This is a genomic window from Parasedimentitalea huanghaiensis (genome assembly GCF_009753675.1).
Classification (GTDB): domain Bacteria; phylum Pseudomonadota; class Alphaproteobacteria; order Rhodobacterales; family Rhodobacteraceae; genus Parasedimentitalea; species Parasedimentitalea huanghaiensis.
The window spans coordinates 54,597-166,160 of the sequence record NZ_WQLV01000008.1 but is presented as its reverse complement, the minus strand read 5'-3'; the positions used below and the strand labels follow the sequence as shown (position 1 = coordinate 166,160).

The following is a 111,564-nucleotide window of genomic DNA, read 5'->3' as shown; positions in this document are numbered from 1 at the left end:
GCTTGGTGCGGTCCAATCCACCTCTGGTCCCATTGGGACTATGCCCAGTGGATTGCGCAATTCCGACTGGGAAAAATAGCCCTGCTTGTAAATCTCGGGCCAGACCGTCGCTGCGACACCGGGCAGGGCATAGAACGCCCGGGCATACTCCCACAGGTTTGGGTAGTCCGAGAGTTTGCGGACATTGCACTTGAAGGCGTAGTGATAGGCCACATCAAACCGGGCCAATGTTGGGAACAGACGCAGGTCTGCCTCGGTGACATGATCACCTGCTAAACAAGTCTGCCGCCCCAAATGGTCTTCGATCTGATCCAGCGTCTCAAATAACTCCAATACGGCGGAGTTATAGGCTTGCTGTGTACGGGCAAACCCCGCGCGATAGACCCCATTGTTTACACGGGAATGGATCAGCGTATTCCAGCGGTCAATGTCGTCGCGGCACTCACTGGGGTAAAGGAGCTGCGCCGGGTCAAACTCCGTCGCCAGCATCCGCACAATGTCAGCGCTTTCATTGGATACGATTTGACTGGTTCTACGGTCCCATAGAACCGGGACAGTCAGTCGCCCCGTATAGGCTGGGGTCTGGCGTGTATAGACCTGATGCAGGGCCGTCGCGCCTAACTCAATATCGCTAAACTCACCCGATGTATCAAACACCCAACCTTCAGTCGTGCGCCGCGGCATGGCATAAGACGCTGAAATCACTCCGTCCAACCCCAACAAGGCTCGTGCTAGCAACACTCGGTGTGCCCAGGGGCAATTCCAGGCCACAAACAGGTGATACCGACCGGCCTCTGGGGTAAATGGTCCATCTTGAGTGACCCAGTTGCGGAGAGTACTGGCCGCGCGCTCATAGGCCCCCTGCAGAGAGGACTGTGGTGCCGGATCATCAATGTGAAAGGTGCCGTCGATCATCACAGCCATGGGACTTCCTTTGTTTTCAGGGATCAAACTATCCGCTTCTCAGCGTGGTAAAACTCGCGCAGATGCGCGTGTGCCCTGCATTCACGCACAACACGCCTCGTGGTCTTGCCCTCCACCCCTGCTGTGGCTTATAGAACCGCCCAAACCTATGGTGATAGATACAGACGGAGAGCAGACATGGCAGGCCACTCAAAATGGGCAAACATCCAGCACCGCAAGGGGCGTCAGGATGGCATCCGGTCGAAGTTGTTTTCCAAACTGTCCAAGGAAATCACCGTTGCCGCCAAAATGGGCGACCCAGATCCGGACAAAAACCCACGCCTTCGTCTTGCCGTGAAAGAAGCCAAGTCACAATCTGTGCCTAAGGATGTGATTGAACGCGCGATCAAGAAATCTGTTGCGGGTGAAGGTGACGAATACGAAGAAATCCGCTATGAAGGCTATGGCCCCAATGGCGTGGCCGTGATTGTCGAGGCCATGACCGACAACCGCAATCGCACAGCCTCCACCGTGCGCTCAACCTTTTCCAAAAACGGCGGCAATCTTGGCGAAACCGGTTCGGTTGGTTTCATGTTCGATCGCAAAGGCGAAGTGACCTATCCAGTTGCCGTCGGCGATGCGGATACCGTGTTCGAAGCTGCCATCGAAGCGGGTGCTGAAGATGTCGAAAGCTCGGATGAGGGCCACATCATCTATTGCGAAGACACTGATCTGAATGACGTGTCAAACGCGCTGGAAACAGCCCTGGGCGAATCCGAAAGCACCAAATTGGTGTGGAAACCAACCACCACCACCGAGATGGATCTGGTGGCGATGGAAAAACTGATGAAGCTGGTGGATGCACTGGAAGATGACGACGATATTCAGCGCGTCACCACCAATTTTGAGGCCTCTGATGAGGTGATGGCTCAGCTCTAAAAGCTGACCTGACTTTGCGTTTTGAAAGCCCCCAAATTGGGGGCTTTTTTATTGAGACTAGGACTGCGCCTTCTAGTCCAGCTTGCGAAACTCCAGAGGGTTTCCGCGGGGCAGGTAGGTTAAATTCAGAACCAGCGCATCGATGTAATCCACCGCATAGCAATAGCTTTCACCGGTTTCTTCCTCCATCGCGTATAAATAGGGGCCGCCACCTTCGAACTGTCCGCACCAGTTTGAAACCGAAATATACTCAAGGCCAGACGGGGCGCCGTCATAGGTATTTTCCCGTTCCGACCCTAATACATTGAATTGAAAATGTGGATCTTCGGTCGAATACCAACTGCCCTGCAGCTTGTCCAAAATCGTGTCGTATTCGGTGCTGCGCCTTACGCTGACATTGCGCAAAACCACATCCGCGGTCCGGTCATAGATCGCTTCGAGGTCACCTTCGACTGATATAGGTGTGCCTGGGTACAGCCCATTCAGCGCGGCAAACACCGAACTGGGGGTGCGCCCATCATCGCGGACAAAGAACTTTGTACCCTCGGCGTGAAAGGCGCACTCAGCAACGCTTTGTGACCAACAGCCCTGATGGGTCGCATTGTTTGAATAGGGCTCGCCATAGGTTCCGGGGGCTGCGGTGCTGGATCGGGGCTCCGGCGTCGGAGGCTCTTCTGTTCGCTTTGCACCAGCTGCGTCGACTAGGGTCAGGGTGTAGTTCTTAGCGGTTTTCCCGGTGTCGACTTTGCTGAACCCAACCTCGTCATAGCCGCGTTTGCGGCAATTTTCGTCACCTTTGATGGTAAAGGCGTCCGAGGTGGTGCAGAACATATAGTCGCCGCTGATAAACGGATCCCCCTGGGCTGTCGCCCGATAGTAATAATACCGGTTCTTCAAATCGCCGCCTAATGGGGTTTTGCAATCGCCCGCGCCGATGTTCCACCAACCCTCAGAGACCCAGGCCTTGCCCTCCGCATATCCTACGGCGACGCTAAGACTTTGGGATGAATCATTGCATATTTCCAACCCTGCCAACACCGGTGATGCAACCAGCGTAAGGGTTGTTGTCAAAATTGATACCTTCATGAGAACCTCTTAAATGACCTGCGGTCAATGCTAAGAGAGGCGCATGCTTTCGGCAAGTATTAGGCAGTTGGACTTATCCGCAGGGAGCCTACGCAGGTCAGACGCCATCAGTTGGTCGGGAACCAGTTCTGTGATTTTTTCCCCGCGAAATTCAGGTTTATCAAAATTGAATCCGCGCAACAGGCGAAATAACATTCGGCGTCGCAGCACGGTTTCTTCACTGTCTATTCTATCAAGCATTCTGTACGTCCCCACGTATTCACCGGTCCTTATGCTGCAAGAGAATGGCAAACAAGTGGTTTCCGAGACGAAACTCTGTCTTTCGAAATTTTGTTAGATTTTATGCATATACGCCGTGTAGGCCGTTGAAAGACTGTGGTTCGACGCTCATGGGTTTAAATTTTGAGTTCTCTCACGGGGAAATTAATCCGGCCAGACGGGCCTCCGACAGACTGGGCGACCACAGGCCTGTGCTGGGTGTATCAAACATTTGGATAAGAAAATCTTCGCTAACACCCTGGCTGCGGAAAAAGGCGCGATCTTTGGCCTGCTCTTTTTGCAGGTCAAGCTGAGGAAGGGCGGTGCCAAACTCTAAGGCATAGCTATGAAAACCTAGATTGACACCCGCTGCCAGACTTCGTTGATGACCAGCAATGAACAAAAGGGTACAGGCCGAACTGCAGGCCCCGGTGGCATGGGTGTTAAGCCCTTGTTCACGGATAAGATTGGCAAATCCGCGGGCTTCGTAGATATGACCACCGGGGCTGCTTAGGGTGATGGTGGTCAGTTGGGGCGTTTCAGCCATCAGTGTACGGACCCGTTTTGTGAGGCCAAAGGTGATGGTGCCGTCGAAGTGGAGGGTCGATCCATCCTGTGACAGGATCAACTCATATTTGGCAGCGTGTTGGCGGTTCATCTGATCGGTGAACAGTTCGGGCGCTTGTGGTTGTTGGGTAAACAAAAATGCCCCCCACCACAGGGACGCCGAAGCAAAAGCGGCAAATAGCAACACCAGATACCCCCCCCAAACCGGCGCCATGCCGCCCAGGCTCCGGAGATGATCGTCCGCGCTGGACTGAAATCGGATGAATTGCCAGACAAAGAACAATCCGTCAGAAGCTAGAAGAAGGTATAAAACGAGGACGGGCAATCTTAATGCGCTGCCAAGCCCCATCACTGTCAGTAAGATCACAGCACGCGGCAATACAAGGTCAAACCAAAAACTGTGGGATATCGACGGTATGCTGCGCTCTGCCATGCGCGCAGATTGGGCGATCCTCTAGGTTAGATCAAGTACATCCGCCCATTTAATCTACCTTAAGTTAATCTACCTTAAGTTGCGTTTGGCTGCATTCAATACAGAAAGCGTGACATCTGCAAGGGAAGGCGCCATCACCCGGCTGACTTGCCATGTGAGTGGGACAGCCAGCTCCGTCTGTTCCAAAAGTGGCTGCAATCGCCCGTGATCTATCAAGGGCGTAACCAGTTGAAGCGGGTTCATGCCCCAGCCAAGCCCTGCGACGGCTGCTTCAACAAAACCCTGACTGGACGGCAAGAAATGTGTGGGAGGTGACAGATGTGGGGCAATATTGGCTTCCAGCCATCGGCGTTGCAAAGCGTCCTTTGCATCAAAAACCAAACACGGCGCGCGGCTTATGGCTTTTGCCGTCACGCCGTCGCTAAACCATCGGCGCATGTATGCTGGACTGGCCGTGGCGACATATTGTTGTTCCCCCAGCGGATAGGCGTCACACCCAGTCACCGGCTTATCATGAGCAGTAATCGCTGCCGAGACCTCGCCTCGTCTTAGCCATTCGGCACTATGGTCCTGATCGTCGATGACCAGATCAAACAACACACCCTCTACTGCCGCCATTGCCTCGATGAACCAGGTGGCAAGGCTGTCGGCATTGACTGCCAGTTTCAACCGGGCGGTATTCTGGCTCACATCCAACGACAGCTCTCGCGTCAGTTGGGCCTCCAGCAATCCAATATCTTCGGCGTGCTTGGCAATCCTCAACCCGGCTTCGGTGCCTGTGCTTGGTGGACCGCGCAACACCAGAGCTGTCCCCGTTTGATCCTCCAGCGCCTTGATACGCTGAGAGATAGCAGATGGTGTGACAGACAGGGCAAACGCAGCGGCTTCAAAACTTCCCAAGCGCAAGACATGCGATAAGGCGGCAAGGTGGTGAGGCGCGAACTGCATTAGCTGATCTTAATTTGGATAACCATCTTTAATTTGATTACTTCTTCGCCGCTTTGTAGTCAAACTGCAAACAGAATAGGAAATCATATGTCGCCCAGTCTATTTGCCGGATTTGCCCTTGGGTTCAGCCTGATCATGGCCATTGGCTCGCAGAACGCATTTGTCCTGCGTCAGGGGTTGCGGCGCCAACATGTGTTCTGGATTTGCCTGACCTGTGCGACGTCTGATGCACTGCTAATCACCGCAGGTGTGATGGGGTTTGGATCACTGACTCTGGTCTGGCCCTGGTTCGAACAGGCCATGCGCTGGGGAGGGGCGGCGTTTCTGTTTTGGTATGGTGCGCGCAGTTTGCTGGCGGCTTGGCGAGGTGGAGAGACCTTACAAACCAACGGCAGCGCGCCGGCAGAGGTGGCCTTGCTGCCAGTGTTGATGACGGTTGCGGCTTTGACTTGGCTTAATCCCCATGTCTACCTTGATACTGTTGTACTGCTAGGGGCAATTTCAGCCCAGTATCCGCAGCCTTTGCTGTTTGGGTTGGGGGCAGCAATTGCCAGCTTTACGTTTTTCTTTTCCCTTGGGTATGGCGCGGCTGCACTGGCCCCGCTGTTTGCCCATCCCCGCTCCTGGCAGGTTCTCGACGTGGTGGTGGGGCTGACCATGTGGGCGATCGCGGTCAAACTGCTGATGATGTAACGCACAGCCCATGTGCGCCTTACCGGGCTGGTCCTTTGGACCTGTGTTGCTACCTTTCAGACAGAGCAACACAGGAGGCAAAGATGAGCTGGAACCCAAGTCTGGAACCACACAGCCCCGAGGCGGGCAATCTGGATGCCATTGAAACCGTGATTATCCCACGGGCACGGGATCTGGGCGGGTTCGAAGTGCGGCGCGCCTTGCCCGCACCGCGTCGTCAGATGGTGGGACCGTTTATCTTCTTTGATCAGGCCGGACCGGCTGTGTTTTTAACTGGGCAGGGCATTGATGTGCGTCCGCACCCTCATATCGGGTTGGGCACAGTTACCTACCTGTATGAGGGGGAGTTTGAACACCGTGATAGTTTAGGCACCCATCAGATGATCTACCCTGGTGAAGTAAATTGGATGGTGGCTGGGCAGGGGGTGACACACTCGGAACGCACCTCTGCGGCCACACGTCGGGGGGATAGCAAACTGTTCGGTATTCAGACCTGGATGGCGCTACCGGAAAGTCACGAAGACAGAGCCGCCAGCTTCGAACATCACGGCAAGGCAGCGCTGCCTTTGCTTGAAGGCGAAGGCAAACAGGTGAGGTTGATCCTTGGCTCTGCCTGGGGCGAAAAGGCGCCTGTGACGATGTACTCAGAAACCTTTTATGCGGATGTTGTTCTGCAGCCGGGCGCGAAGTTGCCACTCCCTGATGATCATGAGGATCGCGGAATTTACATCACTCAAGGGTCCATTGAAATTGCCGGGGATACATTTGAGGCTGGGCGTATGATGGTGTTTCGGCCCGGTGATGCCATTACTGTCACCGCGGGTCCACAAGGCGCACGGTTGATGGCACTGGGCGGCGAGACGATGAACGGGCCACGACACATTTGGTGGAACTTTGTGGCCTCCTCCAAAGAGAAAATCGAAGAGGCCAAGGCCGCCTGGGCAACCGGTGACTGGCAACATGGCCGGTTTCAATTGCCTGCCGGCGATGACCAGGAGTTTATTCCGCTTCCCTAGGCGCGCATCAAGGGTTGGGTTCAACTGCTCATCCCCAGTTCTGTCCCGCCGAAAAGAACTTGAACAAGCGAGAGAGAACTAATTGCCATGTGAAGGGTTGTGCCTGCCTCAGTTTGGGTGTTGGTTCCCCTTATGAGCCAAAGCCCCCACCATAACCCGATTAAAGGCGTCATCTGGATGTTGGTCACGGGGCTTTGTTTTGTGGCAGTGACGGCATTGGTGAAAATTCTGGGCGGCCGCATCCCTCCGGCTGAAGCTGCATTTCTGCGCTATCTGCTGGGGTTGGTCTTTCTTGTTCCGATGTTGGGTGCCCTGCGCCGCGCACGGCTGACCGCAAAGATGTGGGGATTGTTTGCCACCCGTGGTGTGGTGCACTCAGGTGGGGTAATTCTGTGGTTCTATGCCATGACACAGATCCCATTGGCCGAGGTTACAGCGATGAATTACCTTTCACCGGTTTATGTAACGCTGGGAGCGGCGCTGTTTTTGGGTGAAAAGCTGGCCTTGCGGCGTGTGGCTGCAGTTGTTGCAGCATTGATCGGGGCGCTGATTATTCTACGGCCCGGATTTCGTGAAGTATCACCCGGCCATATCGCGATGCTGTTTACGGCTATGGCCTTTGGTGCGTCGTATCTTCTGGCTAAATTCACCGTTGATGGCACCAATCCCACTGTGGTGGTGGCGATGTTGTCGATCTGGGTGACATTGGGGCTGGCACCTTTTGCACTGATGGTTTGGGTGACCCCAACTCTGGCTGAGGTTGGTATCCTGTTTGCAGTGGCCTGTTTTGCCACCGGCGGTCACTATGCGATGACCCTGGCCTTTGCCTCTGCCCCGATGACGGTGACACAGCCGGTGACCTTCCTGCAGTTGGTTTGGGCCACCGCGCTGGGCGCACTGATGTTTGCCGAGCCGGTGGATATCTGGGTTGTCGCAGGTGGCGGGCTGATCCTGGCTGCGGTAAGCTTTATCACCTGGCGGGAAGCGGTGCTGAAACGCCGTGCAATCACGCCGCCAGACATAGCCACCAAGGTCTAAAGACCGACCTGCGTTAAGACAGAACCAGATCCACAACCCGGCGCGCTGCCGCTCGCGCAGCAACGGGGTCAAGAGGCTGATCCGAAAGAGCAGCCTGTAACCATGCACCATCCATATAGTTCTGTAGCGCCTGACGGGCGGTCTCAACACCTTCAGCGGGAAGCAAGTGTCGCAGCTCCGCCCGGAAATGGCTGCGGACCCGTGCGCGGTTCAATCTGTGCAATCGCGCCAGGTGGGGCGAATAGGGCGCATTGGCCCAAAACTGCATCCAGATGCTGCATTGCTCTACGGTGAACAGCTGGTCCGAGAAATTGGCATCCATCACCGCGTATAGCCGGTCAGTTGGGCTGTGTGACGTTTTGTAGCCCCTAATCATGGCGGTACGAAGCTTACGTAGCAGATGGCGCATCGTGGCTTCCATTAGGCCTTCTTTTGAACCGAAGTAATAGTTGATGGAGGCGGCTGAAGCTCCGGCCTCACGGGCAATATCTGCCATGGTTACAACGCTGTACCCATGATTGTGCACGGCCACGATTGTGGCCTCGATAAGCTCTTCGTTGCGGATGTCGCGGATGCGTTTTCTGTTCATGCCGCATGATTGCCGAGCAAGCGCCAGGTTGCAACTGCTGTTGTTTGGATAAGAAAAACTTGTACGGCGGTTCAAAAAATGGTTTGGATCGTTAAGAAGTCGAAATTCGGCAAGATTTTTCACCCGTGAGCCACGGACATTCGACCGGAGAAAATAAATGAACGCGGACTATGTGATTGTTGGTGCAGGATCGGCAGGCTGCGCATTGGCCTACCGTCTCAGCGAAGCCGGGCATCGGGTGCTAGTGATTGAGCACGGTGGCACCGACGCTGGCCCGTTGATCCAGATGCCAGCCGCGTTGAGCTACCCAATGAACATGGGCCTTTATGACTGGGGCTATAAATCGCAACCCGAACCACATCTGGGGGGACGTCAACTGGTCACCCCGCGCGGCAAAGTGGTTGGCGGGTCTTCTTCTATCAACGGCATGGTCTATGTGCGTGGCCATGCAGGGGACTACGACCATTGGGCTGCCAGCGGTGCACAGGGCTGGGGCTATGCGGATGTCCTGCCTTATTTCAAGCGAATGGAGTCCTGGCACGAAGGCGGGCATGGAGGCGATGCGACGTGGCGGGGCAATGACGGCCCGCTGCATATTTCTCGCGGCCCCCGCAATAATCCGCTGCATAACGCGTTTGTCAACGCGGGTAGTCAGGCGGGATATCCGGTCACGGATGACTACAACGGTCACCAGCAAGAGGGCTTTGGCCCGATGGAGCAAACCGTGTACAAGGGGCGGCGTTGGTCGGCTGCCAATGCCTACCTGCGTCCAGCCTTGCAGCGGCCCAACTGTACTTTGACGCGTGCCTTTGCGCGCCGAGTGGTGATCGAACAAGGCCGGGCTGTCGGGGTTGAGGTCGAACGTGGCGGCAAAGTTGAAGTGATCCGCGCCAACAACGAAGTTATTCTTTCTGCCAGCTCTCTGAATTCACCCAAGCTGTTGATGCTGTCCGGCATTGGTCCGGCGGCGCATCTGGCTGAACATGGCATTGATCTTGTGGCAGACCGGCCCGGAGTTGGGCAGAACCTGCAGGATCACCTCGAACTGTATCTGCAGATGGCCTGTTCGCAGCCGATCACTCTGTTCAAGCACTGGAACCTGTTCAGCAAGGCAATGATTGGGGCGCAGTGGTTGTTCACCAAAACCGGGTTGGGCGCGTCGAACCAGTTCGAATCTGCAGCCTTCATTCGATCGCAGGCTGGGGTGGACTACCCGGACATTCAGTATCACTTCTTACCTATGGCGGTGCGGTACGACGGGCAGGCCGCTGCCGAGGGACATGGATTTCAGGCCCATGTCGGCCCTATGCGCTCACCCTCACGCGGGGCTGTGACGCTGGCAAGCGCAGATCCGAAAGAAGCGCCGAATATTCTGTTTAACTATATGTCCAGCGAACAGGACTGGCAGGATTTCCGCCGATGCATCCGTCTGACTCGTGAGATTTTCGACCAAGAGGCCTTCAAGCCCTTTGTCAAAAGTGAAATCCAGCCGGGTGTAGATCTGCAGAATGACGATGAGCTGGACAGCTTTATCCGCGAGCACGTCGAAAGCGCCTTTCACCCCTGCGGCACCTGCCGCATGGGCGCGGCGAATGACCCGACCTCGGTTGTTGATCCGGAATGCCGGGTTATCGGGGTCGATGGATTGCGGGTGGCTGACAGCTCGATCTTCCCGCGCATTACCAATGGCAACCTGAATGGGCCATCGATTATGACGGGCGAAAAAGCTGCCGATCACATTTTGGACCGTAGCCTGCCATCGTCAAATGCCGAGCCATGGTTTCACCCGGATTGGCAGGGATCGCAGCGTTGATTTGATCCCAGTCAAAGTGTCGATTTTGAGACTGGAGTAGCCTGTGATCGAACCAAAGTTTAGGAGCGAACACATGGCAAATACCCCACATGAATTGGCGGCGGAATTCCCGGATAAAAGCGGCGCAATCAGTGCGCTAAAGCAGTCTGATGCGCATTTTGCCCGGCTTGCGGATGAATACCACGAGGTAAACCGAGCTGTGCACCGGGCGGAAACCAATGTAGAACCGGCGAGTGAACAGGCCGAAGCCGAGCTGCGCAAGACACGGGCCGCGCTGAAGGATAAGATCTGGGGCATCTTGTCAAAAGCCTGAGCTCAATGAATTGGCTCAAAAACTGTTTGGTCCGGCTGTCAGGCCGGGCCGAGCTTTGCTTTTTCTTCGGAAGGCCACCTTGAATTTCCAGGAGGTCAGCCTTTCAGCTCACCTCATACGGCAGCACGCCCCGCGTGTCAGTGTTGATGGTTAGCTTCCGTTCCAGCGGTGGGACTGATCGCTGGTGGCAATGCTGGCGCTCGCAGATGCGGCAGGAAATCCCGATCGGCTCATAGGCACTTTCGTTATCCACATCCATATTGTCTGCATAGACAATCGCATCGGCATGGCGCAGCTCGCAGCCCAGTGCGATAGCATAGCGGCGCACTGGAGAGCCAAACGACCCACCAGATTTTGAGACATCCCGCGCCAGTGAAATGTAGCGGATCCCATCTGGTGTTTCTGCCAGCTGACGCAGGAAGCGACCTGGCGTTTCAAACGCCCGGTGCACATTCCACAGAGGGCATGCTCCGCCAAAACGGGCAAACTGCAATCGTGTCGCGGAGTGGCGCTTGGTTATGGTGCCCGCCTGATCTACCCGCACGAAGAAGAAGGGAATGCCCTTGGACCCCGGCCGTTGCAGGGTTGATAGCCGATGCGCGACCTGCTCGATTGAGGCCCCGAACCGGGTAGCAAGCAGTTCCAGATCATGTCGGCAGTCCCGCGCAGCGGCCAGAAACCGGCCGTAAGGCATCAGGGCTGCCCCGGCGAAATAATTGGCCAAACCAATCTTGGCGATGGCACGGGCTTCGGCGCTGTTGAAGCGAGCAAAATCCAGTGTTGCCTCAAGCAACTTGTTCTGGCGCAGTAACGCGACCTGCAACAGCAATTGAAACACCTGAGTTTGCGGCGTTGCCCGGTTGGAGAGTTGCAGCGTGCGATTGGTGGCATCGTAATGGCGCAGACTATCCATTTCGACTTCTTTCACGGTGACGCCCAGATCCCGCAACGTGGAAATTGCCGCACTGCGACTGTCAGCGCCGCCAGCGAAATGCTCGGCTGCACGGTCTACGGCATCAATGTAGTTGTCACAGTAGTGAAAGAAGTCGCGGACTTCCTCCCAGGGGCTGGCTTGAATGCGGGAATCCTCGCGCCCCAATGCCTCATCCAGCGAGGCAAGCCTTTCGTGGGTTTGACGATAGGCCCGGTGCAGCTCCAGAAAGGCCCGCGCCAGCGCTGGGGCGTTGGAGGCGGTGAGGCGTAAGTCCGCCAGTGGAGGCGCGTCATCGGCAAACACCGGATCAGCCAAGGCCTCACGCATATCACTGACCAAACGTTCTGAATCCCCGCTGCTAAGCTCGGTGACATCCAGGCCAAATTCCTGAGCCAAGGCCAAAACTACCGTCGTACTGACAGGGCGGTTGTTGTTCTCCATCTGGTTCAGATAAGGCAAAGACACCCCAAGCTTGGCGGCAAAATCCTTTTGCGTCAGCGTCAGCCGGGTTCGCATCTCGCGAAGTTTGGCACCGGCATAGAGTTTTTGAGGGGCCATTGGGGTGCCTTTGCAAATCCGATTTCGTTGAACTGTAGAATTGCAAAGTCATAGCCGCAAGGGGCAGGGCGTCGCAGTGGCGCTGCGCTATTGCAGGCCTAACTGCTTCTCGCGTGAAATGACCATCATGATCGAAGTGATGCCAAGTACAGCGGTAACCAGCATGATCACCAGTAGCGGCACTGCTGTAGATCCCGCACCCAGGACCCAGCCTGCAAAGGCACTGAGTGCGGCGCCAAGGCCAAGCATCAACGCGCCACTTAGCCCCGAGGCAGTACCGGCCAGATGTGGGCGGACAGACAGGGCACCAGCGGTTGAGTTTGGAATTGCCATGCCGTTGCCAACTCCGACAAAGGTCATAAAGCCAAAGAAGGTGTAAACGTTATCGAGCCCAGCAAAGGCCAGCGCCAGCGACAGTGCCACGCCAATTCCGTTGATCCAACAGCCCCAGAACACCATGCGGTTGATGCCAATCCGCATCGAATATCGGCCCGACAAGAAATTACCTGCGAAATAACCCACGGCCGGAGCTGAGAAATAAAGGCCCAGTTGTGCAGTGTTCAGGCCATAGATCTCGGTGCCGACAAAAGGCGCGCCGCCGAGATAGGCAAAGAACGCGCCAGATGACAGGCCCGACGCTAGCGAATAGCCCCAAAAGCGCGGGGAGCGGAGCAGTTCGGGGTATTCGCGGAACTGTGCCACCAGCGTCTTTCCGCTTTTGTGAGCGGTTTCGCCAAAGTCGAAATAGGTGAAGGCGAGGATTATCAGCCCCATGCCGAACAAGAGCCAGAAGTTGGCGGTCCAGCCGAACGCCTGATCCAAAGCGCCACCAATGGCGGGGCCAATCATTGGCACCACGGCCATGCCCATAGTGACATAGCCAATCATGCTGGCGGCCTGGTCAGCGTCGTACAGGTCGCGAACAGCGGCTCGGCTCAGCACCATGGCAACGGCAACAACGGCCTGGGCCATGCGAAACAGCAAAAAGATCTCGGCCGTTGGTGACATGATACAGCCAAGGGTCGCCAGCAGGAAAAACACGATTCCCGCCAGGATGACGGGTCGACGCCCAATTTTGTCAGAGATCGGCCCAACGATGACCTGAACCACAGCGTTCACCGCCAGATACAGTGCAACAGACAGCTGCATCAGGCGATAGTCTGCTTCGAAATACACCGCCATGCCCGGCAGGGAGGGCAGGAACACATTCATCCCCAGCGCAGATATGCCTGCCAACAGGATCAGTGTCGAAATATGAGGCGGGCTGGTGCGTTTAAAAAAACGGCGCGATGAAGTCTGCATGTGGTCTGGCTTAGGTCACATGGTCACTATTGTCCATGACAATGGCGCGTCAAAACTTAAGTATGCCTATTAGCTGATTTGCAGTTAGCTGGAGGGTGGATGTATAGAGTTTGCAAATTTGCGATTATTGCCTTGGGTCCGTGTGTGGCGCAAGATATGGTCGCGTTAAATCATTAGGGGACATGGGCCATGAAAGACATCCTTTCCGAGCTGGAAAACCGCCGTCAGGACGCACGGTTGGGCGGCGGTCAGCGTCGTATCGATGCACAGCACGCCCGCGGTAAACTAACCGCTCGTGAACGTATCGAACTGCTGCTGGACGAAGACAGCTTTGAAGAGTTCGACATGTTTGTCGCCCATCGCTGCACCGATTTTGGTATGGAAAAACAACGCCCTGCCGGTGATGGCGTGATCACGGGCTGGGGCACAATCAATGGCCGCATGGTTTATCTCTATTCTCAGGACTTCACAGTCTTTGGCGGCTCCTTGTCAGAAACCCATGCGCAAAAGATTTGCAAAATCATGGACATGGCGATGCAAAACGGCGCACCGGTGATTGGCATCAATGATTCTGGTGGTGCGCGCATTCAGGAAGGTGTTGCCTCGCTGGCTGGCTATGCCGAAGTGTTCCAGCGCAATGTCATGGCCTCGGGAGTGGTGCCGCAGATCTCAGTGATCATGGGTCCCTGTGCCGGTGGTGCAGTCTATTCCCCAGCAATGACCGACTTCATCTTCATGGTCAAAGACACATCTTACATGTTTGTGACCGGCCCCGACGTGGTCAAAACGGTCACCAACGAAACGGTCACAGCCGAAGAGCTGGGCGGGGCTTCGACCCACACCAAGAAGTCTTCGGTGGCGGATGGCGCGTTTGAAAACGATGTGGAGGCGCTGGCCGAAGTCCGCCGTCTGGTCGACTTCCTGCCGCTGAACAACCGTGAAAAGCCCCCGGTGCGTCCGTTCTTTGATGAACCGGGCCGGATCGAGGACAGTCTAGACACCTTGATCCCGGACAATCCAAACACCCCTTACGATATGAAAGAGCTGATCCACAAGGTCGCGGATGAAGGCGATTTCTACGAAATTCAGGAAGATTTTGCCAAGAACATCCTGACCGGATTTATCCGTCTCGAGGGCCAGACCGTTGGCGTTGTTGCCAACCAACCCACGGTTCTTGCCGGTTGCCTCGACATTGACAGCTCACGCAAGGCGGCCCGCTTTGTCCGGTTCTGTGACTGCTTTGAGATCCCGATCCTGACGCTGGTGGATGTGCCCGGCTTCCTGCCCGGCACCTCGCAAGAATACGGCGGCGTCATCAAACACGGCGCAAAGCTGCTGTTTGCTTATGGCGAAGCCACCGTGCCCAAGGTCACCGTGATCACCCGCAAAGCTTACGGCGGAGCCTATGATGTGATGTCGTCCAAGCATTTGCGTGGTGATTTCAACTATGCCTGGCCCACAGCGGAGATCGCCGTGATGGGGGCCAAAGGGGCCACCGAGATTATCCATCGCGCTGATCTGGATGACGCCGATAAAATCGCTGAACACGTCGCCGACTATGAAGATCGCTTTGCCAATCCATTTGTCGCGGCTGAGCGTGGGTTCATCGATGAAGTGATCCAACCGCACTCCACTCGCCGCCGCGTCTCGCGCGCCTTTGCTTCGCTCCGGGGCAAGTCGCTAGAAAACCCGTGGAAAAAACACGATAATATTCCGCTGTAGGAACCGTCCTGATGGTAGATGTCGTCTATGTTCTAATCAATCAAGCAATGCCTGGTCTGGTTAAAATCGGGCTCACTTCGTCTGATGTTGAACGTCGGATGAAGGAGCTTGACACAACGGGGCTACCTCTTCCTTTTGAGTGTTTCTCTGCTTGGGAAGTGGAAAGCGCTATTGCCGCGGAGAAGGCGCTTCACGTTGCCTTTGGAGATCATCGAGTGAGGGAACGAAGAGAGTTTTTTCGGATATCCCCAGATAAGCCTACGGCCATTCTCAAAGCTTTTGGTCTTAGAGATGTTACGCCAAGTGAAGACGTCATCGGAGATCATGATGATGCGCGAGCGTTGGAACGAGCACGCTCGCGACGCCCCAGGTTCACGTTTGATATGGTGTCAGTCGTAGAAGGTTCTCAATTACACTCAGTTTTTGATGATGACACTATCTGTACCGTTGGACCGGGCAACAATGTCGTTTTTCGCGGAGAACAAATGAGTTTGAGCCAGAGTGCGTTGATTGTTGCACGCGAAACTGGACGCAATTGGAAAACGCTTGCGGGGCCGGACTATTGGAAGTTTGAGGACGAAACCCTAGCCAACTTGAGAAACGTAGAAGAGGCCGCAGTATGACCTCCACTCGCAATTTCTTGCTGCCAGATATGGGCTCCGGTTCTCCCGGCGTTACAAAAACTTCGCACAACCACACATCAACATTTGACATGAGCCACACACCTACACCATGATCCGCTTCAGCCAAGATAGAACAGCGCGCGCCGATGGTGCTGCGCCAGTAGCCCCACCCGGAGGAGCCCGCCAATTTGGGGGGTGGGGCTGCGGATATCTAGTTGCCCTGCTGCTCACCATCAATCCTGCCCATGCGGTTGAAGTCTTTCCCGTACCATCAGGTCAGGACGTTACCCTGACGGAGGTGCTGCTCGACAGTGATCCGGGCGAGTTGTGGGTGCGGTTCCGCTTTGTTGCGCCTGCGATCACCCGTGACACCGGCAGTGTCAGCTATGATCTGGCCGGACCGGATATGGACTATCTCTGTGACGCGCTGGCTTTGCCCTATTTGACCAGCCATGAAATCACCCCGGCGCGGGTGGTCATATCGCTGATGGACCGTCCGGTGGCCTTTGGTGCGCAGGATGCAGATGCCACCCAGTTTTTTGAGAGCTACACGCCCGATGGCAATCGCTGCATATGGGAGGAGTTCTGATGCCTCCTCAATATCTTGCGATGCAGGTCCCGTCTCGGCGGAATGTTGCGGCTTTGCGGTCACATGCCACGGTGATGCCCCTATTTGGATGTAATCTGGTTGAAATTCCGGCTATCATTGGCGCGGGCTGCAATTTTGCTGTCCATTCTATGAGGTCGAAACTGGTAATGGCTCAACGCCGCGCTGGTTTCAATTGTTCAAACAGGAGACAGAAATGTCCAAGAGCATCAAACTATTCGCAATGGTTGGCCTGCTGGCCGCCATCGCTGCTTGTACGCAGCAAGAAGAAGAATTTGTCATCGTCGACCCAGAGCCCATCTCGGTTGAGCCGGCCTATACTGGCAAATACAAATAACAAAACTTGGGGCCCGGCCCTGCGGTCGGTCCCCAATCATCCGCGCGGCGCCGGGCTGGAGGCGCTCCAATGCTAAAACATCGCGGATTCCCTGGCCGACTGCCAGGCACAGATTTCCAATACACCATTCGCCGACCTAATCCCAAAGGGGTGACGGCACTTTCCCGGCGTGAACGCTATCATGACCGCCGCCCGGCTGACCGGCGTGCGGATGCCGGGTTTATCAAGGCCCTGTGGGAACACTTTGGCGACCAACCTTTTGAACGCGGCAACTTGGATGCCGGACGTATCAGCTGGTTGTTCGAACGTGAAATTCTGGCTGCCGAAGATCCCTTTGATCCCGAAAGCTATGACGCTCTACTGGTTCTGGACCTTCGTGTAGCGCAATTGTCCTTTCCCGACGTGTTTGGGGAGTAAACAGTAAGATGTTGCAGGCACGGCTCATAAATCAACGCTGGGCAGGCACGCAGGTGGCCAGATCCCGTGTGATTGGCGCCACTGCTGTGTCTGCCTATATCTCTCAACGGTGGGCGGCGGGATGTCGCCGGGTCAAGCCGCTGTTTCGGCATCTATTTGCGCAAAAAACCGGCGTAGACTTGCTAGCCTTGAATGCCCGCGTGCCAGGCGCTTTGACAACTGTCGAAGCAAAACCTCAGCAGAAGGGAATTCAACAATGCAGGCAGGTAAAATCACGCTCGTTTTTGGGCTTTGTGCAGGCTTGGCGGCCTGTGGCAGCACAACTGGGGAGCAGGTTGCAATTGGCGCAGGCGCAGGGGCTCTTGGCTCGGTGCTGCTTAATACAAACCCGCTTACCGGCGCCGCCGTTGGCGTGGCTTCAAACCTTATCTATTGCAACACCAAAACTCGCAACTGCTAGCCCTTTTGCTGGCGTTGCCTGGCTGACCCACCAGCCTCTTATCGCTGTTTCGAACACCTCGCACTCACCGCGTCCGGCCCTTCGCCGGAACGCGGTGAGTTGCGTTACGACATCCCGAAGACAAAGGACTGCCCATGTTTAACAAGATCCTGATCGCCAACCGGGGCGAGATCGCCTGCCGCGTTATCAAATCCGCGCGCAAGATGGGTATCCAGACCGTCGCCATCTATTCGGATGCAGACCGGCAGGCGCTGCATGTGCAGATGGCGGATGAGGCGGTGCATATCGGCCCACCCCCAGCCAACCAATCTTACATCGTGATCGATAAGGTGATGGATGCCATCCGCAAAACCGGCGCGCAGGCGGTGCACCCCGGCTATGGTTTCCTGTCTGAGAACGCGAAATTCGCCGAGGCACTGGCCGCTGAAGGCGTCGCCTTTGTGGGCCCCCCAGTTGGGGCAATTGAAAAAATGGGTGACAAGATCACCTCGAAGAAAATCGCCAAAGAGGCTGGCGTTTCGACGGTTCCGGGCCACATGGGCCTGATTGCCGACGCGGACGAAGCGGTAAAAATCTCAAAAGAGATCGGCTATCCAGTGATGCTCAAGGCATCGGCCGGTGGCGGTGGCAAAGGCATGCGGATTGCCTGGAACGACGAAGAGGCCCGCGAAGGGTTTCAGTCCTCCAAGAATGAGGCTGCCAACTCGTTTGGTGATGACAGGATCTTCATCGAGAAATTCATCACCCAACCGCGCCACATCGAAATTCAGGTGCTCTGTGACAGCCATGGCAACGGCATTTATCTGGGCGAGCGCGAATGCTCGATCCAACGTCGCCAGCAAAAAGTAGTGGAAGAAGCGCCAAGCCCGTTCCTGGACGAGGCCACCCGCAAGGCGATGGGCGAACAGGCCGTGGCACTGGCCCAGGCAGTCGACTACGCCAGCGCCGGCACCGTGGAGTTCATTGTCGATGGCGACAAAAACTTCTACTTCCTGGAAATGAACACCCGCCTGCAGGTGGAACACCCGGTGACCGAGCTGATCACTGGCGTGGATCTGGTTGAACAGATGATCCGCGTGGCCAATGGCGAAAAACTGACCATCGCGCAAGCCGACGTAAAGCTAAACGGCTGGTCGATCGAAAACCGCCTGTACGCCGAAGATCCATATCGCGGCTTCCTGCCTTCTATCGGACGCCTGACCCGCTATCGCCCGCCATTTGAGGTGGTCGAAGAAAGCCACGTCGTACGTAACGACACCGGCGTCTATGAAGGTGGCGAGATTTCGATGTATTACGACCCGATGATTGCCAAGCTCTGTACCTGGGCACCAACCCGGGGTGAGGCAATCGAACACATGCGCAATGCGCTGGATGGATTTGAGGTCGAAGGCATTGGCCACAACCTGCCATTCTTGTCCGCAGTGATGGACCATCCGATCTTTATCGCCGGTGAAATGACCACCGCCTTTATCGAAGAACAGTACCCCGATGGGTTCGAAGGTGTTGAACTGCCAGCGGAGGCACTGCAGCGTATTGCAGCTGCTTGCGCCGCCATGCACCGAGTTGCTGAAATTCGTCGCACACGTGTTTCGGGCCGCATGGACAACCACGAACGCCGTGTTGGTGTTGAGTGGGTGGTGTCCTTGCAGGGGGAAGACTATGCGATGACAATTGACGCAGACCACGATGGGTCAACCATTGTCTTTGCCGACGGCACCGAGAAACGGGTCACCAGCAGCTGGACCCCCGGCGATCAACTGGCTGATCTTGACGTAGATGGCGAAAAGCTGGTGCTGAAGGTCGGCAAAATCCCCGGTGGCTTCCGCATCCGGTCTCGCGGCGCAGACATGAAGGTGCACGTGCGTACCCCGCGTCAGGCTGAGCTGGCCAAGCTAATGCCCGAGAAGGTCGCACCAGACACCTCGAAACTGTTGCTCTGCCCAATGCCTGGCCTGATCGTCAACGTCGCGGTGCAGGTGGGGGATGAAGTTCAAGAAGGCCAAGCCCTCTGCACCGTCGAAGCAATGAAGATGGAAAACATCCTGAAGGCTGAGAAGAAGGGCACCGTTTCCAAGGTTAACGCCTCCGCTGGTGACAGTTTGGCAGTGGACGACGTGATCATGGAGTTCGAATAAGATATGACCTTGGCGCAATCATATCGCCGAACCGCAAAAGCGGTTTTGGTGGTGCTGGCTTTAACCGGGCTGGCCGGTTGCGCCATGGACAAAGAAGACGAAGTGCGCGCTCAGATTGGTGACTGGGTCTCTCTGGGGGATACCAGCTATTTCAAATCCTCGATGAGCTGCACCGCTGGCGTGTTCGAAGTCGAAGGCGTCCGGATCACCTCGTTGATATCCAAGGCCCGGTCGGTGGCCACTGGTATGACGTTGCTAAAAAGCGGTGAGGCTGTGGCGTTTGATGTCAAAGGCCTGTCGCCGAATGCGGTGTCAGAACAGATCATGACGAAGGATCTGCCACAGGGGCTAGGGGTGCTGTCGTCTGGCGTCGCGGGCAAGGGTTGCATGGATGAGCTGACCAAAAACGCCTATCTTCGGGCGCTCTTAGATCCAGAGGCCGTATTGATGTTCGATCCGAACGGCAATGTGATGGCCGTGCTGGACCGACGCAACGAACGGCTGTTCTTCTCGCGGGGGACAGTCTGATGGTTCAGCTGCCGCGCCGTTCTTCAACCTCGCGCATGCGCGACGGGAATTTGTCGATGGTGCGGCTCAGCTCGCGCACGGTCCACGGGCTTGGCTTGCGCAATTTTACGCCTCCATCTTTACCCACCAACACCAACATAAATCCACGTGGCCGCAGCTTTTGGCGCAACACTGAAGCGGCGGCGGGGTCGGTATCCACCAAAACCACGACGTCACGATCAAACAGCGCCTCGGCGCCCTGTGACAGGCGCTCTATCTGTTCGTGGAATCGTGGATCATCCGGACTGTCGGCAAAGACCACGACGGGGCGATTCTTCCACAGAAACTCGCTAAGATCGCTATCACTTCCGGGCTGGATCAACGCCGGGGTCACAGTCTCTGCGGCATCTTGCGCCGCCAAAGAGGCCGGAAGAAAGGTCGCCAGAACAAGGGCAAGGAATGGTTTCATAATGTCTCCTGTCCTGTTGAATATATGCGTCCCTGCGCAGAATGCGATGGGGGAAATGGCCCGATCTTGGAAAAACTCAATCTTCGTTAATCGGTTTGAGAGGGGCTGCAGGTAATGTGCGTGCAGTTTTCTTCAAATCGGCTGCACCGCGTGGCCAGTGGCCATAGGACGGGCAAAGCAATGAACGTTTTCTTGCATATTGGGGCACATCGCTGCGCCACCACCAGCTTTCAGGAATATCTGCGTCAAAATTCTGAGGCACTGGACGAGCAGAATATTGGTTTCTGGGGCCCACATCGCACGCGTAATGGGTTGTTCAACGGTATTTTGCCAACACCTTCAGCTGCCACAGGTCGCGACCAGCATCGTCGCGCCATTGGGCGGGTACAGATGCATATGACCCGCAGCATGGATCTTGGGTTGGATCACCTGCTGATCACTGACGAAAATATGATGGGTACGGTGCGCGAAAATCTACGCCTTGGTACGCTTTATTGCGGTGTCGGCGAACGGATGGCGCGGTTTGCTCAGGCCTTTGATGGGCGCGTCACGGATGTGGTTGTGAACCTACGCAGCCTGGAAACCTATTGGGCCTCTGCGCTTGCCTATGGCGTGTCGCGTGGTCACCGGGTGCCCAGTGCGGCAATGCTGGACCGGCTGGTAGACACCCCCCGCAGTTGGCGGGATGTGCTGACCGATGTGGCCTGTGCTGTTCCCGGTGCCCGTATCTGGGCGATGCCGTTTGAAACCTTTGGGGGCCGCCCTGAGACGCAGCTTTCGGCGATGATAGGTCAGGACATGCCACGTGCACATGCCCGTATCCGCCTGAATGCCACACCGCATTTGGAAGAGCTGCGCACGCAGCTTCAGTCTTCGGTGGCGGATCAACTGCCCACAGGGCAGGGACGCTGGCAACCCTTTGACGACGCACAGATTGCGGCTCTTCGCGAAACCTATGCGGATGATCTGATGTGGCTGGCCGCTGGCGGTGATGGCCTGGTGCAGCTGAAACAAGATCCGGACAAAATAGGGCAGGGCATGAACCCGGCCCAGACAGACCTGACAAGAGGAAGACCCCATGACGACCAAGACAGACGAATGGCGGGCACTGGCTGAAAAAGAGCTTCGCGGACGTGCCGTTGATGATCTGAACTGGCAGACCCTCGAAGGGATCGAGGTCAAGCCGATTTATACCGAAGAAGACACGGCTGATTTGCCCCATATGGGATCAATGCCCGGCACCGGCCCCTTTACGCGTGGCGTCAAGGCCACGATGTATGCTGGCCGCCCTTGGACGATCCGGCAATATGCCGGTTTCTCGACCGCCGAAGAGAGCAACGCCTTTTATCGCCGCAATCTGGCCGCAGGCCAGCAGGGGGTCTCTGTTGCGTTTGATCTGGCGACACACCGTGGCTATGACAGTGACCATCCGCGGGTAGAAGGCGATGTTGGTAAGGCCGGTGTGGCCATCGACTCTGTCGAAGATATGAAAATTCTGTTCGATGGTATCCCGCTGGATAAGGTCTCGGTATCGATGACCATGAACGGCGCAGTGATCCCAATTCTGGCCAGTTTCATCGTCGCTGGTGAAGAGCAAGGCCATGACAAATCGCTATTGGCCGGCACCATTCAGAATGACGTGCTCAAGGAATTCATGGTCCGCAACACCTATATCTACCCTCCGGAACCCTCGATGCGGATTGTGTCCGATATCATCGAATACACCTCGAACGAGATGCCCAAGTTCAACTCGATTTCGATTTCCGGCTACCACATGCAAGAAGCCGGTGCCAATCTGGTGCAGGAACTCGCCTATACATTGGCTGATGGCCGCGAATATGTGCGCGCCGCGATTAAGGCCGGAATGGATGTCGACAAATTTGCCGGCCGACTTTCTTTCTTCTTTGCCATTGGCATGAACTTCTTCATGGAGGCCGCCAAACTGCGCGCCGCGCGTTTGCTGTGGCACCGCATCATGACGGAATTTGGCGCCAAATCTGAGCGCTCCAAAATGCTGCGCACCCATTGCCAGACCTCGGGCGTGTCGCTGCAGGAACAGGACCCCTATAACAATGTGGTCCGCACGGCTTACGAGGCGATGGCGGCTGCCCTTGGCGGCACCCAGTCGCTGCACACCAATGCCCTGGACGAGGCGATTGCCCTGCCGACCGATTTCTCGGCTCGTGTAGCGCGCAACACTCAGCTGATCCTGCAGGAAGAAACTGGCATTACCAATGTGGTCGATCCACTGGCCGGGTCTTACTACGTCGAAAGCCTGACGGCTGAGCTGGCTGACAAAGCCTGGGAGCTGATCAAAGAGGTCGAGGATATGGGCGGCATGACCAAGGCCGTGGCCTCGGGGATGCCAAAACTACGCATCGAAGAAAGCGCTGCCAAACGGCAGGCGATGGTGGACCGTGGTGATGAGGTGGTTGTTGGTGTCAACAAGTATCAGTTGGACAAACAAGACCCAATCGAAATTCTGGATGTGGACAACATGGCTGTGCGAGACAGTCAGATTGCGCGTCTGGAACAGATCCGTGCCACGCGTGACACTGCTGCTTGTGAGGCGGCTCTGGAGGCTGTGACCACCTGCGCCAATGAGGGGGGCAACCTGTTGGCCGCCGCGGTTGAGGCAGCACGCGCGCGGGCCACAGTGGGGGAGATTTCGATGGCAATGGAGAAAGAATTCGGACGTCACCGCGCAGAGGTGAAAACTCTGGCTGGTGTGTACGGTGCGGCTTATGAGGGCGACGAAGGCTTTGCCGCCATTCAAAAAGACATCGAAAATTTTGCCGAGGAAGAGGGCCGACGCCCACGTCTTTTGGTGGTCAAGATGGGTCAGGATGGTCATGACCGTGGCGCTAAGGTGATTGCCACAGCTTTTGCCGACATCGGCTTTGATGTGGATGTGGGGCCGTTGTTCCAAACCCCGGCCGAGGCCGCACAGGATGCAATCGACAACGATGTGCATGTGATTGGTATTTCCAGTCAGGCCGCGGGTCATAAAACATTGGCCCCTCAATTGGTGCAGGCGTTGAAAGACGCAGGCGCGGGCGACATTCTGGTGATCTGCGGCGGGGTGATCCCGCAACAGGATTATCAGTTCTTGTATGATGCTGGCGTAAAGGCGATTTTTGGTCCCGGCACCAATATTCCCGAGGCGGCACAGGATATCTTGCAACTGATCCGCGCCACCCGAACCTGATGGGGAAACGCAGCAAGATCGCACTTGGAATGATCGGCGGTGGCCTTTGGGGGCTGCTGCTGGTCGGCGGGCCACAATGGTTGGGCTTTGGTTACATTCCAGCGCCCCTTGCACTACCTGCTGCCTTGCTGACGCCGGGCCTGTTTCTGGTCGCAGTAGTCGGGTTTCTGGCACAGCGGCGGTTTTTTGACGACGCAATTATAGATGGCGAGCCGTTTGCCCATGGCTCGCCGGAAGAGATCGCGCAGCGGGTACTGACCAATACCGTTGAACAGTTGGCTCTGGCACTGGCGATTTGGCCTTTTGTTGCCCTTACATTGGGTGGGGCCGTCGCCATTTCACTTGGCCTTGGCTTTACCCTGATGCGCATGTTGTTTTGGATTGGCTACCTGGCATCGCCGCCTCTGCGCGCACTTGGTTTTGCCGGGACATTCTATCCAACCTTTGTCGCTGCTGTCTGGTCGATAGTGATTTGGCTGTGAGTACTGGACATGCGGGCGGTTCATCCGAATTTTCATAGCCCGCACAACGGGTTAAAGATCAACGCCTTTGTCCGTGCTGCAGGGGCAAAGAGGCCTCAACACCTACATATGGTCGATCACCGCGTCCTCAATGTCCTGAAGAATCGCCATTGAGTTCATAAATAGCGCTGCGGATTGTTCAGCGCTGTTCTTTACAAAACTCGCATCCACCGTGCCACCAATAGACCACACCAAGGAACCTGCAGTTCGCATTAGTCCAGCGCCAACCTTTAGGGCAGTCGGATTTTTGTTCAGCAACAGAAGTTGCTTCTTCAACTTTGGAAGCTCGTTTTCTGCCTTGCTGATCCGCTCCGCCGATTTGTGCGCTTTATCGAGCAATTGTTCAAAGTTCTTCTCTAATTTGACAATGCTTCGCCCAGTTTTGCTCTTCTTCAACTCAGCCTTCTTGATCGTCGATTTGCTCAACTGACTATTCAGCTTTTCCAATTTCTCCATCATTTTAATGATGTCGGCCTGTTTCTGTTGCAATCTGGTATAAGACAGAGATTTGTTCTTTGAGACGTCCGAAAAGTCATCAAGTGCCTTCTTGATCGTCGGCAGGACATCGATACCCAAGGCACCGTTCAAAAGGCTGAGGGTCAGCTCAGAAGTGACTTTGCTGGCGGCATTGGTACAGGCCACTTCTAACGCCTTGATGGAGCCTTTGAGCGACGTCATTTTCTGCTCGATGTTCATCGCGTAGCTTGCGATTTCCTTGGCGCACTGATTGCCAAATGCTTGGTGAACTTTGTCAAGCTCACGCTACATCTGAGTATCTGCATTCCTGTCTTCCAGCTCAATCAAAACAATTTCGGGAATGCGAACCTTGGCAACGCAAGCCCCAAGCTTAAAGCCGCTAATTTTCTTGATATCTGCCTCAAGCTTATCCATGACAGAATCTGCGAGGTTCTTTTCCCAAATAGTTGTGCTTTTGTTCCCTGAACCGGCCATCGCCTTGGCCTGGTTTTGTGCCAACGTCGTTACCAATCCCATGTTCTTCTTGAATTTTGCTATGAATTTTTTGTTGCCGCTTGCAGCTTTGGTAACTTCTTTGCCAAGGTCCTGTGCTGTTACTTCTATTTCTTTGATTTTGATCAGTATTTTGGTTTTTGAACGGTTTTTCTTTAGCTTTTCATAGTGTGTGCCCAGCTTTTGCATTTTGGCCAAAGACTTCGGCGGCTGGTCAAGTTTTTCCGGCCAACACCCGGAAAACTAACGTGATGAAATTTCAACTTTCCCTGCTTTAGTGGTTGGAAATTCATCCGACATATCAAACTCCTCTAAAATCAGAAAAAGGGCAGTTCACTGGCGTTTTAGGCAATTTGTATGGAAAAACAGGTTGTCCCTGTATCACCCTGCATCGCGCAGGCATACATTTGCGCAAATCTTTCTGTTCTACGGGCAGCTCTTGCTGCAAGATTGACCACGCATTACAGATTGTTGCATGAAACATGCCCTGCCTATTCTTACCGCTTTTGCACTGGTTCCTGTAGGGGGCAACGCGCACCCGCATATTTTTGTCAACACCGGGCTAACGGTGATCATCTCAAATGCAGGGCAGTTGGAAGCAGTGGAAATCACCTGGGCCTATGATGAATTTTATTCCTTGCTGATCTTCGAAGATCTGGCGCTGGATGCTGACTTTGACGGCGAGTTGACACAGCAAGAACTTGATAAATTACAAGGGTTCGATCTGCAGTGGAGCGAAGGTTATGAAGGTGACAGTTACTTGACGAACAACGGTGTGAAGCTGGCCCTCGGGGCAGGTGAACATTTGTTGACAGAAGTCTCCAATGGTCAGATCACCACCCGTCACCGCAGAGAGCTGGCGCAGCCGGTTTCCGCGGATGGTGTTGTGTTCAGAGCTTATGATCCAACATATTACACAGCCTATACTTTGAACCAAGGGTTGGAGGTCAGTGGTGACTGCAAGGGGGAAATCACACCGCCGGATCTGAATGCTGCGTATAGCATGGTTGAAGAGCTGCTCTACTCAATGCCAGCCAGCCAGACGAATGATGCATATCCGGAAGTTGGCGAAGCCTTTGCAGATGTTGTGCGGCTGAGCTGTGAGTAAATCTATGCGCTGGATTGCTTTGATCGCTGCGATAGGTCTTACCATTGCCGCTGTTTATTTTTGGTTCATGGGAGGTGCTGAGCCGTTCCTTGCTTGGGCAGCCGAGAGCCAAAGACAGGTGCAAAACGCAATGGCACGCGGTTTGCGGTCTCTGCGCGCAGGGGAACCCGGGGCGCTTATGGCGCTGCTAACATTGTGTTTCAGTTACGGTTTCTTTCACGCAGCCGGACCAGGCCACGGAAAACTGGTGATCGGCGGCTATGGTCTGGGTAAGCCGGTCCCAATGTTACGGTTGGCCGGGCTGGCAATCACAGCGTCGCTGGCACAGGCCGCAACAGCGGTACTGTTGGTGGCAGGCGGTCTGTCCCTGTTTGATTGGCGCCGCGAGCAGCTGACAAGTGCCGCAGAGGATGTGTTGGCGCCGGTTTCTTATGGGCTGATTGCCCTCGTTGGCCTTTGGCTTTTGTTGCGGGGGGGGCGCCGCTTGCTCCGGACCTGGCAAGCCGAACCCCATGGCCATCATCACGATCATGATGCTCCGGAAGATGGGGGGGAGTGTGCGACCTGCGGGCACCGGCATGGACCAACGCTAGAAGAAGCCGCAAACATGTCCTCTTGGCGCGATGCAGTGGCGATTGTAGGTGCGGTGGCGATCCGACCCTGTACTGGGGCGGTGTTTCTACTGCTGCTCACCTGGCGTATGGGGATATTGTGGGCTGGTATTGCCGGAGCTTTTGCCATGGGGCTGGGAACGGCTTTGGTTACAGTTGTTATGGCGGTGGCCGTGGTTACCCTGCGAAAAGGGACATTGGCACAGATGCAGGGAACCGGTGCGCTGCGGGCCGCTGCGGCTCTTGAGATCTTCGCCGGGACTGTGGTTGTCGTTTTGGCCAGTCAGATTTTCATGCGGGCGCTGTAACCCGCATAATTGCCCCAAAGTTCGGCATATTGGCATCCCTTCGCTCACCTGAACTATCACCTTGCCCCCGGTCTTTTCGCGGCTAAGGTGACGCTAATAACAGGAGCGTGTGATGGAACTGGATCATCTGGCAGTGGCGGGCGAAAGCCTTGAGGCGGCGAAGGCCCATGTGGAAGAGGCGCTAGGCGTTCCGTTGCAGATGGGGGGGCAACACGCCATGTTTGGCACCCATAACTATCTTCTGGGTCTTGCCGACGGGTTGTATCTGGAGGCGATCGCAATTGATCCAAATGCAACGCCGCAGCGTAGTCCCTGTTGGTTTGATCTGGACCGGTTTTCCGGTGCGCCCCGCATCAGTAACTGGATCTGCCGCTGCGCAGATATGGCAAAAGAGTTAGCTGAACTGCCAAAGGGGGCAGGGGCGCCTGTTGCCTTGACCCGTGGCGACCTGCGCTGGGATATGGCAGTGCCTGACGATGGAATTCTGCCTTATGACAATATGTTCCCAGCTCTGATTGAATGGCACAGCGCGCATCCGGCTCCAAACCTGATACAGCAAGGATGTCAGTTGAAGCGACTGACCATATCCCACCCTAATGTGGATCAGCTGCAAACCCAATTGCCACTGGTCGATGACCGGGTCGCCTATGAACGCGGTGAGGCTGGATTCGAAGCTACCTTTGATACCCCTCATGGGGTGAGGAGCCTGCAATGATCATCCGACCGGCACAGCCCGAAGATGCCGGTGCAATCTGCGATATCATCAATGCACTTGTACGCGATACATTGGTGACCTTCACCACACTCGAAAAGACCACTTCTCAGGTGCGCGCAGACATTGCAGAGAAAGCGGGCAGGTATCTTGTCGCCGAGTTGGATGGACAAGTGGTTGGGCATGCCAACTACGGCGCATTTCGCGGGGGGCCTGGGTATCGCTATACAGCGGAACATACCATTCATCTGGTCTCCAGCGCAAAGGGGAGTGGTATTGGTCGCGCGCTGCTGCTGGCTCTTGAAGATGTCGCCGCTCAGGCCGGGCTTCATGTGCTTGTGGCTGGGGTCAGCAGTGCCAACCCTGCTGGTTTGAAATTTCACGCTGCGATGGGATACAGTGAAGTGGGTCATCTGCCCGAAGTTGGACGCAAAAATGACCAGTGGCTGGGGACAGTCCTGATGCAGAAAATCCTGCCTCCCCGCTCGCAAGCCGAACCTGACAGTTTTGACAAAAAGGATTAGAGTAAACACATGTCACTCTGGGCCCGAATATCAGAAGCCATTGCAGCCCTTGCAAAGGGGGAAAACCTGTCTCAGGTGTTTGATCACCTGCGCGGATCGCCGGAAAAAACGGTTGGCTTTGCCATTGCGGTAATTGCACTGGGGGCCAAGATGGCCAAGGCGGATGGACAGGTTACGCGTGACGAGGTGACCGCTTTTCGTGAAGTCTTCCAGATTGCCAGCGGAGATGAAGCAGGCGCCGCAAAAGTGTTTAACATGGCGCGTACTGATGTGGCGGGCTACCGCGAATATGCCCAACGGATCCAGGCAATGTTTGCTGAAGATCCCACAACCCTGTCTGACCTGATGGAGGGCCTGTTTCACATTGCTATGGCAGATGGGTTTTATCACCCCAATGAGAACGAATTCCTGCGCGAGGTGTCGCTGATCTTTGGTTTGGATCTTACGCAGTTCCGGGCGCTTCGGGCGCGGTTTGTACCTGATGCACCTCAGGATCCCTTTACCATATTGGGGGTGAACCCTGACATGCCGCGCGACGAGATCCGTAAACATTGGCGCAAGTTGGTTCGTGAGACACACCCCGATGCCATGATAGCACGCGGGGTGCCGGAAGAGGCGGTCCGTCTGGCTGAGAAGCGGATGATTGATATCAACCGCGCCTGGGATCAAATCAACGGATGTGCAAAATATGCGGCTTGTCAGCTATAACGTCGAGTGGTTTGCATCGCTGTTTGATGAGAAGGATCAATTGATCCTGGATCAGGCGCCATCAGGGCGACATGGGGTCGATCGTTACTCTCAGGGACATGCGCTGGCACATGTGTTTCAGGCCTTTGATGCGGATGCTGTCATGGTCATCGAGGCCCCCAATTCTGGCCGCCAGCAAAGCACGGTAAAGGCGTTAGAGAACTTTGCCGAGAGGGCAGGGATCAGGGCGCGCCGCGCTATTATGGGGTTTACCAATGATACTCAGCAGGAAATTGCCCTGTTGTATGACCCCGATGCTTTGCAGGCGCGACATGATCCGTTGGAAAGCAGCGAGGCCCCGCGTTTTGATGGAACATTCAAAATTGATCTCGATGTCGACGCCAAGCTGGATCATGTGACTTTCTCCAAACCACCATTGGAGCTTTTAGTAACCACAGCCACTGGGCGTGCCGTTCGTCTGATTGGCGCCCATCTGAAATCAAAGGCGCCACATGGTGCGCGAAATGCGGATGCGGTGACCCGGCTTTCAATTGCCAACCGGCGTAAACAACTGGCGCAGGCGATCTGGTTGCGCGGCCGCGTGGATCAACACCTGAGCGCCGGTGATGATTTGGTTGTGATGGGAGATCTGAACGACGGCCCCGGTCTTGATGAATACGAGTTGCTGTTTGGTCGCTCAACGGTGGAGATTGTGATTGGCGATGACATGATGGATCCACACGCCCGTCAGGTGATGAAGCCCCGAGCCAGTGTTCAGCCCAGCACTTCGCGGTTCTACAACGCTACCACCAAGCGATATTTCCGTGCGCTGCTGGACTACGTGATGGTGTCGCCAGGATTGATGAACTCTGCACCCAGCTGGCGGATCTGGCACCCGTTTGAGGACGGAGACTGTTACAACAACGCCGACCTGCGCGAAGCACTACTGACGGCGTCCGATCATTTTCCTGTCTGTTTAGACATTGATCTGACTTAAAATCAGCAACCAACCAGCCTATATTGATCGAATGAAACAGATTTTACCTCTTACTTTTGCAGCATTGATTGCACTGCCCGCAGTTGCCCAAGACCAGGATCAGGATCCCAGCCTGATGGAACAGGGGTTAGAGCTGTTCTGGGAAGGGCTGCGGCAGGAAATGGCTCCAACACTGGATGACATGCGCCAACTGGCCGAAACGCTGGGGCCCTCGATGCAGGGATTCCTGAGCGAAATGGGGCCCGCGCTGGCAGAGATTGCCAATCAGGTTGAAGATTGGAGTGCTTACGAGATGCCCGAGATCCTCCCCAATGGGGATATCATCATCCGTAAGAAACCTGGTCAAGAACAACCGCAACAGCAGCCGCAGACCGACGGGCAAACTGATATTTGATCAGTCGCGGACCTGAACCGTAACCTTGGCCCCCAGTGTACTCACCAGCGATTTGAGCCGCGCTTCGGCCACCTCTCCAAACAGGGGCTCCATGTCGCGTGGCAGGGTCAGAGACAGTATCCTTTTGCGGGGCTGCCACTTCAGCTTGCCGATATCTCCATCCTGAGACACCATCAGCATGGCGCCAAACCGCATCGCCTTACCCAGTATTTCGGCCTCCTGGCGGCCCTTTTCATCCAGCAGCTCATAGAGATCCTGGAACGGCGTGCCTTCGCGTTTGTTGCGATAGCGATGAAGCAGTGCCAACCCCAGAAAAACCCGCTCGGAATGTTTTAGCCCGCCCAGATTGGCGCGGGTCGCATTATCAAAGCAGACTTCGGCCCGGTAATCAGGGTGGGCGCGCCAGCTGACGTCATGCAGCAGACAGGCGGCTTTGATCAGTCGCTTGGTTGTGTCAGGGCTGGATTTGAACAGTGGCAGTACAAAATTATACAGGGTTTTGCCAAAGCCGGGCATGCGCGCATCTTTGGCCTCGGCGAAGCGACAGGATTCAACCAGCGGATCCCGCTTGCGCAGGCGCTGTGGCATTTGTTCGTACAGTAGCCCCTCACGGATGCCATAGCTGGAAACAGCGATATCCTTGGGCTTAAAGGTGCGCACCAGCCGGGCCAGAACGTCCACCGCATAAGGCACCAGCGACATCCGGGCGGAGGACAGGCCACAGGCGTTGCGCAGAGTTTCCAAATCCTGTGAGTCGATATATTTGATGGTGTCGCGCACACTTTGCGCCGTCATCCGGTATTCATGCAGAACTTTCAGTGAATATCCGCGCCGGGCCATATCGATGCGGGCGATGGCGCGCCAGCTGCCCCCAACAAGGAACAGGCGGTCCTTTTGCGGCCCCATCTTTTCCTTCAGGTCATGGATCACCTGCTTGATGTGATCCTTGCGGCCCTTTCGCCCACCAGGCAGTTCGCGCAGCTTCAGCGGTCCCAGCGAAGAGGTCACCCGCTTGCCAACACGCCCCTCCTGAATTTCAGCCAGTTCCATCGACGAACCGCCGATATCACAGACCAGCCCATACGAGCCGGGCCATCCCAGCAAAACACCCTGCGCAGACAGGCGTGCCTCTTCACGGCCGTCGATGACCCAGATTTTCAGCCCGGTTTCACGCAATACGTCGTTGCAGAAATCGGGCCCATCACTTGCGTCCCGGACAGCGGCGGTTGCCACCACAGACAGCGGCGGCAGACCCATGCCCTGTGCCAGGTTCTGAAAACGCCGCAGTGCCGATAGAGCCCGAATGCGCCCCTTTGGGTTCAACATGCCGGTTTCCGACAAGCCAGACCCCAAGGCACACATGATTTTTTCGTTGTAGAAATAGGCTGGGCTGCGCGCGGCCCCATCAAACACCACAAGGCGGACAGAGTTTGACCCAACATCCACCACGCCAACCCGTGACAAGGCACGGGCACCAGGGTCTTCAAACAGCGGGCGCTCAAATGGCCCCCACTCAGCAGTAGGATCCGGTGACACGTTCATGATCTTCCCCAGGTCGTCGTGGGCATAGGATGCGAAATCAGCTGTCGCGGGTCAATCATCCTTTGGGTCCGATTCTAGACTCATTTCGTATTGATTTTGTGACAACAATCTAATGGCCAAAGGGCGTGACAGTGTGTGGCCCTCGGAGAGCGATATTTCGTCCATCTGTTCAACAATCTGCGCGGCGGCCTCAAAAGAACGATCCATATGGGCAACCAGATAAGGGATGACATCGGGCTTGGGCATGATCTGGCGATCATTAAATAGTTTCGCCAGTACCACAGCCAGCAATGCGTCGTCTGGGGCTTCAAGCGCGACATGGGTTGCTGCCTGCACCCGGCTTTGCAAGTCCGCCAATGTCAGACCCCATAGGTTCGGTGCGGGTTGCCCTGTGAGCATCAGTGCATGGCCATTCGCCAGCACCATATTGTGCAGGTGAAACAGCGCCTCTTGGGCCTGCGGATCACGGGCAATGTTGGGCACGTCTTCAACAGCCACCGGACCGCTGGCCAAATTGGGAACCTTATCTTCGGTCAGATCGGTGGCGGCAATGATGCGCGCACCGGACTGGCTGGCCCAGACATGCACCAGATGGGTTTTGCCAGCGCCACGAGGGCCGCTTAGCACCAGTTTGCCGCTTGGCCAGCTGAAACTTGCATCCAACATCGCCACCGCCATTGCATTCGATGGCGCTACAAAAAAGTCATCTCTCCCTAACGCCGGCTTGGCGGGAAGATCAAAGCTAAGCTGTCTGTGCATATTAGTCGGCGTCCTGATGGCCTTGGCCTTGGTATAGTCGGCTGTCCAGATACTGCTCGGTGAAGAAACGTGCAACCACGCCTAGGGCTGCGGCCATTGGAACTGCGACCAACATGCCGACAAAGCCAAACAAAGACCCAAACACCGACAGTGCTAACAGCAGCCAAACGGGGTGCAGCCCAACCGAGTTTCCAACCAGCTTGGGCGTCAGCACATTGCCTTCGATCACCTGGCCAATGGCAAAGATGATGGCAACGGCGCCAATTGAATACCAATCACCCCAGAACTGGAACAGTGCCAGCCCAATAGCCAAAGCGCCACCAATCAGCGCGCCAAGGTAGGGGATGAATGTGACCAGCCCTGCAATAAACCCAACGGCCAGACCAAAGTTTAGCCCCACCAGCATCAGCGCAACAGCGTAGTAGGTGCCCAGGATCAAACAGACGGTCCCCATGCCGCGAATGAACGAGGCCAGCACGGCGTCAATTTCACCGGCCAACCGGCTGATGGTTTTGGCGTGGTCGCGCGGCAGCAGCTCGCCAATACGGGCCGTCATCCGGTCCCAGTCCAGCAACAGGTATATCGACACAACCGGCACGATTACGATCAGGATCACCACGTTAAGCAGGGACACGGCAGACCCAAGCACGGTTTCAAGCACGCCCACCCAATGGCTCTTGAGCGTGTCAAACAGAGTGGTGATGGCCTGGTGCATCTGGCTTTTCTCGTCAAACAGTGACGGGAACTTCTCAAAGGCAAAGGCGCGCGCATCACGGAACAGTTCGGGCAGAACCTGTACCAGTTCGATTAATTGGAAAATCAGAGTTGGTATCACGACCAGCAAAAGCAGCAGGAATACCAGCACCGACCCCACCGTGATTACTGCGGTGGCACCTGCGCGGGTTAGCCCCATGCGCTCTAGCCGGTCTGCAATTGGATCGATCAGATAGGCCACCGCTCCGCCCAGTACAAATGGCAGCAACACATCGCCCAAGGCCCAAAGCACCACTACAAAGACAAGGGCCGCAATGCCCCAGTAACTCATCTGCTTTTTTGCCGGTAGCGCCATGTTCTTTTTGCCCAATCTGGTCCGCGTCCACTATCTTGAGCGCGATCTTCACCTAAGGCCAGCACGCGTGCAAGGGGCAGGGGGTAATCCCCGGTGGGTAAGCAAGGGACTGCTGCGGTTTTGCTGTGGATAAAGCGACCGCGACGGGAGCGGGCGCCCTAGTCGATGCGAACGCCCTGCCGCTTCAGTTCGGTCTGAACAGCCACGATATCAACCTGATCTAGCGGAGTGTTGCTGCGAATCGACTGCGCGGCAGCAATGCCAGCCCCCTGACCAGCCACCGCGCAACAGGCCATATTGCGGGTGGCGGCATGGGCCACCTTATCCCCACCAATAGCGCGACCTGTGACCAGCAGGTTCTTCACGCCCTTGGGTAGCATACAGCGGTAGGGGATCTGCATGTAACGTCCGGTAGTAGGCAAGATCAGGATTCCATAGCCGTCGATGAACTCGGGATAGATGCCGATAGTATCGTCAAAGCGACCCTGATTGCGGGTCTCGTCCTCGGTGATGTTGTGCATGGCGTCGATCTTGCGGGTGTCGCGAATGCCAAGTGTCATGCCAAAATTACGCAGCCGCGCAGCCTCACATCCCGGCGTGTAGGCCTTAAGGGCCTCAATCGCCAACATCGCTTGTTTGCGACCCTCGATCTCGCCACGGGTCATGCTGTCTGGATCGGTGCCATCAATCCCAGCCAGATGCACCAGGTTCATATAGGTCATCTCGCCACTGTCATGCACCGCGCCCCAGGTGCCGCCAATGGTGTTTAGATGCGCCGGGATAACCCCGTCCCGGATCGCCTGACCAAAGGGTTTGGCCAAAAAGGGAGAGAACATCTCGTCCTCTTTTCCGTCGGTTTCCACCTGCCATTCACCGGTCGACCAATCGGCATAGGTCTGCGGGTCCGCCTTTACCCCGTCCATGAATTTCTGCTTATCAACGCCCGCTATGTGGAACATCACCGATGCCGCCTGCATGTCCTCAATCGGAGTTTTGATACAGGGGGCGCCCATCATATGGGCGATGTCTGCATCGCCTGTGGCATCAATCACCCGCTTGGCCAAAATCGCCTCGCGCCCGGCTTTGGATTCGACGATCACCCCAGTAATAGTATAGCCTTCGCGGATCGGAGCCACAAACTGGCGGTGCAACATCGGGTGAATTCCGGCCTCTTCCACCAGCTTGTCCGCCACCAGTTTAAATCCTTCGCTGTCCAGCTCATAGCTTAAAGACTGGCTCTCTGGCACCGCAGCCCCCATTGCCTTGGCGCGCTCTTCGAACTCCCAGCCGATGCCCCCTGCTTCAACCGTCTGTTCGTGGCGATACCATGCAAAACCTTCGACCCCGACAGTGGTGATATTGCCGCCAAAACAGCCAAACCGGTCCAGCAAGGCCACCTGCACACCAGCCCGCGCTGCCGCAAGTGCAGCCGCCAACCCACCGGGACCTGATCCGATCACCAGGACTTCGGTTTCATGGATGACGGGTATTTCGCGGGAGGGTTCGGTTATGGTCTTGGTCACGGGGGCTGCTCCACCTAAATTTCGGGCAACATATGAAACTTGAATGAGCATTCTAGAAAATTCGCGACACGGGTCGTCAAAACCGACACCCAACATAAGTATAGCCGCAATACTATTGCGCAAAGAAACGAGCCTCTGCAAAAGACGGGGACTGTTCGCAAGCCCATTTTATTCCACCGTAACGGATGCGCGCTTTGCAGCTGTTGGCGACATGGCTTTCTTGGGGGGAAGGTGCCTCTGACGGACTGCGTAAAACCAAAATGTTCACTTTGGTAACCACCCGCGCTTTTGGTTTTGTTGCACATCGTGGGCCATGAAATGATTTGCTAACATTTACTTATTAGTCAATTCTGGATGAAATTGAGCGATATAAGCCCGCGTACCCATGGCCTTGCGAGAATTATTAGTGCTTCTAGACGGACCATCCAATCAGTTTGAGCTATTCGAGGCCATGAATCTCGCTGTCATCGTTCTCGAAGTTGGAATGGATGGTTTGCCGCGATATGTTATGATGAATGCAGTTTCCCGCAACATTGCAGATCTGACGCGTGACGACTATTTGGGTAAAACTGCGTTAGAAATTTATGGTGGCGCGATGGGGGAACGGGCTTTGGCTAAACAGCTCGAAGTCGTTCACGCTAGAAAAGAAATTACCTACGAAATCACTATGCCCAAAGTTCAGCGAACCTTTTATTTGCGGACGACAATGAAGCCCATTTTTGGTGCAGATGGCAGATTAACACATCTGATCGGGTCATCCATGGATGTGACCTCAGAACGGGAACTGGACACGGCTCTGGAGCTTGCAAAAATAGCGAAGGAAAAGGCCGAGGAGGCCGGTCGAATAAAAGAACGGTTTCTGGCCAATATGAGCCACGAAATCAGAACTCCCATGAACGGTATATTGGGAATGAGCGAGCTGTTGTTGGAAAGTGAGCTCGACGAACAGCAAGTAGTGTTTGCAAATACCATCCATAACTCGGCGGATGCACTGCTTGAAATCATCAACGATATATTAGATTTTTCAACAATCCAGGCGCAAAGGGTTTCACTTCGTGATGAACCGTTTTCTCTGAATGGAATGGTTCGCGAGATTGGCGATCTGTTATGGGCACGCGCGGCTTATAAGGGCATAGATTTACGCATAGATTATCCAGAAACCGAACCTCAGCATTTTGTAGGTGATGTGAACAAACTGCGTCAGGTTTTGCTGAACTTAATTGGGAACGCAATCAAGTTTACAGAAGAAGGCCATATTACACTCGGCGTTCACTTCGATCCAAATAGCCAGAGCTATCCCCTTTGTATTACCGTTTCTGACACAGGAATAGGGATCGACGACAGTCGTAAAGATACCATTTTTTCGGCATTTGAACAGGTTGACAGCACTGCAACCCGCGAAGTGGAAGGAACAGGCCTGGGCCTTGCGATCACACAGGCGCTGGTTGAACTTATGGGGGGGCGGTGCGTGTCGACTCCGCACTGGGCGATGGAACCACCTTTTCGGTACTGCTTGATTTGCCGATATCAGAGCAAGCTGTCGGGTCGCCTGCGCCGGAAAACGCGATCACTTCTGATAACTCTTTAGGTTCTTTGTCTGAAACAACGCAGAACGTGGATGCAGAGTTTGGTGAGACCTCTGGGATACTTGATGGGCTGAAAATCCTTGTTGCCGAGGATAACAAAACCAATCAGTTGGTTGTCAAAAAGATGCTCAAACTAACCGGGGCAAATTTGCACTTTGTTTCTAACGGGCTGCAGGCGTTTGAAGCGTATAAAAGTGGGGAATGGGATTTGATTCTGATGGATCTTTCCATGCCGGTTTTAGGCGGGCTTGAAGCGACACGCATGATCCGCAATTACGAAAAAGAAACCCAGTATCCCGCGTGCCGGATCATTGCATTGACCGCCAATGCCCAGCCCAGTGACGCCGAGGCCTGTCTTTCGGCCGGTATGAACAGTTTCATGACTAAACCGTTTCGCAAAGCAGAGCTATTGGCAAAGGTTCAGGTTTAGCGGCAAAAGTGTAGCTGGCAAACGTCAAGCCAGCTGGTTTCCTACACAGGGCATAGGGGTCGTAATTACGCCTGAAGGTTTAGGTATCTGTTCCGTGCCGACTGTCACACAGGGGCCATCTGCACACTTGCCCAGCTTGGTCACACGCTCTAAACCGGGCTAAAGTTCAAGATTTCATCACGCACCGGAGTGCCCATGCGCCTGTCCCGCTATTTTTTGCCCGTTCTGAAAGAGACGCCATCTGAGGCGCAGATCGTCAGTCACCGTCTTATGCTGCGTGCCGGCATGATCAAACAGTCTTCTGCCGGGATCTATTCCTGGCTGCCAATGGGCTTCAAGGTTCTGAAGAAGATTGAAACCATCGTGCATGACGAACAAATGCGGGCGGGTCACATCCCGATGCTGATGCCCACGCTGCAATCTGCGGATCTGTGGAAAGAGTCCGGTCGTTATGATGATTACGGTAAGGAAATGCTGCGGATCAGTGACCGCCACGGTCGCGATATGCTTTATGGTCCCACCAATGAAGAGCTGATCACCGACATCTTCCGCAGCCACGTCAACAGCTACAAAGACCTGCCGCTGACCCTTTACCACATCCAGTGGAAGTTCCGCGACGAAGTCCGCCCGCGTTTCGGCGTGATGCGTGGCCGCGAATTCTATATGAAGGACGGCTACAACTTCGACCTCACCAAAGAGGACGCGCTGCACGCCTATAACCGCCATTTGGTCAGCTACCTGCGCTCGTATGAGCGGATGGGCCTGCAGGCGATCCCGATGCGCGCCGATGGTGGCCCAATTGGCGGCGACTATACCCACGAATTCTTGGTGCTGGCTGACACTGGTGAGTCCGAAGTCTTTTATGACAGCGACGTCACCGACTTGAGCTTTGGCGATCGTGAGATCGACTATGACAGCGTCGAGCAGTGTCAGGGTGTGCTGGAAGAGTTCACCACCAAATACGCCCGTACGGACGAAACTCACGACGAAGCTGCGTTCAACGAGGTTCCAGAAGAACGCCGCCGCACCGCGCGTGGCATCGAAGTCGGCCAGATCTTCTATTTTGGCACCAAATACTCCGAAGCACTGGGCGCCAAGGTGCAGGGTCCAGATGGCAAGCCAACCCCGGTTCACATGGGCTCTCACGGGATCGGCGTGTCGCGTCTTCTGGGTGCGATCATCGAGGCGAGCCACGACGACAAGGGCATCATCTGGCCCGAAGGTGTCACCCCGTTCCACTGTGGTATCGTCAACCTGAAACAGGGCGACGACGAGGCGGATGCGGCCTGTAACCAGCTCTACGCTGCACTGACCGCTGCGGGGCTAGAGCCACTGTATGACGACCGTAAAGAACGCGCTGGCGGTAAGTTCGCCACTATGGATCTGATTGGTCTGCCCTGGCGCATCACTGTTGGCCCACGTGGGTTGAAAAACGGTGTGGTCGAACTGACCTCGCGCCGCACCGGTGAAAGCGTCGAGCTAAGCCCGGAAGAGGCGGTGAAAAAGGTCGCCGAGATCTACGCCCCGCACATGACCAGCCGCGGGTTCTGAAGCTAAGGACGAACAGAAAAGAAAAAGGCAGGTCGAAAGATCGGCCTTTTTCTTTAGACACTGTGCAATGCACTGAGCCGATAAGAATTGTGCCGCTTGCGTTTCTTTCCAAATTTGATTTTGTAGGAGAAGTGCGCAGTTAGAGGACTGTTATAGAAGGGTTATGATTTTTTTGAAGAAATTGCTTTTTGGCGAAATCATTTAGACCTGTGTCCCTCTGTCTGACCATAGCATTGAGCTGTACCTCTTTGAGCGCGCAGTCAGCGGATACAAGAACGGCGGTAAGGCAGGTGCCTACTACAGGGCGGGTGAAGCCCTGTGTGGCTTCGTCAACAGCGCGCCAGTAGACATCAACTGCAAAGCAAAAAATACAATGGGTGCAAAAGAAAACTTCCCCAAGATCAGACAGGGGAAGTTTGACTTCATAGATCGCCAGATCTGATTGGGCTAGAGATGCATTGAACGGCGCTGCTGAGTTTGCTGCCGTGGGGGTAGACAAAGACCTTAGGTCGGTGTTTGCACTCTTTGGCGAGCCGATCATGGTCGTCGCCAGACAGGATGCAGGGGTAACAAGCCCGGGGAGTTGGGCAGGCAAGCGGATTGAACCGGGATGGGTGAGCCGCAGTTTGTTCGAAACCCTTCTAAAAATGCACAGCGTTCCCAAAGCTGAATTCCCCACCGGCAGATCGGTCAAATCTGGGCACTTGGGGGAAGCTCTGTGTGGAGGACAGATTGACGCTTTTAGTCCTCATCGGTGCCAGCCCGTCCGGTTTGGTTCAGAAAATCTCCAAAGGCTGTAGCGTTACCTTGGTGAACCTGAGTGGGAAACGCGTTGATCGGCTGGTAAAAGGAGCCAGTGAACTGAGTAAAACAACCATTCCCGGTGGCGTTTACGATGGCGTGGGGGCATCAACTGAATCTTTTGGCTATAACGCTACGGTTTTGTCCAGCGCAGACGTGCCTGAACAGGTTGTCTATGAATTTGTCAAAGCGACATTCCAGAACATAGACAAAATGCGCAATCAGAACCCAGTTTGGTATGATCTGCAGCCTTCGAAAATGATCCGTGATGGCCTTGTCGCACCTCTACATCCCGGCGCGAGCAAGTATTACCGCGAGAGAGGCTGGCTGAACTAACCCATCTCCAGCACTGCGGGAAAGGGTCTTATCCCGTCCGGTGAAAACTCTTCCTGTAATCCGCTGGGGACACTGCCAGAACACTGCGAAAGTGATAGCGCAGGCGGTCTGGGGATTCAAAACCCACTGTTTGGCTGATCACTTCGATTGACTGGGTTGTGGTTTCCAACAACTGGCAAGCGCGTGTTACCCTTTCGTGTGCCAGCCATTGCACGGCGGGCAGGCCGACGTGGTTTTGAAATTGCCGTTGAAATGTGCGGGGCGACATGCCTGCCAGCTTGGCCATAGATGTAATGCGATGAGTTTCGGCCAGTGTACTGCGGACCTCATCCATCATATTTGACAGGCGATGTGCCCCCCCGGGTTTGGCCACAGGCTGCTCGATGAACTGGGCCTGTCCGCCATGTCGATGCCCATGCATCACCAAACGTCGGGCCACCGAATTGGCGATCTCCGCTCCATAATAGTTGCGCACGATATGGACAGAGGCGTCAATTCCGGCCGAACTGCCGGCCGATGTGATAATGTTGCCTTTGTCCACGTATAGTTCGTTTGGGCGTAGGGTAACATCGGGGTATTTCTGCGCAAAATCATCAATATAGCGCCAATGTGTGGTGGCGCTTTGCCCGTTCAGAACGCCGGCAGCCGCCAGCACATAGATGCCCGAGCAGATTGAGAAAAGCAGCGCGCCACGGGCGTGGCAGTCTCGGATGAGGGCGCACAGTTTTTCTGGAACGGGTTCGTCCTTTCCTCGCCATCCCGGCACCACAATGATATCAGCCCGCTCTAGATCCTGCGCCGTTCCGGTGGCCTGCACAATCAATCCGCCGGCCGCAGCGTTTTGTTTGCCTTCGGTTTGTACGGATGAAAATGTGAACAGGTTTCCGCCAAGTTCCGGGCGGCTAAGCCCAAAAACTTCGGTAACAATACCGTACTCGAATGTGCACAGCCCGTCGTAGATCAGCGCAGCCACCCGAGGTGGCACTGCAGCTTGCGACGGCGACTTTGAATTTGGCGCAATTTCCGCCAGTTTTGGCATTTTGTGATGTGGCATTATTTCACTGTACAGGCAAATTGCGACAAAGCAACATAAGGAAGCACACCATGGTTCAGAACCCCGAACTCTTTGACGCCGTACAGGTCTACTTTGACGGCTTATTTCACTGTGACACTGACAAATTGAATGCAGTGTTTCACGAAAGCTCGAGCCTGTTTGATGCCGAAACTGGTGAGATTTTTGCGGAGCCGATTGCACCGTTTATTCGCGACGTTGGGCTAAATGAACCAAACTCTCCGGCCAACCTTGGTCAGGCTCCCGAAAGTGAGATCCTGATGATTGACTGGCTGTCTCCCAAATGCGCCACCGTCAAAATCCGCATCCGCGCACGAGAAAAAGTGTATCAGGATCACCTTGGATTTGTGAAAGGGTCAGACGGTTGGAAAATTGTATCCAAGATCTGGTTCCTGGAGCGCGAGGTTGCATAACCGAGAAATTCGCTGGGTCAGCAAGGGGAGAAAACCAAGCTGGCCCTCTCCACCAGGTGGCTTTTTCGGTTCTTCAGCGCCTTTGACGGGTGCCGAAACGAAACTATTTATGAACGGTCATGCAAAGTTGTTAAAAGGGGGTAGAAATAGGGAAACCCCGCGCTACTTCAAGCAGATCATTTTCGAAAATGGGGATAATCTAATGTCGTTTGCGTGGTTAAAAATGCTTTCTCTTGGGGTAATTGTGTCCTCAATGCCTAATGCCGCCTTGCCTCAGGTCACAGGGGATGCCTTGACTGACGCGCGAAACCGTCAAGTTTGTGGGACTGGTGAGCTGGTGCGGGCCGAGTATCTTGAAAGCGGTGTTCTGCAGGTCTTTTGCCGCGGCGGACCTGTAACCAACAATGTGTTGGAGGGAACGGCATTGGCTGGCGGGGCTGGGGCAGCTGGGCTTGCGGCACTTGTCGTCCTGGCAGTCGTTGTCGGAGACAGCAGCGACGGAACCACCACCACAACAACCACCACAACAACCAGATAACCAATGGTTAGGTTCCGGGCATTACCACAGTGACGTAGTACTTCCTGTGTCGTGTTTGCTTGGCTTATCAAGGCGCTTGTAGCCTCGGTGATGTTTTCACCGGGGCTTGTTGGTGTGGATGTTCCCAAGTCGTGTAGGAGTGGTCCGTTTGCCTACAGAGTTTGCCTACAGACCTGGGCATAGTATTGGGCGGGGATTGTCGCGCAGTCGCAGCCCCCTGCTTGACCCCGGCCGTGTCACAGACCATTTTGGCGGAAAGTCCGAGCAGGAGCCAAAATGGCCAATACACCACCACCGTTTTCGAGATTTGAATGGATGATTGCCTGGCGATACCTGCGTGCCCGTAAAGCGGATGGTGGGGTGTCGGTGATGACATTGATCAGTTTGATCGGGATCGCGTTGGCAGTGTTTGCGTTGGTCGCAACACTGGCTGTGCGCGAAGGTCTGCGTTCGGACATCATCCAGACCATGCTGGGCGCAAATGCCCATGCCGAGGTTCACTACCGGCGCGACTTCAGCGGTGAAATCCCCGTCGACCACCTGATCCGCGATTATAGTAGCCTTGTTGAGAAAATTGGGGGCCTGCCAGAGGTGACCCACGCGTCTCCATTGGTGCGTGGGCAAGTTATGGGCAGCTACAGGGGGCGCAACCTGCCAGTGGATGTCTATGGCATCACACTTGAGGATCTACGCAACTATCCGATGGTGGCAAAACCAAATGAAGCTTTGGGAAGCCTGGATGATTTTGAAACGGGCGTTGCCATTGGCGCAATGATGGCTCGGCAATTGGGGGTAGGGGTTGGCGATCGGATCAAGTTGATTTCCCCTGATGGGGTCAAAACCGCGATGGGAACCTCGCCACGGGTGTCTGCCTATGAGGTGGTGTTTATATTTTCATCCGGGCAGGGTTTCATCGACCAAAGCCGCCTGTACTTGCCACTGGCTCAGGCGCAGAGCTTCTTCAATCGGGAAGGCGCGGTTGATCAGGTTGATCTGCGCCTGACAAACCCGGCAAAGGTTGGTGCACTTATACTGCCCATACTGCGGTCCAGCGGGGATCGAGCCTATGTAACCACTTGGCAAGACAGGGCAGGTGGTATGATTCAGGCGCTCAAGATGCAGGACAACGCCATTTTTATTGTGCTGTCGATACTGGTACTGATTGCGGCGCTTAACATCGTTTCAGGGTTGATCATGCTGGTGAAAAACAAAGGCCGTGACATTGGCATCCTGCGCACAATGGGGTTGAGTCAGGGGTCCATTCTACGCGTGTTTTTCCTGTGTGGCGCCTCGGTAGGCACTGTGGGGACGCTGATTGGTGTCGTTCTGGGCGTAGTGTTCGCTGCCAATATCGACAGTATTTATGGGCTGGTCGATTGGATCACCGGCAGTGGTGTACGTGACTTGGAAGCCAACGGTTTCTTCTTCCCCTCAGCCATTGTGACCATTGGCGATGTCAGCTCAGCAGCGGGCCTCAGCCTCGCTCTCAGCTGGCTGATCACATTCTTTCCAGCCCGGCGTGCCGCGCGAATGAACCCGGTAGAGGCGCTGCGCTATGAGTGAACTGATGTTGGAACTAAATGGGATTTCAAAGTCCTATAGCCGGGGAAAGCCAGGGCAGGTGGATGTGCTGCGTGGTGCCGATCTGAATTTGCGTGCGGGTGAGGTGGTGGCACTGCTGGCGCCGTCTGGCGGTGGCAAATCTACCCTGCTGCATATCGCAGGCCTGCTGGACACGCCGGATGATGGTATGATCAAAGTGGGCGGACAAGAGTTGACGGGCAAAGGTGATCGAAGGCGGACCAGCGTTCGGCGGCAAGATATTGGGTTTATCTATCAGTTCCACCACTTGCTGCCAGAATTCAGCGCGGTGGAAAACATTGTCCTGCCGCAACTGGCCAATGGCACTTCTCAGGGCGAGGCCAACGCAAGAGCACTGGATCTGCTGACGCGGGTGGGACTAGAATCGCGTGCCGATCACCGTCCTGCAGCGCTGTCCGGAGGAGAGCAACAACGCGTGGCCTTTTGTCGGGCCCTGGCCAATCAACCCCGCATTCTGTTGGCCGATGAACCCACCGGAAACCTCGATCCAGGCACGTCAGATCAGGTGTTTGCCGCGCTAATGGATCTGGTGGCGGACACTGGCATGACGGCCCTGATTGCCACTCATAATCTGGATCTGGCGGCCCGGATGGACCGGACCATCCGGTTGGAGAATGGCATCCTGACAGACTAACCCCGGATCTTCATCTAGCCAGAAATATCCTGGGGGAGGCCGCAGGCCGGGGGCAAAGCCCCCTGATACCCACTAGTCACATATTCCTGAAACCTCTGCGTCTTTCCACGGCAGGTAAACATCACTTTCACGGTTTTGCGGCAGGTCGGATACTGGCATGGCTCCGCTGAGCATTTCGTGCAGACGTTTGGTGCGTGGGGCCCTGGGGGCCAGCGCGCGGCAGCAGACGTATTCTTCGACAATGGATCCCTGTTGTTCATATCCGTAGCTGAGGAAGTCGGCGTCTGCCGTCAGTTCAAACAGATAGGGGTCGGTGCGGGTGCCATGTTCGGCGGCGGCGCGCAGCGGGTGATAGCCGGTTTGTTTGCGGTTCTGCCACTGCCAGGCATGGGTCAGCTCATGCGCCAGCAGCATAGCCTCCACCAGATAAAGCCGGTCAGGATAGGCCGGTAGATAGGTATTGGCATACCAGTCCTTGGTAAAGAATATGCGGTTGAATAGGGCCACGGCAGCAGGCGAAGCGGTGACAATCTCATCCTGTACTGGCGGCAGTATACGCTCGCGGCAGGTCAGGCGTGGGCGGGGAAGGCGGCGAAAGGTAACAGAGCCAACCGGCGCACCGCGCACCAAACGAATGCGATCCAGATCCAGCGTCTCGCCGTGGATTTGGCTGATAAACGCGCGCTCCGTCTCTGTCAGGGGACGCCCGCAAGAGGTCACAAGCAACAGGATCAAAAAGAGGCGCAAGATCATAGGGTAAGGTTAGCCGCGCTTTGCTGGCTGGAGCAAGTCCCGACCGCTGGTGCAGGGTGATTTTTTGCACAACAATTGCTCCGCGCGGGATGTCCGGGCAGAGGAGAAAAGCACTTTTTCCTAAAAGATCAACAGAAGGTCTGATCAAAAGGGTAAGGGGGACGGCGCCGCCCATGCGGAAGCGGGCGGGCGTTTCGCCCGCGTCTGATAGCTGTCAAATCGCTCCGGTTTTAAAGGAGCCCAGTGTCCTGTGGCTGGGGGTGTCAGGTCCAGCCGGTGTCGCGACGCCCTGCGTATCGCAGGCTTGGATTAAGGTCCGCCAAGCAGGGCGCGCGCCGGGTAGGCAACAGCTGATGTCTTTTGCCATTTCAACAACAACCTGTTTTGATGACGATGTGTGGTTTTTAAAGGGTGGGGTTATGGGATTTTTTGATTGGTTGTCGGGCACGAAAAAGCCAGAGGCTGGGACCTCGCCAGCCTCCCCCCAGGACATTGAAGCTACCATTTTGGCGGTCAACCGCGAGACTGCGCCTTATAGTGTGACGAAATGCAGCGATGGCAGCTGTGATTTTGCGGCTGAATGGCAGATCATTGATGCAAAGTGGGTAGAGGTGTTTGCCAAGGCAGGGCTGGAGCGGGCGGCGCGGATCAAGATGCGGCTGGATGTGGACAAGCACGAGGTCCGCGTGGTGGATGAGGATTACACCATCAGCTGGCGGGTTGGGGTGCCGACCCTGTCCTTTTCCGCCTCGGCGTTTCGGGGGCAGAAGAAAGAGGTGTCATTCGGCAAGGCCTATGGGTTCACCGAAGAGCTGCGGCCCGGAGAGATCTACAACTATCGCTTTGACAGCAAAGAGATGAAGGCGCCGTTGCAGGATGCGGTGACAGGGCAAGGCTGGGTCTGGCGTGGGGTGGCGTTTGGGAAGTTGTAACTGCGGGGCTGATATTCGCCGCCGTTGGCCCGCGCCTTGGGCTCCGCCCGTTTCGGCCTGAAATGATCCCCCGGATCATTTCCGAGACGACCACAACTCCCCCGTGGAGTTCACACTGGTTCCCGAAGCGGCAAACAGTCCGGGGGACTGTTTGAAGTTTGGACGGGCGGAGCCCTGCGCGCCAACAGGTCAATTCAAAGTGCGCCGATAGCAGGATATCCCCTGGGACGTAAGGCATAGCCGCACGGCCCGCGCCTGACCTTCCCCCCGTGGAGTTTGAACTGGTCCGCGAAGCGGCAAACAATCTGGGGGATTGTTTGAAGTGAGAACGGGCGGAGCCCTGCGCTGATGTCCCCGCCATAGAGTGTGACAGTTTTAGTTGTGCTCTTGGGCCGTCAGGCCCGCGCCTGACCTTCCCCCCGGGAAGGCGCTTTACGCCTCCCCAAGGTCAGGCGCGGGCCTTGTGTGGAAAGACTAATCCCAGTGTACGGAGTTTTCACGTAGGGCAGCTTTGGCTAGCTGATTGTACATCTCAAACAATGTGGCTTCGTTAGGGGTTTTGTTTGCAATAGAAGACAGAGCTTTTCTCAAACTCTTTTCGGACGGGGCGACGATGCTTCGCTCTGCGTTCAAGGCGCTAATGGCATTCAGCCTTTTCACTAATGCGATGGATTTGGAAACTTGACTGGGTCTATCGTAGGTCAACTTGTCGAACGGAGGTCTTTCGGTGTCGCCGAACAAAATGATGTCTCTTGCCAGCGGAAAGAAGCACAATATTCGTGATCCTACTAATGGCAATCCTGCCTGAAGTTTCCCTCTTTTTTTCTTGATCGCAAAATATGTCACTGGGCTGTCAGAGGTTATCAAGGGAATGGGTGAAACAATACGTATAGGTCTGTACCAAACTCCCTTAAGTGCCTTGCTCACTCCTTCCACAATATGTTGAGTAGAATGTAGCCCGATTTTTGTCTTTGCATCCTCATCCCCTGAACGTGCTCGATGAAGAAGTTCAACTCCTACACTGTCTACCTGCAATAGTTTCAGAAAGCTCTCGTCGTCAGGAGTAAACCCTAGGAGCATCTCGGTCATGAATTTTCGAATCAATGGAGATCGCGCCGCTTGGAATTGCATAAATGCGATAGCATAATCTATTCGCTCGCTTGTCTGGAATCCTGTTCGAAATTGATCAATGGCTTGAGGGTATTCGGTTTCCAACCTAGAAAAGAATGTTTCCATTGAAGCCTTGTCAAGGCTGCCATCCGGCAAAAGTGCGGTGTTAAAGCCTGTGCGCACAGTGGAGTTTTTGGGTTGAGTGGGGAAAGGTTTCCCCACTTCTTTGTCATAAACCCAGACGCACTTGCCTTCTTCAATAAACTGTTTTTGGTAGGTTTCTGCTAAAATGTGATGGCGGTCAGGGATGCTCAAACATCCAACTCCTCCACAAACCGCGCGTTCTCTTGGATATACTGGAACCGCAGTTCGGGCTTCTTCCCCATCAGCTGCTCGACCAATTCCCCAGTCTCACCCGGTTCATCCTCGTCAATGGTAATGCGGATCAGTTTGCGGGTGGTGGGGTCCATGGTGGTCTCTTTCAGATCCTTGGCGTCCATTTCGCCTAAACCCTTGAACCGGGAGATGTCGATTTTACCCTTGCCGCCCAGACCTTTGTCTAGCCAGGCGTCGCGCTCTTCTTCGTCGAGGCAATACACTCGTCGCGCGCCTTGGGTGAGGCGGAACAGCGGTGGGCAGGCCAGATAGAGGTGGCCATGGTCGATCAGCGGCCGCATCTGGGTGAAGAAAAAGGTCATTAGCAGGCTGGCAATGTGGGCGCCGTCGACGTCCGCATCGGTCATGATGATGATCTTGTCATAACGCAGATCGTCGAGGTTGAATTTGGTGCCTACACCAACCCCCAGCGCCTCACACAGGTCGCGGATTTCGGCATTGGTGCCAATCTTGTTGGAGGCAGCGCCCAGCACGTTGAGGATTTTACCCTTCAGCGGCAGCAGCGCCTGATTGGTCCGGTTGCGTGCGCCTTTGCCGGACCCACCGGCCGAGTCGCCCTCCACGATGAACAATTCGGTGCCGGAGCGGTTTTTGGCAGTACAATCGGTCAGCTTACCCGGCAGGCGCAGTTTCTTGGTGGCTGATTTACGCTGGGTTTCTTTTTCCTGACGGCGACGCAGGCGCTCTTCGGCGCGCAGGACAAGGAAATCCAGAATGGCCCCGGCTGATTTGGTGTCAGAGGCCAACCAGTTGTCAAAGTGATCACGGACCGAGTTTTCCACCATTTTGGAGGCGGATTCCGAGGATAACCGGTCTTTGGTCTGGCCGACAAAAGCTGGATCGGCAATGAAGCAGGAGACCAGTGCACAGCCGCCGGCCATCAGATCGTCGCGGTTGATGCTGGTGGACTTTTTGTTGCCAACCAATTCACCATAGGCCTTGATGCCTTTTAGGATCGCAGACCAGAATCCGGCAACATGGGTGCCGCCTTCGGGGGTGGGGACAGTGTTACAGTAGGATTGGGTAAAGCCGTCGCGTGATGGGGTCCAGTTGATCGCCCACTCTACATAGCCGGCCTCGCCAAATTTCTCGCGGAACTCAACCTTGCCCGCAAATGGCGCGTCGGCATAGACCGAGGACTTGCCCAGCACTTCGGTTAGATAGTCCTTGAGCCCGCCGGGGAAGTGGAAGGTGGCACTGGTTGCGGTCTCGCCATCGTCGATTTCGGTTTTCCAGCGGATTTCAACACCGGAGTAGAGATAGGCCTTGGAGCGCACCAGAGTGAATAGACGCTTAGGTTTGAAACGATGGTGGCCAAAGATCTGTTCGTCCGCGTGGAAGGTGATAAAGGTGCCGCGTTTGTTTGGCGCTGCGCCAACCTTTTCGACCGGCCCCAAAGGAATGCCGCGTGAAAACCGCTGTTCGAACAGTTCTTTGTTTTTGGCAACCTGCACCACCAGGCTGTCAGACAGGGCGTTGACGACGGAGGACCCCACACCGTGCAAGCCGCCCGAGGTTTGATAGGCTTTACCCGAGAATTTACCACCGGCGTGCAGGGTACACAGGATCACCTCGAGCGCGCTCTTGTCGGGGAATTTGGGGTGCGGGTCGATCGGGATGCCGCGGCCGTTGTCTGTGATGGTGACCGAATAATCAGCATGTAACGTGACTTCGATGCGGGTGGCGTGGCCAGCCACCGCTTCATCCATGGAGTTGTCGAGAATTTCTGCCACCAAGTGATGCAGCGCCCGTTCATCCGTGCCACCAATATACATACCCGGACGCTGACGGACGGGTTCGAGTCCCTCCAACACCTCGATAGAGGATGCATCATAGGTTTCCGTTTCGGTGTCGGAGAGGAGGTCATTGGCCATTTTGTGAGCTGCTCTTTGATGGTCTTGGTTAAGGGCAGTATGGCAGGTGTAGCGGTGTGGGGGAAGGGGCAGGCAGGGTGTTGTGGATAAACGACTTCTGAAAGGCTGGCGCTATCATCCACAGGATGTGGCTGTTGCCTTGTCTGTGTAGAGATAGAACAACGCTATCAGCTCCAAAGAAGGAAAATGGCATGGCAAATGACAGCGCGAAGAGTTGCGGATTGGATCCTGACAACTGGAAGAATTTCCGGGCTGAGGCCCATCGTATGCTGGAAACTAGTCTTGATCAGTTGCAGCAGGTTGCTGAGCGCCCTTGGCAGGAGGTGCCTGAGGCGGTGAAGGAGAGCTATGCGGTTGAGGCGTCTGGGGCAAGTGCAGCTGAGATCGTTGACCGGATCACGGATGAGGTTTTGCCCTATCACGGCGGCAATATCCATCCTCGGTTCTGGGGCTGGGTGCAGGGCACTGGGCTGGCGTCGGATCTGATTGCGGGCATGGCTGGGGCGGTCATCAATGCCAATACTGGCGGCCGTGACCACGGGGCCAATTACATGGAACGCGCAGTGATTGACTGGACGCGTCAAAAGATGGACATGCCCGAAGGCACCAGTGGAGTGCTGGTGGCCGGGACCTCGCAGGCGACGGTGATTGCCTTTCAGGCGGCGCGGGTGCGGGTGATGCCGCAGGTTCGCAAAAGCGGGCAGGGGACTACCCGGCTGACGGCCTATGCGGGGCAGGGGATCCACAATGCCACCCGCAAGGCGCTGGAGTTGCTGGGGATAGGGTTTGAGAACCTTCGACTGGTGCCGCTGATTGATGGGCAAATGGATTTGGCTGCGCTGCGGGCGCAGATTGCAAAAGACAGGGCCGCAGGGGCACAGCCGTTTTTGCTGGTAGGAATGGCTGGTTCGGTGGACCTGGGCACCTATGATGACCTGAATGGCTTGGCGGATGTGGCAGCCGACGAGGATCTCTGGCTGCATGTGGACGGGGCTTTTGGCGCCTGGACGCGGATTGCGGATGACCCCTGGCGGGGATTGAGCGACGGCATCGGCAGAGCTGACAGCATTGCGTTGGATTTCCACAAATGGATGTATGTGGGGTATGACTGCGGGCTGGTCCTGATCGCGGATGAGGCTGCGCACCGGTCGGCATTTGCGGCACGTCCCAGCTATCTGGAAGCGGCAGAGCGCGGGTTGGCGGGGGGCGATCCGTGGTTCTGTGACTATGGGATTGATCTGTCGCGCGGCAATCGCGCTTTGAAAGTCTGGACCGCGCTGGAACTATATGGCGAGGCAGCTCTGGGGGCTGCGATCACTGACAATTGCCGTTTGGCGGCCTTAATGGCAGATGAGGTGACGGCACACCCCAACATGCGGCTAGCGGCGCCGGTGGTGTCAAATGTCTGTGTGTTCACCGCGCGTAATGATCTGGCACCTGAGGCGCAATCTCTGCTGAACAGCGAGATTGCGCAGATCCTGCAAGAAAGTGGTGAGGCGGTGTTTTCAACCACACGCGCGGATGGATTGGTGATGTTGCGGGCTGCGATCACCAATCACCGCAGTCGGGCAGAGGACATCCATGAGGCTATTGCTGCGGTGGCGCGTCTGGCACAAGCCGGGTGAGGTTGACTGGGGTGGGTTATTGGGGCTTTGCCCCCGGCCTGCGGCCTCCCCCAGGATATTTATGGCTAGATGAAGCGAGCGGTCAGGTCGCTGTTGGGGGATGTTGTGCCTTACGTGAGCATTTGGGACAGGGCTTTGCAAATCGGCGATACTTTCGAAAACCCAGTGTTCAAAGCGGCAAGGGGCTGTGACCACTCCGTCTGAGGCAGGTCACGCCAAACCGACAGGGATTTGCGGCGGAGCAGTGAGGCCTGTGGGTGGTCCTTTGCAAAGGGGGCTGGAACGCGCTTTAACTCGGGGTCTTCTGCGTTGAACTGATCCTGGGTGAGGTTGTCCAATAGCGCGGAGATTGTGCCGCCTGCTTTGCCATCGACTGCAGCGCGCCAGTGAGTGAGCTGATCTTTTTCAAACCCCATAATGCCGCCGCCGATCCGGCAGTAGTTGGGGGAAATGCCAAGGAAGAAAGCCGTTTTCACGGGGCCGTGGAGCATCCAGAACATGTGAAGATGGGTGTGATAGGGTGTTTTGTCTTTGGAGAATCGAACGTCGCGGTGCGGGCGAAACAGTTTGGACGTCACCGAAACATCTGTGGTTTTGGCCAGGTCCGCCAGCAGTTGCTCTTGCAGCAACAATGCTGGGTTTTTCAGCTGGGCTTCATATTGTGGTTTATGGGCGGTGAACCAATCGCGGGTGTTGTTGGCTGCGAGTTCGGCCAAAAAGGTCTTGGCCTCGGGGATAAGCAGGGCAAAGGGGTCGGTCATTTCAAGCTCCGGGTCTGAACCTGTGCAATCTAGCACAGTCCTGTCTCAGCCCAAGGGGGAACAGTTTGACTTGCCCCAATCCAGCGCTCTGCTAAGGCTTGGGGATGAACAAGATAATACAACCAAATTCGCCGATGACTATTACTGGTCATACGCGCGCTATTGCCACGCTTGGACTGCCACTGGTCGGTGGTCATGTGGCGCAGTTTGCCATTGGTCTGACCGACACGGTGATGTTGGGTTGGTATGGTGTGGAAGCACTGGCAGCGGTGACACTGGCCTCGACTTATTTCTTTGTTTTGTTCCTGTTTGGATCAGGTTTTGGCTTTGCGGTGATGCCAATGGTGGCAGCAGCAGCAGGGTCGGGGGAAGACCGGCAGATCCGTCGCTGTACCCGCATGGGGCTGTGGTTGTCACTGGGGTATGGTGTGGTTGCCATGCCTGCCTTGATTTTCTCGCGGCCGATTCTTGATCTGTTGGGGCAAGACCCGGTGATCGCGGAAATGGCGGCCGATTACCTGCGGGTTGCGGGTTGGGGAATTTTTCCGGCCCTCTTGGTTATGGTGTTGAAATCTTATCTGGCCGCGCTGGAGCGGACACAGATCGTGCTTTGGGTCACCTTAGGGGCTGCGCTGATGAATGCGCTGGTCAATTATGTACTGATCTTTGGTAATTTCGGTGCGCCCGAACTGGGTGTGCAGGGCGCCGCAATTGCCTCGTTCAGCACGCAGGTCGTGTCCTTTATAGCGATCATCATCTATGCGCTGAAAGTGTTGCCAGAGCACGCCTTGCTGAAGAACTTTCAACGTCCCGACTGGGAGATGCTGCGGGAGGTGTTCCGGCTGGGTATTCCCATCGGACTGACCACTCTGAGCGAGGTCAGCCTGTTTGCGGCCTCGGCAATGATGATGGGCTGGTTGGGCACCGTGGCGCTGGCGGCACATGGGATTGCCTCGTCGTTGGCTGGGCTGACCTTCATGGTGCATCTGGGATTGAGCAATGCCTCGACTATCCGGGCTGGGAATGCTTTTGGGCGAGGTGACAGGGAACATATGGCGCGAGGGGCCAAGGTGGTGACGGTAATGTCCCTGCTGATGTCGGTGATCGCGACAGTGTTTTTTCTGGCGACGCCCGAGTTGTTGATGTCCCTGTTCATGAATGGAGATGATCCGCAGAAACCAGAAATTCTGGCTGTTGGAGTCGGGTTGCTGGCGATGGCGGCCCTGTTCCAGTTGGTTGATGGTTTGCAGGCCATCGCACTGGGACTACTGCGCGGCGTGCAGGACACCACCGTGCCGATGTTGATCGGGGTGTTCAGCTATTGGGGCGTTGGTATTACCGCGTCTTATGTGCTGGGCTTTGTGTTGGGTTTTGGCGGTATTGGGGTTTGGTCGGGGCTGGTGCTTGGGCTGGGCTGTGCTTCGGTTTTCTTGATGCTGCGGTTCTGGGGGCGGGTGATTGGCACGGTTGGGGTGGCAAAAGAAAACGCGGACCCGAGCTAATCGCCACCTAGGGGTGCCGCATGGCAACCGCCAGTTTTTCCCACTGTGCGCGCGAAACGGCATCGCGGCTGGCAAGGAGCCAGTAGCTTTCGTGGTGTTGCAAGATGTCGCTGCCTAGCTGAACCAAACGACCAGATGCCAGATCAGCTTCGCAGAGCGCCCGTGACGTCAGCAGGACCCCCATGCCCACTCGCGCGGCGCCAAGGGCTGGCAAAAGGGTATCAAACCGCCATTTCGGCAATGGCGTTGTTGGCGTATCAAACCGTGATGCCCAGTCATTCCAACCCGGCCGGGGGCCGGAGCAGGCGATGCGTGGCCACTGGGTCCAGTGGTCTTGCCCCTTCAACAGTTTGGGAGACGCAACTGGCAAAATCTGCTCATCAAACAGCTTCAGTTTGTAGTCATGAGGCCAGTCACCAGATCCATATCGAATGCGAATGACGTCATCTTGGGGGGCGCTATGGGCGCCCAGCACCATGGTTTGTACAGATATTGAGGCCTTGGAAAGATCGCGCAGAAGATGAAGCCGGGGTTGCAGCCAAAGGTCAATTATCGACTGGCTAGCTGAAAAGGTCAGGCTGCCCCGGACGGCCCCAAACAGCGCCTCAGAGCTGTCCCGCAGGCTGTTCAGAGAGGCGCGTACATGTGGCAACCAGGCTTCGCCTTCCAGTGTCAGGGCAATTGTACGCGAGCGGCGGTGGAACAGGGCGGTGTTCAGCAGTTTTTCCAGATGCCCAATCCGTTGACTGATTGCTGACTGTGTCAGCCCCGTCTCAGCAGCTGCTGCGGTAAAACTGCCCAGTCTTGCGGTTGCTTCGAATGCGCGGATCCATTCCAGCGGCGGCATCTTGAAATTACGGTCTGTCATTAGGAGATCCGATGCTCAGGTGATCTATTGGTAATTTGACCTTATGGCATGGTTCCGGGATGTTGTCTTGTAGTATCCAGCAGCATCAGGAGCCATCATGGCCACCGCCACGACAACCGTCACCACTGAACCCACAGGCACTCACCTCACTCTGGTCACGCCAAACGGCAGCCGCCGGTTTCACGCGGTCTGGCTGCGCGATAATGCGCAGGATCCCGATACCCGTGCGCCCGGCAATGGGCAGCGATTGATTACGTTGCGCGATATTCCGGCGCAGATCCGCATCGCCTGCGCGGCCATTCAGGAGGGTCAGTTGGAGGTGGAGTTTGCTCCAGAGGGAAAAACTGTGTCCTTTGATCTGGATTGGCTGGACGCCAATGCCTACGACCAGACCCCACCATCTGCACGCGGCTGGACCGGAGAGGGTATCCAGACTTGGGATAGCGGGTTGATGTCCGATGTTCCCACCGGAGATTTTGCCGCTTTATCGCAAAGCCCAGAAGCCCTGTGTGACTGGCTGGAACTGGTGACGCGATACGGATTTGGCAAAGTGGTGAACGGTCCGGTGGAAGCGGGGGCCTTGTTCAAGGTTGTCGATCTATTTGGCTATGTCCGCGACACCAATTACGGCAAGCATTTTGATGTTCGCACTGAAGTGAATCCGACCAACCTGGCCTTTACCGGACTTGGTTTGCAGGCTCATACCGACAATCCGTATCGGGACCCGGTGCCTTCGATCCAGGTGCTGTATTGCCTTGAAAGCTCGGCTGCGGGTGGAGAAAACATGGTGGTGGACGGGTTCGCCGCCGCCCTGCGGTTGCGCGAAGAAAACGAAGCGTATTTTGATGTATTGGCGGAACATTGCGCGCGGTTCGAATATGCTGGCGAAGATGGGGTTTGCCTGACGTCTCGCCGTCCGATGATCGAACTGGCGCCGGATGGTGAGCTGGTTGGTATTCGGTTCAATAACCGGTCTCTGGCGGCGGTTACGGACGTGCCGTTTGACAAAATGGCTGACTACTATGCCGCGTATCGCCGGTTGGGTGAGATCATTGATGACGAGGCTATGGAGGTCACATTCCGCTTGGAACCCGGAGAGAGTTTCGTGTTGGACAACACCCGCGTACTGCACGCGCGTAAGGGCTATTCTGGCGAAGGTACGCGCTGGTTTCAGGGCTGTTACGCCGACAAGGACGGGCTGCGGTCGACCCATGATGCAATGCGGCGTTCCGGATTGCTGGAGGCCGCAGAATGAAGCCGGATATTGACGAGCTGACCCCACAAAATATCGTCGCCTTTCTGGGTTCGATTTTTGAGCGCTGCGGCGATGAAGAATATCTGGGTGAGCCTGTGACCATGGGCGAGCACATGTTGCAAGGCGCGACTATCGCTGAACAGAATGGCCAACCCGAGGAAATCATTGTCGGTGCCTTGTTGCATGACATTGGCCACTTTACCTCGGAATTTGGCACCTTCTCGATGATGGACACCAAAGACCGCTTCCACGAGGAGGCTGGTGCCGAGGTGCTGAAGCAGTTTTTGCCCTCGGTCATCACCGACTGCGTGCGCTATCATGTGGCAGCTAAACGCTATCTCTGCGCCACCAAGCCTGAGTACTTCAATCGGCTGTCAGAGGCGTCAGTACACTCGCTGAACCTGCAGGGTGGTCCGATGGAGCCAGCGGAAGTTGCTGAGTTCGCAATGAATCCAAATCTGAAACAGATCATCGCGGTACGCTATCTGGATGAAGCGGGGAAACGCACGGATATGGAAACCCCGGACTACTGGCATTTCGCACCCATGGTGCAGCGCATGGTCGACAGGCATGTCGCAGGCCGCAACTGACATGGATCCCACCCGTCACCGCACAAAGCAGCGGTGCTTGCGTTGACGGGTGGTGGCGACCGCTTATTCCTGAATTGTCTGCAGCCAGCTGAGGAGATCCACAACCGGACGATTGGTCAGCATCGGTTGACCCGTCGGGAGCTTCAGAGCAACAGGCTCGTCCTCGAACAACCAGCCAAAGACCGGCATATCGCTGCCGTGGCTGACCAGAGGATCGCGCCCGTCAATACGCGCGGCGACACGCTCGATTGGGAACTCTCCATCATTACGCGCGCTGAGTGTTGTCAGATTGGCGGGTTGTACCAGCAAAACTGGTGCCATTGGGCCGTCTCCCTCGGCGGTCGCTCCGTGGCAACCAGCGCAGAAATGTTGGAAGATATCCGCCCCAGCGTCGACATCTTGAGCCAAACCTCCGGATGCCAAAACAGACAGAACTGCCGCTAAAACCATACGCATCACTAACCTCCAAACTTGCAGAACATAGTTGGAGGTTAGCAGTCAGAGAGGTTTCTGGCTTTGACACAGGTCAGGTTCAATGATGACTGCGCCATGTGACTTATTCGCTGAAACGGGGCAGGGCACTGACTATGTCGCGTCACGCGCCTTCATCAAACGATCCGCCTTTTTGCGCACCAGCACCGTTCGCAGGTCGTGCATGGCAAGCAGCAGATCGTCGGTAACCATCTCGAGTTGGTCCAGACTGGCCTTGGACTGGGCCCAGTGGGCGGTTGTGTTAAGATAGTCCACAGCGCGGTGAATATCGTCTATGTCACGGGCAGCCAGCAGCGCAGTGCGATCTGCCATCCAGGTTTTGATCTCGTCCAGATCCTGATCTGACAGGGTGCGGCCACCATGGGGTTTGATGTCGCCGTTGCGGATGTTCACAACGGCGATCTGATCCATTTCAATGCGGCGCTGGCGGTTTTCGGTGTCGACGCGGTACACGAAGGCACCGTTGTCGCGCACGCGGAAATAGTAGTCGGGCAATTCTGCACTCATGTGTTTGTCGTGCCTTCCATGACTCGCCACAGGCTACCATCTGGATCGATAAGCGCAAACATGCGTGGTGCATCCCCGCCCAATTCAAAAGGGGCGGAAAGGCGCGGGACGTTGCCCTGGGCGCTGGGCAGATTGAGGTTGGCCCACTCACCGTGCATGAGGTCGATATCGGGTAGACGCATGCTGGCTGAGAAATAGCTCTCACTGGGGTTCAGGTCCGGATGGGGGAAAAACTCAACCATCATGCTGTCTCGCGACAAGATCATCCAGCCCTCACCACGATACATTGTTTCAAAACCGAGATCTTGATAAAATGCTTCGGTCTTGTCAAAGTCGCGGCTGGGTAGGTTGGCGGTGATTTTCCCCTGGTCCGTCATAGTTATGCCAACTCCGCACAAAAGCGCTGAATGCGCGTGCAGGCCTCTGTCAAGGCCTCGTCCGAGGTAGCGTAGCTGACCCGGAAGTTGGGTGAAAGACCAAAGGCCGCGCCAAACACGACGGCGACATCTGCTTCGTCCAGTAGGGCAGTTGCAAAGGCCTCGTCAGTGTCAATCACGGTACCTTTGGGCGTGGTTTTCCCAATCAAGCCTGCAATCGAAGGGTAGACGTAAAAAGCGCCTTCAGGTGTTGGTACTGTCATGCCGTCGATTTCGGACAGCATTTTGATCACCAGATCGCGGCGACGGACGAACATTTCATTGTTTGGTATCAGAAATTCTTGTGTCCCGTTCAGCGCCTCGACGGCAGCCCATTGGCTGATGGTGCAGGGGTTTGAAGTGGATTGGGACTGGATCTTGCGCATGGCGGCGATCAGCTCGACCGGGCCTGCAGCATAGCCAATGCGCCAACCGGTCATGGCATAGGCTTTGGAAACGCCATTGCAGGTCAGGGTGCGCTCGTACAGGGCCGGTTCAATTTGTGCCGGGGTGCAGAACTCAAAACCGTCGTAGGCCAGATGTTCATACATGTCATCGCTCATCACCCAAACATGTGGGTGGCGTAGCAGCACGTCAGTCAGGGCTTTCAGTTCAGCACGGCTATAGCCAGCTCCGGTTGGGTTGGAGGGCGAGTTGAAGATGAACCATTTGGTATTGGGCGTGATTGCCGCCTCTAGCTGGTCAGCGGTCAGTTTGAAATTGTTTTCCAGAGTTGCCTCGACCGCAACCGGAGTGCCGCCAGCCAGTAACACCATATCGGGGTAGCTGACCCAGTACGGGGCGGGGATGATAACCTCGTCGCCTTCGTTCAGGGTCGCCATCAGGGCGTTGTACAGCGTTTGTTTGCCGCCTGTGCCTACCGAGATCTGCGCGGGCGTATAGTTGAGCCCATTGTCGCGGCTCATCTTGGAACAGATGGCTTTCTTCAACTCGGGGATGCCGTCAGGGGCGGTGTATTTGGTTTTTCCAGCGGCAATCGCAGCGACCGCAGCGTCTTTGATGTTCTGAGGCGTATCAAAATCAGGCTCGCCCGCACTGAGGCCGATAACATCGCGTCCCGCGGCCTTCAGCTCAGCAGCTTTGGCAGTCATAGCAATGGTCGGGGAAGGTTTGACGCGGGAAAGGGTTGTGGACAAAAACGGCATTGGGGCCTCGATTTGAATGTTGCGCCGGTCTGTCATAGGGTGCGACCAAAGGCCGATCAAGCGTTTACCTTGGCCCCAACCGGAGAGCAGACATGAGTGAAGCGGATTATGATTGGTACGGCCCTGATGCGGCGACATTTGGAGACCGGGTTGCAGGCGCGCGCGAAGTCGCGGGTATGAGCCAAGCCCAACTGGCGCGCCGGTTGGGGATCAAAAAATCCACTTTGTTGGGCTGGGAACAGGACCTGTCAGAACCACGCGCAAATAAGCTGTCGATGATGGCTGGCGTGCTGAACGTATCTATTAAATGGCTGATCACTGGCGAAGGTGAAGGTATGAGCCAGCTCATTGAAGAGATGGCGGTGGTTGGTGATTTCTCGGAAATCCTGAATGAGCTACGCGAAATTCGCACCGAAATGCGAAACGGTGCTGATCGTACCGCACGGCTGGAGAAAAAAATACGTTTGCTTTTGGAACGGGGCGAGCAGGTATGAGCGAGACACATGAACACCGCCTGAAACGGATGCAGATGCGGTCGATGCGCCGCGGTATCAAGGAAATGGACATAATCCTGTCAGCATACGCGCAGCGCAATCTACCACAGATGGATGGCGCACAGCTGGATCTGTATGATGCGTTGTTAGACGAGAATGATCAGGATCTGTATCAGTGGGTGACGGGTCAGGCGACCGGGCCAGACAACCTGCAGAACTTGATTAATGAGATATCGCAAACTTTTCAAAAATAACCCTAAAACGACTTAACTGATTATTGGGAAATTTTCGTCAAACTCTGTCTCAGATATTCGAGTCGGAGAAACGAATGAGTATGGAAATGCCAATCGGCCAGCAGGACCAAAAAGGGTTCATGACTGGCTATCTAGAAGCACTGGCGCTGGTCGAACGCCTGCACCGGTTGCTGTTGGATGTAATCAAGGACGAGTTCGAGCGGGTCGGTGTGTTGGAGATCAACGCCGTGCAAGCGCTTTTGCTGTTCAACATCGGTGACAACGAAGTAACCGCCGGGGAATTGAAAACCCGTGGCTACTATCAGGGTAGCAACGTCAGCTACAACCTGAAGAAGCTGGTTGAAATGGGCTATATGCACCATCAGCGTTGTGAAATCGATCGTCGTTCAGTGCGTGTCCGTCTGACACCCCGTGGTCGCGAAGTGCGTGACATCGTTGCGTCGTTGTTCTCGCGTCATGCTGAGGGCCTGGAAGGCAAAGGTGTTATCGACATCGAAGGAATCGCAGATATCTCGACCGCGCTGAAGCGTGTTGAACGGTATTGGACAGATCAGATCCGTTACATCTACTAAATCATTCCGGTGGGGGCCAAGGTTCCCAAAGGCGCGGTTGGCAGTTTGATCTGCCAGATAACACCGCATACGGGCAAAGTGAGAACAAGATATTTGTCCGGGCCAAGCACCGCAGGCATGCCTCCGATTTCTAGGATGGACAAGCAGGTGGATACGGTTGCAGAAGCGACCGGACCATGGCCATACCACAGATTTCCCCAGCTTTTAGCCGCGCCATGCCGCTCCGGTAAACGGAGACGGCGCGGCGCGGGTGCGCGCTACATTACCAGTGACCGCTGTTTTCCATGCTGGCCCAGGGTTCGGCTGGGGCCAAACGATCACCATTCTGCAGCAACTCCACTGAAATATTGTCAGGTGAGCGCACAAAGGCCATGTGGCCGTCGCGTGGTGGGCGGTTGATAGTGATGCCATTGGCCTGCAGGTGGGCACAAGTGGCGTAAATGTCGTCGACACCGTAGGCCAGATGGCCAAAGTGACGGCTGTCGCTGGGCAGCTCGTCGTCGCCGTCCCAGTTATATGTCAGCTCGACCGGGCACTCCTCTTGTCCCGGAGGGGCGAGAAAAATCAGTGAAAACCGGCCGGCCTCGCTGTCATATCGTTTGGTTTCTTTCAGTCCCAATAGTTCGAAAAAGGCGATTGTTTTTTCGAGGTCTTTTACGCGAATCATTGTGTGCAGATAGGTGAGCGACATGACGGTCTCCAGCTTGGTTTCGCGGCGCAGCTTACTGTGCCTGATGCTGGGCACCAGTGACAAAGAGGTGTGGTGGCCGAATATTTAACTTGCGTACAGCAGTGCTTGGCCTTGGCCTTTGTAACGGTTATGTCCAATGCAGGAATATCAGCAGTTTGGAGGGCCGTTCCGTGCAGCAATACCATGATGCGTTAAGGCAGATCTTGGAAGAGGGTGAACCCTCGGCAGACAGAACCGGGACAGGGACATTGTCCAGTTTTGGACTGCAAACACGGTATCCACTTGCTGACGGATTTCCTTTGGTCACAACAAAGAAACTGCACCTGAAATCGATCATTCATGAATTGCTGTGGTTCCTGTCTGGCGACACCAATATTGGCTATCTCAAGGAAAACGGCGTGTCGATCTGGGATGAATGGGCTGATGAAAATGGCGATCTGGGACCGGTTTATGGCCATCAATGGCGGCATTTTCCGCGGCTGGATCTGATTGAAGGCACCACTGGTGACGAGCCAATGTATCGGGCAGGCAGCGTAGATCAGATCGCAGAGCTGGTTGAAAACATCCGCACCTCTCCGGATAGTCGCCGATTGATCGTTTCCGCCTGGAACCCTGCTGATGTGCCGCAGATGGCGCTGCCTCCCTGTCACACCCTATGGCAAGTGCGGGTTCTGAATGGAAAACTGCACCTGCAGCTGTATCAGCGCTCTGCTGATATGTTCCTTGGGGTCCCGTTCAATATTGCCTCATATGCGCTGTTGCAACTGATGTTGGCGCATGTGACCGGCCATGAGGTGGGGGATTTTGTGCATACGCTGGGTGATGCTCATATCTACAGCAACCATTTGGATCAGGTGCAGCTTCAGTTGTCTCGCAGTCCCAAGCCATTGCCGCAAATCCGTATCAGGCGGCAGGTTAGTTCCATTTTTGATTTCAAATACGACGATTTCGAGGTTCTGGGATACGATCCAGATCCTGCAATTCGCGCACCAGTGGCCGTATAATTATGATTACTCTGATCGCGGCACGGGCCCGTAACGGTGCCATTGGCAAAGACAATACAATTCCTTGGCATGCACCAGAGGATTTGAAAGCGTTTCAGCGCGAAACGCTGGGTGGGGCGATTATCATGGGGCGAAGCACCTGGGATAGTCTCCCGTTCAAACCACTAAAGAACCGGCTAAATTTGGTTGTGTCGTCGAACCCCGAGGCGGCGGAGATTGTTTGCCCATCCTTGGAAACCGCTGTAGCGCAGGCGCGTGCTCAGGGATATCAGCGGATTTATGGAATTGGCGGTTTTGGCATCTATCAAGGGATGCTGCCAATGGCAGACCGTCTGCTGCTTACTGAGGTGGATTTAACCATCGAAGGTGCTGACACCTTTTTCCCAAAGTTTGACCTAAAGGACTGGGAGATGACCGGCGAAACTCAGTTGCGACCTGCGGATCCAGCCTGTGTGATGATGGAGTATATACGACGTAGAGGCTGAAACGAGTGCGGAAATAAGCCATTTGGTGTTGTGCTGCGCCCGGAGTGGCTCTAGGCGCAGCAGTGCTCAACTATAAAGACGTCAATTCGCCTGCCATTTGGCGCCCGTCGCGTCCTTCCTGAAGCTCGTAACTGATCTTCTGATTGTCGGCGAGCCCGGTCATTCCTGACCGCTCGACGGCTGAGATATGCACAAACACATCTTTTCCGCCTTCATCAGGTTCAATGAACCCAAAGCCTTTAGTCGTATTAAACCATTTCACGGTTCCGCTTGGCATGCCCCGTGTCTCCTTCTACCTTGCGCGTCACTTTGAGTAATTTCAAAGTGGTTCTGGCACAGCCAGCAGGCCGAAGATTGAAGTGATGCCATGGCAATCAATGCAACGTTCGGCAGGCTAGTGAGCCGAGGTAGAGTTTTGCATGGCTATGAAAAAAATCAAGTAAAACAAGGCGACTCTACTATAAATTGTACGTCCTACAAAAGAAATGGAAAGCTAAATTGAAGTTATTCGGTCTAAAAAACTGCGACAATTGCCGGAAGGCATTGAAATTATTGCCTGATCTTCACCTTGTGGATGTTCGAAGGGAGGGGGTGCCTGATGTGGTTCTTGAACGTGCACTGGGGCAATTTGGCGACAGTTTGTTGAATATACGATCAACTACATGGCGAGGCTTGACCCAGGAAGAGCGTCTAAAATCCCCGTTTGAGCTGATAAAAACGCACCCTGCGCTGATGAAGCGCCCGCTGATTGAGCGTGATGGCGTTCTATATTTGGGGTGGAGCAAGGAGACGCAAGCGGCTCTTGGCGTTTGAGCTGTGACCACTTATCTAAGCGGTGACATTGAATGGAGATAACAGATGCGCAACGCAGCCCTCGTGTTGGGGATTATTGCTGGACTATTTGGTATGATCGTTGGATTTTTTGGTTATGGCTATTCGACTGCGGTCGAGCATTTCGGTGAGATCGATGGTGTCGCCGAGCAGGTGCAGAACGTGACCCAATTGCGAATCTTGGCGGTGTTGTCTCCGATGTTGGCAATCGCCGGAGGGGCGATGGCTCGTTCGCGGGCGCTTTGGGGCGGCGTGTTATTACTGGCGTCATCAGCGGGGATGTATGTTGGATTTGGGTTCAACGTCTTTACGCTATTTCCAATCTGTTTTGCTGGCTTGGCTGGAGTTTTGGCGATTGCTGCTGGCAAACCGGACGAACCGAAGGCGCATTTTTAAACCGAGCATTGGTACATGAAACGGGTGTCTGTGCAGATCTAGTTGTGGATTAAGCGAAGGTTTTCATCAACTTGGAGGGTTTCACAGGTGAATACCTCTCCTTGTTTGGTGAACCTAAATCCTTCGCAGTAACCGACGGCATCCCCTAAATTGTTGGGGGTGCTATCGGGCAGAAAACCAAGAGCGCCCAATTCGATGATGCCGCCGTGGGTAATGATCAACGCCGATTGATCGTCGGAAAGCTGATCAAAAATATCTCGCCAAAGTTCTGCCTGCTGCTGGGCAAATCGGAGACAGTTTTGATCCTCGTCCAGTATCTTTGAAATTGCGGTCAGGGAATTTGGCCAGGCAAGGGCCGCCAAGACCATGTCGGGTAGGATACCCAAGTCCGCAACGTAGCGATCAACCGCAAAGCCCATGGCAATCGCCGTTTCAATTGCGCGTGGTAGCTCACTGGTCACAACCAGATCAAACGGCCCGAGATCGCGGCCAATGTGCTGCGCAAGGGAAACGCCATCCTGCGAAAGATGTTGTCCGGGTTTGGCGCGCATTGTGTGGCGTCTGACTTCCAGAATTGGCATGAATGAACCTTTCTCAACAAAAAGGGGCGCCAAAAGGCGCCCCGGTACTCATTAAAAACCTCGGTTAGGCGATCGCTGGCATTGCCCGACGGCGCAAGACGGCATCGACAGATATTGCACCGGCGCCTTTGACAACAAGATAGGTTAGCAGAAAGGCCCAGAACAGGCGCTGGTCGAGAATGATGCCGTCTGGGAAACGGTCAAACATTGCACCTAGTGTTTTGATGTCAGTTTGGCCGTGGCCGTAGACATCTGTAAGGGACTGCATCACCACAAACCCGATCATTCCCAGCGCAGCCAGGCGAGTGGCGAGCCCGATGATGATCAGGAGTGGTAGAATGAATTCGGCCCAGGTGCCGGCGACAACCACAGCCCAGTGAAAAACAGAAAGCTGTGATGCGTCGTAGCCCACGGCTTCAAGCTGCTTCGGGAAAATTTGCGCATAGGCGCCAACCGATGGGCTGAAGATTCCAAAGATTCCATCCCCCAGTTTGGTCAAGCCCGAGTTCCAGTAGTAGATCAGCAAAGTTGAGGCAAAAATCAACCGCCCTGCCAGAGGCATGAGCCAGTCACCAACTCGTTCGATCAGGCCGAAGAGTGCATTGTGAACCGAGACAAGTGCATGCATCGCCTTATCCTTTCGTATCTAATTTAAGTATTACGCCGCCTTGTAACAGCAGGGTGAAGGTTGCCCCGAGATCAAACTCAGGGGTTTTAGCCAGTGCGGCCTCATGAGCGGAGCCAATGTCTTGGCCCCGTTGCAAAGCCACAATGAAAGCCGCGCCTCCTGGGGGCAGGAGATGGGGAGCTGGATCGAATTCGGGTCGGGTGATCATTACATCCTGGGCCACGCCATCAGGCTTGGCCGCGCCATCTTGAGTATTGTAGCGCCAGATGTCGAAGATCGGCCAGGGGGAAGCGATCACCTGCATGGACGGTGCGAACTTGACCTCTGTTTGCATCAGCGCATCCGGGGACAGTTGCGCCAGTTTTTCAGGGTCAATGGGGACTGAATCTGCCGCGTGATATGAACGGCGCATGGACAGTTCCAAACGCGCGACATCCGGCAAATAGCCCAGGTGGTTGAGTTGTTCCATCGCCGCGAGGAAATCGGGAAAATGCTCACCGTAAAACATCATCAGCGGTGATGACGGAGGGTGGGCGCGCAGGTACAGGCCTGACAGCCCATCCATGTTTTCCCTGCCCAGAAGTTTGGCAATTACTGGAAAGGCAGCGTGCATGGCTTCGGTCAATGAAACGGCGACGTTGTTACGGTAAACATCGAACCGACGCCCCGCCGGACGGCTTTGAGCATCCATCAGGCCCTCGGGCACCGGTATCGAGGCATCCATCATGGCGCGGGTGAATTGGCTTTGGTTGGTGCTCATGCGGGGATCTTTTGGAGCGCAGAAGCAGCGCGGTTTGCTTCATCCGATAGGACAGGCCAGTCGGGGACGTCATTGTCCCATTCGACCAACACAGGCTTGGGCCCAGAGCGTTCAAGCGTGTAGTCCAACAAGGCCCAGACCGGGTCAGCAATGGCATGTCCGTGGCTGTCGATCAGCAAGGGCGCGCCGTGATCATCGGTGTCGGTATCATGACCGCCAAGGTGGATTTCACCAACCCGGTTCAGCGCAAAGGCATCGATGTAGCCGTGTGGGGAAAAGTCGAGGTTGGAGGCTGAGACAAAGACGTTGTTGACGTCCAGCAACAATCCACAACCGGTGCGGTTGGCGATCTCGGTCAGGAACTCGGGTTCAGACCATGTGCTATCCTCAAATGCGAGATAGCTGGATGGGTTTTCCAGTAACATTTGCCGACCAATTGTTCGCTGTAGTTGATCAATATGATCACAGATGCGGATCAGCGAGTCGTTGGTATAGGGCAACGGCAACAGGTCGTTGTAGAAATGTGCGTCATGGGTGGACCAGGCCAGATGTTCGGAAAAGCTGGCTGGGTTCAACCATTCAATCAGCTGCTTCAGGCGGGCCAGATGGTCAGTATCTAACGGTGCTTCCCCCCCGATACTAAGACCGACACCGTGAACAGAGATCGGGAATTGTTCAGAAAGGCGGCGCAACTGCGCTAAGGGTCGACCACCGTCTCCCATGTAGTTTTCAGCATGGATTTCTAGCCAGCCAACAGAGCCAGGGTGTTCGAGGATTTGAGAAAAATGCTGGGGTTTGTAGCCAACACCAGCCGTAGCAGGCAAGTCGCTCTGGGGAAAGGTGGTGTCCAGCATGGTATTTCTCGTCTGGTCCAGTGGGAAGTGGTCAAGTGACCGGCGAGGAAACGCGAGGCGAGAAATTACTATCCCGCCCCGCTTGTCGTGTTGATTTAGGCTGGGATGTCGCGGGCGAGTGCTTCCAGCGAGCCATTGCGGGCCGTACCGTCCGCCGCCGCAGGCAGCTCAATGCCTTCGCAAGATCCCGCATCAACCAATGTCCAGGCGTTGCCCTGATAATCGGTGACGGATGTGCCGGCACAGGTGGTTCCAGGGCCAGCTGCGCAATCGTTCTGGCCAGCCAGCGACACGCCATAGCACTTCTCTTTGGACTGGGCCGCTACAGGTGTGGTGGCCGCTGCGGACAGGGCGGCGGCGACGGCACTTGCGACAACCAGGGATTTAGCGGTGTTAGACATGTGGGAAGTCCTTTTTTGATAAAGCTCGGTTTCGTGTTGTTACAGACAAACCCTAACCGACCAATTATCGACATTGAAGACACGAGCTTGTGTGTCACGTGCGCGTCAGATTTTGTGACAAAGCGCAGATTGGTAAACTGTTTAATTACAATAGCTTCTGTCGTGTAAAACGAGTTCCGGCCCCACTTGGGGGCCGGAAAAACTGTCAGAATGTAGTAAATGTTACAGAAGATCGGGGGCTGTAGCTTCCAGCGCAAGAAGCTTTGTAACATTTGCCAGGCTGTCCACCTTGCTTTGTTTTTGGCCCAGACGACGGATCGAGACGGTACGTTCTTCAACTTCGCGTGCGCCGATGGCCAGGATTACGGGGACCTTGCCAACTGAATGTTCGCGGACCTTGTAGTTGATCTTCTCGTTGCGAGTGTCAGCCTCGACACGTACGCCTGCTTTTTGCAGTTCAGACACAACTTCCATCACGTAGTCATCAGCCTCGGATGTGATCGACGCAACAACAACCTGACGCGGCGCCAGCCAGAATGGCAGCTTGCCAGCGTGGCTTTCGATCAGGATGCCGATGAAGCGCTCAAACGAGCCGAGACAGGCGCGGTGCAGCATGTAGGGGCGGTGCTTGGCACCATCCTCACCGATATAGTTGGCGTCCAGACGCTCGGGCAGGTTGGGGTCGACTTGGAATGTACCACACTGCCAGACGCGGCCAATGGCGTCGGTCAGTTTGAAATCCAGTTTGGGGCCGTAGAACGCGCCTTCGCCTTCGTCCAGTGTATAGGCGTGGCCAGTCTTTTTGATTGCGTTTTCCAACGCGCCCTCGACGTGATCCCAGCTTTCTTCGGTGCCGACACGCTTTTCAGGGCGGGTGGCAAACATGATCTCGAACTTTTCAAACCCAAGGTCCTTGTAGACAGAGGACAGGAAGTCGATGAACTTGGCGCATTCTTCTTCGATCTGGTCCTCGGTGCAGAAGATATGGGCGTCATCCTGAGTAAAGCCACGGACCCGCATAATACCGTGCAAGGCGCCTGATGGCTCGTAACGGTTACATGAGCCGAACTCGGCCATGCGCAGGGGCAGGTCGCGGTAGGACTTCAGGCCTTGGTTATAGACCTGAACGTGGCAGGGGCAGTTCATCGGCTTCAGTGCGTTGATCGATTTCTCGCGCGCGTGCTCTTCGTCGACCTCAACAATGAACATGTGTTCCTGGTACTTGTCCCAGTGGCCCGAGGCTTCCCACAGTTTGCGATCAACCACCTGCGGTGTGTTGACCTCAACATAACCGTCAGCCCGCTGTTTGCGACGCATATAGTTTTGCAGCTCGGTGTAGATGGTCCAGCCGTTGGGGTGCCAGAAGATCTGACCGGGGGCCTCTTCCTGCATGTGGAACAGGTTCATTTCGCGACCCAGCTTGCGGTGGTCGCGCTTGGCGGCTTCCTCCAGCATGGTCAGGTGGGCCTTCAGCTTTTCCTTGCCGGTGAAGGCAACGCCGTAGATCCGTTGCAACATGGCGCGGTCACTGTCGCCGCGCCAGTAAGCGCCAGCAATAGACATCAACTTGAAGCTGTCGCCGGGAACTTGTCCAGTGTGGGCAAGGTGTGGACCACGGCAGAGATCCTGCCAATCGCCATGCCAGTACATGCGCAGAGGCTCGTCACCCGGAATGGCGTCGATCAGCTCTACTTTATAAGGTTCATCATTGGCGGTGTAAAAATCCACTGCGCGCTGACGGTCCCAGACCTCGGTGGTCACAGGTTCGCGCTTGTTGATGATTTTCTTCATCTCTTTTTCAATCACACCCAGATCTTCGGGGGTGAACGGTTCAGCGCGGTCAAAGTCGTAGTACCAGCCGTTGTCGATCACAGGGCCAATGGTGACCTTGGTGTCGGGCCAAAGGGCCTGTACGGCGCGAGCCATGATGTGGGCCAGATCGTGGCGGATCAGCTCGTTGGCCTGAGCCTCGTCCTTCATGGTGTGCAGGGCAATGGTGCCATCTGCAGGGATTGGCCACTGCAGGTCCCAGTGCTGGTCATTATAAGTGGCGGAGATGGCTTTTTTCGCCAGAGAGCTGGAGATGTCGGCGGCAACCTGCGCGGCGGTGACGCCAGCGTCATAAGATCGTGCATTGCCATCGGGAAAGGTGAGAGAGACTTGGGCCATGTATCGGCACTCCTCGTCAGTTTGGCGCCCACTGAACGCCCGGTTGCGGGTATATGTGTTTTGCTGATTTGGCAGGCTGTGGCGCAGCTGTCAAGCGCTGCTGAAAGAGGGCGCGCGCCAGCCTGTCATATAGAGCATTGATACAACGAAGAAATGCTCAGGGGGCTGGTACGTTTTGACGGATAGCAGCGCTAAAGCCATCGGTCAGGCCGTGTGCCAGTGCGGTTGTATTGATATGAGACCGCTTGCGCAGTTGTTCTAAAGACAGACGGCTGTCGAGCACGCCGCGGTCGTAGGCATAGTCGGGCAGATAGCCATTGGCGACCACACGCCAATCCAGTGGAACTTCGTCAACGATGGTTTTTATCATGGTCAGGACTACAGTTGTGCAGTTGGTGGTTAGCGAATTGTACCAGTGCGGTTTGGCCGCCAAGCGGTTGGCGGCCTCGACATATTGCAGGAGTAGAGCGCGTGCTTTCTCGGGCGTGGTGTTGATACGGTAGAGTTGGACATCTTCGCCGCGCACATTGGTTCGGGTGCCAACAACGTCGCGTTCATCCGCAGCGACGATCACCAGCGTATTGCTTTTGAACAGATCTGCGATGGGGGAAAAGCCGCCGCCGATCTGACGACGGACTTCGACTGACCATGCGATGGGGTCCGCATTGGCAAAGTCAAAGCTGACGATCATATGGGCGATTTCGGGGCCAGCCCAATAAGACATGAACAGATCAACGCCCTGCAATTGGGACAGGTCGTAGCTGCGGTTCTCCCAATGTTCGGTGGCCTCGGTTGGGGTTTGCCAGTCAAAATTGCGCACGTTGATCAGTGTCAGATTATCTCCATTGACTTCCCCAGTAACCTGTCGCGCCACGTCGGGGGCCCAGTTGGCTTCGGATGGAGGGGAGAGGGTGGACCACCAGAAGATGACGCTGGCAAGCGCAAGACAGTAAGTGGCCAGAGCACGCAGGCGACGAGTGCTGAACACGGAAGTGGCGACGGCCAAGCCTAATAGAGCAAAACCACCAGCCGCAATTGCGCGGGTGGGGAGGCCGAAGGGGAGGCGGTACCACAAGGCGAGAGAGGCCCAGGCCGTTAAAATTGCCAACGCCAAAAAGAAGGTTGCTGTCAAAAGGAATTTCAAAAATTTGGTCACGCTGCACCTCAAAATGTTGCAGTCTTATGGACCAGTTGCAGCAACATGCAAACAGTGGATAACGCTTGGGGGAGGTAATCACCAATTGCGGGCCGTGACAGCGCGTGTCACATCTTGGGAAAATTGAGGAGATCCGACATGGGTACTAGTGATTGCTTTGATAGCCCGCAGGGCCGCCGCATCGCCTATCACAAGAGTGAGGGAAAAGGGCCTTGGATTGTGTTTCTGGGCGGGCTGAAATCCGACATGGAAGGCACCAAGGCGGTATTTCTGGAGGCCTGGGCCAAGGCACAGGGCCGGGCGTTCCTACGGTTTGACTATTCTGGACATGGCGAAAGCTCGGGGACATTCGAAGAAGGCTGTATTGGCGACTGGCATGAGGACACTATGGCGGCAGTTTCTGCGCTCACCCAGGGCCCAATTATACCTGTCGGGTCATCAATGGGCGGGTGGCAGGCGTTGTTGTTGGCCAAAGAGATGCCAGAACGTATTCATGGGCTGGTGACTGTGGCAGCGGCACCAGATTTCACTGAAGATGGCTATTGGGCAAATTTCACGGATGCCCAGAAACAGGCGCTGGAAGAGGTTGGCCATGTCGAACTGCCAAGCGACTATATGGAACCCTATATCATCTCGAAGCGGATGATCGAGGATGGCCGTAACCAGCTTGTGTTGCGCGCGCCGCTAAACCTGCCGTTTCCGGTGCGGTGTTTGCAAGGGACGGCTGATACCGCGGTGAGCACCGAAACCGCATTGCACCTGATGGACCATGCCACTTGCGACGACATGCGGTTGACACTGGTCAAAGATGCCGATCATCGGTTTTCGGATGGATCGTGTTTACAGATGATCGAAGATGCCGTGGTTGATGTACTGGGCGGGCTCTAGTGCGTCTGTTTGGAAAATGGCTGGGGCGGGTCCTGCTGGCATTGGCGGTTATCGGGGCTGCCCTTTGGGCATTTGGGCCTTATGAGGAGGTCGATCTCAAGACCTCGTTTGAGCCGCGCCGATTTGGCGAAGGCGTGCAGGTCTATTTCGAAAGCATTGAGAGCCAGCACAAGGATGTAACCCCTGGTGTTGAAAAGCGTGTGATCTGGCGCGAAGGGTTCAAAGAACAACGCACGCCTGTTTCGGTGCTTTATGTACATGGATTCTCGGCAACCTCCGAAGAAATCCGTCCGGTACCAGATCAGGTCGCAGAGGCGCTGGGCGCCAATCTGGTGTTCACCCGGCTGCGTGGTCATGGACGGTCAGGAGAGGCATTGGCAGACGTGACCGTCAATGACTGGATGATGGACATGGCCGAAGGGTTGGCTGCGGCGCGACAGGTTGGCGACCGGGTCGTGGTGATCGCCACATCGACAGGCGCAACGCTGGCAACAGCTGCTGCATTCGACCCAGAGATGTCAAAGAGCGTGGCCGCGATGATCTTTGTGTCTCCCAACTACGGCATAAACAAACCGCTGGCGCCACTTCTAACCTTACCAGCTGCGCGGTATTGGGTACCGCTGTTGGCTGGCCGTGAAAGAACACGACCCGTGCAGAACGCAGACCATAAGACCTATTGGACCACGACATATCCGCTTGTGGCGGTACTTCCGGTGGCGGCCCTTGTTGACACCGTCGCAAAAATGGACGTATCACAAGTGAACGTTCCGGTTTTGTTCTGGACCTCTGAAAGGGATCAGGTTGTGCGCCCTGATGTGACGGCGCTTGTCGCAGATCGGTGGGGTGGCCCTGCCGACCTGCAACTGGTGGTCCTTGACGGAAAAGGTGACCCACGGTCGCACGTTATCGCAGGGGATATCAGATCGCCTGACCAGACCAAAGCCGCGACCGTAGGGTTTTTGAAGTGGTTGAAGATGCAAGGAATTGAGTGATGGAACAACGTGTCAGCCTGATTACATTGGGTGTTGAAGATATGGCAAAAGCCGCCGCCTTTTATGAGGCGCTGGGCTGGAAACGAGCAGAAAGCCCGGATGGGGTGATTGCTTTTGATATGGTCGGGCAGACGCTGGGGTTGTATCCGCTAACGGCGTTGGCAGAAGACATTGGCCTGCCGGTTTCTGCACTGGGGCAGGGGGCAATCACGCTAAGCCATAACACCCATACAAAGGACGATGTTGCTGAGATTCTCGCACGAGCCGAAGTGGCTGGCGCTGAAATTTTAAAGCCAGCAGCGGATGTATTCTGGGGCGGCCATCATGGGTATTTTCGGGCTCCTGATGGCTCAATCTGGGAAATAGCCCATAACCCATTCTCAACTCTGGGTGAAAACGGCGCGTTCCGTTGGAATGGCTACTGACATGCGTCGGCCAGGCAGCATGTGGAGCCTGGAAACGCTAGGCCGTGTGCGCCTGTCAGAACATTTTTACATGCGCGAATTTCTGTATTCAGAGATCGCCAATTTTCACCAGATCCAGAACATTCCCGATGATCCGGATCTGGCCATCGAGACCGGCAGCGTGTTTTGCCGGTCTTTGCTCGACCCTTTGCAGGATACCTTTGGTCGGGTGGCAGTGCGGTCGGGATATCGGTCTCGGGCGGTAAATGAATATGGCAATAAGAACCGTTTGAACTGTGCCCGCAATGACAATCCGTTGGAATGCCACATCTGGGATTGGGCGCGCGGCGATGCGCGTGTGGCCGGAGCATCAATTGTGATCCCCTGGTTTGCGGATCAGTATGACCGCGGGCGGGACTGGCGCGATCTGGCCTGGTGGCTGCATGATCATCTGGAATATTCCGAGATTTGGTTTTTCCCCAAACTCTGTGCCTTCAATCTGGTTTGGCGCCCCCAGCCCATGCGCCGCATCGACAGCTATATTGCACCGCGCGGGCGGCTGTTGATTGCAGGTGATGCGCCGACTGAAACGGTAACGCAACGACAGTGTCGATATGGTGACTTTCCGAAATTCCAAGGATTGGTCAGGGCTTAGGCCTCTTGCCATGGCGCAGATAAGGGCGCAGTGATAGGAAATAGATCAATGCTAGCGCTTTGCCGGCGATCATGACCAACGGATAGGCACTATGGAACAGACTGGGCAATTATCACAGGATCCGCTGGTGTTGTTGCCTGGGATGATGTGTGACGCGCGCATTTTCCAACCTCAAATCATGGCGCTGTCGACGCAGGTTCCGGTGACCGTCGCCCCACTGATTGGCGGCGAACGCATAGAAGACATAGCAATCCAGTTACTCCAGCAGTTGCCATCGAGATTTGCGCTGGCGGGATTGTCGATGGGTGGAATTGTAGCAATGGAAATCCTGCGCCGCGCCCCAGAACGGGTCAGCCGGTTGTGCCTGATGAGCACCAGCCCTTTGCCAGACACTCCAGCCCAGGCTGCCACCCGCGAGCCGTTGATTATTGGTGCGCGAACAGGGCGAATGGATGACGTTCTGCGCCAGTCCATGCTGCCTGAATACCTGGCTCCAGGGCCGCAACGGATCGAGGTCCTGAACCTGATGCATCAGATGGGCATGGAGCTGGGGCAGGCTCTGTTTGTCGCGCAGACGCGGGCGTTGCAGCGGCGGCGGGATCAGCAGGGCACGCTGCGTAAGTGCAAGGTCCCAACGTTGATCCTGTGTGGGGAATACGACCAGCTGACACCTGTGAAGCGTCATGAGTTTTTGGCTGAGTTGATACCAAATGCCTCCTTGCAGGTGATCACCGCTGCTGGGCATCTCCCTACACTGGAGCGCCCGGATGTGGTGAACAGGGTGTTGGCAGAGTGGTTGGCAGGTCAAACCTGATTTTTACGTATCAGGTTTCCAATCCGGCTGGGTCGCAAAAGACATGACATCCGCCCCAAGCTGGTCCCAACGCTGTTTGCCGCGTTCGAACACCACGACCTGTATTTCCAGAGCCGTGGCATCATCCATTGTGCCGAGGGAAAAGGTCAAATGATCTGGTGCGCGCGAATTGGAGCCGTAGATTGGGCTTCCACATTTCCCACAAAAGGCTTTTGTAACTTCAGAACCTCTGTTTGACTGGTATTTGAATGTGCTCAGTTCTCCGTTCAGAGTGACTGTATCCAAGGGGAACATAGCGCCAACCGTGTGGCCCGTTCCGCTCAACCTGCGACATTCTTCGCAGTGGCACTGTGCGACCACTACTGGTTGTCCGTTTGCCTTGTAAGTGACCGAGCCACACAGGCATTTTCCAGAGAAATTGTTTTTCATAAGCCGGAGAATACGGGCTGTCACAGCGGGTACAACTCACATCCCAGTGAGGCTTAACGCTCGATCACCCACTGTGTGGGCCAGCCCCTAATAGAACTTTGCCCGTTCTTCCTTGGTCGGGATCTTGGGCTCTGCAACAGGTTCGCCTGTTTCGATATTGAAAAATGGGGTCTGGCGCCAGCGGCCCGACATGCGACTGGTGGCCATGCGGCTGATGATACCTAGGGCCATGACGGCAGCGCCAGTGGTTTTGGAAGGCTTGCCTGGTTGCGGGACAAAGGCACGAGCGCGGATTTTCCCCAAGGCATCTTGGTTTGCAAAGTTATCTGAAAGTAGACCGGCAAAGGGCAAGCCGGGTTTTGCGAGGGTGTTGGCAAAGGGGGTGCCGCAGCAGCTCGCGTACCAGCGCAGCGTGCCTTTGGGGCTTAGCTGCAGCAATTGCAGACAGTCCGTACCCTGTGAAATTTCGATGGTATCTGGTGACACTTGGAAAAGGTCTACCGGGCCAGGGGCAGGGTCCGGCTGTTTGTGATAGAGTTGGACGGCACGGCAATCGGGACAAAAACACACAACCCGAGTGCCCGTTTTCATCCCCTGGGCGGTGACATGGCCGCGTAGTGTGCCACATTTGCAGGAAAAGGCTTGTTGTACTGCGGTGGCCATCGTCTTATTTCGCCTTGGTTTTGCGCGGTGCTTTGCGTTTGGGCGCTGGTTTGCGGCTGTTGGCGTCCATGAATTCAATCACCAGTGGACGGATGTTGTTGCGCCAGCTGCGGCCAGCAAAAATTCCGTAGTGGCCTGCGCCCGGTTCAACATGGCTGGCCTTCCGCGAGTTGTCCAGTCCGGTGCACAGGTCCAATGCTGCGATACATTGACCAGGGGCCGAAATATCATCATTGGCGCCTTCAACGGTTTTTACTGCGACATCGGTGATTTTGCCAAAATCAACCTTGTGTCCGTTGATGGTGAACTCATTCCGCGCGATATCTCGGTTTTTGAACACCCTTTCAACGGTCGAGAGGTAGAACTCGGCTGGCATATCCATCACTGCCAGATATTCGTCATAGAACCGGTTGTGGCTGTCATGATCCGAGGTTTCACCTTTGGCGGCACGCTGGATCTGATCATTGAACGCTTGTGAATGACGCTCGCCATTCATCGAGATAAACGAGGTGAGTTGAAGCAGCCCCGGATAAACCATACGACCAACACCGGGGTATTTGAAACCAACCTGCTGGATCATGGTTTCTTCGAGTTGACCCATGGTGACCCGGCGGCCAAAATCGGTGACTTCGGTTGGCGCCGCGTCTGGGTCAATTGGGCCGCCGATCAGGGTCAGCGAACTGGGCTGTGCCTTGGGATCCTGTTCGGCCAAATAGGCCGTGGCGGCCAAGGCAAGCGGGACCGGCTGACAGACTGCGACTACATGGGTTTCTGGGCCCATCTCACGCATGAAATCAACCAAGTAGAGAGAGTAATCTTCGACGTCGAATTTACCTGCCGAAACTGGAATGTCGCGGGCGTTGTGCCAGTCTGTGACATAGACCTCGCAGTTTACAATCAGGCTTTTGACGGTGGAACGTAGCAAAGTGGCATAGTGGCCTGACATCGGGGCGATGAGCAAAACTTTGCGAGGCTGTTCTTCGCGGCCGGCAACTTTGAAGTGAATGAGATCGCCAAAGGGGCGTTCAACCACTGTATCGATTTCGACCAGGTGGTCTTTACCGTCTTCGCAGGTGAAGGTGCGGATACCCCAGTCGGGTTTCACCGCCATGCGCTGAAAACTACGCTCGGTCACTTCACCCCAGGCTGCCATCCAGTTCAGGGCCGGGTTAGGCATAGCGGAAAACATTGGGTAAGATGCCATAGCTCTGGCGGTTGAGCCTAACCACTGGTTTGTGTTTCGGGCCGTTTCCATCAGATCGTAGGTCATCATATAGCGCATGCGTGTTTCCCTTGATTGCCGCCCGCATCACAGGGATAAAAGAATTCCAACCCATCGGACTTTTCGTCGCTTTGCCATAACGTCGGGGCGACATTATTCTGCATGGCAGAAAGTTAGGGGTAATTTATTAAAATGACAACAATTGACGATACTTTCACTGGACTATCCTCGGAACACATTGAACGACTTAAGAAAAACATGGATCATGTCGAGCAGCTTTCAAAGCGGTTGGCGGATGTGATGGGGAATAAAACGGCCCATAACGCGGCTCTGGATGGTCCGAATCAAGATCTCTTTGCACGTGCAGCAACAGCATATTGGGCTGAAGCGGTGCAAAACCCTGCCAGACTGTTGGAGCAACAGGTTGAATTCTGGGGCAAATCCGTCATGAACTTTGCTGAAGCCCAACAGGCGATAACGGCGGAAACTGCTGAGGGATCCGTGCCGAAATCCAGTGATCGTCGTTTTGCCAACCCCATGTGGCAGAACAACCCCTACTTTCATTTTGTCCAGCAACAGTACATAACCAATGCAGATGCGATCCGTCAGTCTGTCGCAGACATTACTGATCTAGAGGGCAAGGATAAACAGCGGCTCCGCTATTTTGCCGATCAGATCGTTGATATGATGGCGCCAACGAATTTTCTGGCCACCAACCCGGATGCATTGGAAAAGGCGGTTGAAACCGAGGGGCAGTCACTGATCGACGGATTGGAAAACCTGGTTGCTGACCTAGAAGCCAATGGTGGCGAATTGGTAGTGAAACTTGCCGATGAAAGCGCCTTTGAACTCGGGCGCAATATCGCCACTTCAGAAGGTGAAGTTGTTTATCGCAACCGGATGATGGAGTTGATCCAATACAGTCCCAGCACAGACACTGTTTGCGAAACCCCAATCGTTTTGTTCCCGCCCTGGATCAATAAATTCTACATTCTGGACCTGAAGGCGCAGAACAGCCTGATCAAATGGGTGGTCGAGCAGGGGTATACTCTGTTTGTAGTGTCTTGGATCAACCCTGACGAAAGCTATGCTGATGTGGGCATGGAAGATTATATTCAGGATGGGTTTCTGACGGCAATCGATGTGGTCAAGCAGATCTGCGACGTCAAACAGGTTAATGCGGTGGGGTATTGCATTGCTGGCACCACACTGGGCCTGACCTTGTCACTGATGAAACAGCGCGGTGACAAATCGGTGAAATCGGCGACATTTTTCACGGCACTGACAGATTTTTCCGATCAGGGTGAATTCACGCCATTCCTGCAAAATGATTTTATTGATGGTATCGAAGAAGAGGTGGGCGAAGTTGGGATGCTGCGCTCTTACATCATGGCGCGTACGTTTTCCTATCTGCGGTCCAATGACCTGATCTATGCGCCTGCCATACGCAGTTACATGATGGGGCAAACGCCGCCAGCCTTTGATCTGCTGTATTGGAATGGTGATGGTGCTAACCTGCCGGCCAAAATGGCAGTGCAATACCTGCGTGGGCTTTGCCAGCGAAATGAGTTTGCTGAAGGTGGGATTGAGCTGATGGGGCACAAGCTGCAACTGAGCGAAGTGGATGTTCCATTGATGGCGATCACCTGCGAGACGGATCACATTGCGCGCTGGAAAGATTGCTATCGCGGCGTGCAACAAATGGGGTCTCGCTCAAAGAGCTTTATCGTCTCGCAGTCGGGTCATATCGCTGGCATCGTCAATCCACCAAGCAAGAAGAAGTATGGGCACTATACCAACGCCGATCTGAAGGTTGATGCCGATGCGTGGTTTGCGAATGCCCAGTTCCACCAAGGGTCGTGGTGGCCGCGCTGGCAAACATGGCTGAAAAAACGATCCGGCAAGCAGATTGCAGCGCGTCAACCGGGTGATTCTAACCATCCGCCGCTGTCCCCAGCGCCCGGAACCTATGTGAAGGTTAGCGCAAGGCGTTGAAAACATTGATGCCGTAAGTTTTTTCTGCAGCGCAGCAATAAATATCTTGAAATGCTGCGATGCAGAATGCATATAGTTCTCATGCTGAGCAGGCGGGATTGTCCCACCGGCGGCACTTTGAGGATTTGGAACAATGGCTTCGACCCAAGACTTTACCGCCGTCATGAAAGACATGATGGGTGCATTTCCCGTAGACACCGCTTCCATGGAAGACGCGTTCAAGAACACAGCTGCTCTGAACGAAAAGCTGTCGACTGTTGCTTTGACCGCTGCTGAGAAATCAGCTGAAGTGTCCAACAAGTGGACCAAAGAAACTCTGGCTAAGCTGAGCGGCGTGTCTAAAGCCCCTGCTGATGCTGCTGACTATGCCAAATCGGTTACTGACTTCGCCAGCGCATCAGCTGAAGTTGCTGCTGAAAACCTGGCTGCTTTTGCTGAAATCGCCAAGAAGGTCCAGATGGACACAGTTGAGCTGATGATGGCCGCAGGCAAAGACATCAGCGAAGAAGCAGCAACTGCTGTTAAAAAGGCCACCGCTGACGTGACCACTGCTGCTAAAAAAGCCGCAACCAAGTAAGAGATAAATGCGAGCGGCACCGGCTCCTCCCTCTTGGTGTTCTCGCAATGACGGGCAGGTCGCAAGACCTGCCCTTTGTCGTTTCAGAGCCAGGGTTTCCCGCTGGAACACCTAGCACCCGTCAAAAGACAGCGTTCTGGAATTGAGCATGGCGCGGTGACCAGCCACACAGGCGGCGAATTTTCTCTGCGCTCATTTGCTGGTCCAGCGTTGGTCCCTCGGCCCAATTGCCATGTTTAGCCACCACATGTTTTAAGTTCCGAACGAGGTAACCTGCCTTGTGGCTGTGCCTTTTAGAAATCTCGGCGACGATATCGCCTACGCTGGTACCGTCCTCTGTGCTGACGTTGAAAGAGCCGGTCAGGTTGCTATCTTCCAGTACCATGCGATAGGCCACCGCCAAGTCGTCACGATGGACCAGTGGCCAGCGGGTGGAGATACTGCCCCAGACCTCAATTGGGTCACCATCCTGTGCCTGCTGGATGAAGCGTGCAAACACGCCACCATCTTGGTGGTAAACCATCGCAGGGTGAAGAATTGCCGCTGAGATCTGTGCAGCATTTGCCAGAGACTGACCATTCTTCGTCATCCAGGCAAAAGATTCGATTGGACGCAGCGGCCGGGTCTCGCTGGCAACACTGTTGCCGGTAGCCCCATATAGCCAGCACCCCCCAGTATACAACAATCGGAGCGGAGTTTCACGCTGGGCTGCACGGCGCAGAATTTCCGTGATTGCACGGGTATCCACTGCTGCCATATCGTCATCAAAAGTGGTGGCCAACTGGATCAGCCCGTCGACTTCACGTACCAAATGCGCCCAGTGGTCCGGTTTGCGTAAGTCTCCCCGATAGGGGGTCGCACCCAGTTGCAACAGTGTCTGGTCCGAGGTTACCGAGCGGCTAAGTCCGATGACGTTATGCCCGTGCCGGGTCAACTCTGTGGTCACTGCGGTGCCGATGGTACCTGTGCCACCCAGAATAAGAACTTTCATGGAGATCTCCCAAATCATCAGTATTGGGATAAGTCTGTAAAAGCTGAAGCCTACTTGAGGTCAAGTGAAAATTGTGGACGTGGAGGTGCTAAGCTCGTTCTGGTAATCCATATCTGACAACAAAATCTCGGGTAGGAAGCGCGGTGCTTTCCTTTTCTTCTGCACTCGCATAGGCTTTGCTGCAATGCATCATGTGGCGGGAGTAATGACATGGCGGAACGGGATAAACCCCTGCTGATCAAGCGATATGCCAGCCGTCGGCTGTATAACACCGAAACCAGTGATTATGTGACACTGGAAGATATCGCAGGCTTTATTCGGGCCAACCGTGAAGTCCAGATCATAGATTTGAAGTCTGGTGATGATCTGACGCGGCAATACCTGCTGCAGATTATTGCTGAACACGAGAGCCGCGGTGAAAATGTGCTGCCGGTAGACGTGCTAAACGACTTGGTGCGCAGCTACATGGTTCCTGGTGGTGGAGTGATGCCGCAGTTCTTGCAAAGCTCTTTTGAAATGCTGCGCGACAGTCAGTCCCAGATGGCAGAGACAATGACCGCGATGAACCCGATGGCGCAAATTCCGGGCTTTGACGCTATGAAGGCGCAGCAGGAAGCATTCCTGAAAGCAATGACTGGTGGCCTAGGAGCGGGCTGGCCTGGCAGTCCACGCGAGACGCCTAAAGCAGATAAAGCGGGTGGCGAAGACCTGAATGAGATCAAGAAGCAACTGGCTGATTTGCAGGATAAATTGTCAAAATTGAAGTGATCTGGATGGAGGATGGTGCGTGCAAGCACGCACCCTACACAGATTGACATGCTTGAGTGTAAGCCCAGGGTGTGTCCTGGGCTTTATCTTTTATTGGGTTTTAAGCTGCGGCCTTGCCTTTGACGTCGGCTACGGCGTCCAGCAAAATATCGGCAATTATGTCCAGCTCCGCGTGGGTCAGCCGCACCGGCAGCCGCACATCGCAGGCGTGGGCTAACATGGCGCGTGTTTGTGGCAATTCTGGTAGATCATTCAAAAACTGCCAGTTCCAGAAGGCGCGGGCATTATCGGTGGACAGGCCAAAAATCTGGACCTTGACGCCGCGTGCTGCAGTCGCTTCGGCAAAAGCCGCAATTTCCTGGCTGTCCATGTTGACCAAGTTGAACTGGATCGAATCCGGGGCGCGGACCTCCGGAGGCAGCGATTCTGGGACATGAAGGCTAGCAGAGGTGTTCAATCGCTCAGCCACATAGTCATGGTTGCTCCGTCCATCGCGCACCCTGCGCAGGAGTTCAGGCAACTGCGGCCGGATGACTGCCGCTGACAGGTTGCTCATCCGTAGGTTATATAGCGGCAGTTGGTTCTGCCATTTCGCAAAGGCCTGTGCCAGTTCCGGTGAATTGTCACCGCGCGGCCCTTTGTGTTTTTGCCAATTGTGTTCGTAAGCGCCGGACATGATCACCGCACGGGCCACCAGATCCGCATCGTCCGTGATCAGGATGCCACCTTCGCCGGCATTGATCATCTTATACGACTGGAACGAAAAGCAGCCGATACGGCCAATGGTGCCGATGTTCTTGCCATGCCATGTGGTACCCAGCGAATGTGCCGCATCTTCGATGATGGGTATATCGCGCGCGACACACAGAGCAGCGATCGCATCCATGTCCGAGGTATGGCCACGCATATGGCTGATCAGAACTGCACTGATATTGTCGTCCAGCTTGGCTTCAAAATCGGCAAGGTTGATGCGGTAGGTGTCACCCACCTCACACAGGACAGGCAAGCAATCGGCATGCACGACGGCTGATGGAACCGCTGCAAAAGTGAAGGCGGGGATCAGCACCCGCGCATCGCGTGGCAGTTCCAGTGCCTTAAGAGACAGGAACAGTGCAGCTGAACAGGAAGACACGGCAAGGGCGTATTTGCTGCCCAAGAGCTCAGCAAATTCTTGTTCCAACAGAGCCACAGGGGCGTCTTGTGGCGCCGTATAGCGAAACAAGTCACCCGAGGCCATCAACGCGTCAATCGCTTCGCGGGCAGCGGCGGGGATTGGTTCGGCGTCATGTACGTTGGGAGGTTGTGTCATATTTCAATTTCCAAAAGTTAACTTTTTGAAAATGTAAAACACTTGCAGGGAGCTGCCAAGTGGATTCCCGCGCTGGGACTCTGCAATCGTGAAAATTTCACAGAACTGTTGCCTGCGCCACACTCGGATAGCGGGTGTCTAGACGCCCAACCTATCGCGTAACGCATACCAGGTCATTGCCAACACCAATAGGGGAGAGCGCATTCTGGGACCTCCGGGAAATGCCGGGGCCGGAACCCGTGACATAGTGTCAAACCCTTCAGACTGACCTTGGATTGCCAGGGCCATTAGCTGTCCGGCATGGGATGCAGTGCCTACGCCATGTCCTGAATAACCTGAGGCGGATAAAACGTTGGTTCCCAACCGCGCCAAATATGGCATTCGCCTCATAGTAATGCCGAGGGTCCCCCCCCAAGTATAGTCCACTTTTACGTCGCGGAGATGGGGGAATATCTGTGTCATAGGTTTGCGTACAACCGCGTCAATGTTGCTGGGGAACTTGTAGCCGTAGCTTTCGCCACCGCCGAACAGCAACCGTTTGTCAGCGCTGAGGCGGAAGTAATTGACGACAAATTTGCTGTCGGCAATGGCGACGTCGCGCGTCAGCACTTTGTCTGCGTCTTCGCCAAGAGGTTCCGTCGCGGCGATGAAATTGTTGATTGGCATCACTCGAGAGGCCACCTGAGAATTCAGGCCACCAAGGTAGCCGTTACAGGCCAGAACCAGGTGATCAGCGCGGACACAGCCAGAGGCCGTGCTGACCTTGACCTCAGTGCCGGGATCAATTTGCAGAACTTCGCTTTGTTCGAAAATTTCAGCCCCAGCCGTCGCTGCGGCCCGCGCGAGACCCAGCGCATAGTTAAGGGGATGCAGGTGTGCAGCGCCGTGATCCAGAAAACCACCTTTGTAATCGGGGGAGGGGCAGAGCTGATGGCAGGTGTTCTGGTCAAGAATTTCCAGTTCACCATAGCCATAGTGGTTTTGCAGATGTGCGCCGTATTCATGCAAATGCGCCACTTCGCTTGCGCTAGATCCGGTCCAGGCCACACCGGGCTTTAGATCGCAGTCAATTGAATGGCGCTTGATCAGGTCTTTGACCAGGTCTTTTGCGTCTTCACCCAGTTTCCACAGTTTCTGAGCCTCAGGATCGCCCATCAGGGCCTCCAGGCCTTCTTGATCCAGACGCTGGCCGCTGCCCAATTGACCGCCATTGCGCCCGGATGCGCCAAAGCCAACACGGTGGGCTTCAAGCAGCACAACGCGCATCCCAGCCTCGGCCAGATGCAAGGCGGTTGAAAGACCTGTGTAACCAGCGCCGATGATGCAGACATCCGCGCGAATGTCGCCGCTGAGTGAGGCAAAAGGAGCAAGCGTATTGGCCGTGGCGGCATACCAACTGTTTGGGTACTCGCCCTTGTTGTCATTGCTGTGCAGAAGGTTCAAAGCCATGTTGCCACCCTGATTGACCGAGCCGGATAACGTGATCAGGCCCTTGATGTTTCTTTTTGCCAAAAATACTCAAAACTGCCCCCGCCAAAGCGGGGGCAATTGGGGAAGATCTTTTGCTCAGACGTTCAGCAGCAAGTGCTCGCGCTCCCAAGGTGAGATTACTTGCAGGAACTCGTCATATTCTGCGCGTTTTACAATTGAATAGACCCGCGCAAAATCTTCCCCCAGAACCTGGTGCAGGGCGTTGGAATTGTCGAACAGGTCCAGTGCGTCGCCCATCACCCGTGGGATGTCTTCGTCGGCTGCATAGGCGTCGCCTTTGAACTCCGGGCTGGGTTGAATTTTTTCAACCATGCCCAGATAACCACAGGCCAAAGAGGCGGCGATCCCCAGATAGGGGTTGCAGTCCATCCCGGCTAAGCGGTTTTCAACCCGACGGGCAGACGGGCCAGACAAAGGCACGCGAATCCCGGTGGTCCGGTTGTCTTTTGCCCAGCTCAAGTTGATCGGCGCGGCATGATCCTTCACATAGCGGCGGTAGGAATTCACGTAGGGCGCCAGCACCGCTATTGCAGCGGGCAGGTGGGACTGAAGCCCACCAATGAAATGGTGAAACGCGTCAGTTTCTTCGCCGTCTGGGCCGGAGAAAATATTCTTGCCAGTGGCTGTATCCAGTATCGAATGGTGGACATGCATGGACGAGCCTGGCTCGTTGGCAATAGGTTTGGCCATGAAGGTGGCATAGCAATCGTGGCGCAGTGCCGCCTCGCGGATCAGACGTTTGAAATAAAACACTTCGTCCGCCAGTTTGATCGGATCGCCGTGGACCAGATTGATCTCAAGCTGACCGGCACCGCCTTCCTGAGTGATGCCGTCGATCTCAAATCCCTGCGCCTCGGCAAAGTCATAGATGTCGTCAATCACCGGGCCAAATTCGTCAACAGCTGTCATCGAGTAGGCCTGACGTGCGGCAGCGGGGCGTCCCGACCGGCCCATCATGGGTTTGATTTCTTGCAGTGGGTCAGTGTTGCGCGCGACCAGAAAGAACTCCATTTCCGGTGCAACAACGGGGGTCCAACCCTTAGCAGTGTAGAGCTCTACCACACGTTTTAGCACGTTGCGTGGCGAAAACGGGATTGGCTCACCGGCACTGTCAAAGGCGTCATGGATCACCTGCAGGGTCCAGTCGCCGGTCCATGGGGCGGCGGTGGCCGTGCTCATGTCGGGGCGCAGCACCATGTCTTTTTCAATAAATCCGTCATCGCCTGCGGCCTCACCCCAGTCTCCGGTGATGGTCTGATAAAACACGCTGTCGGGAAGGTGGAAATAATCCTGCCGCGCGAATTTGGAGGCAGGCACTGCCTTGCCGCGGGCAATGCCGGGTAAGTCCGAGACGACGCACTCAACTTCGTCCAGGCGGCGGCCTTCTAGATAGGCTTTGGCGGCGTCGGGCAGGCTATCAGTCCAAGCGGGCATCAGATCCTCTCCTTCTTCAAAAACTCGGCCATGAAGGCTGCGATGGTGTGGCTGTTCAGAGGACCGTGTAGATCGTCTCTTGCACGGTCCAAAATGTCATCGGGCACAACGCCACGGCCGCGCGTTTCAATCAGGTCAGCGACAAACGGGCTGGCGAACTCGGGATGGGGTTGTAGCGTCCAGATAGTGTCACCATAGGCAAGGACACCGTTTTTGCAAAACTCATTGCCAGCCAGCACACGGGCCCCTTCGGGCAGCGTCATAACTTGATCCTGGTGCCAGGCATTCAAGGCTAGTTCTTGACCATCCTGGTCGTATTTTACGCGACCCACAGCCCATCCACCGGAGTATTTCTCAACGGTTCCACCCAGCGCCTGTGCGATGATTTGGTGGCCAAAGCAGATACCAACCATCGGCAAGGCTTGGGCGTTAATGTCCCGGATCAGATTCTCCAGTGGAGGTATCCAGTCATGATCTTCGTAGACGCCGAATTTTGAACCGGTAATCAACCAGCCGTCAGCCGCCTCGGGGCCCGAGGGAAAGATGCCGTCGAGCACCGCGTAGGTCTTGAATTCAAACCCGTGCCCGTCCAGCAGGGTGCGAAACATCTGGTCATAGTCGCCAGCTGTATCAATCAACTGGTCGGGTGCGTGGCCAGTTTGCAGTATTCCAATTTTCATGTCTCACCTGAATTTGATCAAATTTAGCCTAGCGGAGGGTTTCTCACCGCACAAGGGCCTCAAACCGACTCGAGCAAGGAGAGCCAATGGCTGTCTTTGGGGCGTTCGGCAAACAGTTTCATTTCTTGGCGTTTGGTCATCGCCATATTGCTGATCATCATGGCAGGCAGGATACGCGCAATCAGTGGGTCCTGTTCGAACGCTTCAATGGCTGCACCCCAATCCGCCGCCAGCTGTGGCACGCCTGCGGCTTCATAAGCATTGCCAGTTGTTGGCGCCGGAGGCGTCATCTGGTCGTCGACACCTAACATGGCAGCACCCAGTACTGTGGCCAGCATCAGGTAGGGATTGATATCGCCACCTGCCACCCGGTGCTCAATGCGGCGAGCCTTGGGGTTGCCGCCAGGAATGCGAATGGCGACGGTGCGGTTTTCATATCCCCATGTGGCCGCTGTAGGGGCATGGGCACCGGGAACCAGCCTGTCATAGGAGTTTCCATGCGGCGCAAAAATCAAAGTGCTTGCGGGCATCGCAGCAAGACACCCAGCCACCGCTTGTTGCAGAAGCTCCCCTCCGGTTTCGCTGCCATCGTCAAAGACGTTGTTGCCGTCACGGTCAACAACCGAGAAATGGACATGCATGCCGTTGCCAGCCTCGTCCGCATAGGGTTTGGCCATGAAAGTTGCGGCCATGCCATGCTTGCGTGCTATGCCTTTGACCATTAATTTGAACAGCCAGGCATCATCTGCCGCGCGCAAGGCATCCTGATGGTTCAGGTTGATTTCAAACTGACCCAACCCGCCTTCGGAAATTGCGGTTTGCGCCGGAATACCCATCGCAGCAGAGGCTTGGTACAGATCGGTGAAAAAGGCGTCGAAGGCGTCCAGTTCAGACAATGAAATAATAGCATGGCTGTCCAGAGCCCGGCCGGTCAGCGGGTTTTTGGGAGGGCAGGGCTGGTCGCCACTGTCATCCACCAGATTGAACTCCATTTCCGTGGCTGCCATGACGGTCCAGCCACGGTCTGCGTAGCGCGCCAGAACGGTTTCCAACGCATGGCGGGGATCACCGGGAAAGGGAGTGCCATCATCATAGTGCAATGTCATAGGAACCAGTGCAGAGGCCGTTTCCAGCCAGGGCATCGGCACTGGACCACGGCTGGTGGGCTTCAGAACCCCATCAATATCGCCGCTTTCAAAAACCAGTGGGCTGTCATCAATATCGCTGCCCCAAAGATCCAGGTTCAGAGCTGAGAGCGGCATCCGTGCGCCACCATCCGCCAGCTTGGCCGCAGCTTCAGAGGGCATACGCTTACCGCGCAACTGCCCGTTTAAGTCACAGGCGGCAATTCTGATTGTGGAAAGGCTGGACAGATCCATGGTTGGCTCCTTTGGGAAGATAAAGGAGGTGTAGCGCAGGACGCATCCCGCGCCAAGAAAATTTGATCAAAATATTTCGACAAGCAGGGAAGGGACAAAAAAATGGCCCCCGAAGGAGCCACTTGGTATCAAACCACATTCTCCAGCCAATACTAGCGGATCAGATTGATACGCAACTTTAGCTTGGCACGGCGCGCCTGTGGCAAGTGGCGGTTCAACCGCTTATTGACCAGTCCAAAGCCGCTGATGATCACCAGTGTCAGTAAGATGAAGTAGAACGCCAGGATCGGGTAGGGGATAAACGGGTTGAACGTCTTATCCGCAAAATAGCTGGCGTAATAAAGCGCATCGCCTTTTTGGCGCCAGGCTGGAAAGCCTGAGAAATAGACCAGTGTTGTGGCATGGAACAAAAAGATAGCTTCGTTTGTATAGGCGGGCCAGGCAAGGCGCAGCATGGTGGGCCAGACAACCCGTCGAAACCGGGGCCAGCCAGACAAGCCATAGGCATCGGCAGCTTCGACATCACCCTTTGGGATGGACTGAAGGGCGCCGTAGAAGATCTCACCTGTGTAGGCGGCTGTGTTCAGGAACAACACGATTAAAGCCCCGAGCCATGCGGAGGTAAGGGGATCAAAAATAGGCGATACACCTTTGAGGCTCAGGAACATGAAGTAGGCAAAGAAGAACTGGATAAACAGTGGCGAACCGCGGAACAGGAAGATAAACCATTCAGCTGGCTTGCGGTAGATTGCCTGGCTTGAGTTTTTTGCCACTGCCAGCGCAGTGGCAAGGAAGAAGCCGGTGAAGACGGCGAGCACTCCGAAGTAGATATTCCAGATCATGCCAGAGCCGATCAGAGTGAATTGTTCACACAGAGTAAAATCACTGCGTGGCAACAGGCGTTCGCCATAGCCCAACGATCTGAAGGCGTAATCTTGTAAGGTTTGAAAGCAGCTCATGACGCTTTCCTTTGCGCTTCACCACCCAGGGTGGCTTGCCCGTGCGACAGGCGTTTCATCAGCTTTTCCAGAACCACCTCAGAGACCTTGGTAAAGGCGAGATAGAAAATCAGGAGCGCTAGGAAATACCACATACGCCAGTCTTCATGCGGGTAGGCGGTGAATTTTGCGGTCTTGGAACCACCCAGCTCGCGGGCCCAGTAGACAATGTCTTCGACGCCCAGCAGGAACAACAGTGGTGTAGCCTTGATCAAAACCATCCAAAGGTTTGATAGGCCCGGCAGAGCATAGACCCACATCTGCGGCACCAGGATACGCCAAAACGTCTGGCGGTGTGTCATGCCATAGGCTTCGGCGGTTTCGATCTGACCATGGGGAACGGCGCGCATCGCACCATACAAAACGTTGGCGGCAAAAGCGCCAAAAACGATGGCAAAGGTTATAACTGCAAGCGAGAACCCATAGGTCTCGTGCATCCATTGCGGTGACGATCCCAGCGGCATTTTGGCGATGTCACAGACGACAAAATCACTGCCCTGACGAATGGGCTCATCCCAATCCGGACATTTGACTTTGTGGAGCAGCCATTCAATGCCCTGGTCCAGCGCAATGACAAAGAACATGAAGAAAGCAATGTCGGGGACCCCCCGGACAATGGCGATGTAACCCTTGCCCAGCCAGCTAAGCGGTGCAAATCGGGCGCGTGCAGCCATTGCACCGCCAAAGCCCACCGCCATTGCGGTCGGAGCGGTGATGGCCAGCAGCAATAGAACTGTCCCAAATGAGGTGTAAAAGGACATGTGTTTACCGGTGGTCAGGTAACAGCTTAACCATTTGATGCCCTCGAGGGTGGCAGGATCTGAGCAATAGGAGAAAATGGTGTGCCTCGTAGTCTAGCGCCGAGCTGAATAGCAACGGAAGGTAGTAGGAGAGGAGGCAGGGCCCCCTCTCGCAGGTCTTGATGTTAGATCAGGGCGATCAGAACTTGCCCTCGATCTCCCACTTGTCCAGCATAGCGTTCAGCGAGCCGTCTTCTTTCATCGAAGCAATCGCTGCGTCGAACTTGGCATGCAGCTCTGAGTCAGACTTGCGGAAGGCCATGCCGATGCCGCCGCCCAGGTAGATGTCTTCGATCAGCATCAGATCGGTTTCAGCGACGATTGGGTTCAGGAAGTCTTTGTCGGACAGAACCGCGTCAGCTTCGCCGGACTTAACCGCAGCAATGGTTTCATCTGGGGTTGGGAATTCAACCAGCGTAGCGCCAGACTCGGCAACATGAGCCGACTGAATGGTCGAAGCCTGAGCTGCAATCACAGCTGTCTTCAGGTCAACGTCAGCTGACATCGCAGCATAAGACGATGGCGAAGGCTGAGTGTAGCCCTGCGTGAAGTTTACAACTTCGGCGCGCTCGGCGGTGATCGACATGCCAGCGATGATGGCGTCGTAGTTGCCCGAAGTCAGGTTAGGGATGATCGAATCCCAGTCGTTGGTGACCCATTCGCAAGTTTGGCCAGCGCGTTTGCACAGCTCGTCGCCCAGCTCACGCTCAAAACCATCAACTTCGCCGGCATCGTTCAGGAAGTTGTATGGAGGGTAGGCGCCCTCGGTGCCCAGACGAACGGTGTCGGCCATGGCCAGACCTGCGCTAAGTGCGAGGGCCGCTGTGCCCAAAAACAGTGATTTCATAGTAGTTCTCCCAGTTAGTGTGGTTTTTTGTAGTCTTGTATTAGTGGCGGGTGGCGGACAGGAAGCCGCGCAAACGTTCGGATTGGGTGTTGCCAAATACTTCGTCTGGGCTGCCCTGTTCCTCGATTAGGCCCTTGTGCAGAAACACTACGTGGTCCGACACATCTGCGGCCAGCTTCATATCGTGGGTAACGATCATCATGGTACGGCCTTCCGCGGCGAGATCCTTGATCACCTTGACGACTTCTTGTTCCAGCTCAGGATCCAGTGCCGACGTGGGTTCGTCGAACAGCAGGGCTTCGGGCTCCATGCACAGGGCCCGGGCAATGGCGGCGCGTTGTTGTTGCCCACCAGAGAGCTGAGCAGGGAACACATCACATTTGTCGCCGATGCCGACCTTGTCTAGATACTGACGGGCGGCGGCTTCGGCTTCATCCCGGTCACGTCGCAGAACGGTCACTGGCGCTTCCATTACGTTTTGCAGGATGGTCATATGGGCCCACAGGTTGAACTGTTGAAAGACCATCGACAGATTGGTGCGGATTCGCAGCACCTGTTTTGCGTCCGCTGGACGTCGGGCCAGCCCGGTCCCATGCCAAGAAATTGGTTCGCCTTTGAACAGGATGTTACCCTGTTGACTGTCTTCCAACAGGTTGCAGCAACGTAAGAGGGTGGACTTACCGGAGCCGGATGAACCGATCAGCGATACCACATCGCCACGATGTGCGGTGATATCTACACCTTTAATGACTTCAAGTTCGCCATAAGATTTGTGCAGGTTGCGAATTTCCAGAACAGGTGTTTCGTCAGTCAAGGTTTAAAATATCCGCTAGCTGTTAAGTTGACGACAGTATTGGACCTAAAAATGGAGCCAATGCAATGCGCAAAACGATTAATACAGCGTGCAAAGAGGCGTTTTGGCGGCTGAGCAGGTCGGAACGGAAGGTTGAAGATTTTGGAAACTGATCTTTCCAAAAAATCGTCGAGCTGTGTTCGGCTTGCGAACGGCAGATGGCCACAGGCGGTAGCCTCGAAAGACAGGGAAAGTTTGTGTCCCCGCTTGCTGGATGCCCCGTTGGTACAGCTGGTAACCGTTACGGTGTGCCTTCCAAGTAGATATCTTGCGTCACAAAATGATGACACTCTGCACCTGCGATCTTAGCTGCGCTGCAATAGGATCGACACGAGAAGCGCGCGCCTACATTTGTGGGTCACGCCCTTGGTGACGCATCAGGGCAGGGCCTAAAGGCGTGGGTACCGCGAGATAATCAGTGGCTGGTATTGCCTCCACTCCCTTTAGGTGCAGGATTGTGCGGTGGGTGTCTGACAATTCTGAGATGGCGGCTTGTATCGCCAGGAAAAGCGGCTTTGCATCACGTCCCATAGCGGTGATGTAGGGAAGCGCGGGTGTGGGCTCTGTGCGGGTCAGTTCTACCAGGTCGTTGGCGAAAGCATCATATCGCTGGATCATCTCCCAAGACAGTGCATCCAGGGCGGCAAAGTCGGCCCCGCCTTCGGCAACGACCTGCGCCGATGCTTGATGTCCACCGGTTTCCATGAGTTCACCGGGCATCAAGTTGTGAGATCTCATATGGGTGATCGGGGCAGCCCAACCGGATTGAGACAGCGAATCATTATAGGCAAAGCGCTGTCCGTCAAAATCGCCAAGCTTGGCGCCAGCCCGATCCCGGTGCGCGACGATAACGCTATTATAATATCCCGGCTGACAGCCGGGCAGGCCATAATCAGGTGCACCAATCAGCTGGACGTCGCTATAGAGACGGGTGCGATAGGGCATGCCACAGGTCTGTGCCAGCAACAGATCAGGAGAGCGCCAGATCTGCCAGGGATCTGCGTCACGGGTCAGACTATCCGGACCAAACCCAAGTTGCGCCCGAATGGCATCCCAATAAGCGTCATTTGCAGCCGCAGTTTCTGGACGGTCATACATTCCGAGATGGGCAATCACAGCGCGCGCTCCATTCGTTGCCGGGCCTGGGCGCTGTCGATGTCGCTCACACCCAATAGATTGGTGGAGAGTCGCAAAATGGCATCTTCGCTATCGTCTCGCTCACCATCGGCAAGCACCACCTGCCACAGTGCCTCGATCACCGCTATGCGGTCCTCATAGGCCACTGCTTCTTTGATGGCGCGGGTGAAACGCACCGTATCAGGGGCCTCGGCCTCCATTGCCTCGGCCTGTTCGCGCAGAATGATGGCGCCGCCCATATCAAGCCCATAGCGGGCGGCAATAATGCGGTCTATCCGGTCCTGCTCAACATCGGCGTAATTGTGATCAGAGCGGGCAATACGTACCAAGAGTGCGGTGAGCGCCAAACGGGCATCCTGAGGGTCCAGCGCAGAAGGGATCGGTTGCAATAGCTTGTTCAGCAAGTCCTTGAACATCAGTTTTCCTCTGACAGAGATATGAGTTTGGCTTTGGCTTTGGCGCGAGCGGTCTGGCTGTCGGCATAAGACAGTCCCATTGCCCGGCGGATTTCCTCGACGATGGTGACTTCGCCCGGGTGCTCTTTGTTATCTGCCAGTACCACTTCCCACAGGGCGTCCATCGCGGCCAGCCGTTCTTCGATGCCGGTGGTTTCGCGGATCAACCGCCCAAACGTATCACTTTCCGGTGCGGCTGCCTGCAGCTTTTCACAGGTGGCGCGAACCTTGGCGGCTTCAATAGCGTTGTGCTGGTAGAGCCGGGCCAGGATCCGGTCGATCAAGCTGATTTCTTCAAGCTGGTATTCGCGATCCGATTGCGCCACCCGAACCAGCAAGGCGCCCAAAGCCAGTTCGGCGTCCGGATCGGGCAGCACCACTTGTCCTTTGGGACGAATGGCCTGAAACAGTTTTTTCAACATTGGCATGGCGGTCTCCGCGAGGACTGATCAAGAGAGTGCGTTTTAGCTACCATAGCCTTCAATGATCTCCATGTCGCCGGTGGAAACCGGGTCTCGCAGAGCTTTGGCATCTTGATAAGACACAGAGTCATAGCAGGCTTTCGCGGTGGCATAGTCGCGAAATTCAATCACCACGGTGCGGGCGCGTGTCTGACCCTCGCGCACCTCTTTTTGACCGCCGCGAACCAGAAACCGGGCTCCAAACTCGGCAAAAGGTGCCGCATTGGCAGCGACGTAGTCTTTGTAACGATCCATGTCGTCAACATCGACATGGGCAACCCAATATCCTTTTGGCATTTGTCTCTCCCTTAGTTCCTGCGCGCAGGCTGGAACAAATTTGTGTGCATATCAATGAGTTGCTTGAACATTTTTTCCCCGTATCACAGTTGCCAGGGGATGGTGCGTGCAAGCACACACCCTACACAGACAGGTCTTGGTGGGGAATGTTGCAACCGCGCATAAAAACGCCCACCAAATGGCGGGCGCCTTTTGTGGTGTTTTGGTGGGGTCAGCCGATTTCTGACAGACGCGCCAGCGCCTCTTTGATCTTGGCTTCTTCCTCTTCGCGCAGCTCCAGGTTGGCGCGGGTTTCGGCGACCACTTCGGCGGGGGCGGAATCTGCAAACTTGGGGTTCTTCAACCGGCCGCGCAGGCCACCCAGTTCCTTCATCAGCTTGCCAAGGTTCTTTTCCTGGCGGGCCTTTTCTGCCGCGACATCAATGATGTCAGCCAATGGCAAGGCAAACGAGGCACCCGGTGCACCGATAGAAATGCAGCCCTTGGGCAGGGTGTCTGTCGCCTCAAGGCTCTCGATCCGTGCAAAGCGTTTGATCAGCTCGCCATTGCGATCCCAGTAAGCCTGGCCTGCGTCGTCAATCTCGGTGACCAGCATTGGCACCTTGGCACCGGCAGGCACGTTCAGTTGCGCACGGGCAGAGCGGATGTTGTCGATGACGGCAATCACCCAGTTCATCTCGCGCTCGGCGTCGGCATCGACCAGATCAGCGGCCGTGTAGGTTGGCCATGTGCCATGTGCCAACATCTGCGAAGCGTCGCCAGCCTCGTAGCCACGGCCCTGGGTGACGTTCCAGATTTCCTCGGTCACAAATGGCATGATCGGGTGCATCAGGATCAGCGCCTGATCGACGGCCCAGGCATAGACGGCTTGGGTTTCGTCCTTGGCGGCCTGATCATCGGCAAAGAAGATCGGCTTGGTGAATTCCAGATACCGCGCGCAGAAGCTGTTCCAGAAGAACGAATACAGCGCATTGGCGGCGTCGTTGAAGCGGTAGGCCTCAAACGCGCCATCAACCTCTTCCCGCAGCTTGGCGATCTCACCAATGATCCAGCGGTTCAGGGGCAGGGTGGCCTTGGGCGGCTCGACCCCACGCTCGGCACTGAAGGCATCAATCTGGCTGTCACCGTAGGAACAGGCCTGCCAGATCTTGGTGACAAAGTTGCGATAGCCCTCGATCCGTTTCATGTCGAGTTTCAACACGCCACCAAGCGAGGCCATGGCCGCATTGGTAAAGCGCAGCGCATCGGCGCCGTATTCGTCGATGATTTCCAGCGGGTCGACAACGTTGCCGGTAGATTTCGACATCTTTTTGCCCTTGGCGTCGCGCACAAGGCCATGCAGGTAGACGGTGTCGAACGGGATCTTTTCGGCAACCGGACGGTCCGACAGAACCGCCATCTGCATCATCATCATCCGCGCAACCCAGAAGAACAGAATGTCCTGCCCGGTGACCAGGGTTGAGGTCGGGAAGTATTTTTGCAGCTCTTCGGTGTCTTCGGGCCAGCCCAATGTACCGATGGGCCAGAGGCCGGAGGAGAACCAGGTGTCCAGCACGTCAGGGTCACGCCCAAGCACAACTGCGGCTAACTCACCGGTTTCCTTGCGCGATACACCGCATACATCACCTTTGGCAATCGCATCGTCCCACAGTGTGCCGACACTTACATTGGTCCCCAACGTTTCTTTGTAATACTCTTGGGCCTGTTGCAGGGCCTCTTCTTCAGATGGCGCACAAAATGCTTTCATGGGGGCCGACGAAAATGCGTCTGGATCTGCTGTGAACGATGGGCCATCTTGAATTTCCGGCCCATACCAAACCGGGATCTGATGGCCCCACCACAGCTGGCGCGAGATGCACCAGGGCTCGATGTTTTCCAGCCAGTGGTAATAGACCTTCTCGCCGCTTTCCGGCAGGATTTTTACATCGCCATTCTTGACCGCGTCCAGTGCCGGGCCGACAATCTTGTCGGTCTCAACAAACCACTGGTCGGTCAGCATCGGCTCGATCACCACCTTGGAGCGGTCGCCAAAGGGCTGCATGATCGGCTTGTTCTCGACATAAGGCGTGGTCTCAGTGACCTCAGTCTCGTTGCCATCTTCGTCTTTGACTGTCTTGGTGATGGTTTGCATCACGGCCAAACCTTCGGCGGTGATATCTGCGACCACGCGTTTGCGCGCCTCGAACCGGTCCAGACCGCGATATTCCTCGGGCACCAGGTTCATTGCGGCGATCGAGGCCTCGGTGAACTCCTGCTCGCCATTGGCGATGGCCTGCGCGGTGGCGGCCTCGTCCACATAGGGCGCGCCGTCAGCGCGCATATTGGCCTTGGTGTCCATCAGGTTGTACATCGGAATGCCGCCACGTTTGGCAACCTGATAGTCGTTGAAGTCATGCGCCCCGGTGATCTTCACCGCGCCGGATCCAAAGTCTTTGTCCGGGTAGTCATCGGTGATGATCGGGATCAGGCGGCGCTGGGCCTTGGGGCCAACCGGGATTTCGCAGAGCAAGCCAACGATGGGTGCGTAACGCTCGTCGCTTGGGTGCACCGCAACCGCGCCGTCGCCCAGCATGGTTTCAGGGCGGGTGGTGGCGATCGAGATATAGTCGCGCTCTTCAGTCAGCGTGACATTCCCGTCTTCGTCTTTTTCGACGTAGGTGTAGGTTGCGCCACCAGCGAGCGGGTATTTGAAGTGCCACATGTGGCCGGCAACTTCGATGTTTTCGACTTCCAAATCAGAAATCGCGGTCTCAAAATGCGGGTCCCAGTTGACCAACCGCTTGCCGCGATAGATCAGGCCCTTGTTGTACATGTCCACAAAGACCTTGATCACGGCATCGTGGAAGTTGGGTGAGTTCTCGTGCCCTGTACGGGTGTCGCCTTTGGCACCCGACATGGTGAAGGCGGTACGGTCAAAGTCGCAGGACGCGCCAAGGCGTTTCAACTGCTCCACAATAGTGCCGCCGGACTGTTCTTTCCAGGCCCAGATTTTGCTCAGGAACTCTTCACGGCTGAAATCGGTGCGTTTCTTGCCCTCTTTGGCCAGCTCACGCTCGACTACCATTTGCGTCGCGATGCCGGCGTGGTCCGTGCCGGGCTGCCACAGTGTGTCATAGCCCTGCATACGCTTCCAGCGGATCAGGATGTCTTGCAGAGTGTTGTTGAACGCATGGCCCATGTGTAGAACACCGGTGACATTGGGCGGTGGGATCATGATAGAATAGGAAGAGGCCCCGGGTTTGGCATTTGCCCCCGCCTTGAAACAGCCAGCTTCGTCCCAGGCCTTGTACAGCCGGTCTTCGGCTTCGGCCGCGTTGAATGTCTTTTCCATCGCCATGCGCTTCGTCCTGAATAGGTATCCTTGGTTAAGGTTTCCCATATCGAATAGGTGCGCCAAGGGGAAGGGAGGAAGGGCGTCGTGTCGCCAGCAACGTGTGTTTTGAAGGAAAGTTTGGAATTTGAGTATTTTTAGCAAAAAGAAGATGCAGTGCGCCCGACCAATCCGCGTATTACGCGCAATGCGGTCGGGCGGCTTCTCTTTGCACGGCCATCGGCTCTCCAGCCTGTACCGCGCAATCTTAATACCTCATTAACCCTAATAAATTCTTACCGGCTTCTTTTTGCCAAAAATACTCAAATCCGACATTGTGCTTTAGCGCTTGCGGTGCGGCTGCGCGGGTCAGGTGCGGTCCAGCTTAGTGGCCAGATGGATCAGGCTTTCTGAGGATTTTACACCGCGTGCTTCGCCTATCCGGTCAATGGTTTCGTCCAGTTCTGAAGTGGTTTGTGCCACGACTTGAGCCAGCAAATCAAACCGCCCAGAAGTGGTATGCACGACCTGCACGCCGGGCAGGCTGCGGAGGCGGGTCAGAACTTCAGGGCCAGTCCGAGGTTCAATGGAAATGAGGACGGTAGCTTGCAGCGGTGGGCGGGTCGCGGCTGAGCTGCGTAGGGTGTAGCCGACTATGGTGCCGCTATGTTCCAATCGTTCGATACGGGCCTGAACCGTGGTGCGGGCCAGCCCCAGTTGTCGGGCTAGGTCAGCCACCGGGCGGCGGGCATTTTCGCGCAACAGGGCTAAGAGCTTTTGATCGATTTCGTCATTTTGCATGATGGATTCGTCGTTTGTTTGGATGATTTAGGCAGTGTAGGCGGTCTGACGAGTGATATCGACGGGAAACTGCCGGAAACTGGGATAAACAAAGAGGCCTTTTCGATGCAGCATATCCCAGCCCTGTGGCATAACCCTGAAACGCATCTTGCGCGACATCTGCCGGATCATCCCATCCTGTATTTTTCTCCAAGGGTACTGCACCAGACGGCTGAACGTTTTTTGTCCGGATTTCCGGGATTGGTCACCTATGCGGTCAAAGCCAATCCACATCAGGCCGTGTTGTCCAATCTTGTCGCAGCAGGGGTAAGCGCCTTTGACGTTGCCTCACCAGGTGAAATGGCCGCTGTGCGTGCCGCCAGCCCAACTGCGGTAATGCACTACAATAACCCGGTACGGTCTGAGGCCGAAATCCAAGCTGGGATTGACTACGCTGTATCCAGCTGGTCGGTGGACGAACTGGACGAGTTGGATAAGCTGGCAGATGTACCACGCAGCTGTGAGATCGCCGTGCGCTTTGCGCTACCAGTTTCTGGCGCAGCCTATGATTTTGGCAGCAAGTTTGGTGCCACACCTGAAAAAGCGGTGGAATTGCTGAAGCAGGTGGAGGAAATGGGCTGGACACCATCGCTGTGTTTTCATCCCGGAACCCAATGTGAAGACCCGCATGCCTGGGTGAAATACATCCGTGAGGCTGGTCAAATTTGTAAGGACGCTGGTGTTCGGATTGCCAGGCTAAATGTCGGCGGTGGTTTTGCCGCCAACCGGGACGGGGTGGCCCCGGATCTGGAGCAGTTCTTCTATGCAATTGCTGACGCGGTTGAAGAGAGTTTTGGTTCTGACCTACCCGCGTTAATCTGTGAACCTGGGCGGGCCATGGTATCTGAGGCCTTCACCCTCGCGGCGCGGATCAAAGGAATACGTCAGGAGGGCGAAGTGGTGTTCCTGAATGATGGTATTTACGGCGGATTGGTTGACATCCGCGATATGGGCCTGCCAGGTCGGGTCTATGTGGTCGCAGGGGATGGGATCCACCGGAGTGCTGCTGCCAAACCTAGGGTCGTATTTGGTCCAACCTGCGACAGTCTGGATCGTCTGCCGGATGGATTGCCGTTGGCTCAGGACACACAGGTGGGGGACTACGTCTTGTTTCCGGGATTGGGGGCTTATTCTTCGGCGATGAGCACACAGTTCAATGGATATGGGCTTTCTGATGTTGCGACCGTGATTGAACTGGGTGGTTCGGGGCCTGACGCGCGGTAATCTGAACCGACACACATACCGCTGGCTTGCGTCACCAAGTTGCACAGCGCATGCCAGCGTTACCTTATCTTCAGTATTATGAGCGATCCTTTACAGGCAGAAGAAAATGCCTTTTTGAAGGATGGACTTGTGATCGTTGCTGTCGGCATCCAGATTCCAACTGACCAAAGAAAATCCTCTTTTGGTCGGGATATGGTCCGCCTTTTAACCATAGCGGAAGTGCAGCATCTGGTGGACGATTCTTCAACTGGCGTTATCTCAATATGAGGGGCACTGGCCCGGATCAGGACGGTATTCTTAGGTTGTGACCTGCGGTATCCCTATCCGTCAGATACTCTCTGTACTGAAAGAGGGAAGTGGTGAGGAATGTTACTGAATCAGCTCGGTAAAAAGATCATCGGATGGTTGGGGCGGCCACTTCGCTCAGAGCATTCGGGTGAAACTAAGCTGCGAGGGCCACGGGCCCATGTAATCATTCTTGATGGCACTATGTCGACATTGGATCCTGGGCATGAAACCCATGCTGGTATGACCTACCAGTTGTGCCGGAGGATGGGCCCGGAAATCTCTGTGTTCTATGAGGCAGGGGTGCAATGGAACAGCTGGCGCTCCACTTTGGATGTTTTGATGGGGCGTGGGATCAACCGGCAGATCCGGCGCGCCTATGGGTACCTCGCCTCTCGTTATCGTCCAGGTGACCGGATTTACCTGATGGGGTACTCGCGGGGCGGATATGCCGTTCGATCTTTGGCGGGGGTGATTGATCAGGTTGGCCTACTGAAAGCTGAACATGCCACGGTGCGCAATATTCGCACTGCTTACCGTCACTATCAGGGGGATGGCAGCAAAGCCGCACGCCGGTTTACCAAGGCCTTTTGTCATGGTGAGGCCGACATTGAAATGATTGGTGTCTGGGAAACCGTGAAGGCGCTGGGCCTGCGGTTACCACTGCTTTGGCGCTGGGCTGAAGCGCGGCATGCCTTTCATAGTCATCAGTTGGGCCGCAACATCCGCAACGGGTTTCAGGCGCTGGCGCTAGATGAAACCCGACAGGTATTTGCACCGGTTCTGTGGGAATGCCCGCCGGGCTGGCAAGGGCATGTCGAACAAGTTTGGTTTCGCGGTGCACATGGGGATGTTGGTGGACAGTTGGGTGGTCTTGATACAGCACGTCCGCTGGCAAACCTGTCGCTGGTTTGGATGTTGGAAAAAGCCGAAAACTGCGGTTTACCTCTGCCAAAGAATTGGAGGTTAGAGTTTCCGGTTGACCCAGCGGCCCCTTCGGTGGGCACTTGGCGTGGATGGGGCAAAATCTTTCTGTTGCGCGGTGGCCGTCGTGTAGGGCTGGACCGCAGCGAGCGGCTGCATAGCAGTGTAGGAATCAGCGCTCAAACCAAGGCAACAGGCTTGAAAAGTTTGCAGTCCAAAGTGGCTGCAAGGGCAGATTGAGCGCTCTTGGCCCGCAATTAAGCATAGTCTGAATAGCTGAAAATCGATATCTGACAGGAGGGCAGCGCTAAATCCGCCGACCTGACATGGGTACGTTTTATCTGTTGCTCAGAAAAAAACCGATACCAAATCGAAAATGTTAGCGTTTTGTCGCGGACAAGTTCATCACGATGCAGGTTGTCGACCCGGTGGCATAGAGCTTGCCATCCTCAATCCCGCGAATATCGCCTCGCGCGACACCGGTTGATCGACCAACATGTTCAGCAAAACCTGTGCTCTCTATCGCCATTCCCAACGGAATCGGACGCAGAATATTGATCTTGTATTCCAAGGTTGTGTAGACTGAGCCCCTTGGGATGCCTGTCATGACAGAACAAGCCATGGCGCTATCCAGAAGGGTGCCATACCAACCGCCATGGACGGTGCCCATCGGGTTGGTGGTTTCGAATGCCGGGGTGCCGCGAAAAACCACGCGCCCTGGTTCTACACTGTGCAACTGAAATCCGAGAGTTCTGGCAATGGGCGGGGCGGGCAGGCGGCCTTCCAAAATGCCGGTCATGAACTCCAACCCAGACAGTTCAGTGATCTTGGTCGGTTTCAAAAGCTCATCGGGGTTCTGGGCATAATACATGGCGCGTTCCTTTTGGTTGGACCCTAGGAACACGCCGAAGTATCGGCAAGATTTACGCCACGTTCTCTAGCGACACCTTGGGGGCAACACCTAAGGCGTGGCAGACGTCACGGGTCAGTTCGGGGCGGTTCATGGTGTAAAAATGCAGCTTGCCTACGCCGCCGTCCAGAAGCTCCGAGCACAATTCAGTGCAGATTGCGGTGGCCAGCAAATCCTCGCGACCGTCGCGCAATGCGGTTTCAAAAGCATCATCAAGCCACTGTGGGATCACGGTGCCGCAGCGGCGGGCAAAATTGCGTGCGCCCTTCCAGTTTTCAATTGGCAGAATACCAGGGGTCAGGACGTGATCGATACCGACTTTAGCGCATTTGTCTCGGAAGCGGAAAAAGGTATCGGCCTCGAAAAAGAACTGGGTCAGGGCTTCGCTGGCACCGGCATCAATTTTACGCTTCAGCCAGTCCACATCCGAATCCGGTCCGGTTGCTTCGGGGTGACGATCCGGGTAGGCGCCAACGCGGATGTTGAACTTGCCAGTGTCAGCCAGGGCTTCGATCAGTTCAACTGAATTTGCAAAGCCGTCTTCGTGTTGGGTGAAGCCACCGGCCCCTTTGGGGGGATCGCCGCGTAGCGCGACGATGTCGTTGACGCCAGCGCTGGCAAATTGATCGGCAATTGCCAGGGTTTCAGCGCGGCTTGCATTGACGCAGGTCAGGTGCGCAGCGACATTCAGCCCCGAGGACTTATGCAGAGTTGCAACTGCGTCGCGGGTTAAGTCACGTGTGGTGCCACCAGCGCCGTAGGTGACGGAAACAAAACGTGGGTCCAATGGCGATAATACCTGAACAGTGTCCCACAGACGAAAGGAGGCCTCGAGGTTCTGTGGCGGAAAGAACTCGAATGATATCTCTGGCGTCGTCATTTTGGGGCATCTCCTGTTCAACTCCCCCCTTGTTGCATGTGCAGCATTGTGAGACAATTTCATAATTCTCAAGAACAACATGAGTGAAGTGATAGGATGCATATCGAATTTCGCCATCTTCGGACGATAAAGGCGATCCACGAGGCGGGTGGGCTCGCACGCGCCGCTGATCAGTTGAACATCACCCAGAGCGCGTTGAGCCATCAGATCAAAGGTTTGGAGGATCAGGCTGGGGTCGAACTGTTCATGCGCCGCTCCAAACCGATGAAGCTGTCGGCGGCCGGGCTGCGGTTGCTTCGTTTGGCTGAGCAGGTCTTGCCGCAGGTCGAATCCATGCAGGCTGAATTTTCCGCACTGCGGGATGGGCACACTGGTCGCATGCACATTGCCATAGAATGCCACGCCTGTTTTGAATGGCTGTTTCCGGTGCTGGAAGGGTTTCGCAAAAGCTGGTCTGACGTGGATGTGGATATTCGCCCTGGTCTGGCCTTTGACGCGCTGACGGCGTTGCAAAAGGAAGAGGTTGATCTGGTGGTCTCATCGGACCCAGAGCAGATCTCTGGCGTCGATTTTATTGAACTGTTTGATTACGCACCGGTGTTTGTGGCCTCTGCTCAACATCCGCTGGCGGTTAAGCCATACATCGATGCCGAGGATTTTGCAGGTCAGACGTTGATCACATACCCGGTTGATAAGCCCAAGCTGGATGTCTTTAGCCAGCTGTTGATCCCCGCAGGGGTCGAACCTGGCGCCATTCGCCAAGTGGAGTTGACGGCCGTGATCCTGCTGTTGGTGGCCTCCAACCGCGGTGTTTCGGTCTTGCCTGATTGGGTGGTGCGCGAGGTGAAATATTCCTCGGATTATGTCACCCGACCTTTGACCAAAAACGGGATCACACGCAGCCTCTATGCAGCGATCCGTAGCGAGGATCGGGATAAACCCTACATGCAAGAGCTGATCCGGCTGGCTAAGGTCGAGGCGCGGAAGCTGCAATTGCAGTGAACTGGTGGTGCGTGCAAGCACACACCCTACCTATACTGCGTCCGACCAAGGTAAGTGTAAGGTGCGTGCTTGCACGCACCTTAGGGGTTATATCAGTTTGACGATCTGTTTGCCCATGTTGCCGCCCTTTAGCATTGCCATAAAGGCAGCAGGGGCGTTTTCCAGACCCTCAGCGATGTCTTCAATGTACTGAACCTCGCCTTTGGCAACCATGGGGCCGACCTGTTTCAGGAACTCAGGATATTGGTCGAAATGATTCATGATAATAAATCCATTCACCGACAGGAACTTCACCAGAATGTTGCGCCAGATCATCGGGGCCGTCAGAGTCGCGTCAGCGCCTTGTGCGCCGCCGTACCAGCTGATCATGCCACAAACCGGAATTCGGCCATGAGGATTCATCAGGGGAATGACGGCTTCTAGAACCTTGCCAGCCACGTTTTCAAAGTAGATGTCGATGCCGTCGGGGCAGGCCACAGCAAGATCTTTGCGCAGCGAATTGGCATCCGCGTAAGCCCGGTGATCCAGGCAGATGTCAAACCCAAACTTCTCAGTTGCCAGGGCACATTTTTCAGCACCACCAGCAATGCCAACGGTGCGTAGTCCGGCCTGTTTCGCCAGCTGACCGACCATTGACCCAACTGGGCCGGTGGCAGCTGCGACAACCAGAGTTTCTCCTGCTTTGGGCTTTCCGTAGGTGTTCAAGCCATGCCACCCAGTAAAACCCGGCATGCCGAGAACGCCGAGCGCGGTGGTTATAGGGCCATGATTTGGGTCCAGTTTTTGCAGTTGATTGGCGGGCAGGCAACCATGACTGGCCCAGCCAAACATGCCAAACGCAAAATCACCGGGCTGAAAATCCGGGCTGTTTGAACTGATGACCTCACCCACCGCTCCAGCCTCCATGGTGCCGCCAATGGCCACAGGTGCGGCATAAGATTTTGCATCATCCATACGGCCACGCATATAGGGGTCTAAGGACATATAGTGCAGTTTCACCAGCACTTCGCCGTCCTTTGCAATCGGTATTGCGACGGATTCAAAGCTGAAATTTTCAGCCACTGGGGCGCCAGTAGGGCGGCTGGCCAGAGCTATGCGTTGCATCTGTTGTGACATGGGTTCTCCGTGGGTGTTCTGATATTTGTTAAACTGTGTTGTTTCGCTGGGACGCTGGCAAGCGCGGCATTTGCATAACGTTACGGAAAATGTCTATGGTATTGCCTATTGGCAAGGGAACAAAGGCGGCGTATAGGCAGCCTTTGACCAACATCTCTGTGACCAGACAGGAGCCCGACATGATCGGCAGCGCTAATCTTAACATTATGCTCAAAGCCGCCCGCAAGGCCGGTAAATCTCTGGTCAAGGATTTCCGCGAAGTGGAAAACCTGCAGGTATCGGTGAAAGGCGCCGGAGATTTTGTCTCAAAGGCGGATATCACGGCTGAGAAAATTCTGAAAGAAGAGCTGCTGGGCGCGCGTCCAACTTACGGCTGGATTGCGGAAGAAGGCGGTGAGATTGCTGGCGAAGACCCAACCCGTCGTTGGATCGTTGATCCGCTGGATGGCACCACCAACTTTCTGCATGGTCTGCCGCACTGGGCCATTTCGATCGCACTTGAGCACAAGGGTAAGATTGTTGCCGGGGTGATCTATGATGCGGCCAAAGACGAAATGTATTTTGCCGAAAAAGGCAATGGCGCCTGGATGAATGAGAGCCGGATCCGGACTTCCGGCCGCAACCGGATGATTGAAAGCATTTTTGCAACCGGGTTGCCCTTTGCTGGGCGCTCGGATCTACCTGAAACGTTGCAGGATCTGGCGCGGTTGCTGCCTGCCTGCGCTGGCGTGCGCCGGTGGGGCTCGGCAGCGCTGGATATGGCCTATGTGGCCACCGGCCGTTATGATGGGTTCTGGGAGCGTCGTCTGCATTCCTGGGATCTGGCTGCAGGTATCATTCTGGTGCAGGAGGCCGGTGGTTTGGTGGAACCCCTGACCCCGGGCGATAACATTGTTGATAGCGGCGAAGTCATTTGTGCCAACGAACCGATCTTTGAGACTTTTGCAAAAGTGATCCGAGGCTAAAGCCCGTCACCAAGGTCTGAATTTTTTGCACGCGTCTGAGACATCAGGCGCGTGTTTTTGTTTGGAGCTGTGCTACCCGCTAAGGTGGCGATCGGCGCCATTGGGGGAGCCTCCGGCGGGGATATTTTGGGCTAGATGAAGGTGGACCGGTGATTTCAACGATCACTGCCCCAGGGCGAGCGCCCCGGCTTTTTGCGGGGCAGTCGAGGGATGCGACTGGCACTGTATTTGTATTTGGCTTGAGGATGTGGTGGCTGGCCATGGGTTTTGCCCCAAAATGCGCGGGCACCGCGTTTGACCCATAAAGGCACCGTCAACAACAGCCCAACAGCGAACCCACCGGTATGGGCCCAATAGGCCACGCCGCCCTGGCTGGGGTCGGAATTGAGCGATCCAATGAATTGCATTGCGAGCCAGACGCCCAGCATCAGATAGGCTGGGATTGCAAAGATGCGGAAGTAGATAATGAGGATGAGCAATATATCGATGCGAGCGCGAGGGAACAGCAAAAGATACCCCCCCATTACGCCAGCTACCGCGCCAGAGGCACCAATCGTCGGTACATGGGACCAGGGGGCCGAGGCCACGTGGATGAGGCCTGCACCAATGCCACAGGCAATGTAGAAGGCCAGAAACGGCAGATGGCCCATCTCGTCTTCCATGTTGTCGCCGAAAATCCATAAAAACAACATGTTGCCGGCCAGGTGCATAAACCCGCCATGCAGGAACATAGAGCTTACCAGTGGCGACAACCTACGTGAGATATCGATCTCTGCAGGGATCAGGGCGTAGGCATCATAGAACTGCGCCAACTCTCTCTCGGTATCGAAGCTGATGGTGTAGAAGGCATAGGCCAGAATGTTCAACGCCATCAGCGTATAGACGACATAGGGTGTACGGCCGGAAGGATTGTGATCACGTAAAGGAAACATGATCTGACGCTGGGCCGAAAATAGCCCAGCGTCAAGGGGTTATGGTGCTAGCTTGCGCCACCCAACAGGGCTGCGTTGCCGCCAGCGGCGGTTGTGTCAACGCAGATATGGCGCTCGCCCAACACTCGGGCGCGATCAGGAATGCCAAAAATGAGCGGCAGGATCGGACCGGAGCGTTTTGCCAATGCTTGTTCGATGGCGCGGCCGGTTTCCTCATCTCCCCACCATAATACACCAGAAATACCCTCAATTTGGATCAGCCGTTGCGGGTCGATCTGGCCACTGGTCTGAATAACCGTTCCACCAAGCCCCGTGACTTCACTGGTCTGGGCCAAGACCGTATCAGGGCCGGGGCCAAGGCAGAGCAAAGGAGGGCGGGCTGAAAGTGTGAGACGGTTGCTCTCGCCAGTCGGGCCGGGAAGGCTGCTGCTGCTGGGGCTGGCCGGAGTGCCAGTTGGGTTGGGCAGGTCACTCTGGCTGGACTGCCATTGGGCGCCACTGTGTTGGTGGTCGGGGGCGCAGAACCGCGCCAGATAGTTGGGGCCACCAGCCTTGGGGCCAGTTCCCGAGAGACCCTCGCCACCAAATGGTTGACTACCAACCACAGCACCAATCTGGTTGCGGTTGACGTAGATATTGCCCGCCTCGATGCGGTCGGTGATGTGTTGCACCCGGTCGTCGATACGGCTGTGCAGACCAAAAGTTAGACCATAGCCGGTGGCATTGATGTCATCGATGACCTGGTCCAGATCACTGGCTTTGAACCGAACCACATGCAGGACCGGGCCAAAGATCTCTTTCTTGAGCGTAGAAATGCCTGGAATTTCGATCAGCGCAGAGCCGACAAAGGTGCCCTCTTGAGGGGGCAGGGTTTGTTTCAGTAAACGGCCTTCGGCGCGGGCGGTTTCAATATGGGCCTGAATACCGTCTCGGGCAGTCTGGTCGATCACCGGGCCGCTGTCTGTGCTCAATTGCCAGGGGTTTCCAAGCTGCAGGGCCTCCATTGCGCCGGTCAGCATGGTCAACACACCATCAGCGACATCTTCCTGCAGGTACAGGCAACGTAGGGCGGAGCACCGCTGGCCTGCCGACTGAAAGGCGCTTTCAACGATGGATTGAACGGCCTGTTCTGGCAAGGCAGTGCTGTCAACAATCATTGCGTTCAGCCCGCCGGTTTCTGCGATCAGCGGCGTGCCGGGGCGCAGATTGTCGGCCATAGAGGCACGGATTTTTAGCGCGGTGGCGGTTGAGCCAGTAAAGGCTACGCCTTTGATCCGGGGATCAGAGGTCAGGGCTGCCCCAACAGCGCCGCCGCCGGGTAAGAGTTGCAGGGCGGTGCGGGGTACGCCGGCCTCATGCAGCAAAGACACGGCGCGATAGGCTATCAGGGGTGTTTGCTCTGCTGGTTTAGCCAGAACAGCATTGCCTGTCGCCAACGCGGCTGCGATCTGACCAGAAAAGATCGCGAGTGGGAAGTTCCAGGGTGCAATGCAGGTGAACACACCGGCTGCCTCTGCTTGGGGAATACGAGACGCGTAGTAACGCAGGAAATCCACTGCTTCGCGCAGCTCGGATACACAATCGAGTTGTGTTTTACCGGCTTCGCGAGTCAGTAAGGCAAACAGTTCGCCGTAGTTTTCTTCGTACAGATCCGCGGCCCGGTTTAGCACTTCGGCACGGGTGCTAGCTGGTGCCTCCCAAACGGAGGCTTTGGCAAGAGCTAGGTCGATGTCGTCTTTGCTGGCTTCACTCACTTGGCCAATCACCGATAGATCCGCCGGGTTGATGACATCCACGGTTGCATCTGTTGCGACATCTTCGGCCAGCAGGGGCGCGGCGCTCCAGTTGTGGGTCAGCCAGGGCGTGCGGGCCTCATCGATTTGTCGCACCGTCGGGGCATGGGTCAGATCAAAGCCAGCGGAGTTGACGCGGTCGGGGGCAAACAGTTCTGGGCCGGTGGCAATGGTGCGGGTGACGTCTGCGATCATATCAAATGGATCTGCAGCAACCACTTCAGGTGGGACATCTTCATCTACAATCTGGTTTACAAAGGAGGAGTTGGCGCCATTCTCCAGCAGGCGCCGCACCAAATAGGCCAGCAAGTCGTGGTGTGCGCCAACTGGTGCATAGATCCGGCATTTTGTGTGATTCTGTTCCAGTACCATCTGGTGCAGCGTTTCGCCCATGCCATGTAAGCGCTGAAACTCATATGGTTGGTCGGGTTGCGCCATGTGCAGGATGGCGTTGACTGTGTGGGCGTTGTGGGTGGCAAACTGGGGATAGATGCGATCAGTCATGCCGAGCAACTTGCGTGCATTGGCGATGTAAGACACATCGGTTAGCGGCTTGGAGGTGAACACCGGGAAGCCATCGATGCCCAATTCCTGAGCCCGCTTGATTTCGGTGTCCCAATAGGCGCCTTTGACCAGACGTACCATGATGCGCCGGTCGTGGCGCGTTGCCATGTCATACAGTGCATCAATGGCCAACCCAGCGCGGGGGCCATAGGCCTGCACAACAACGCCAAACCCATCCCATCCCGCTAGTGCCGGATCATCCATCACAGCTTCGATAACTTCGAGCGACAGGGACAGGCGATCGGCTTCTTCGGCATCGACGTTCAGCCCCATGCCGGCGGCCTTGGCCAACAATGCCAGAGCGCTGAGACGCGGAACTAGCTGCTGCATTACGCTGACCTCTTGCGCCAGTTCATACCGGGGGTGCAGGGCAGAAAGCTTGACCGAAATGCCGGGGTTTTCCCGGATATCGGTATTGGTGCAGCCATCGGCAATTGCAGAAATGGCGCGCGAGTAGCTGAGATGATAGCGGGCGGCGTCTGCCTCTGTACGGGCAGCTTCGCCCAGCATGTCGTAGGAATAGGTGTAGCCCTTAGCCTCCATGCCGGATGCGCGTTTCATCGCGGACTGGATGCTTTCGCCCAGCACAAACTGACGACCCATTTCTTTCATGGCACGGCTTACGGCAGTGCGGATGACAGGTTCACCCATACGTTTGATAGCGCCGCGTAATGCTCCCACGGGACTGCGTTCGTCGTCTAGTACCTTGCCAGTCAGCATCAACGCCCAGGTTGAGGCATTGACCAGTGAAGAAGAGGATTTGCCCAGATGCTTCCCCCAGTTCGACGGTGCAATCTTGTCTTCGATCAATGCATCGATGGTTTCTGCGTCCGGCACCCGCAGTAGGGCCTCGGCCAGACACATCAGGGCCACGCCTTCGTCGGTGGATAATCCATATTCAGCTAAGAAAACTTCCATCAAACCCGGTGCCGAATGGCCGCGGATGTCACGGACCAGCGCTGCGGCATTGGCGCAAATGCGGGCGCGGTCCTCTTCGCTCAGCGCTGCTGTAGCGACCAGTTGATCACGAAGATCGTCCTGATTTGCGTAGGTCATTGTATCAATGGTGTGGCGCAGGGCGGTCGGGTGTGACATCGGGGGAACTCCGAATAAGATAAGTGTTATATAACCAATACTGGGAAATCTTCGGGACATTCGCCTGAATATCTGTGATTGTAGGGTGATCGTATCGAAAATCGAGGCCTTAGCGATGCAAATGGATTTTTCACAACTTGATCGCTTTGATCAGGCGATTCTGAATGTTCTGGGCGGCGAGGGGCGGATTTCCATTGCTGATTTGGCGCGTCGTATCGGACTATCAAAATCGCCGACGCAAACACGGCTGAAGCGGCTGGAGTCTGAAGGGGTCATCACTGGTTATCGCGCGTTGGTGGATCCGGTGCGGTTAGGCCTTGATCATGTTGCCTTCGTTGAGGTGCGTCTGAACGATACCCGAGAAAATGCGCTGACCACCTTTAACGCTGCGGTGGCGCGGGTGCCCGAGATTGAACAAGCCCATATGATTGCGTCGAATTTTGATTATCTTCTCAAGATCCGCACCCGGTCTATGACCGAGTATCGGATGGTTTTGGCGGAAAAAATATCAACCCTGCCGAATGTTGCGTCGACTTCGACATATGTGGCGATGCAGGCAGTGAAAGATGACGGGGCGTTGGCACCAGAATAGGGGGGCTGAACCGGTGGCAACGTGACCGCGCGGTAAGTTGACTTGAAAGTTACCCATTTGAGCACAGCATTAAACCATGTCTGGTTTTTCCTCTCTGGCTTTTGGCCCCCGTCTAATATCGATTTGCGCTGCCGTTTTTCTGCCAGCTCAACTGGTGAGCGCGCAGGACTGTCCGCAGGCCCCGGATCACTCTGCTTCATTTGAGATGCTGTTCCAACAGATCCAAGCGGCCGAGACCGAAAGGGCGGCCCGACTGATATCCAACCAGATGTGGGAACTCTGGGCTCAGGCGCCCAATGAGCAGGCGCAGGCGGTGCTTGACCGTGGCATGTCGCGCAGGTCTGGGTATGACTTAACGGGCGCGTTGGAGGATTTTGACAGATTGACGGCGTATTGCCCACTTTATGCCGAAGGGTATAATCAACGTGCCTTTGTGCATTTTCTACGTCAGGATTTTGCTGCAGCGCTGGTAGACCTAAACCTAACACTAGAATTGTCTCCACAACATGTGGCCGCGATGAGTGGCCGTGCCTTGTCGCTGCTGGGCCTGTCACGCACTGATGAGGCCCGCGCTGCGCTGCAAGCAGCATTGGCGCTAAATCCATGGCTGCCAGAACGTGGCCTTGCAGCTCCGGGTGGGCCTTTGGCACCAAATGTTACCAAGGATATCGATTTATAGCGAAATTTCCCGCGGAAAAGGCAACAAAATGGATTGTCCCTGCCATCAGGCCCCGGTAGACCTAAGCAAGTGATTTGCGAGCCAAATCACGTGCGGGCGTGGTGGAATTGGTAGACACAAGGGACTTAAAATCCCTCGCTTTCAGTAGCTTACGGGTTCGAGTCCCGTCGCCCGTACCAAGAAAATATCTCTTGTTTCTTTTCTGAATGAAATCAATGATTTGCGGCGTTTCTTGTTGTTTTCCCGATTTGATTTGTTGAGATGCTTGCACAAAGCCCCACCAGAGCCGGTGATTAGGGCGTTTTCCAGCGCAGTGTGGCCAGGTGCCCTGTTGGACTAACGGCAGCTCCCTGAGAAACCGCGATAAAGCCAACGTTAAAATGTTGAGTTCGAACTGACACATGGTGTGAGAAACTGATGACGCGTTTGGAGAAAAGGTAAAAACTCCGATAAATAAATTGCGGATTCTGGGCGTGCCAATTGAGTGATCTCACTCTGTATTGGATTTATCCATTTGAAATACATAAATAAATTTACAGTCAAGCTCGGAGGTACCGAGAGCCGGGCCTTTGCCGCTCTAAACGGAAAAGTTAATGTTCGGGGTGCACTGTCTTTTCGTCAGGGTAGAAAAGGGACTTGCATCAATGCCGGATGGAAAACGCCCAGCGGGGCTGTTCAAGCGTCTCTCGCTCTCGAACTTGAACGCCAAGACCAAAGTTGTGTTGGTGGCTGCTGTACCTTTGGTTCTTACTATCGCGATAGGCATTATCGCCAGCGTGAACCTTGCCCGCATGTCCGAGACAGCAAAGTGGGTAGAGGAAACTCAGGTTGTTATAGCTGAGGCCGAAACGCTTGTTGCTGCGGCGGTGGATATGGAAACCGGTATGCGCGGTTACCTGTTAGCGGGCAGTGATTCCTTTTTAGACCCGTATCGAGCCGGTTCAGGCGCATTCTATGAAAATTTCTCCCTGCTAAAAGAGCAGCTTAGGGATGATCCGGGCCAGTTGGAATATTTGCTTGAGGCTGAGCAGGTTCTGAGACAGTGGCAAATAGAGGTTGCGGAGCCGCAAATTCTGCTGCGGCGTGAAATTGATACCGCGGCAACAATGAACACGATGGCGCAGCTGGTCAGAGAGGGCGAAGGAAAACTCTACTTTGATACCTTCCGGCTCCAGATCAAGGCGTTTGTTGACGCTGAAGAGGCGCTTCTTCAGGAACGCGTGGCGGCGATTTCCCAATCCCAGGCAGAGACCACATCTAACGTCCCTTTGACCGACACAATTATACAGCTACAAGATCAGTCACATCATGTGATCGAGTTGGCACGCGGTACCCTAGCTGCGGCAGTTGACATGGAGACCGGGATGCGCGGCTATCTGCTTGCCGGTGATGTTCAATTTCTTGAGCCGTATCAAACCGGGCAGGAATCTTTTGACCAGTTTGTCAACGAGCTGGCTGTGGCTGTCAGCAGCAATCGTACTCATGTCATTCGCGTAAAGGAAATTGAGAGGCTTAATGCAAAGTGGCGCACTGAAATCGTTGAGCCTGCCATGGAGCTACGCCAGCAAATAGGTATCGCAAAGACGATGGATGACATGGCTAATCTTGTGGGCGAGGCCCGTGGGAAAATGTTCTTTGACCAATTTCGAGAAATCATGTCAGCCTTTACAACTGAGGAAGCGAGGCTGCTGGACCTGCGCAGCTCTCAGAATGAGCTGACATTTCACAAAACCAAGGTCGTCCTGTTGATTTCAGTGATTGCAGCCGTTGCGCTGGGTGCCGCTTTGGCCGGGATCATCGGCTCTTACATCGGGAAATCAATCAAGTCC

119 protein-coding genes and 1 tRNA gene (2 of these 120 running past the window's edge) are annotated in these 111,564 nt (G+C 55.4%); 62 read left to right on the top strand and 58 right to left on the bottom strand.

Annotated elements, in window-relative coordinates; genetic code table 11:
- Positions 1–924, bottom strand: partial view of a glutathione S-transferase family protein gene (locus GO984_RS14345; protein ID WP_157023240.1) — the 5' portion only. 27 nt of this gene lie to the left of the window's left edge; 924 of the gene's 951 nt are visible here — the first part of the coding sequence; the start codon lies at positions 922–924; its stop codon lies beyond the left edge, outside the window.
- A 177-nt stretch (positions 925–1,101) separates the two neighbouring features.
- On the opposite strand from GO984_RS14345, the gene GO984_RS14340 reads away from it, so the two are divergent.
- Positions 1,102–1,842 carry a YebC/PmpR family DNA-binding transcriptional regulator gene (locus GO984_RS14340; protein WP_157023237.1) on the top strand — a complete coding sequence of 247 codons (741 nt, stop codon included), beginning with the start codon at positions 1,102–1,104 and terminating at the stop codon, positions 1,840–1,842.
- 72 nt (positions 1,843–1,914) lie between these two features.
- On the opposite strand, the gene GO984_RS14335 is transcribed toward GO984_RS14340, so the two are convergent.
- The 4 genes from GO984_RS14335 to GO984_RS14320 form a co-directional block, all read right to left on the bottom strand.
- On the bottom strand, positions 1,915–2,928 hold the full coding sequence (locus GO984_RS14335) for a DUF1036 domain-containing protein (RefSeq protein WP_157023235.1): 1,014 nt from the start codon (positions 2,926–2,928) through the stop codon (positions 1,915–1,917).
- A 30-nt stretch (positions 2,929–2,958) separates the two neighbouring features.
- Positions 2,959–3,168, bottom strand: a complete 210-nt coding sequence (locus tag GO984_RS14330) for a peptidyl-tRNA hydrolase (protein ID WP_157023233.1) — start codon at positions 3,166–3,168, stop codon at positions 2,959–2,961.
- 172 nt (positions 3,169–3,340) lie between these two features.
- Complete coding sequence (locus tag GO984_RS14325) at positions 3,341–4,186, bottom strand: COG3904 family protein (protein ID WP_157023230.1); 846 nt, start codon at positions 4,184–4,186, stop codon at positions 3,341–3,343.
- Between the two features lie 69 nt (positions 4,187–4,255).
- Positions 4,256–5,134 carry a LysR family transcriptional regulator ArgP gene (locus tag GO984_RS14320; RefSeq protein WP_157023229.1) on the bottom strand — a complete coding sequence of 293 codons (879 nt, stop codon included), beginning with the start codon at positions 5,132–5,134 and terminating at the stop codon, positions 4,256–4,258.
- Positions 5,135–5,221: 87 nt separating this feature from the next.
- Between GO984_RS14320 and GO984_RS14315 the strand changes: the two genes are divergently transcribed.
- The 3 genes from GO984_RS14315 to GO984_RS14305 all read left to right on the top strand — a co-directional run bounded on the left by GO984_RS14315 (position 5,222) and on the right by GO984_RS14305 (position 7,881).
- Complete coding sequence (locus GO984_RS14315; RefSeq protein ID WP_157023228.1) at positions 5,222–5,827, top strand: LysE/ArgO family amino acid transporter; 606 nt, start codon at positions 5,222–5,224, stop codon at positions 5,825–5,827.
- Positions 5,828–5,910: 83 nt separating this feature from the next.
- Complete coding sequence (locus tag GO984_RS14310; RefSeq protein WP_157023226.1) at positions 5,911–6,843, top strand: pirin family protein; 933 nt, start codon at positions 5,911–5,913, stop codon at positions 6,841–6,843.
- Positions 6,844–6,975: 132 nt separating this feature from the next.
- The gene (locus tag GO984_RS14305; protein ID WP_280818108.1) at positions 6,976–7,881 is read left to right on the top strand and encodes a DMT family transporter; all 906 of its coding nucleotides are present in this window, start codon (positions 6,976–6,978) and stop codon (positions 7,879–7,881) included.
- Between the two features lie 13 nt (positions 7,882–7,894).
- Here GO984_RS14305 and betI read toward each other — a convergent pair whose 3' ends face one another.
- The gene (betI, locus tag GO984_RS14300) at positions 7,895–8,470 is read right to left on the bottom strand and encodes a choline-binding transcriptional repressor BetI (protein WP_157023225.1); all 576 of its coding nucleotides are present in this window, start codon (positions 8,468–8,470) and stop codon (positions 7,895–7,897) included.
- Between the two features lie 157 nt (positions 8,471–8,627).
- Between betI and betA the strand changes: the two genes are divergently transcribed.
- Positions 8,628–10,283: a choline dehydrogenase gene (gene betA / locus GO984_RS14295; RefSeq protein ID WP_157023223.1), complete on the top strand. Its 1,656-nt coding sequence runs from the start codon at positions 8,628–8,630 to the stop codon at positions 10,281–10,283.
- A gap of 73 nt (positions 10,284–10,356) precedes the next feature.
- Positions 10,357–10,596, top strand: coding sequence for an HP1242/YdcH family protein (locus tag GO984_RS14290; RefSeq protein ID WP_157023220.1), 240 nt, complete (start codon positions 10,357–10,359; stop codon positions 10,594–10,596).
- A gap of 103 nt (positions 10,597–10,699) precedes the next feature.
- Here the strand turns inward: GO984_RS14290 and GO984_RS14285 are convergent, their stop codons facing one another.
- On the bottom strand, positions 10,700–12,088 hold the full coding sequence (locus GO984_RS14285) for a helix-turn-helix domain-containing protein (protein ID WP_157023218.1): 1,389 nt from the start codon (positions 12,086–12,088) through the stop codon (positions 10,700–10,702).
- Between the two features lie 87 nt (positions 12,089–12,175).
- Positions 12,176–13,390 carry a multidrug effflux MFS transporter gene (locus GO984_RS14280; protein ID WP_157023216.1) on the bottom strand — a complete coding sequence of 405 codons (1,215 nt, stop codon included), beginning with the start codon at positions 13,388–13,390 and terminating at the stop codon, positions 12,176–12,178.
- A 189-nt stretch (positions 13,391–13,579) separates the two neighbouring features.
- Here GO984_RS14280 and GO984_RS14275 point away from each other — a divergent pair, with 189 nt between their 5' ends.
- The 8 genes from GO984_RS14275 to GO984_RS14245 all read left to right on the top strand — a co-directional run bounded on the left by GO984_RS14275 (position 13,580) and on the right by GO984_RS14245 (position 20,219).
- Entirely contained in the window at positions 13,580–15,112 is a 1,533-nt protein-coding gene (locus GO984_RS14275) for an acyl-CoA carboxylase subunit beta (protein WP_157023214.1), read from the top strand.
- Between the two features lie 11 nt (positions 15,113–15,123).
- Positions 15,124–15,735: a GIY-YIG nuclease family protein gene (locus GO984_RS14270; protein ID WP_157023212.1), complete on the top strand. Its 612-nt coding sequence runs from the start codon at positions 15,124–15,126 to the stop codon at positions 15,733–15,735.
- A 109-nt stretch (positions 15,736–15,844) separates the two neighbouring features.
- The gene (locus GO984_RS14265; RefSeq protein WP_157023210.1) at positions 15,845–16,324 is read left to right on the top strand and encodes a DUF6497 family protein; all 480 of its coding nucleotides are present in this window, start codon (positions 15,845–15,847) and stop codon (positions 16,322–16,324) included.
- Between the two features lie 214 nt (positions 16,325–16,538).
- Positions 16,539–16,679, top strand: coding sequence for a hypothetical protein (locus GO984_RS23375; RefSeq protein ID WP_167740349.1), 141 nt, complete (start codon positions 16,539–16,541; stop codon positions 16,677–16,679).
- Between the two features lie 69 nt (positions 16,680–16,748).
- Positions 16,749–17,096 carry a hypothetical protein gene (locus GO984_RS14260; protein WP_157023208.1) on the top strand — a complete coding sequence of 116 codons (348 nt, stop codon included), beginning with the start codon at positions 16,749–16,751 and terminating at the stop codon, positions 17,094–17,096.
- A 256-nt stretch (positions 17,097–17,352) separates the two neighbouring features.
- A complete protein-coding gene (locus GO984_RS14255; RefSeq protein ID WP_138164814.1) occupies positions 17,353–17,556 on the top strand; it encodes a hypothetical protein in 204 nt (67 codons plus the stop codon).
- 134 nt (positions 17,557–17,690) lie between these two features.
- Positions 17,691–19,691 (top strand): acetyl-CoA carboxylase biotin carboxylase subunit, encoded by a 2,001-nt coding sequence (locus GO984_RS14250; protein WP_157023206.1) that lies wholly within the window; start codon positions 17,691–17,693, stop codon positions 19,689–19,691.
- A 3-nt stretch (positions 19,692–19,694) separates the two neighbouring features.
- Positions 19,695–20,219, top strand: coding sequence for a hypothetical protein (locus GO984_RS14245; protein WP_157023204.1), 525 nt, complete (start codon positions 19,695–19,697; stop codon positions 20,217–20,219).
- 4 nt (positions 20,220–20,223) lie between these two features.
- On the opposite strand, the gene GO984_RS14240 is transcribed toward GO984_RS14245, so the two are convergent.
- Positions 20,224–20,667, bottom strand: a complete 444-nt coding sequence (locus GO984_RS14240; RefSeq protein WP_157023201.1) for a DUF4174 domain-containing protein — start codon at positions 20,665–20,667, stop codon at positions 20,224–20,226.
- A gap of 180 nt (positions 20,668–20,847) precedes the next feature.
- On the opposite strand from GO984_RS14240, the gene GO984_RS14235 reads away from it, so the two are divergent.
- From GO984_RS14235 to GO984_RS14225, 3 genes are read left to right on the top strand one after another with little or no spacing between them, the layout of a single operon-like run.
- A complete protein-coding gene (locus GO984_RS14235) occupies positions 20,848–21,783 on the top strand; it encodes a hypothetical protein (RefSeq protein WP_157023199.1) in 936 nt (311 codons plus the stop codon).
- Positions 21,746–23,875 carry a methylmalonyl-CoA mutase gene (gene scpA, locus GO984_RS14230; protein ID WP_157023197.1) on the top strand — a complete coding sequence of 710 codons (2,130 nt, stop codon included), beginning with the start codon at positions 21,746–21,748 and terminating at the stop codon, positions 23,873–23,875. Before GO984_RS14235 ends, scpA begins: the two co-directional genes overlap by 38 nt.
- Positions 23,875–24,357, top strand: coding sequence for an MAPEG family protein (locus tag GO984_RS14225; RefSeq protein ID WP_157023195.1), 483 nt, complete (start codon positions 23,875–23,877; stop codon positions 24,355–24,357). The genes scpA and GO984_RS14225 overlap by 1 nt, the downstream gene beginning before the upstream one ends.
- A 102-nt stretch (positions 24,358–24,459) precedes the next feature.
- Here GO984_RS14225 and GO984_RS14220 read toward each other — a convergent pair whose 3' ends face one another.
- Together GO984_RS14220 and GO984_RS14215 are read right to left on the bottom strand one after the other, a co-directional pair.
- A complete protein-coding gene (locus GO984_RS14220; protein WP_157023193.1) occupies positions 24,460–25,074 on the bottom strand; it encodes a hypothetical protein in 615 nt (204 codons plus the stop codon).
- Positions 25,075–25,158: 84 nt separating this feature from the next.
- On the bottom strand, positions 25,159–25,554 hold the full coding sequence (locus tag GO984_RS14215) for a hypothetical protein (protein ID WP_157023191.1): 396 nt from the start codon (positions 25,552–25,554) through the stop codon (positions 25,159–25,161).
- Between the two features lie 286 nt (positions 25,555–25,840).
- Between GO984_RS14215 and GO984_RS14210 the strand changes: the two genes are divergently transcribed.
- The 7 genes from GO984_RS14210 to GO984_RS14180 all read left to right on the top strand — a co-directional run bounded on the left by GO984_RS14210 (position 25,841) and on the right by GO984_RS14180 (position 30,706).
- Positions 25,841–26,473, top strand: coding sequence for a DUF1007 family protein (locus GO984_RS14210; protein ID WP_157023189.1), 633 nt, complete (start codon positions 25,841–25,843; stop codon positions 26,471–26,473).
- A gap of 4 nt (positions 26,474–26,477) precedes the next feature.
- On the top strand, positions 26,478–27,392 hold the full coding sequence (locus tag GO984_RS14205) for a nickel/cobalt transporter (protein WP_157023386.1): 915 nt from the start codon (positions 26,478–26,480) through the stop codon (positions 27,390–27,392).
- A gap of 112 nt (positions 27,393–27,504) precedes the next feature.
- On the top strand, positions 27,505–28,107 hold the full coding sequence (locus tag GO984_RS14200; RefSeq protein ID WP_157023187.1) for a VOC family protein: 603 nt from the start codon (positions 27,505–27,507) through the stop codon (positions 28,105–28,107).
- Positions 28,104–28,628 carry a GNAT family N-acetyltransferase gene (locus GO984_RS14195; RefSeq protein WP_157023185.1) on the top strand — a complete coding sequence of 175 codons (525 nt, stop codon included), beginning with the start codon at positions 28,104–28,106 and terminating at the stop codon, positions 28,626–28,628. The genes GO984_RS14200 and GO984_RS14195 overlap by 4 nt, the downstream gene beginning before the upstream one ends.
- 9 nt (positions 28,629–28,637) lie before the next feature.
- Positions 28,638–29,336 carry a molecular chaperone DjiA gene (locus GO984_RS14190; RefSeq protein ID WP_157023182.1) on the top strand — a complete coding sequence of 233 codons (699 nt, stop codon included), beginning with the start codon at positions 28,638–28,640 and terminating at the stop codon, positions 29,334–29,336.
- A complete protein-coding gene (locus GO984_RS14185) occupies positions 29,317–30,312 on the top strand; it encodes an endonuclease/exonuclease/phosphatase family protein (RefSeq protein WP_157023181.1) in 996 nt (331 codons plus the stop codon). The genes GO984_RS14190 and GO984_RS14185 overlap by 20 nt, the downstream gene beginning before the upstream one ends.
- Before the next feature lie 31 nt (positions 30,313–30,343).
- Positions 30,344–30,706 carry a hypothetical protein gene (locus tag GO984_RS14180; RefSeq protein WP_157023179.1) on the top strand — a complete coding sequence of 121 codons (363 nt, stop codon included), beginning with the start codon at positions 30,344–30,346 and terminating at the stop codon, positions 30,704–30,706.
- Here the strand turns inward: GO984_RS14180 and GO984_RS14175 are convergent, their stop codons facing one another.
- The 4 genes from GO984_RS14175 to GO984_RS14160 all read right to left on the bottom strand — a co-directional run bounded on the left by GO984_RS14175 (position 30,707) and on the right by GO984_RS14160 (position 35,599).
- Complete coding sequence (locus GO984_RS14175; protein ID WP_157023177.1) at positions 30,707–32,248, bottom strand: Ppx/GppA family phosphatase; 1,542 nt, start codon at positions 32,246–32,248, stop codon at positions 30,707–30,709.
- A gap of 51 nt (positions 32,249–32,299) precedes the next feature.
- Entirely contained in the window at positions 32,300–33,007 is a 708-nt protein-coding gene (locus tag GO984_RS14170; protein WP_138164800.1) for a P-loop NTPase family protein, read from the bottom strand.
- Between the two features lies 1 nt (position 33,008).
- Positions 33,009–34,076 carry an AI-2E family transporter gene (locus GO984_RS14165; protein WP_157023175.1) on the bottom strand — a complete coding sequence of 356 codons (1,068 nt, stop codon included), beginning with the start codon at positions 34,074–34,076 and terminating at the stop codon, positions 33,009–33,011.
- 158 nt (positions 34,077–34,234) lie between these two features.
- Positions 34,235–35,599 (bottom strand): FAD-dependent oxidoreductase, encoded by a 1,365-nt coding sequence (locus tag GO984_RS14160; RefSeq protein ID WP_167740347.1) that lies wholly within the window; start codon positions 35,597–35,599, stop codon positions 34,235–34,237.
- A gap of 385 nt (positions 35,600–35,984) precedes the next feature.
- Here GO984_RS14160 and GO984_RS14155 point away from each other — a divergent pair, with 385 nt between their 5' ends.
- The 5 genes from GO984_RS14155 to GO984_RS14140 all read left to right on the top strand — a co-directional run bounded on the left by GO984_RS14155 (position 35,985) and on the right by GO984_RS14140 (position 40,303).
- Positions 35,985–37,187 carry an ATP-binding protein gene (locus GO984_RS14155; protein WP_245231116.1) on the top strand — a complete coding sequence of 401 codons (1,203 nt, stop codon included), beginning with the start codon at positions 35,985–35,987 and terminating at the stop codon, positions 37,185–37,187.
- A gap of 5 nt (positions 37,188–37,192) precedes the next feature.
- Positions 37,193–37,615, top strand: coding sequence for a response regulator (locus tag GO984_RS23650; protein WP_245231115.1), 423 nt, complete (start codon positions 37,193–37,195; stop codon positions 37,613–37,615).
- A gap of 195 nt (positions 37,616–37,810) precedes the next feature.
- A complete protein-coding gene (gene proS, locus GO984_RS14150) occupies positions 37,811–39,166 on the top strand; it encodes a proline--tRNA ligase (protein ID WP_157023171.1) in 1,356 nt (451 codons plus the stop codon).
- A gap of 485 nt (positions 39,167–39,651) precedes the next feature.
- Positions 39,652–39,966, top strand: coding sequence for a type 2 periplasmic-binding domain-containing protein (locus GO984_RS23985; RefSeq protein WP_425339655.1), 315 nt, complete (start codon positions 39,652–39,654; stop codon positions 39,964–39,966).
- Positions 39,899–40,303 carry a TAXI family TRAP transporter solute-binding subunit gene (locus GO984_RS14140; protein WP_167740346.1) on the top strand — a complete coding sequence of 135 codons (405 nt, stop codon included), beginning with the start codon at positions 39,899–39,901 and terminating at the stop codon, positions 40,301–40,303. The genes GO984_RS23985 and GO984_RS14140 overlap by 68 nt, the downstream gene beginning before the upstream one ends.
- Before the next feature lie 28 nt (positions 40,304–40,331).
- On the opposite strand, the gene ftrA is transcribed toward GO984_RS14140, so the two are convergent.
- Positions 40,332–41,357 (bottom strand): transcriptional regulator FtrA, encoded by a 1,026-nt coding sequence (ftrA, locus tag GO984_RS14135; protein WP_209279423.1) that lies wholly within the window; start codon positions 41,355–41,357, stop codon positions 40,332–40,334.
- A gap of 50 nt (positions 41,358–41,407) precedes the next feature.
- Here ftrA and GO984_RS14130 point away from each other — a divergent pair, with 50 nt between their 5' ends.
- The 4 genes from GO984_RS14130 to GO984_RS14115 all read left to right on the top strand — a co-directional run bounded on the left by GO984_RS14130 (position 41,408) and on the right by GO984_RS14115 (position 44,562).
- The gene (locus tag GO984_RS14130; RefSeq protein WP_157023163.1) at positions 41,408–41,788 is read left to right on the top strand and encodes a nuclear transport factor 2 family protein; all 381 of its coding nucleotides are present in this window, start codon (positions 41,408–41,410) and stop codon (positions 41,786–41,788) included.
- Positions 41,789–41,990: 202 nt separating this feature from the next.
- Positions 41,991–42,326, top strand: a complete 336-nt coding sequence (locus tag GO984_RS14125) for a hypothetical protein (protein WP_157023161.1) — start codon at positions 41,991–41,993, stop codon at positions 42,324–42,326.
- 276 nt (positions 42,327–42,602) lie between these two features.
- Complete coding sequence (locus GO984_RS14120) at positions 42,603–43,889, top strand: ABC transporter permease (RefSeq protein WP_157023160.1); 1,287 nt, start codon at positions 42,603–42,605, stop codon at positions 43,887–43,889.
- Positions 43,882–44,562, top strand: coding sequence for an ABC transporter ATP-binding protein (locus tag GO984_RS14115; protein WP_157023158.1), 681 nt, complete (start codon positions 43,882–43,884; stop codon positions 44,560–44,562). Before GO984_RS14120 ends, GO984_RS14115 begins: the two co-directional genes overlap by 8 nt.
- Positions 44,563–44,634: 72 nt before the next feature.
- Here GO984_RS14115 and GO984_RS14110 read toward each other — a convergent pair whose 3' ends face one another.
- The gene (locus GO984_RS14110; protein ID WP_157023156.1) at positions 44,635–45,315 is read right to left on the bottom strand and encodes a hypothetical protein; all 681 of its coding nucleotides are present in this window, start codon (positions 45,313–45,315) and stop codon (positions 44,635–44,637) included.
- Between the two features lie 353 nt (positions 45,316–45,668).
- Between GO984_RS14110 and GO984_RS14105 the strand changes: the two genes are divergently transcribed.
- Positions 45,669–46,247, top strand: a complete 579-nt coding sequence (locus GO984_RS14105) for a hypothetical protein (RefSeq protein ID WP_209279422.1) — start codon at positions 45,669–45,671, stop codon at positions 46,245–46,247.
- Positions 46,248–46,721: 474 nt separating this feature from the next.
- Here GO984_RS14105 and GO984_RS14100 read toward each other — a convergent pair whose 3' ends face one another.
- Both GO984_RS14100 and parE read right to left on the bottom strand, forming a co-directional pair.
- A complete protein-coding gene (locus GO984_RS14100) occupies positions 46,722–47,672 on the bottom strand; it encodes a DUF4238 domain-containing protein (RefSeq protein ID WP_157023154.1) in 951 nt (316 codons plus the stop codon).
- A complete protein-coding gene (gene parE / locus GO984_RS14095) occupies positions 47,669–49,627 on the bottom strand; it encodes a DNA topoisomerase IV subunit B (RefSeq protein WP_157023153.1) in 1,959 nt (652 codons plus the stop codon). The genes GO984_RS14100 and parE overlap by 4 nt, the downstream gene beginning before the upstream one ends.
- 191 nt (positions 49,628–49,818) lie before the next feature.
- Here parE and GO984_RS14090 point away from each other — a divergent pair, with 191 nt between their 5' ends.
- Complete coding sequence (locus GO984_RS14090; protein ID WP_157023152.1) at positions 49,819–51,252, top strand: pyridoxal phosphate-dependent decarboxylase family protein; 1,434 nt, start codon at positions 49,819–49,821, stop codon at positions 51,250–51,252.
- 110 nt (positions 51,253–51,362) lie between these two features.
- On the opposite strand, the gene GO984_RS14085 is transcribed toward GO984_RS14090, so the two are convergent.
- Positions 51,363–52,013, bottom strand: coding sequence for a TIGR02453 family protein (locus tag GO984_RS14085; protein WP_157023151.1), 651 nt, complete (start codon positions 52,011–52,013; stop codon positions 51,363–51,365).
- A gap of 104 nt (positions 52,014–52,117) precedes the next feature.
- On the opposite strand from GO984_RS14085, the gene GO984_RS14080 reads away from it, so the two are divergent.
- Positions 52,118–53,515 (top strand): MATE family efflux transporter, encoded by a 1,398-nt coding sequence (locus GO984_RS14080; RefSeq protein ID WP_157023150.1) that lies wholly within the window; start codon positions 52,118–52,120, stop codon positions 53,513–53,515.
- 7 nt (positions 53,516–53,522) lie between these two features.
- Here the strand turns inward: GO984_RS14080 and GO984_RS14075 are convergent, their stop codons facing one another.
- Complete coding sequence (locus tag GO984_RS14075; RefSeq protein WP_157023149.1) at positions 53,523–54,383, bottom strand: LysR family transcriptional regulator; 861 nt, start codon at positions 54,381–54,383, stop codon at positions 53,523–53,525.
- Between the two features lie 97 nt (positions 54,384–54,480).
- On the opposite strand from GO984_RS14075, the gene tmpA reads away from it, so the two are divergent.
- On the top strand, positions 54,481–55,638 hold the full coding sequence (gene tmpA / locus GO984_RS14070; protein ID WP_157023148.1) for a 2-trimethylaminoethylphosphonate dioxygenase: 1,158 nt from the start codon (positions 54,481–54,483) through the stop codon (positions 55,636–55,638).
- Entirely contained in the window at positions 55,635–56,228 is a 594-nt protein-coding gene (gene tmpB, locus GO984_RS14065) for a (R)-1-hydroxy-2-trimethylaminoethylphosphonate oxygenase (RefSeq protein ID WP_157023147.1), read from the top strand. Before tmpA ends, tmpB begins: the two co-directional genes overlap by 4 nt.
- 63 nt (positions 56,229–56,291) lie before the next feature.
- On the opposite strand, the gene GO984_RS14060 is transcribed toward tmpB, so the two are convergent.
- The 4 genes from GO984_RS14060 to GO984_RS14045 all read right to left on the bottom strand — a co-directional run bounded on the left by GO984_RS14060 (position 56,292) and on the right by GO984_RS14045 (position 58,809).
- Positions 56,292–56,684, bottom strand: coding sequence for a c-type cytochrome (locus GO984_RS14060; protein WP_157023146.1), 393 nt, complete (start codon positions 56,682–56,684; stop codon positions 56,292–56,294).
- A gap of 129 nt (positions 56,685–56,813) precedes the next feature.
- Positions 56,814–57,227: a hypothetical protein gene (locus GO984_RS14055; protein WP_157023145.1), complete on the bottom strand. Its 414-nt coding sequence runs from the start codon at positions 57,225–57,227 to the stop codon at positions 56,814–56,816.
- Positions 57,224–57,604, bottom strand: a complete 381-nt coding sequence (locus tag GO984_RS14050) for a VOC family protein (protein ID WP_157023144.1) — start codon at positions 57,602–57,604, stop codon at positions 57,224–57,226. Before GO984_RS14050 ends, GO984_RS14055 begins: the two co-directional genes overlap by 4 nt.
- A gap of 2 nt (positions 57,605–57,606) precedes the next feature.
- The gene (locus GO984_RS14045; protein ID WP_157023384.1) at positions 57,607–58,809 is read right to left on the bottom strand and encodes a pyridoxal phosphate-dependent aminotransferase; all 1,203 of its coding nucleotides are present in this window, start codon (positions 58,807–58,809) and stop codon (positions 57,607–57,609) included.
- 92 nt (positions 58,810–58,901) lie between these two features.
- Here GO984_RS14045 and GO984_RS14040 point away from each other — a divergent pair, with 92 nt between their 5' ends.
- From GO984_RS14040 to GO984_RS14030, 3 genes are all read left to right on the top strand, one after another.
- Positions 58,902–59,303: a helix-turn-helix domain-containing protein gene (locus tag GO984_RS14040; RefSeq protein ID WP_157023143.1), complete on the top strand. Its 402-nt coding sequence runs from the start codon at positions 58,902–58,904 to the stop codon at positions 59,301–59,303.
- A complete protein-coding gene (locus GO984_RS14035; RefSeq protein ID WP_157023142.1) occupies positions 59,300–59,557 on the top strand; it encodes a succinate dehydrogenase assembly factor 2 in 258 nt (85 codons plus the stop codon). The genes GO984_RS14040 and GO984_RS14035 overlap by 4 nt, the downstream gene beginning before the upstream one ends.
- A gap of 74 nt (positions 59,558–59,631) precedes the next feature.
- The gene (locus tag GO984_RS14030) at positions 59,632–60,129 is read left to right on the top strand and encodes a MarR family winged helix-turn-helix transcriptional regulator (protein WP_171021760.1); all 498 of its coding nucleotides are present in this window, start codon (positions 59,632–59,634) and stop codon (positions 60,127–60,129) included.
- 262 nt (positions 60,130–60,391) lie between these two features.
- Here the strand turns inward: GO984_RS14030 and GO984_RS14025 are convergent, their stop codons facing one another.
- A complete protein-coding gene (locus GO984_RS14025) occupies positions 60,392–60,820 on the bottom strand; it encodes a VOC family protein (protein ID WP_138164774.1) in 429 nt (142 codons plus the stop codon).
- A gap of 170 nt (positions 60,821–60,990) precedes the next feature.
- On the opposite strand from GO984_RS14025, the gene GO984_RS14020 reads away from it, so the two are divergent.
- Together GO984_RS14020 and GO984_RS14015 are read left to right on the top strand one after the other, a co-directional pair.
- A complete protein-coding gene (locus tag GO984_RS14020) occupies positions 60,991–61,824 on the top strand; it encodes a thymidylate synthase (protein ID WP_167740345.1) in 834 nt (277 codons plus the stop codon).
- Positions 61,825–61,826: 2 nt separating this feature from the next.
- Entirely contained in the window at positions 61,827–62,309 is a 483-nt protein-coding gene (locus tag GO984_RS14015; protein WP_157023140.1) for a dihydrofolate reductase, read from the top strand.
- A gap of 70 nt (positions 62,310–62,379) precedes the next feature.
- On the opposite strand, the gene GO984_RS14010 is transcribed toward GO984_RS14015, so the two are convergent.
- Positions 62,380–62,586: a cold-shock protein gene (locus GO984_RS14010; RefSeq protein WP_138164771.1), complete on the bottom strand. Its 207-nt coding sequence runs from the start codon at positions 62,584–62,586 to the stop codon at positions 62,380–62,382.
- A gap of 221 nt (positions 62,587–62,807) precedes the next feature.
- Here GO984_RS14010 and GO984_RS14005 point away from each other — a divergent pair, with 221 nt between their 5' ends.
- Together GO984_RS14005 and GO984_RS14000 are read left to right on the top strand one after the other, a co-directional pair.
- On the top strand, positions 62,808–63,122 hold the full coding sequence (locus GO984_RS14005) for an ArsC/Spx/MgsR family protein (RefSeq protein ID WP_157023383.1): 315 nt from the start codon (positions 62,808–62,810) through the stop codon (positions 63,120–63,122).
- 45 nt (positions 63,123–63,167) lie between these two features.
- Positions 63,168–63,536 carry a hypothetical protein gene (locus GO984_RS14000; RefSeq protein WP_157023139.1) on the top strand — a complete coding sequence of 123 codons (369 nt, stop codon included), beginning with the start codon at positions 63,168–63,170 and terminating at the stop codon, positions 63,534–63,536.
- Positions 63,537–63,574: 38 nt separating this feature from the next.
- Here the strand turns inward: GO984_RS14000 and GO984_RS13995 are convergent, their stop codons facing one another.
- The 7 genes from GO984_RS13995 to GO984_RS13965 all read right to left on the bottom strand — a co-directional run bounded on the left by GO984_RS13995 (position 63,575) and on the right by GO984_RS13965 (position 70,085).
- A complete protein-coding gene (locus GO984_RS13995; RefSeq protein WP_157023138.1) occupies positions 63,575–64,087 on the bottom strand; it encodes a phosphoglycerate mutase family protein in 513 nt (170 codons plus the stop codon).
- Positions 64,088–64,181: 94 nt separating this feature from the next.
- Positions 64,182–64,745, bottom strand: coding sequence for a DoxX family membrane protein (locus GO984_RS13990; RefSeq protein ID WP_157023137.1), 564 nt, complete (start codon positions 64,743–64,745; stop codon positions 64,182–64,184).
- 4 nt (positions 64,746–64,749) lie between these two features.
- Positions 64,750–65,505, bottom strand: a complete 756-nt coding sequence (locus GO984_RS13985; protein ID WP_157023136.1) for an HvfC/BufC N-terminal domain-containing protein — start codon at positions 65,503–65,505, stop codon at positions 64,750–64,752.
- Positions 65,502–66,359: an MNIO family bufferin maturase gene (bufB, locus tag GO984_RS13980; RefSeq protein WP_157023135.1), complete on the bottom strand. Its 858-nt coding sequence runs from the start codon at positions 66,357–66,359 to the stop codon at positions 65,502–65,504. The genes GO984_RS13985 and bufB overlap by 4 nt, the downstream gene beginning before the upstream one ends.
- A 95-nt stretch (positions 66,360–66,454) precedes the next feature.
- Positions 66,455–66,760 carry a BufA1 family periplasmic bufferin-type metallophore gene (locus tag GO984_RS13975; protein ID WP_157023134.1) on the bottom strand — a complete coding sequence of 102 codons (306 nt, stop codon included), beginning with the start codon at positions 66,758–66,760 and terminating at the stop codon, positions 66,455–66,457.
- A gap of 222 nt (positions 66,761–66,982) precedes the next feature.
- The gene (gene thrS / locus GO984_RS13970) at positions 66,983–68,929 is read right to left on the bottom strand and encodes a threonine--tRNA ligase (protein ID WP_157023133.1); all 1,947 of its coding nucleotides are present in this window, start codon (positions 68,927–68,929) and stop codon (positions 66,983–66,985) included.
- Between the two features lie 157 nt (positions 68,930–69,086).
- Entirely contained in the window at positions 69,087–70,085 is a 999-nt protein-coding gene (locus GO984_RS13965; protein ID WP_167740344.1) for a lipoprotein N-acyltransferase Lnb domain-containing protein, read from the bottom strand.
- Between the two features lie 138 nt (positions 70,086–70,223).
- On the opposite strand from GO984_RS13965, the gene GO984_RS13960 reads away from it, so the two are divergent.
- From GO984_RS13960 to GO984_RS13940, 5 genes are all read left to right on the top strand, one after another.
- Complete coding sequence (locus GO984_RS13960) at positions 70,224–70,973, top strand: alpha/beta hydrolase (protein WP_157023132.1); 750 nt, start codon at positions 70,224–70,226, stop codon at positions 70,971–70,973.
- A complete protein-coding gene (locus GO984_RS13955) occupies positions 70,973–71,965 on the top strand; it encodes an alpha/beta fold hydrolase (RefSeq protein ID WP_167740343.1) in 993 nt (330 codons plus the stop codon). The genes GO984_RS13960 and GO984_RS13955 overlap by 1 nt, the downstream gene beginning before the upstream one ends.
- A complete protein-coding gene (locus GO984_RS13950) occupies positions 71,965–72,390 on the top strand; it encodes a VOC family protein (protein ID WP_157023131.1) in 426 nt (141 codons plus the stop codon). Before GO984_RS13955 ends, GO984_RS13950 begins: the two co-directional genes overlap by 1 nt.
- A gap of 19 nt (positions 72,391–72,409) precedes the next feature.
- Complete coding sequence (locus GO984_RS13945; RefSeq protein ID WP_157023380.1) at positions 72,410–73,024, top strand: hypothetical protein; 615 nt, start codon at positions 72,410–72,412, stop codon at positions 73,022–73,024.
- A 91-nt stretch (positions 73,025–73,115) separates the two neighbouring features.
- Complete coding sequence (locus tag GO984_RS13940; RefSeq protein ID WP_157023130.1) at positions 73,116–73,838, top strand: alpha/beta fold hydrolase; 723 nt, start codon at positions 73,116–73,118, stop codon at positions 73,836–73,838.
- A 3-nt stretch (positions 73,839–73,841) separates the two neighbouring features.
- Here the strand turns inward: GO984_RS13940 and GO984_RS23825 are convergent, their stop codons facing one another.
- From GO984_RS23825 to phaZ, 3 genes are all read right to left on the bottom strand, one after another.
- Positions 73,842–74,267, bottom strand: coding sequence for a GFA family protein (locus GO984_RS23825; RefSeq protein ID WP_157023129.1), 426 nt, complete (start codon positions 74,265–74,267; stop codon positions 73,842–73,844).
- Positions 74,268–74,354: 87 nt separating this feature from the next.
- A complete protein-coding gene (locus tag GO984_RS13930; protein ID WP_157023128.1) occupies positions 74,355–74,930 on the bottom strand; it encodes a DUF6151 family protein in 576 nt (191 codons plus the stop codon).
- Positions 74,931–74,934: 4 nt separating this feature from the next.
- On the bottom strand, positions 74,935–76,212 hold the full coding sequence (phaZ, locus tag GO984_RS13925) for a polyhydroxyalkanoate depolymerase (protein ID WP_157023127.1): 1,278 nt from the start codon (positions 76,210–76,212) through the stop codon (positions 74,935–74,937).
- A 132-nt stretch (positions 76,213–76,344) separates the two neighbouring features.
- Here phaZ and phaC point away from each other — a divergent pair, with 132 nt between their 5' ends.
- Together phaC and GO984_RS13915 are read left to right on the top strand one after the other, a co-directional pair.
- Positions 76,345–78,147, top strand: coding sequence for a class I poly(R)-hydroxyalkanoic acid synthase (gene phaC, locus GO984_RS13920; RefSeq protein WP_157023126.1), 1,803 nt, complete (start codon positions 76,345–76,347; stop codon positions 78,145–78,147).
- A gap of 133 nt (positions 78,148–78,280) precedes the next feature.
- Positions 78,281–78,724 (top strand): phasin, PhaP, encoded by a 444-nt coding sequence (locus tag GO984_RS13915; protein ID WP_157023125.1) that lies wholly within the window; start codon positions 78,281–78,283, stop codon positions 78,722–78,724.
- 121 nt (positions 78,725–78,845) lie between these two features.
- Here GO984_RS13915 and GO984_RS13910 read toward each other — a convergent pair whose 3' ends face one another.
- Positions 78,846–79,715 (bottom strand): NAD-dependent epimerase/dehydratase family protein, encoded by an 870-nt coding sequence (locus GO984_RS13910; RefSeq protein ID WP_157023124.1) that lies wholly within the window; start codon positions 79,713–79,715, stop codon positions 78,846–78,848.
- A 210-nt stretch (positions 79,716–79,925) separates the two neighbouring features.
- Here GO984_RS13910 and phaR point away from each other — a divergent pair, with 210 nt between their 5' ends.
- On the top strand, positions 79,926–80,483 hold the full coding sequence (gene phaR, locus GO984_RS13905; RefSeq protein WP_157023123.1) for a polyhydroxyalkanoate synthesis repressor PhaR: 558 nt from the start codon (positions 79,926–79,928) through the stop codon (positions 80,481–80,483).
- Between the two features lie 100 nt (positions 80,484–80,583).
- Here phaR and GO984_RS13900 read toward each other — a convergent pair whose 3' ends face one another.
- The 15 genes from GO984_RS13900 to GO984_RS13830 all read right to left on the bottom strand — a co-directional run bounded on the left by GO984_RS13900 (position 80,584) and on the right by GO984_RS13830 (position 96,735).
- Positions 80,584–81,792 (bottom strand): DegT/DnrJ/EryC1/StrS family aminotransferase, encoded by a 1,209-nt coding sequence (locus tag GO984_RS13900; RefSeq protein WP_157023122.1) that lies wholly within the window; start codon positions 81,790–81,792, stop codon positions 80,584–80,586.
- Positions 81,793–81,930: 138 nt separating this feature from the next.
- A complete protein-coding gene (locus GO984_RS13895; protein WP_157023379.1) occupies positions 81,931–83,241 on the bottom strand; it encodes an NAD(P)/FAD-dependent oxidoreductase in 1,311 nt (436 codons plus the stop codon).
- A gap of 117 nt (positions 83,242–83,358) precedes the next feature.
- Positions 83,359–84,717, bottom strand: a complete 1,359-nt coding sequence (locus GO984_RS13890; protein ID WP_157023121.1) for a glutamine synthetase family protein — start codon at positions 84,715–84,717, stop codon at positions 83,359–83,361.
- Positions 84,717–85,397: a type 1 glutamine amidotransferase gene (locus tag GO984_RS13885; RefSeq protein ID WP_157023120.1), complete on the bottom strand. Its 681-nt coding sequence runs from the start codon at positions 85,395–85,397 to the stop codon at positions 84,717–84,719. Before GO984_RS13885 ends, GO984_RS13890 begins: the two co-directional genes overlap by 1 nt.
- 59 nt (positions 85,398–85,456) lie before the next feature.
- Positions 85,457–86,776 carry a glutamine synthetase family protein gene (locus GO984_RS13880; protein WP_157023119.1) on the bottom strand — a complete coding sequence of 440 codons (1,320 nt, stop codon included), beginning with the start codon at positions 86,774–86,776 and terminating at the stop codon, positions 85,457–85,459.
- A 152-nt stretch (positions 86,777–86,928) separates the two neighbouring features.
- On the bottom strand, positions 86,929–87,735 hold the full coding sequence (locus GO984_RS13875; RefSeq protein WP_157023118.1) for an ABC transporter permease: 807 nt from the start codon (positions 87,733–87,735) through the stop codon (positions 86,929–86,931).
- Complete coding sequence (locus tag GO984_RS13870) at positions 87,732–88,613, bottom strand: ABC transporter permease subunit (protein WP_167740353.1); 882 nt, start codon at positions 88,611–88,613, stop codon at positions 87,732–87,734. Before GO984_RS13870 ends, GO984_RS13875 begins: the two co-directional genes overlap by 4 nt.
- Before the next feature lie 100 nt (positions 88,614–88,713).
- Positions 88,714–89,421 (bottom strand): transporter substrate-binding domain-containing protein, encoded by a 708-nt coding sequence (locus GO984_RS13865; protein ID WP_157023116.1) that lies wholly within the window; start codon positions 89,419–89,421, stop codon positions 88,714–88,716.
- Between the two features lie 40 nt (positions 89,422–89,461).
- The gene (locus GO984_RS13860) at positions 89,462–90,235 is read right to left on the bottom strand and encodes an ABC transporter ATP-binding protein (RefSeq protein ID WP_138164743.1); all 774 of its coding nucleotides are present in this window, start codon (positions 90,233–90,235) and stop codon (positions 89,462–89,464) included.
- Positions 90,236–90,619: 384 nt separating this feature from the next.
- On the bottom strand, positions 90,620–91,390 hold the full coding sequence (locus GO984_RS13855) for a PhnD/SsuA/transferrin family substrate-binding protein (protein WP_167740342.1): 771 nt from the start codon (positions 91,388–91,390) through the stop codon (positions 90,620–90,622).
- Positions 91,387–91,827, bottom strand: a complete 441-nt coding sequence (locus GO984_RS13850) for a tellurite resistance TerB family protein (RefSeq protein ID WP_157023114.1) — start codon at positions 91,825–91,827, stop codon at positions 91,387–91,389. Before GO984_RS13850 ends, GO984_RS13855 begins: the two co-directional genes overlap by 4 nt.
- Entirely contained in the window at positions 91,827–92,288 is a 462-nt protein-coding gene (locus tag GO984_RS13845) for a tellurite resistance TerB family protein (RefSeq protein ID WP_157023378.1), read from the bottom strand. Before GO984_RS13845 ends, GO984_RS13850 begins: the two co-directional genes overlap by 1 nt.
- 42 nt (positions 92,289–92,330) lie before the next feature.
- Positions 92,331–92,624, bottom strand: a complete 294-nt coding sequence (locus GO984_RS13840; RefSeq protein ID WP_157023113.1) for a DUF1330 domain-containing protein — start codon at positions 92,622–92,624, stop codon at positions 92,331–92,333.
- A 211-nt stretch (positions 92,625–92,835) separates the two neighbouring features.
- The gene (locus GO984_RS13835) at positions 92,836–95,961 is read right to left on the bottom strand and encodes a valine--tRNA ligase (RefSeq protein ID WP_157023112.1); all 3,126 of its coding nucleotides are present in this window, start codon (positions 95,959–95,961) and stop codon (positions 92,836–92,838) included.
- Positions 95,962–96,303: 342 nt separating this feature from the next.
- Complete coding sequence (locus tag GO984_RS13830; protein ID WP_157023111.1) at positions 96,304–96,735, bottom strand: Lrp/AsnC family transcriptional regulator; 432 nt, start codon at positions 96,733–96,735, stop codon at positions 96,304–96,306.
- Between the two features lie 105 nt (positions 96,736–96,840).
- Here GO984_RS13830 and GO984_RS13825 point away from each other — a divergent pair, with 105 nt between their 5' ends.
- The 3 genes from GO984_RS13825 (at position 96,841) to GO984_RS13815 (ending at position 99,447) form a co-directional block, all read left to right on the top strand.
- Positions 96,841–97,998: a type III PLP-dependent enzyme gene (locus GO984_RS13825; RefSeq protein ID WP_157023110.1), complete on the top strand. Its 1,158-nt coding sequence runs from the start codon at positions 96,841–96,843 to the stop codon at positions 97,996–97,998.
- A 78-nt stretch (positions 97,999–98,076) separates the two neighbouring features.
- On the top strand, positions 98,077–98,265 hold the full coding sequence (locus GO984_RS13820; RefSeq protein ID WP_157023109.1) for a hypothetical protein: 189 nt from the start codon (positions 98,077–98,079) through the stop codon (positions 98,263–98,265).
- 99 nt (positions 98,266–98,364) lie between these two features.
- Complete coding sequence (locus GO984_RS13815; protein WP_157023108.1) at positions 98,365–99,447, top strand: DUF2235 domain-containing protein; 1,083 nt, start codon at positions 98,365–98,367, stop codon at positions 99,445–99,447.
- A 139-nt stretch (positions 99,448–99,586) separates the two neighbouring features.
- Here GO984_RS13815 and GO984_RS13810 read toward each other — a convergent pair whose 3' ends face one another.
- Positions 99,587–100,078, bottom strand: a complete 492-nt coding sequence (locus GO984_RS13810; RefSeq protein WP_157023107.1) for a PaaI family thioesterase — start codon at positions 100,076–100,078, stop codon at positions 99,587–99,589.
- A 52-nt stretch (positions 100,079–100,130) separates the two neighbouring features.
- Entirely contained in the window at positions 100,131–100,997 is an 867-nt protein-coding gene (metF, locus tag GO984_RS13805; RefSeq protein ID WP_157023106.1) for a methylenetetrahydrofolate reductase [NAD(P)H], read from the bottom strand.
- A 96-nt stretch (positions 100,998–101,093) separates the two neighbouring features.
- On the opposite strand from metF, the gene GO984_RS13800 reads away from it, so the two are divergent.
- A complete protein-coding gene (locus tag GO984_RS13800) occupies positions 101,094–101,999 on the top strand; it encodes a LysR family transcriptional regulator (protein ID WP_138164734.1) in 906 nt (301 codons plus the stop codon).
- Between the two features lie 87 nt (positions 102,000–102,086).
- Here GO984_RS13800 and GO984_RS13795 read toward each other — a convergent pair whose 3' ends face one another.
- Entirely contained in the window at positions 102,087–103,115 is a 1,029-nt protein-coding gene (locus tag GO984_RS13795) for an NADP-dependent oxidoreductase (RefSeq protein ID WP_157023105.1), read from the bottom strand.
- A gap of 179 nt (positions 103,116–103,294) precedes the next feature.
- On the opposite strand from GO984_RS13795, the gene GO984_RS13790 reads away from it, so the two are divergent.
- Complete coding sequence (locus GO984_RS13790; RefSeq protein ID WP_157023104.1) at positions 103,295–104,080, top strand: inositol monophosphatase family protein; 786 nt, start codon at positions 103,295–103,297, stop codon at positions 104,078–104,080.
- Between the two features lie 155 nt (positions 104,081–104,235).
- Here the strand turns inward: GO984_RS13790 and GO984_RS13785 are convergent, their stop codons facing one another.
- Both GO984_RS13785 and putA read right to left on the bottom strand, forming a co-directional pair.
- On the bottom strand, positions 104,236–105,012 hold the full coding sequence (locus tag GO984_RS13785) for a rhomboid family intramembrane serine protease (protein ID WP_157023103.1): 777 nt from the start codon (positions 105,010–105,012) through the stop codon (positions 104,236–104,238).
- Positions 105,013–105,059: 47 nt separating this feature from the next.
- On the bottom strand, positions 105,060–108,464 hold the full coding sequence (gene putA, locus GO984_RS13780; RefSeq protein WP_157023102.1) for a bifunctional proline dehydrogenase/L-glutamate gamma-semialdehyde dehydrogenase PutA: 3,405 nt from the start codon (positions 108,462–108,464) through the stop codon (positions 105,060–105,062).
- A 115-nt stretch (positions 108,465–108,579) separates the two neighbouring features.
- Here putA and GO984_RS13775 point away from each other — a divergent pair, with 115 nt between their 5' ends.
- From GO984_RS13775 to GO984_RS13760, 4 genes are all read left to right on the top strand, one after another.
- Positions 108,580–109,056 (top strand): Lrp/AsnC family transcriptional regulator, encoded by a 477-nt coding sequence (locus tag GO984_RS13775; protein ID WP_157023377.1) that lies wholly within the window; start codon positions 108,580–108,582, stop codon positions 109,054–109,056.
- Between the two features lie 76 nt (positions 109,057–109,132).
- The gene (locus GO984_RS13770) at positions 109,133–109,735 is read left to right on the top strand and encodes a tetratricopeptide repeat protein (RefSeq protein WP_425339654.1); all 603 of its coding nucleotides are present in this window, start codon (positions 109,133–109,135) and stop codon (positions 109,733–109,735) included.
- A gap of 92 nt (positions 109,736–109,827) precedes the next feature.
- A tRNA-Leu gene (locus GO984_RS13765) sits at positions 109,828–109,914 on the top strand.
- Between the two features lie 465 nt (positions 109,915–110,379).
- Positions 110,380–111,564 carry the 5' end (the start) of a CHASE3 domain-containing protein gene (locus GO984_RS13760; protein WP_167740341.1) on the top strand. Its footprint extends 1,413 nt past the window's final position, so 1,185 of the gene's 2,598 nt are visible here — the first part of the coding sequence; its start codon is at positions 110,380–110,382; the stop codon falls past the right edge of the window.

Bases quoted from the DNA above. Each gene is read 5' to 3' on its own strand.
- GO984_RS14085 (WP_157023151.1), bottom strand. From the start codon at position 52,013: ATGACCGACCCCTTTGCCCTGCTTATCCCCGAGGCCAAGACCTTTTTG.
- GO984_RS13910 (WP_157023124.1), bottom strand. From the start codon at position 79,715: ATGAAAGTTCTTATTCTGGGTGGCACAGGTACCATCGGCACCGCAGTG.
- GO984_RS14225 (WP_157023195.1), top strand. From the start codon at position 23,875: ATGGGGAAACGCAGCAAGATCGCACTTGGAATGATCGGCGGTGGCCTT.
- GO984_RS14130 (WP_157023163.1), top strand. From the start codon at position 41,408: ATGGTTCAGAACCCCGAACTCTTTGACGCCGTACAGGTCTACTTTGAC.
- bufB (WP_157023135.1), bottom strand. From the start codon at position 66,359: ATGCTGGACACCACCTTTCCCCAGAGCGACTTGCCTGCTACGGCTGGT.
- scpA (WP_157023197.1), top strand. From the start codon at position 21,746: ATGACGACCAAGACAGACGAATGGCGGGCACTGGCTGAAAAAGAGCTT.
- GO984_RS13885 (WP_157023120.1), bottom strand. From the start codon at position 85,397: ATGAAAATTGGAATACTGCAAACTGGCCACGCACCCGACCAGTTGATT.
- GO984_RS14035 (WP_157023142.1), top strand. From the start codon at position 59,300: ATGAGCGAGACACATGAACACCGCCTGAAACGGATGCAGATGCGGTCG.
- GO984_RS14220 (WP_157023193.1), bottom strand. From the start codon at position 25,074: ATGACGTCGCTCAAAGGCTCCATCAAGGCGTTAGAAGTGGCCTGTACC.
- GO984_RS14045 (WP_157023384.1), bottom strand. From the start codon at position 58,809: ATGCCGTTTTTGTCCACAACCCTTTCCCGCGTCAAACCTTCCCCGACC.
- GO984_RS14280 (WP_157023216.1), bottom strand. From the start codon at position 13,390: ATGCAGACTTCATCGCGCCGTTTTTTTAAACGCACCAGCCCGCCTCAT.
- GO984_RS13960 (WP_157023132.1), top strand. From the start codon at position 70,224: ATGGGTACTAGTGATTGCTTTGATAGCCCGCAGGGCCGCCGCATCGCC.
- GO984_RS14265 (WP_157023210.1), top strand. From the start codon at position 15,845: ATGATCCGCTTCAGCCAAGATAGAACAGCGCGCGCCGATGGTGCTGCG.
- GO984_RS14155 (WP_245231116.1), top strand. From the start codon at position 35,985: ATGGCCTTGCGAGAATTATTAGTGCTTCTAGACGGACCATCCAATCAG.
- GO984_RS14030 (WP_171021760.1), top strand. From the start codon at position 59,632: ATGAGTATGGAAATGCCAATCGGCCAGCAGGACCAAAAAGGGTTCATG.
- GO984_RS14195 (WP_157023185.1), top strand. From the start codon at position 28,104: ATGATCATCCGACCGGCACAGCCCGAAGATGCCGGTGCAATCTGCGAT.
- GO984_RS13915 (WP_157023125.1), top strand. From the start codon at position 78,281: ATGGCTTCGACCCAAGACTTTACCGCCGTCATGAAAGACATGATGGGT.
- GO984_RS14060 (WP_157023146.1), bottom strand. From the start codon at position 56,684: ATGCGTATGGTTTTAGCGGCAGTTCTGTCTGTTTTGGCATCCGGAGGT.
- GO984_RS14340 (WP_157023237.1), top strand. From the start codon at position 1,102: ATGGCAGGCCACTCAAAATGGGCAAACATCCAGCACCGCAAGGGGCGT.
- GO984_RS14075 (WP_157023149.1), bottom strand. From the start codon at position 54,383: ATGACAGACCGTAATTTCAAGATGCCGCCGCTGGAATGGATCCGCGCA.
- GO984_RS14290 (WP_157023220.1), top strand. From the start codon at position 10,357: ATGGCAAATACCCCACATGAATTGGCGGCGGAATTCCCGGATAAAAGC.
- GO984_RS14180 (WP_157023179.1), top strand. From the start codon at position 30,344: ATGAAACAGATTTTACCTCTTACTTTTGCAGCATTGATTGCACTGCCC.
- ftrA (WP_209279423.1), bottom strand. From the start codon at position 41,357: ATGCCACATCACAAAATGCCAAAACTGGCGGAAATTGCGCCAAATTCA.
- GO984_RS14260 (WP_157023208.1), top strand. From the start codon at position 16,749: ATGCTAAAACATCGCGGATTCCCTGGCCGACTGCCAGGCACAGATTTC.
- GO984_RS13770 (WP_425339654.1), top strand. From the start codon at position 109,133: ATGTCTGGTTTTTCCTCTCTGGCTTTTGGCCCCCGTCTAATATCGATT.
- GO984_RS13810 (WP_157023107.1), bottom strand. From the start codon at position 100,078: ATGTATTATGCCCAGAACCCCGATGAGCTTTTGAAACCGACCAAGATC.
- GO984_RS14080 (WP_157023150.1), top strand. From the start codon at position 52,118: ATGAACAAGATAATACAACCAAATTCGCCGATGACTATTACTGGTCAT.
- GO984_RS13775 (WP_157023377.1), top strand. From the start codon at position 108,580: ATGCAAATGGATTTTTCACAACTTGATCGCTTTGATCAGGCGATTCTG.
- metF (WP_157023106.1), bottom strand. From the start codon at position 100,997: ATGACGACGCCAGAGATATCATTCGAGTTCTTTCCGCCACAGAACCTC.
- GO984_RS14125 (WP_157023161.1), top strand. From the start codon at position 41,991: ATGTCGTTTGCGTGGTTAAAAATGCTTTCTCTTGGGGTAATTGTGTCC.
- GO984_RS14115 (WP_157023158.1), top strand. From the start codon at position 43,882: ATGAGTGAACTGATGTTGGAACTAAATGGGATTTCAAAGTCCTATAGC.
- GO984_RS14235 (WP_157023199.1), top strand. From the start codon at position 20,848: ATGAACGTTTTCTTGCATATTGGGGCACATCGCTGCGCCACCACCAGC.
- GO984_RS14335 (WP_157023235.1), bottom strand. From the start codon at position 2,928: ATGAAGGTATCAATTTTGACAACAACCCTTACGCTGGTTGCATCACCG.
- GO984_RS14185 (WP_157023181.1), top strand. From the start codon at position 29,317: ATGCGGCTTGTCAGCTATAACGTCGAGTGGTTTGCATCGCTGTTTGAT.
- GO984_RS13880 (WP_157023119.1), bottom strand. From the start codon at position 86,776: ATGGATCTGTCCAGCCTTTCCACAATCAGAATTGCCGCCTGTGACTTA.
- GO984_RS14165 (WP_157023175.1), bottom strand. From the start codon at position 34,076: ATGGCGCTACCGGCAAAAAAGCAGATGAGTTACTGGGGCATTGCGGCC.
- GO984_RS14275 (WP_157023214.1), top strand. From the start codon at position 13,580: ATGAAAGACATCCTTTCCGAGCTGGAAAACCGCCGTCAGGACGCACGG.
- GO984_RS13795 (WP_157023105.1), bottom strand. From the start codon at position 103,115: ATGTCACAACAGATGCAACGCATAGCTCTGGCCAGCCGCCCTACTGGC.
- GO984_RS14270 (WP_157023212.1), top strand. From the start codon at position 15,124: ATGGTAGATGTCGTCTATGTTCTAATCAATCAAGCAATGCCTGGTCTG.
- GO984_RS14090 (WP_157023152.1), top strand. From the start codon at position 49,819: ATGGCAAATGACAGCGCGAAGAGTTGCGGATTGGATCCTGACAACTGG.
- GO984_RS14285 (WP_157023218.1), bottom strand. From the start codon at position 12,088: ATGGCCCCTCAAAAACTCTATGCCGGTGCCAAACTTCGCGAGATGCGA.
- GO984_RS14320 (WP_157023229.1), bottom strand. From the start codon at position 5,134: ATGCAGTTCGCGCCTCACCACCTTGCCGCCTTATCGCATGTCTTGCGC.
- GO984_RS13875 (WP_157023118.1), bottom strand. From the start codon at position 87,735: ATGAGCTGCTTTCAAACCTTACAAGATTACGCCTTCAGATCGTTGGGC.
- parE (WP_157023153.1), bottom strand. From the start codon at position 49,627: ATGGCCAATGACCTCCTCTCCGACACCGAAACGGAAACCTATGATGCA.
- GO984_RS13930 (WP_157023128.1), bottom strand. From the start codon at position 74,930: ATGGCCACCGCAGTACAACAAGCCTTTTCCTGCAAATGTGGCACACTA.
- GO984_RS14250 (WP_157023206.1), top strand. From the start codon at position 17,691: ATGTTTAACAAGATCCTGATCGCCAACCGGGGCGAGATCGCCTGCCGC.
- GO984_RS14105 (WP_209279422.1), top strand. From the start codon at position 45,669: ATGTCTTTTGCCATTTCAACAACAACCTGTTTTGATGACGATGTGTGG.
- GO984_RS13985 (WP_157023136.1), bottom strand. From the start codon at position 65,505: ATGAGCACCAACCAAAGCCAATTCACCCGCGCCATGATGGATGCCTCG.
- GO984_RS14255 (WP_138164814.1), top strand. From the start codon at position 17,353: ATGCAGGCAGGTAAAATCACGCTCGTTTTTGGGCTTTGTGCAGGCTTG.
- GO984_RS13785 (WP_157023103.1), bottom strand. From the start codon at position 105,012: ATGTTTCCTTTACGTGATCACAATCCTTCCGGCCGTACACCCTATGTC.
- GO984_RS13865 (WP_157023116.1), bottom strand. From the start codon at position 89,421: ATGAAATCACTGTTTTTGGGCACAGCGGCCCTCGCACTTAGCGCAGGT.
- GO984_RS14110 (WP_157023156.1), bottom strand. From the start codon at position 45,315: ATGATCTTGCGCCTCTTTTTGATCCTGTTGCTTGTGACCTCTTGCGGG.
- phaC (WP_157023126.1), top strand. From the start codon at position 76,345: ATGACAACAATTGACGATACTTTCACTGGACTATCCTCGGAACACATT.
- GO984_RS14310 (WP_157023226.1), top strand. From the start codon at position 5,911: ATGAGCTGGAACCCAAGTCTGGAACCACACAGCCCCGAGGCGGGCAAT.
- phaZ (WP_157023127.1), bottom strand. From the start codon at position 76,212: ATGCGCTATATGATGACCTACGATCTGATGGAAACGGCCCGAAACACA.
- GO984_RS23825 (WP_157023129.1), bottom strand. From the start codon at position 74,267: ATGAAAAACAATTTCTCTGGAAAATGCCTGTGTGGCTCGGTCACTTAC.
- GO984_RS14200 (WP_157023187.1), top strand. From the start codon at position 27,505: ATGGAACTGGATCATCTGGCAGTGGCGGGCGAAAGCCTTGAGGCGGCG.
- GO984_RS13990 (WP_157023137.1), bottom strand. From the start codon at position 64,745: ATGCATGCACTTGTCTCGGTTCACAATGCACTCTTCGGCCTGATCGAA.
- GO984_RS14055 (WP_157023145.1), bottom strand. From the start codon at position 57,227: ATGAGTGCAGAATTGCCCGACTACTATTTCCGCGTGCGCGACAACGGT.
- betA (WP_157023223.1), top strand. From the start codon at position 8,628: ATGAACGCGGACTATGTGATTGTTGGTGCAGGATCGGCAGGCTGCGCA.
- GO984_RS14175 (WP_157023177.1), bottom strand. From the start codon at position 32,248: ATGAACGTGTCACCGGATCCTACTGCTGAGTGGGGGCCATTTGAGCGC.
- GO984_RS13815 (WP_157023108.1), top strand. From the start codon at position 98,365: ATGTTACTGAATCAGCTCGGTAAAAAGATCATCGGATGGTTGGGGCGG.
- GO984_RS14170 (WP_138164800.1), bottom strand. From the start codon at position 33,007: ATGCACAGACAGCTTAGCTTTGATCTTCCCGCCAAGCCGGCGTTAGGG.
- GO984_RS13800 (WP_138164734.1), top strand. From the start codon at position 101,094: ATGCATATCGAATTTCGCCATCTTCGGACGATAAAGGCGATCCACGAG.
- proS (WP_157023171.1), top strand. From the start codon at position 37,811: ATGCGCCTGTCCCGCTATTTTTTGCCCGTTCTGAAAGAGACGCCATCT.
- GO984_RS14040 (WP_157023143.1), top strand. From the start codon at position 58,902: ATGAGTGAAGCGGATTATGATTGGTACGGCCCTGATGCGGCGACATTT.
- GO984_RS13890 (WP_157023121.1), bottom strand. From the start codon at position 84,717: ATGCCCGCTTGGACTGATAGCCTGCCCGACGCCGCCAAAGCCTATCTA.
- GO984_RS13840 (WP_157023113.1), bottom strand. From the start codon at position 92,624: ATGCCAAAAGGATATTGGGTTGCCCATGTCGATGTTGACGACATGGAT.
- GO984_RS14120 (WP_157023160.1), top strand. From the start codon at position 42,603: ATGGCCAATACACCACCACCGTTTTCGAGATTTGAATGGATGATTGCC.
- GO984_RS13830 (WP_157023111.1), bottom strand. From the start codon at position 96,735: ATGCAAAATGACGAAATCGATCAAAAGCTCTTAGCCCTGTTGCGCGAA.
- GO984_RS23375 (WP_167740349.1), top strand. From the start codon at position 16,539: ATGTCCAAGAGCATCAAACTATTCGCAATGGTTGGCCTGCTGGCCGCC.
- GO984_RS13820 (WP_157023109.1), top strand. From the start codon at position 98,077: ATGAGCGATCCTTTACAGGCAGAAGAAAATGCCTTTTTGAAGGATGGA.
- GO984_RS14245 (WP_157023204.1), top strand. From the start codon at position 19,695: ATGACCTTGGCGCAATCATATCGCCGAACCGCAAAAGCGGTTTTGGTG.
- GO984_RS13895 (WP_157023379.1), bottom strand. From the start codon at position 83,241: ATGGCTTTGAACCTTCTGCACAGCAATGACAACAAGGGCGAGTACCCA.
- GO984_RS14000 (WP_157023139.1), top strand. From the start codon at position 63,168: ATGCGCAACGCAGCCCTCGTGTTGGGGATTATTGCTGGACTATTTGGT.
- GO984_RS14050 (WP_157023144.1), bottom strand. From the start codon at position 57,604: ATGACGGACCAGGGGAAAATCACCGCCAACCTACCCAGCCGCGACTTT.
- GO984_RS14190 (WP_157023182.1), top strand. From the start codon at position 28,638: ATGTCACTCTGGGCCCGAATATCAGAAGCCATTGCAGCCCTTGCAAAG.
- GO984_RS14205 (WP_157023386.1), top strand. From the start codon at position 26,478: ATGCGCTGGATTGCTTTGATCGCTGCGATAGGTCTTACCATTGCCGCT.
- GO984_RS14025 (WP_138164774.1), bottom strand. From the start codon at position 60,820: ATGTCGCTCACCTATCTGCACACAATGATTCGCGTAAAAGACCTCGAA.
- thrS (WP_157023133.1), bottom strand. From the start codon at position 68,929: ATGGCCCAAGTCTCTCTCACCTTTCCCGATGGCAATGCACGATCTTAT.
- GO984_RS13975 (WP_157023134.1), bottom strand. From the start codon at position 66,760: ATGTCTAACACCGCTAAATCCCTGGTTGTCGCAAGTGCCGTCGCCGCC.
- GO984_RS14015 (WP_157023140.1), top strand. From the start codon at position 61,827: ATGATTACTCTGATCGCGGCACGGGCCCGTAACGGTGCCATTGGCAAA.
- GO984_RS13995 (WP_157023138.1), bottom strand. From the start codon at position 64,087: ATGCGCGCCAAACCCGGACAACATCTTTCGCAGGATGGCGTTTCCCTT.
- GO984_RS14315 (WP_157023228.1), top strand. From the start codon at position 5,222: ATGTCGCCCAGTCTATTTGCCGGATTTGCCCTTGGGTTCAGCCTGATC.
- tmpA (WP_157023148.1), top strand. From the start codon at position 54,481: ATGGCCACCGCCACGACAACCGTCACCACTGAACCCACAGGCACTCAC.
- phaR (WP_157023123.1), top strand. From the start codon at position 79,926: ATGGCGGAACGGGATAAACCCCTGCTGATCAAGCGATATGCCAGCCGT.
- GO984_RS14010 (WP_138164771.1), bottom strand. From the start codon at position 62,586: ATGCCAAGCGGAACCGTGAAATGGTTTAATACGACTAAAGGCTTTGGG.
- GO984_RS13940 (WP_157023130.1), top strand. From the start codon at position 73,116: ATGGAACAGACTGGGCAATTATCACAGGATCCGCTGGTGTTGTTGCCT.
- GO984_RS13825 (WP_157023110.1), top strand. From the start codon at position 96,841: ATGCAGCATATCCCAGCCCTGTGGCATAACCCTGAAACGCATCTTGCG.
- tmpB (WP_157023147.1), top strand. From the start codon at position 55,635: ATGAAGCCGGATATTGACGAGCTGACCCCACAAAATATCGTCGCCTTT.
- GO984_RS14240 (WP_157023201.1), bottom strand. From the start codon at position 20,667: ATGAAACCATTCCTTGCCCTTGTTCTGGCGACCTTTCTTCCGGCCTCT.
- GO984_RS13900 (WP_157023122.1), bottom strand. From the start codon at position 81,792: ATGACACAACCTCCCAACGTACATGACGCCGAACCAATCCCCGCCGCT.
- GO984_RS13790 (WP_157023104.1), top strand. From the start codon at position 103,295: ATGATCGGCAGCGCTAATCTTAACATTATGCTCAAAGCCGCCCGCAAG.
- GO984_RS13950 (WP_157023131.1), top strand. From the start codon at position 71,965: ATGGAACAACGTGTCAGCCTGATTACATTGGGTGTTGAAGATATGGCA.
- GO984_RS14210 (WP_157023189.1), top strand. From the start codon at position 25,841: ATGAAACATGCCCTGCCTATTCTTACCGCTTTTGCACTGGTTCCTGTA.
- GO984_RS14325 (WP_157023230.1), bottom strand. From the start codon at position 4,186: ATGGCAGAGCGCAGCATACCGTCGATATCCCACAGTTTTTGGTTTGAC.
- GO984_RS14215 (WP_157023191.1), bottom strand. From the start codon at position 25,554: ATGCAAAAGCTGGGCACACACTATGAAAAGCTAAAGAAAAACCGTTCA.
- GO984_RS14330 (WP_157023233.1), bottom strand. From the start codon at position 3,168: ATGCTTGATAGAATAGACAGTGAAGAAACCGTGCTGCGACGCCGAATG.
- GO984_RS14305 (WP_280818108.1), top strand. From the start codon at position 6,976: ATGAGCCAAAGCCCCCACCATAACCCGATTAAAGGCGTCATCTGGATG.
- GO984_RS13845 (WP_157023378.1), bottom strand. From the start codon at position 92,288: ATGTTGAAAAAACTGTTTCAGGCCATTCGTCCCAAAGGACAAGTGGTG.
- GO984_RS13945 (WP_157023380.1), top strand. From the start codon at position 72,410: ATGTGGAGCCTGGAAACGCTAGGCCGTGTGCGCCTGTCAGAACATTTT.
- GO984_RS13850 (WP_157023114.1), bottom strand. From the start codon at position 91,827: ATGTTCAAGGACTTGCTGAACAAGCTATTGCAACCGATCCCTTCTGCG.
- putA (WP_157023102.1), bottom strand. From the start codon at position 108,464: ATGTCACACCCGACCGCCCTGCGCCACACCATTGATACAATGACCTAC.
- betI (WP_157023225.1), bottom strand. From the start codon at position 8,470: ATGAACAGAAAACGCATCCGCGACATCCGCAACGAAGAGCTTATCGAG.
- GO984_RS13835 (WP_157023112.1), bottom strand. From the start codon at position 95,961: ATGGCGATGGAAAAGACATTCAACGCGGCCGAAGCCGAAGACCGGCTG.